Origin of the sequence: Cobetia sp. MB87 (assembly GCF_011319755.1) — a bacterium.
Lineage (GTDB): Bacteria > Pseudomonadota > Gammaproteobacteria > Pseudomonadales > Halomonadaceae > Cobetia.
Map to the genome: position 1 here is coordinate 403,701 of NZ_VFBC01000005.1, position 91,794 is coordinate 495,494.

Genomic DNA, 91,794 nt, shown 5'->3' on the forward strand with positions numbered 1-91,794 from the left:
ATTCGCGCAGGTCGGCATTGAACTGATCCATCGGGATGATCTGGTCCATCAGGATGCTGTCGAGGTTGTCGGACAGCTTGTCCAGACGCTCGTGCAGGGTGCGATATTGCTGGATGAGGCGCTGACAGAGTGGCGCGGCGTCTTCGGAGCGTTCGCACAGCATCTGGGTGCATTGACGCTCCAGCGGAATGATGAAGCCCTGCATGTAATCGAGAATGTAATCCACCACCTCACGCATCATGCGAAAGTCGGGACGCTCACCACTGACGAGCGTCTTGTGGCGGTGCGAAAGCACGTGCAGCAGACGGGCCATGTTGGCGTGGTCCTGGCGCAGCTGAGTCACATTGGGCATGACTTCCTCCTCCTTACGGAACAGGTGGCCGATGCTGGCAGACAGCGCTGCCGCCTCGGGCATTGCTACCGAATGTAGCAATGTCGTCACCTAGAAGTGTAGGACACATCCCCCGAGCGCCAGTTAGACGTTGGGTGGGATTGCCTAAATGAGCGTGTCATGCTGTCAGGAAAACATGACAGTCTGGTGCAATGCCACGCGCGGCCTGAGGCCGCTGATCGAGCGCCCCGCCCTGCTGATTTGTACAGCCCTGCAGGATCGGCCATGATGAGCGCACTACTGCCCCACGCCTGCCGGAGCCAGACTCGCTGATGGATCTTTTTGCCGATACCGCCTCGAATTCCCATGCGCCACTGGCCTTCCGCATGCGTCCCCGCACCCTGGATGACTACATCGGGCAGACAGCGTTGGTCGGGCCTGATATGCCGCTGCGCCAGATGGTGGCCTCCGGGGTGGTGCGCTCGATGATCCTGTGGGGGCCGCCGGGCGTCGGCAAGACGACGCTGGCCGAGATTCTCGCCAAGGGCTGTGATGCCCACCTGGAGCAGCTCTCGGCGGTGATGGCCGGCGTCAAGGACATCCGCGAGGTGGTGGAGCGCGCCAGACACTTCCAGGCCAGCGATCGCCAGACGGTGATGTTTCTCGATGAGATCCACCGCCTCAACAAGAGCCAGCAGGATGCCCTCCTGCCGCATGTGGAATCCGGCCTGCTGACGCTGATCGGCGCGACCACCGAGAATCCGTCCTTCGAGGTCAACTCCGCCTTGCTGTCACGGGCGCGGGTCTATGTGCTCAAGGCCCTGGAGACGGAAGACCTGATCGAGGTGCTGACGCGCGCCCTGCAGGATGAGGTCAACGGCCTCGGCAAGCGTCAGATCGACGCCAGCCGCGAGACGCTGACCCGCATCGCGCGCTCGGCTTCCGGCGATGCACGCCGTGCCCTGGGCCTGCTGGAGACCGCCTGTGACTTCGTGCGCCGTGAGCCAGACGCCCAGGGGGGAACGCGCGAGATACTCGAGGACAGTTCGCTGGAGGCCGTGCTCGGCCATCAGGCTTCCAGTTTCGACAAGCAGGGCGATGACTATTACGACCTGCTGTCGGCGATCCACAAGTCGATACGCTCCTCGCGGCCCGACGCGGCGCTGCTGTACATGGCGCGCTTCATGGATGGCGGCGGCGACCCACTGGATGTCGTGCGGCGCCTGACGGCGATTGCCTCAGAGGATGTCGGCAACGCCGACCCACGCGCCCTGCCGCTGACCATCGCCGCGTGGGACGCCTATCTGCGCCTCGGTGACTACGAGGGCCAGCGCGCCATCGCCCATGCGGCGATCCACCTGGCCATCGCGCCCAAGAGCAACGCCATCGAGGTGGCCTGGAAGGAAGCCAAGGCCTTCGTGCGCCAGCAGCCCCACTTCGGGGTGCCGGTCTACCTGCGCAATGCCCCGACCACGCTGATGAAGGAGCTGGGCATGGGCGAAGGCTATCGCTATGCCCACAACGAGCCCAATGGCTATCCGGCCGGCAGCTCCCATAATGCCTGGCCAGAAGAGCTGCCGACCCAGCAGTTCTATCGCCCGACCCAACATGGTGGCGAGAAGCGCTTCGCTGAGATTGAGCGCTGGCGCCGCGAGCAGGACGCCGCCGCAGACCGTGGCGAGATGCCCAGGCAGAACTGATCTGCGGCGAATCCTGCGCACACATGGCTGCCGAGCAATAACCGCGATAAACAGGAACGCCCGGACCATCTGGTCCGGGCGTTCCTGTTTGTTCAAGCATATTCAGGGTTTGCGCTGCACCTTGAGCGTGATCACTGCTCGCGAATGACGTCGGCGCCTTGCGGGATCTGGAACACGAAACGGCTATCCTGCAGCGACGGGTTGTACTGCACGTTGCTGAAGTCGATCGCCGTGCGCTGACCGGTGGAATCCGCCATCTGCAGCATGTCGAGCTGCTCGCTGTCGAAGGTCAGCTTGAGGCTTTCAAACAGCGTATCGGCCTGTTTGGGTGTCAGCGTGAAGGTCTCACGCGCGCCCTGCTGCTGACGCTTGACCGCATAGTTGGCGGTCAGCTCACTGGCACGACCGGACAGCAACAGCGCCGGCGTGTGGGTGACACGCTCATCCAACGGCTGCACGGTGACCTGCTCGAGGTCCGGGTCATGCAGGTAGACTTCCTTGCCATCTGACACCACTTCCTGACGGTACGGCGCATCGACGCTCCAGCGGAACTTGCCCGGGCGCGACAGCCACATCTTGCCCTTGGCTTCTTGCAGACGCTGACCGGAGGCATCGAGGATCTGCTGATCGAAGTCGGCAGCATAGGTCTTGAGCGGCTCCAGCAGGCGCGACAGGCGATCGCCTGCCGATTCCTCGGCGTGAGCTGGCAGAGCAGCCATGCCCAGCATCAGCGCGGCGCCCAGCCCCTTGGCCAGACGAGCGGTCAACGAAGAAACGAAAGAACGTGACGGTGTAATCATGACACTCCTTGCGATGAGGAAGACCAGTGGCAAGCCTCGGCAACGGGCACCGATGCCCTGCATCTGACCCTCATCATTTCAGCGATTCGGGATGATTGCTGCCAATATCCTGCTGACAGTGATCTGTTATCTGACGTCTTTGACACGAAGGGGAGCAAAAAGCTCCCCTTCGTGTGTTCCAGCGCGCAACGACCAGGCCTGCGGCGACTAGCCGCTGTGGTTGGGCGCTATCACTTCCCGCGAGCCATTGGTGCCCATCGCGGAGACGACACCCGCCATCTCCATCGCCTCGACCAGACGGGCGGCGCGGTTGTACCCGATCTTGAAGCGACGCTGTACGGCAGAGATGGAAGCACGACGCGACTCGACCACATAGGCCACGGCCTCGTCGTAGAGCGCATCCTGCTCGGCATCACTGTCCTCGCCTTCGGCCTCGAGACCGGCCAACGCATCGGCCTGCACGCCACCGGTGAGGATTTCCTCGATGTACTCCGGCGAGCCACGACGCTTCCAGTCGTCGACCACACGGTGAACCTCGTCATCATCGACGAAGGCGCCGTGAACGCGCGTCGGCATGCCGGCACCGGCCGGCAGGTAGAGCATGTCACCGTGGCCCAGCAGGTCCTCGGCGCCGCCCTGATCGAGGATGGTGCGCGAGTCGATCTTGGAGGAGACCTGGAAGGCCATGCGCGTCGGGATGTTGGCCTTGATCAGGCCGGTCACCACGTCCACCGACGGACGCTGGGTGGCCAGAATCAGGTGAATCCCCGCGGCACGCGCCTTCTGGGCCAGACGTGCGATCAGCTCCTCGACCTTCTTGCCGACGATCATGAACATGTCGGCGAACTCGTCGATCACCACCACGATATAGGGCAGCTTGGCGAGCACCGGCGGATGCTGGTGCATCTCCCAGGGCTGCGGCTCCCACAGCGGGTCCGCGATCTGGGCGCCATGCGCTTCGGCTTCATCGATCTTGGCGTTGAAACCGGCAAGGTTACGCACGCCCATGGCGGCCATCAGCTTGTAGCGACGTTCCATCTCGGCGACACACCAGCGCAGGGCGTTGGCGGCCTCCTTCATGTCGGTCACCACCGGCGCCAGCAGATGCGGAATGCCGTCATAGACGGAAAGCTCCAGCATCTTGGGGTCGACCATGATCATGCGCACTTCGTCCGGCGTGGCCTTGAGCAGCATCGAGATCAGCATCGAGTTGATGCCGACCGACTTGCCCGAGCCGGTGGTACCGGCGACCAGCAGGTGCGGCATCTTGCCGAGGTTGGCCACGACAGGTGCGCCACCGATGTCCTGACCCAGTGCCAATGTCACCGGAGATTCCGCCAGCTGGTAGGCATCGGAATCGAACACTTCGCGCAGACGGATCATGGCACGGTTGGGGTTGGGGATCTCGATGCCGACCGTGGGACGGCCCGGAATCACCTCCACCACACGCACGCTCTTGACCAGCAGTGAGCGCGCCAGGTCCGTCGACAGGTTGGAGATCTTGGACGCCTTGACGCCCGGCGCCGGCTGAATCTCGAAGCGTGTGATGACCGGCCCCGGCCAGACATCCGCCACCTCGGCCTTGACGCCATATTCGCGCAGACGCACTACCAGCAGCTCGGCCATCTGGTCGAGTTCTTCTTCGCTGTAGTTGGGCTTCTGGGCATCCGGCGGCGTCAGCAGGCTCAGCTGCGGCAAGTCCCCTTCCGGCTCGTCCTCGTGATCGGCGCCTTCATGGCGCTGACTCTGCATGTGTTCCACGGTCCACAGGGTCGGGCCGGAGGGATCACTGGCAGCCGCCTGCGCATCTTCCGCCGTCGCCAGACGGCCACCGCCCGGCACCATGCCGGACTCATCGCCGTCATAGGCCCAGGACGGGCGCTCAACCGGTGCGGGGGTCGCTTCCGGCGTGGCTGTCGGCGCCTCGAAAGGCGACACATGCTCGGCCTGAGGCGCAACGGAATCGGGCTCTGCTGGCGCGACCGGCTCGGCCGGTTGATGAGGCGCTGCAGGCTGACGCGGCTCAGGAGCATGCTGCGGCGGCGCCGCAGGCGCGTCTGCCTGTGTCGGCGCGTTGCCCCTCGGCTGCTCGAAGGCATCATCCCAGGAGACGACCGCCTTGCGAGCGGGAGTCTCGGATGAGGCCGCCGCGACACCGGCCGCCATCACACCCGCACCGGCAGCCAGCCCTGCAGCCGTGGCGAATTGACCACCATTGCCGTGCAGGGGCGCATCATCGTCGTCCCTGGGCTCCGGCGGCTGGTTGCGGCTATCCGGCGCGGCACCGCTGCGCTCGCGCGCAAGTTGCGCGTCGCGCTGTGCCTCTTTCTCAAGCTGCGCCTGCTTCTCGAGCTGCGCTTGTCGCTCTGCCGCTTGCTGCTCGGCTTCCCGCTGCGCTTTCTGCTCGGCTTCGCGCTGTGCTTTCTGTTCTGCTTCGCGCTGCGCCTCCTGCTCTGCCAGACGCTGCGCTTCCTGCTCGCGAGCCAGCTCTTGGGCCTGAGCCTTGTGAGATTCGGCCTCGCTCTGCGCCTGAGCGTCTTGCGCCGTCTCGTGACGGGCAGTCTCATGACGAGCCGTATCGTGACGCGCGGTCGGCGCAAAGGCAGAGGCGGCATCCCAGGCAGCAGGGGCAGCCAAGCTGTCGGAGGCTGATGCCGTATCTTCGACGGCAGGGCCTGGCGTCGCCGCCTTGGGAGCCTGTGCCGTGGCTGAGGCGTCAGCATGACGCTGACGCTCGGCTTCAATGGCAGCGGCTTGCGGCAGACGGGAGCGCGTGACATCGGCATGCGCTACACGCGGCGCGGAGGCAGCCTCTGCCGCCACGGCAGTCTTCAGAGCCGCAGCCAGATCAACCCCTTCGATGCTGACATTGGCGCTCTGCACCGTCATGCGCTCGGTGTAGGCAGCGCCCGGCACCTTGGCGGAAGGCGTGGTTTCAGCGGTCTGCCACGGGATATCGGTGCTGCGGTCATCCGCGAAGTCATCGCGAGCACTGATGGCCTCGTCGGTGCCGCCATCCAGAGACGGCTCGACACGGCGCGGGCCGCGCGGCTCGGCGGCGATGCCCTCTGCCTCCTGACGGCGACCCAGCAGAATCTCGTCGCTGTCCTCGTCCCACTCCTCCTCTCGGGCACGGCGGCCCGGCAACAGGCGCTGCCACCAGCTCAGTCTGGGGGCCGGGTCGCGATCCGAGTCATCCTCTTCACCGTCCTCGTGCGTCAGAGACTCTTCGGCGTAGGCTGCCTCGTCATCGTAGGCGTCCTGGTCATCGCGGCGGCTGTTGAAGCGCTCGGCGAACCAGCCGGACACCCGCATGCAGCCATTGCCCAGCTCATCCATGACCGTCAGCCACGACATGCCGGTAAACAGCGTGAAGCCGCACAGGAAGCTGGCCATCGCGACCAGTACCGTGCCGCCCATGCCGATCAATGGCGTCAGCGCGCCGGCAATGCCCTTGCCGAGAATGCCACCCGCGCCGTTGGTCAGCTGGCTATCTGGGCTGTAGAACTGGATATCACCGATGACGCAGGTCGCCATGATCAGCAGGAACAGACCGCCAGCGCGCACCGCGATGGTTGTCGGGTCCCACACAAGCTCAGTACTGGGCTGACGCATCAGACGCCAGGCACCGAAGCCCAGCATCGCCGGCCACCACAGGGCACTGCCGCCGAACAGCGAATACAGTACGTCTGACAGCCAGGCGCCGATGCTGCCCATCCAGTTGCTGGGCGTCAGCTCAGGACCGCTGTAGGACCAGCCGGGGTCCGTCGGCGCATAGCTGAACAGCGCCAGCAGCATGAAGACGCAGAGGCTGAGCATGAGAATGACCACGCCTTCACGGCTGACGCCCTGCAGGGTGGTGGTCAGGCGTGACGGTGGTCGCGCTGCCTTCTCCGCACGCTGCTCGGCGCGGATGGCCTGGCGTTCGGCGCGCTCGGCCTGACGCTCGGCGCGGCGCTGGGCTGCGGGGCTCTCTTCCTGCACGTGCGGCTTGTTTCTGGCCTTGGCAGCAGGCTGGCCGCTGGCATCCTTCCTCGCAGGCTTGCTCGAGACGCGCGGCGTCTTGCGTGCCGGACTGGCCTCAGTGGACGAAGCACCGCGCAGACGCGCGAAGAAGCCCGGCGAGTCCGCTTTCTGGCGGGCACGCTTCCTGGGTGTTGCTGCCGCACGGCGGCTACGGGTTTCAGGCTTGGCCTGTTCCCGACTTGTCTTTCTGGCACTCTTGGCAGTCAAGTCGCCATCCCCCTTGCACCTTGTGGGCGATTTTCCATGTACCTTCAGCCGGTTATCATAACCATTCGATGGCAGTGACGTCATAATTGCCGATTCACGTCTGCTCATGACGCCAAGGCGCCAGGAGCCCATTGCTCCGTGCATCTTCCCGAACCGACAAGAGGCTGCCCATGCTTCCCTGGCTTCCCCCTGCCCCTGTCCGCTTTCCGCATGCATCCACCGCCCTGAACGAGCCCGACGGCCTGCTGTGTGCAGGGGGCGAACTCAGTCCCGAGTGGCTGCTGGCAGCCTACCCCCGCGGCATATTTCCCTGGTTCAGTCCGGGTGACCCCATCCTGTGGTGGTCACCGGACCCACGCATGGTGCTCAAGCCAGAGGAAGTCCGTGTACGCCGCAGTCTGGCCAAGCGCCTGCGCAATGCAGGCCTGAGCTACAGTATCGACCGCGACTTTACCGGTGTGATCAATGCCTGCGCCAGCATTCCTCGCGATGGCCAGGCAGGCACGTGGATATTGCCAGAAATGCAGCAGGCCTACATCGCCCTGCATGCCATGGGACATGCCCACAGCGTTGAAGTCTGGCAGGGCGATTCTCTGGTGGGCGGCCTGTATGGCGTCGCCTGTGGACGCATCTTCTTCGGCGAGTCGATGTTCTCGCGCGTGCCCGATGCCTCGAAACTGGCGCTGGTGATCCTGTGCCAGGAATTGAGGGCACGGGATTTTCCGTTGATCGACTGTCAGATGCATACTCCGCACCTGGCAAGTCTTGGTGCCCGCAGCATCGCCCGCAGCGATTTCATCAGCTATCTTGACCAGTATGCCACTGGCCAAGGGCATGAGGGCAAGTGGTCACTGACATCCTGGCCCACGCAGCACGCCCGGGAATGATGGCCACGGCAATTCCAAGAGGGAGATGATGCAACGGTGAGCAGCAATACCCCCAAGCAACCGCAACGCGATCTGCGCTTCTTTCTGACGGTACCGCACGCCTGCAGCTATCTGGAAGGCCGCCAGGCGACCACACTGTTTCTCGATCCGCAGGAAGCGCCCAATTCCGGTGTCTATGACGCCCTTGCCCTGCTCGGCTTTCGCCGCAGCGGCTCTCACCTCTATCGTCCGCATTGCGGTGATTGCCGTGCCTGCATTTCCGTGCGCGTGCCTATCGCCAACTTCACACCCAACCGCACCCAGAAGCGTCTGATGCGTCGCAATGCCGACCTGGTCATCGAAGAGGGGCCAGCACTCTTCGACCCCGAGCATTATCGCCTGTACGCCCACTATATCCGCAGCCGTCACGCGGATGGCGACATGTTCCCGCCCAGTCATGAGCAGTATCGCACCTTCCTCACCTCCCGCGATGACTATGCCCGCCTGGTGAGCTTTCGTCTCGATGGCCGTCTGGTGGCCGTCGCCGCCATGGACCGCATGAGTCATGGCCTGTCCGCCATCTATACCTTCTACGATCCGGATGAGTCACTGAATCAGCGCTCGCTGGGGACCTACGCGGTGCTGTGGCAGATTGAGCAGGCACGCCGCGAAGGCCTGACCCACCTCTACCTGGGCTACTGGATTCGCGATTGCCGCAAGATGAACTATAAGCAGCATTTCCAGCCGCTCGAGTATCTGGATGGCAGCCACTGGCGGCGACGCATACCGGCCAACCATACCGACAGCCATCTGCCACTGAGCCTGGTCAAGCAAGGCGCGTCAGTGACATCCGGCAAGTGACACGCTACGGGCACCCACTCGACGCAAGCAGTCTGACAACGCCAAGGTGACGCAACGCTCAGCTGGCTGGGACCACCAGACAGCGCCGAGTGCCGACCAACCGCCTTCCGGGATTTGCCCCGACGCAAGATGCCGATTTTTATCTTCCTCCTGAGCTGCCCACAGGCGCTCAAGGAGCGTACAATCGCGCTTCGACTTTGCCTTGCCGCCGCCCTTACGGCACAATATCGCGTATCGAAGTCCCGAATCGGGCACTTTTTGTGCTGAGGCGGCTCGGAACTACCAGCAGTATTCCCTGTAATAAGTGAGGATCAGCCTATATGGCGCGTGAAGATCATATTGAAATGGAAGGCGTCATCGTCGACACCCTTCCGAACACCACTTTCCGTGTTGAACTGGAAAACGGCCACATCGTGACCGCTCACATCTCCGGCAAGATGCGCAAGAACTACATCCGCATCCTGACTGGCGACAAGGTCAAGGTTGAGCTGACTCCGTACGACCTGTCCAAGGGCCGTATCGTCTACCGTTCGCGCTAAGCACGGTCAGACTGCCCTGCCGGTTGCCATGCCATCGATCACTCTGCACGTCCTGGACCTGCATGCGATCATCATGACACCGGCTGGCTGAACCGGTCGTTCCCGGCACCTCAGGTACCAGCGTCACCTCCGCCTGAACCCTCCGCCCGGACCCGGAACGCATCGAGGTTGCAAGACTTGCCCTTCGCGGCGAGACACCCGCCACCTCGATGGCGTATGCCTGAGTATTCCGATGATGCCGCCTTGTCCCATGAATGCGTCTTGAGCCCGAACGCCAATCTGGTCTTCGCTCCCATTCAATGATGACAGGCGGCTCATCCCCGCTGGGCATTTTCTCCTCAATACGCATTCGCTTCCCCCGATACGCATTCGCCTCTTCCTGTACTCATCCGACTCCCCGCCCTCTCCTCGAGGATGGCGATCCCCTTGGCGTGCGCGCGTGTCCAGCTTGAGCAATCGACTCCATGCTCACCATGTGCGGACAGCTTGCTGAGAGACGGGCATAAAAAACGGCCAGTGCTTGAGCACTGACCGTTCATGTCGCCCGTTCCGGGCAGCAAGCTGAGCGTCAGATCACGCCATTTCCGCTTCCGTTTCCAGGTGCAGCTCGCCGTTGTCGACCGTGACATGCACGATGCCGCCTGACTCGGACAGGTCGCCGAACAGAATCATCTCTGCCAGCGGCTTCTTGAGCTTCTCCTGAATCACACGCGCCATCGGGCGAGCACCCATTGCCGGGTCATACCCGAGGGTCGCCAGCAAGTCGCGCGCCTCATCAGCGACATCCAGCTGCACACGCTTCTCATCCAGCTGCGCCTGCAGTTCGACCAGGAACTTGTCGACCACATTGCGCACCACGGCGAGATCCAGCGCGCCGAACTGGATGATGCCATCCAGACGGTTGCGGAATTCCGGTGAGAACGTCTTGCGGATGACTTCCATGGCGTCGGTGGAGTGATCCTGGTGCTTGAAGCCGATGGAGCGACGCGCCACCTGCTCGGCACCCGCATTGGAGGTCATCACCAGAATGACGTTGCGGAAGTCCGCTTCGCGACCGTTGTTGTCGGTCAGGCGGCCGTGGTCCATTACCTGCAGCAGCAGGTTGAAGACTTCCGGGTGTGCCTTCTCGATCTCATCCAGCAACAGCACGCAGTGCGGCTGCTTGGTGATGGCTTCGGTCAACAGACCGCCCTGGTCATAACCGACGTAGCCCGGCGGTGCCCCGATGAGGCGCGAGACGGTGTGACGCTCCATGTACTCGGACATGTCGAAACGCACCAGCTCGATACCCATCAGCGCCGCCAGCTGACGGGCGACCTCGGTCTTGCCGACGCCTGTCGGGCCAGCGAACAGGAAGCTGCCGACCGGCTTGTCCGGCGCCTTGAGGCCAGCACGCGACAGCTTGATCGCCGCGGACAGCCCGGTGATGGCGTCGTCCTGCCCGAACACCAGCATCTTGAGATCGCGCTCGAGGTTGGACAGCAGCTTCTTGTCGGAACTGGAGACCGTCTTCGGCGGAATGCGGGCGATGGAGGCGACGATCGCCTCGACCTGCTCGGTATCGATGGTGTCGACGCGGATGCTCTCCGGCAGCAGGCGCTGATGGGCACCGGCCTCGTCGATCACGTCGATGGCCTTGTCCGGCAGCTGACGATCGTTGATGTAGCGGTCCGCCAGACGCACTGCCGTTTCCAGCGAGGCATCGGTGTACTTGATGGCATGGTGCTCCTCGAAGCGGCCACGCAGCCCCTTGAGAATGCGGATGGTGTCATCCACCGACGGCTCCATGACATCGACCTTCTGGAAGCGACGCGCCAGGGCGCGGTCCTTCTCGAAGATGCCACGGAATTCCTGGAAGGTGGTGGAACCGATGCAACGCAGCTCGCCGGAAGACAACAGCGGCTTGAGCAGGTTGGAGGCATCCATCACGCCACCGGACGCGGCACCCGCACCGATGACGGTGTGGATCTCGTCGATGAACAGGATCGAGTTCGGCTCCTTGCGCAGCTCCGCCAGCAGCGACTTGAGACGCTTCTCGAAGTCACCGCGGTACTTGGTGCCGGCCAGCAGCGCGCCGAGATCCAGCGAGTAGACCACGGCTTCCTTGATGACGTCCGGCACGTCCTCCTCGACGATGCGCTTGGCCAGACCTTCCGCGATGGCGGTCTTGCCGACACCGGCCTCACCAACCAGCAGCGGGTTGTTCTTGCGGCGACGCACCAGAATCTGCACCACGCGCTCGAGCTCGCCATCGCGGCCGATCAGCGGATCGATCTTGCCCAGACGCGCCTGCTCGTTGAGGTTGGTGGCGTAGTTGGTCAGCGGGTTGTTGCCGCCTTCGCTGCTCGCCTCTTCGCTCTCTTCATTCTCGACCGACGCCTGGGGCGTCTGGGTGTGACCCGCGACCTTGGAGATGCCATGCGCGATGTAATTGACCGCATCCACACGCGCGACATTCTGCTGCTTGAGGAAGTAGACGGCCTGGCTTTCCTGCTCGGAGAAGATGGCCACCAGCACGTTGGCACCGGTCACTTCACTCTTGCCGGAGGATTGCACGTGGAAGACGGCACGCTGCAGGACGCGCTGGAAGCCCAGCGTCGGCTGCGTCTCGCGGTCTTCCTGCTCTTCCGGAATCAGCGGGGTGGTGGAATTGATGAAGTCCTGAAGGTCGACTCGCAGCTTGTCCAGATTGGCACCACAGGCGCGCAGGACATCGGCAGCGGAGGCATTGTCCAGCAGTGCCAGCAGGAGGTGTTCCACGGTCATGAATTCGTGGCGTTTGGAACGTGCCACGGTGAAGGCCGTGTTCAGGGTCAGTTCAAGTTCTTTGCTCAACATGGCAAGTCCCCTCTAGGCCGCGTCTTGGACGGATCACTCCGCCCGGTCGATGTCGCACAGCAGCGGATGCTGGCACTCTCGAGCATATTGATTGACTTGGTGGCATTTCGTTTCCGCGATGTCGCGACTGAAGATGCCACAGGTTCCTTTTCCCTGATGATGGACAGCGAGCATGATCTGTACTGCCTGCTCCTGATCCTTGTTGAAAAAGGTGGTCAGCACCTCCACGACGAAATCCATCGGCGTGAAGTCATCATTGTGCAGAACGACCTTGTACATGGGCGGTGGAGCCAGTTCAGGCTCAGCGGTCTCGAATGCCAGATCACCTTCGTGGTCTTCCTGGTATCCGGGTTCCTGAGCCGACGGGGCCTGATTGCTGATCGACAGTGTCTCCAGAAAGGGAGGACTGCCGCGCGATGTCTCTGTCTTGAACATAAGGGGCTGATCCGGTGAACACAAGCCGTGACGAAGCAGATTGCCTCAACGCGCCGCGGAGAAGGTCAAGCGCTGCCACGTCGTCTCAATGTGGGTGTGATAAGGAAAAGATGGGGGCTTGTCGATCTGGTTGCAAGCTTTAGTCGCGCACGCCTGAGCGTACACGTTCATGCCTGCATCGCGACGCTCTGACATGAATGCGAGCATTTGCATGCATTTTCGCTCACATACACGACAAGCACCTCTCGACAGGCGTTGCCAACCGGCGACCCATTCAAGCGTCTCGCCGCCCGATGCAGGCCGGGATATTACCGCGCAGCACGCCCAGCACAGAACATCCACGCACGACGCCCAGGAAGGGCAATCGTTGGCAGCAGACTGAGCGCGCAACCGAGAAGCTTCCATCTCAAACGCAAGAAGGCCCCCGGACATGTCCGGGGGCCTTCTGCTGAAACCTGTCACGCAACCTGATGCCTGGGCATCAGATCAACGCAGGGTCTCAGGCATCCATGTTGTCAGCAACAGCCTGACCGAACTCGGAGCACTTCAGCAGCTTGGCATCGTCCATCAGGCGATGGAAGTCATAGGTGACTTCGCCCTTGGCGATGGCCTTCTCGACGCCTTTCAGCACGAGATCAGCCGCTTCGACCCAACCCATGTGACGCAGCATCATCTCGGCAGAGAGGATGACGGAGCCCGGGTTGACCTTGTCCTGGCCAGCGTACTTCGGTGCAGTACCGTGAGTCGCTTCGAACATGGCGACGGTGTCGGACAGGTTGGCACCCGGCGCGATACCGATACCACCCACTTCCGCCGCCAGAGCGTCAGACAGGTAGTCACCGTTCAGGTTCAGGGTGGCGATGACGTCATATTCCGCCGGACGCAGCAGGATCTGCTGTAGCATGGCGTCAGCGATGACGTCCTTGACCACGATGTCCTTGCCGTTGTTCGGGTTCTTGAAGGTCATCCACGGGCCGCCATCCAGCAGCTCGCCGCCGAACTCGTCCTTGACGATTTCGTAGCCCCAGTCCTTGAAGGCACCTTCGGTGAACTTCATGATGTTGCCCTTGTGCACCAGGGTCAGCGACTCACGGTCGTTGTCGATGGTGTACTGGACAGCCTGACGGACCAGACGCTTGGTACCTTCTTCGGAGACCGGCTTGACGCCGATACCGCAGTTCTCCGGGAAGCGGATGTTGGTGACACCCATCTCTTCACGCAGGAACTTGATGACCTTGTCGGCTTCCGGCGTTCCCGCTTTCCATTCGACACCGGCATAGATGTCTTCGGAGTTTTCGCGGAAGATGACCATGTCGACGTCAGCCGGCTTCTTGACCGGGCTCGGCACACCAGTGAACCAGCGCACCGGGCGCAGGCAGGTGTACAGATCCAGCTTCTGACGCAGAGCGACGTTCAGGGAGCGAATACCACCGCCCACCGGAGTGGTCAGCGGACCCTTGATGGAAACGATGTAATCCTTGACAGCCTCGAGAGTCTCTTCCGGCAGCCAGGTGTCAGCATCATAAACGTGAGTGGCTTTTTCACCGGCGTAGACTTCCATCCAGTGAATCTTGCGCTCGCCGCCATAGGCCTTGTCGACAGCAGCGTCGATGGCAATCTTCATGGCCGGAGTCACGTCCACACCGATACCATCGCCTTCGATGAACGGGATGATCGGATTATTCGGAACGTTGAGGGTATTGTCGGAATTTGCGGTGATCTTGGCACCGCCTTCCGGGACGACAATCTTCTGGAACCCCATTGATAACTCCCCTGTCATGGATTCAGTGGAGGCGCGAGTATAGCACCCGTGCCGCTTCTCACAGTAGGCTTATACGGCAGCCGCGACAAAAGTCTAAACCATGTCTCTCATATATCTGCTTCACAAACCTTACCGCGTCCTGACCCAGTTCACCGACCGCGATCAGGGCCGCCAGACACTCGCGGATTTCATCGACGTGCCGGATGTCTATGCCGCCGGGCGCCTCGACTATGACTCCGAGGGACTGCTGCTGCTCACCAGTGATGGCGCGCTTTCCCACCAGATCGCGCACCCGAGAAGGAAGCAGCCCAAGACCTACTGGGTGCAGGTGGAAGGTGCCCCTGACGAGCAGGCCATCGCCGCGCTGCGTGCCGGTGTCGAGCTCAAGGATGGCATGACGCGCCCAGCCAAAGTGCGGCGCATCGAGCCCCCCGAGTTGCCAGACAGGCAACCCCCTGTGCGCTATCGCGCGAGCATTCCGACCCATTGGCTCGAGATCATCATCAGCGAAGGTCGCAATCGCCAGGTACGCCGCATGACCGCCCATGTCGGGCTGCCGACCCTGCGCTTGATCCGCGCGGCCATCGGCCCGTGGAAGCTCGATGGCCTTGCCCCCGGTGAATGGCGCAGCGCGGAAGTCGAGATGCCAGCGCCACCTCGCCGCGAGTCCCGCTCGCCACGCCACAAGGGCGCGACGGGCAAGCCGGGCGAGCGCCGCACCGGCAACGCTGGCCCCCGGGGCAATGGCAATAAAGGCAGCAGCACAGCCAGGAATGGCAAGGGTTCCAGCAAGGGCTCAGGTCAAGGTTCAGGCAAGACACCCGGCGCCCCCTCCCGTCGTCTCTCATCTCCCAAGAAAGGAAGGAAATCCTGATGGCTGCTCGCTGGACCCCGAATGTCACCGTCGCCTGCGTCGTCGAACGCGCCGGGCGCTACCTGATCGTCGAGGAAGACAAGGGCGGACCCTGCACGGTGTTCAACCAGCCCGCCGGCCATCTCGAACCCCATGAGCGCATCATCGACGGCGTGCAACGCGAAGTCCGCGAGGAAACTGCCTGGCGCATCCTGCTGACTGGCTATCTCGGCCTCTATGTGCATGTGGCCGAGGATGGCACCCACTTCCACTCCCACAGTTTCGAGGCCGCCGCCCTTGAGCACCTATGCACGCCGCTGGACCCTGACATCGTCAGAACGCACTGGTTGTCACTTGAGGAGATAGAGCAACTCGAGGACATGGGCCGCCTGCGCAGCCCGCTGGTGACCCGTCGCATCCGCGATAGCCAGCGCGGCAAGCGTTTCCCGCTGGATGTGCTGCACGATTGAGCGATTGTCCGCGCAGCAAGTCCGCCGCCGGGCGTGCTGTCGAGCGGCGCATCTGGCCCAGGGCGGCAGACGGCGCAGGCGGGGTGAATCCCACCCCCGCATTCAGGTATAATCCCGCCCATTCAAGCGGCGCCAGAATGACGGGTCTGCCGCCTCCCCTGTTTGTGACAACCCGCGGCCATGCGGGTGACGAGAGAACTGATGACCGCTGAAACCGGTACCGGAACCAAGGTCATCGTCGGCATGTCCGGCGGTGTCGACTCCTCCGTCTCTGCCCTGTTGTTGATGGAGCAGGGCTACCACGTCGAAGGCCTGTTCATGAAGAACTGGGACGAAGACGACGGTAGCGAATACTGCACCGCCCTCGAAGACCTGGCCGACGCCCAGGCCGTGTGCGACAAGCTCGGCATCAAGCTGCACACCGCCAACTTCGCCGCGGAGTACTGGGACAACGTCTTCGAGCACTTCCTGGCTGAGTACAAGGCCGGTCGCACGCCGAATCCCGACATCCTGTGCAACCGCGAGATCAAGTTCAAGGTCTTCCTCGAGTATGCCGAGATGCTGGGCGCCGAGCTGATCGCCACCGGTCACTACGTGCGTGGCGGCGTGCGTGATGGTCTCCCGCGCCTGCTCAAGGGCCTGGATACCAACAAGGACCAGAGCTACTTCCTGCATGCCGTGCCGCAGGCGGCCATCGCGCGCACTCTCTTCCCGGTCGGTGAGCTCGAGAAGCACGAAGTGCGCGCCATCGCCGAGAAGCATGAGCTGATCACCGCGCGCAAGAAGGATTCCACCGGCATCTGCTTCATCGGCGAGCGCCGTTTCGCCGACTTCCTCAAGCAGTACCTGCCCGCTCAGCCCGGCAAGATCGAGACCCCCGATGGCGACCTCATCGGCGAGCACATGGGCCTGATGTACTACACCCTCGGCCAGCGCCAGGGGCTGGGAATCGGCGGCCTCAAGCGCTATCCGGACGCGCCCTGGTTCGTGTGTGCCAAGGATCTGGAGCGCAACGTGCTGATTGCCGTGCAAGGCAAGCACCACGACCTGCTCTACACTCAGGCGTTGAGCACCGAAACCGTCGACTGGGTCGCGGGCGAGCCGCCGCAGACCGACGCCAATGGCGAGCTGCGCATTCGCTGCAAGAACCGCTATCGCCAGGAAGATCAGGCCGCGACCTTGATCGTCAATGACGGCCAGCGTGTCGAGGTGCGTTTCGATGAACCACAACGCGCCGTCACGCCCGGCCAGTCCGCCGTCTTCTATCTCGGCGACATCTGTCTGGGCGGCGGCGTGATCGACGACGCCTGGAAACTTCCGGCGGCGGACGCCAGCACTTCCACCGCCCCGCTCTCTGGCCCCGAGGAGTCCGCCGCGCAATGACCAGCGTGCCGATCCGTCCCGTCACTGATACCACTACCCGCCAGGCCCTTTCGCTGGCGGGCGTCTTCCAGGCAGCTGCGCTGGTCGATGAGCTGGCCCGCCATGGCCAGTGCGATGAGCGCGCCTGGGAAACCCTGGTCAATGCCACGCTGGATACCAATCCGGAAAGCTTCGAAGCCATCTACGGCGGGCACCATAACCGCCTGCGGCTCGGCATCGACACCGTCAGTGCGGTGATGGAACGTCGCCAGGTCTCGCCCGTGGTGATGCGCTATGGCTTCTCGCTGGTGATGCTGATGAGCAAGCTCAAGAAGGACCCGGACATGCTGGACAAGCTGGGCGCGGGCCTGACCCGCATCCAGGGCCAGGCCGAGCACTTCGGGCCGACCCACGAGAACGTGATCGCAAGCCTGGGCGAGCTTTACCAGCAGACCCTCTCCACCTTCCGCTACCGGATCGTGGTGCAGGGCGACCCCGGTCTGCTGCAGCAGCGCATGATGCCGGAACGCATCCGCTGCGCCCTGCTGGCAGGCGTGCGCTTCGCCCTGCTGTGGGACCAGCAGGGTGGCCGTCGCTGGAAGCTGGTCTTCCAGCGCAGCGCGCTCAAGAAGTCATTGCAGCAGCTGGGCTGAGCCCGCCTCCGCGCTCGCGCCAGCGCGTCACCTGACGCCACCAGATTCACACCCGAATTCGCTTCAACAACGCTGGAGCCCATCAACCGGGCTCCGAGACACTTGAACCGGCAGCGCGATATGTCCTGCCACCATCGGAAGATTCTCATCATGCAGCTGTCCGCCCTCACCGCCCTGTCTCCCGTCGATGGCCGCTATGGCGCCAAGACCGAGGCCCTGCGCGAGCACTTCAGTGAATTCGGCCTGATCCGTGCCCGTGTCATCGTCGAGGTGCGCTGGTTGCAACGCCTGGCCGCCCACGCCGAGATCGCTGAAGTGCCGGCCTTCTCCGCGGATGCCAACGCCGTGCTGGATAGCATCGTCAGTGAGTTCAGTGTCGAGGATGCCCAGCGCATCAAGGACATCGAACGCACCACCAACCACGACGTGAAGGCGGTCGAGTACTTCCTGAAGGAAAAGGTCGAGAGCAACGCCGAACTCAACGCCGTCACCGAGTTCATCCACTTCGCCTGCACCAGTGAAGACATCAACAACCTGTCTCACGCCCTGATGCTGCGTGGTGGCCTGGACAAGGTGCTGCTGCCGCAGATGCGTGAAGTGACCGAAGCGATCGTCGCGCTGGCCCACCAGCACGCCGAACAGCCGATGCTGTCGCGCACCCATGGCCAGACGGCCAGCCCGACCACCCTCGGCAAGGAAATGGCCAACGTCGCCGCGCGTCTGCGTCGTCAGCTGGCGCAGATCGAGCGCATCGAGATGCTCGGCAAGATCAACGGTGCCGTGGGCAACTACAACGCCCACCTGACCACCTATCCGGCCATCGACTGGGCGGCCAACGCCGAAACCTTCGTCGAGAGCCTCGGGCTGACCTTCAACCCGTACACCACCCAGATCGAGCCGCACGACTACATCGCCGAGCTGTTCGATGCCATCTGCCGCTTCAACACCATCCTGATCGACTTCGATCGTGACGTCTGGGGCTACATCTCGCTGGGTTACTTCAAGCAGCGTACCGTGGCCGGCGAGATCGGCTCCTCCACCATGCCGCACAAGGTCAACCCGATCGACTTCGAGAACTCCGAAGGCAATCTGGGCATCGCCAACGCCGTGCTGGGCCATCTGGCACAGAAGCTGCCGATCTCCCGCTGGCAGCGTGACCTGACCGACTCCACCGTGCTGCGCAACCTGGGCACCGGCCTGGCGCAGGGTCTGATCGCCTATCAGGCGACCCTGAAAGGCATCAGCAAGCTGGAAGCCAATCCGGAGCGTCTGAACGCTGATCTGGACAACAGCTGGGAAGTGCTGGCCGAGCCGATCCAGACCGTCATGCGTCGTTACGGCATCGAGAAGCCCTACGAGAAACTCAAGGAGCTGACCCGTGGCAAGCGTATCGACCAGGCCGGTTTCGCCGCCTTCATCGAGACGCTGGAACTGCCGGAAGACGTCAAGACCGAGCTGAAGGCGCTGAGCCCGGCCAGCTACATCGGCAACGCCATCGCACAGGCCAAGGCGCTCTAAGCGGCGCAGGTCACTGCAAGTCTTGAGACGCCGGGGCCTGTGCTCCGGCGTCATGCATTGCGTATTGCGCAGCATGCAGCACGCTGCACATTGAACGACACACTGGATTCACGACCACTGACGTTCTCCGTCAGTGGGCACGACATGCCACTCCCTCAAGGGGCGGCATGGAACGCATCGCCTTCTGCCATCCGGCAAAACGGCTTCAACGACGTCATCGCGAGACCGCTGCCACCTGACAGGCTGCCGCTCGCGTTCGAGAGGTTCTGCATGAGCACATCCCCCGCCCCCCGCGACACCGACACGCCACTGGCACTGTTGGGCGGCCTGAGCATCCGCGAATTCCTGCGTGACTACTGGCAGCAGAAGCCGCTGCTGATCCGCGGGGCCTTCGCAGACTTCGAGACGCCGCTGGAAGCCGACGAACTGGCCGGTCTGGCCTGTGAAGATGGCATCGAAGCCCGCCTGGTCGAAGAGACGGGTCCGGACAAGCCCTGGCAGGTCAGCCATGGCCCCTTCGATGACGCCACCTTTGCACGTCTCGACGCCAAGGACGACAGCCAGTGGAGCCTGCTGGTGCAGGCGGTGGACCACTACGTGCCGGACGTCGCCAAGCTGTTCGAGCCCTTTACCTTCCTGCCGCGCTGGCGTCTCGATGACATCATGATCAGCTACGCGCCGACCGGCGGCAGCGTCGGCCCGCATCTGGACAACTACGATGTCTTCCTGCTGCAGGCCCAGGGCCAGCGTCATTGGCAGCTGGGCGGCATGCACGGTGACGACGCCGAGATCATCGATGGCATCGACCTGCGCATCCTCAAGCACTTCGAGGTCACGCCGGGCGAGGACTGGGTGCTGGAACCCGGCGACATGCTCTACGTGCCGCCGCGCCTGGCGCACCACGGCGTCAGCCAGTCCGATGACTGCATGACCATCTCCGTCGGCTTCCGTGCACCGTCCGCCGATGAAGTCGTCACCTCCTACGCCGACTACCTGGGTGCCAGCCTGCCGGAGTCGCTGCGTTATCGTGACGAAGGCATGGCACCGGTCGCCAATGCCGGCGAGCTGGACGATGCCTCGCTGGAGCGCGTGCGTGAACTGCTGCTCAGCACGCTGGACAATCCCACACAGCTGGCCCAGTGGTTCGGTCGCTACATGACACAGCCCAAGTATCTGGAGCAGCTTGCAACACGCGAACCCGCGCTCAAGAGCCGCGAGCTGATCGAATATCTGGAAGATGAGGGCGTGCTGGTGCGCTCGCTGGGCTCACGCTTCGCCTTCCGTCACGGCGAGGATGGCACCAGCACGCTGTTCGTCGATGGCGATGGCATCCCGGCCCCTCAGCCGCTGGCAGAAGCGCTGGCCTCTGATCAGCGCCTCACGGCGGTGTTGCTTGACTACACCACGGCAGACCTTGATCGCAGTGCCGTGGTCAGCCTGCTGACGGCGCTGATCAACCGCGGCAGCCTGATACTGGAATGTGATCTTCAGGACGAAGAGGACGATGAAGAATGAGTGACGCCATGATCAGCCTTGAACGGGGCGACTGGCAGACGCTGGGCAACGAGGCCAGCGAGATCCGCCGCGTCGTGTTCATCGAGGAACAGCAGGTTCCGCAGGAGGAAGAGTGGGACGGACGCGACGATGTCTGCGAACACTTCCTCGTGCATCTGGATGGTCGCACCGTCGGCACGGCCCGTCTGTTGCCGGACGGCCATGTCGGCCGTGTCGCCATCCTCGCCGAAGCGCGCGGACTGGGGCTTGGCCAACGCCTGATGGAAGCAGTCATCCATGCTGCGCGCCAGGCTGGCCATGCTGAAGTGCTGCTGGATGCTCAGACCCATGCGCTGGAATTCTATCAACGCCTCGGCTTCACGGCTTACGGCGACGAGTTTCTTGACGCCGGCATACCGCACCGCAGCATGCGCTTGATTCTGAACTGAATTTTAGCGTCCGCCTTACAGAAACCGGCCCTATCTGGGGCCGGTTTTTTTGTGCCTTGAAGTGTCTTGTAGTCTGGCTACAACCCGATCCTTGACCAAGTCATCATTCCAAAAGCCCCATGGATACTGACATCATGACGTCATTGAGAAATATTAAAACGACTGTTTGCCAACGAGAATTCTGCAACGTTGAAACCGATATAAAACGATCGTTTTAATGCGACCAAGGAATGAAAGACAGCACTCAGTTTCGGAGCGATGCTAGAGATCAGGTCATTTACGCTGCACTGCGACATGACACGCTGCCAGATCCGGCACCGCCTTCAGGAGATTCGCCCATGCTCACCTCAGACACACGAACGCAGACCACCCTGATGGGCGGTAGAGGTGACCAGGTACTCGGGCATCCTGAAGATGCCGCTCTGGCCGAGCAATGGCACAACGCCGAGATACGCACGCGGATTCTCAAGCTGGCGCGCCCCCTCAAGGACCTGCTGCCACCGCAGACAGCGGAGACGGTGGCGGCACAGGCGCAGACGATCTGTCATCTGAGTCGCGACCAGCGCTGGCAGCTTCCCGGCGACCAGTGGCAACTGCGTTCACAGACCAGCGAATGGCAGCTGCAGCGTCATGCAGAGCAGACAGCGACCACCGACGTGCAGGACGCGTCTGACCAGCTGACACTTGCCGGACTCACAGATGACGTGAAGGGGATGCAACTGGGCAACCGCCCGCTCCCCCGGGCCCTCTGGACCCTGGCCGCCGCGCGGCATCGCGGCGAACGTCATTCGGTGCTGGCCATTGCCCAGATCAGCAGCGTGCGCGAAGCGCTGTGCTGGGGAGAATTGATCTCACGACTGCGCGCGCCGGACGGCAGACCACCGCGCATCGCCCTTACTCTCAGCCACTGCACGTTACCCACGCTGGAAGCCAGCCTGTACTTCCTGATGCCCTGGTTGGACAGCATCACGCTGACAGCCGCACCCGGCCTGGAAACTGCCTGCCTTGGCGTGATCAAGGCTCGCTTCAGACTTGCCGAGCCAGTGGAGCTCGACAACGCCACCGACGACGCCTGCTGTCGCACGGCGTGACTCCACTGACAACGCCTGAAAGATCAATAACAACAACAAACTGTCATGCAGCAACCTCAAGACGCCGAGCACCGCCACTCCCATTTCACGCGGCGCTCTTGCGTCAACGGCCAGACGATAGACAAGCGAACAGCAACAAGACACAGACAACACGCCAGGGGCTGAGCCCCGACGACGAAGCCATCAGGAGATGCCACCATGAGTCACACACGTGCCGATCAGATTGCCGCGCTCGAAAAGGACTGGGCCGAGAATCCGCGCTGGAAAGGGATCACTCGTCCCTATTCCGCCGAGGATGTGGTGCGCCTGCGCGGTTCCGTCCAGGAAGCCAATACCCTGGCGACCCGCGGTGCCGAGAAGCTCTGGAAACTGGTCAATGGTGATGCCAAGAAGGGCTACGTCAACTGTCTGGGCGCCCTGACCGGGGGCCAGGCCATGCAACAGGTGAAGGCCGGTATCGAGGCCATCTACCTGTCTGGCTGGCAGGTCGCCGCCGACAACAACACCAGTGAAGCCATGTACCCGGATCAGTCGCTCTATCCGGTGGATTCCGTGCCGACCGTGGTCAAACGCATCAACAACACCTTCCGCCGCGCCGACCAGATCCAGTGGCAGAAAGGTGCCAACCCGGGGGATGCCGGCTTCGTCGATTACTTCGCGCCTATCGTGGCAGATGCCGAGGCCGGTTTCGGTGGCGTGCTCAATGGCTACGAGCTGATGACCGCCATGATCCGTGCGGGCGCCTCCGGGGTGCACTTCGAGGACCAGCTGGCCTCGGTCAAGAAGTGTGGCCACATGGGCGGCAAGGTACTGGTGCCGACCCAGGAAGCGGTGCAGAAGCTGGTCGCCGCCCGTCTGGCCGCTGACGTGGCGGGTGTCCCGACCCTGGTCATCGCACGTACCGATGCCAACGCCGCTGACCTGATCACCTCGGATGTCGACGACTACGACAAGCCGTTCCTGACCGGTGAGCGCTCCGACGAAGGCTTCTATCGTGTCAATGCAGGTCTGGATCAAGCCATTGCCCGCGGCCTGGCCTACGCGCCCTACTCCGACCTGATCTGGTGTGAAACCGCCAAGCCGGACCTCGAGGAAGCGCGCCGCTTCGCCGAAGCGATCAAGAAGGAATACCCGAACCAGCTGCTGGCCTACAACTGCTCGCCTTCCTTCAACTGGAAGAAGAACCTCGACGACGCCACCATCGCCAGGTTCCAGCAGGAACTGTCGGACATGGGCTACAAGTACCAGTTCATCACCCTGGCCGGTATCCACAACATGTGGTTCAACATGTTCGATCTTGCCTACGACTATGCGCAGGGCGAGGGCATGAAGCACTACGTCGAAAAGGTGCAGGAAGCCGAATTCGCCGCAGCCGAGAAGGGCTACACCTTCGTGGCGCACCAGCAGGAAGTCGGCACCGGTTACTTCGATGACATGACCAACGTCATTCAGGGCGGCAACTCCTCCGTTACCGCGCTGACGGGCTCCACGGAAGAAGACCAGTTCTAGACCGCTGACATCGCGGTATGACACCTGGACATAGCACCTCGAAATGACGAGATTGCGCGAGGTGCCACCCGCAGACTGACCGAAGCCCGCTCACGCGGGCTTTTTCGTGCCTTGGCGCCGTGAATACCCGCCGCGAATGTCCGACGTGACTACTAGCCAACGTCGACGAACGCCCCTGCGCTGACATTCACCCGGCATGGCTCATGCAGAATGCTGACGCGGTAGCACTCGCGCGACAGGGAAGTGCAGAAGTTGCGTCACCTCAGCGTTTCAGGTCGGGAACCCGGCATGGTCGATGTGGTCTATAATGTTAAGAAACAGTGTTCTCGCACGCCCGACGTGACAAGAACCTGCTGGCGGCCCAAGGAAGTGATCGCCTACCTGAGCCTTGCTCTCTCAGCACTCAGCATTCTCCATCACAACCTCAAGCTGCACCGCATCATGCGAGGAGACACACCATGACACTCTCACTGACTCATAAACGATCGGCTGGCGCACGCCGCTGGCTGCCCGTGATCGCACTCGGCGTACTGACGCTTGGCGGCTGCGCGAACAGCGACATCTATTCCGGCAACGTCTACACCGGCGATCAGGCCAAGCGCGCACAGTCCGTCAGCTATGGCACCATTACCTCACTGCGTCCGGTACAGATCCAGGCACAGGATGAAGGTAGCGGTGTGCTCGGTGGCCTGGGTGGTGCGGTCGTCGGCGGCCTGCTCGGCAGCCAGATCGGCGGCGGCTCCGGCCGTGCGATCGCCACTGCCGCGGGCGCCATCGGCGGCAGCGTGGCCGGCAAGTCGATCGCCGACAACGTCGACCAGATCGACGCCTACGAGATTGAAGTCCGCCGCGATGCCGGCGATAGCCTCATCGTCGTCCAGAAAGCCGACACCGCCTTCTCGGTTGGCCAACGTGTCCGCCTGGTCGGCTACGGCGCCAACCTGAGTGTCGCGCCTTACTGAGTCTCTCGATGGCTGGCGCTCCCTTGCCGGGGCGCCGGCCGTTCTGCTTCCGCGCCCTTTACCGATTCCTGTCGCAAGCTCTGCGCGGGCAACGCTGACACACTTTACCCTCATCTCGCCAAGCGAGCGCATCCCCGCGTCTCTCGCGTCTTTCACATCTCTTGCGCTCCTGTATCTACCTCCGCTCCATCTCCTCCTGCTTGCTGCCCCCGCTTTTTTCTCCTGCCTCTCCCCTCGCTTCGCATTCCCTCCTCCGGTTACACGCATGAACGGTTCGCCTCAGCGAACAATCTGCAGATCGCCTATTGATTAACAGGCTATGAAATCGTGATTTTTTGTGCAAAGTTATACATATGCAGCCTAACTTGACTCTGTGTACAACTTTTCGTCCCAGGAGTTGCGATGCGTCCCGTCACTGCCCGTCCAACAGGTTCTCTCCCAGGCGCCAGCAAGCTGTCTTGTGGCACATCACCTTCAAGAAACTGCCCTCACGCTTATCCCAGCACAGTCAATGACAGTCCCGGGGGTACCGCCGCCCTCAGCCACGCGCCGCAGGTGGCGCCGGCCTTCTCGACCCGTCGCCTGGGCATGGCATTGATCATGCTCGGTGCAGTGGCATTGGCACCCATGGTGGAGGCAGCCGAGGACGAGGGTGGCGTGCTGTCATTGAAGGTCGAGAATGACATTCTCAGCTCCGGCGATGATGGCCATTACACCAATGGCTTTGCGCTGAGCTACACCTTCGCGACACCGGACCAGCACTGGTCACGCTCATTCGCGGACTGGGTGCCCGGCTTCAGTGCGGCGCGACTGGACGCCACGGCCTATCGCTTCGGACAGCAGATCTATACCCCCAATGACATCTCTCGCGAACAACCGGATCAGGACGACCGCCCCTACGCGGGCTACCTGTTCGGTGGCGTATCGCTGTTCGCTGGTGAAGAGGGAGATGACTGGCGACGGGTGGACACCTTCAATCTGGATCTCGGCATCGTCGGCCCGGCCTCAGGCGCCAAGGAGGCTCAGAAGGGTGTCCACGAGATCACCGGCAGTGATGAACCGGAAGGTTGGGATCACCAGCTGCACAACGAGCCGGTGATCAGCACCGGCTGGCAGACGCAGCTATGGCTGCCGGCCAGGGCCGCGGGGCTTGAGGTGGAGTACGGCCCCTCGGCTTCCGTGGCGCTGGGCAACCTCTACACCTATGCGGGCGTCGGTGGCGGCATACGTATCGGCCAGGGACTGACCCGCAGCTACGGAATACCGACAGTGGCACCGGCCCAGGGCGGCCGTCAGTACTTCCATCCCGACGGCGACTTTGCCTGGTATCTGTTCGCCAATATCGAAGGCCGCGCGATGGCCTACAACATGCTGCTGGACGGCAATGGCTTCGAGGACAGCGCCTCGGTAGACCGTCGCCCGCTGGTCGGCGACCTGCAACTGGGCTTCGCGCTCAGCTGGCAACGCTGGCAGCTGGCGTTCGTCAATGTGTGGCGCACCCACGAATTCGAGACGCAGCAGGAGAGCGATCAATTCGGCTCGCTGACGCTCTCGACCTGGCTATGACTCGGCGCCGAGCTGCAGACGGCGCTGACAAGACGCGATGGATGAGCAGAGTCTAATGAGAAGAGCCTGATGAGAAGTGTCTGATGAGCAGAAACAGAAAGGCCGGGCAGATAGCCCGGCCTTTCTGTTTGCGGGAAACATCATGCTTCCCGGTGGTTTGCTGATGGTGAGATCAGTGCATCTTGACCTTGCTCATGCCCCAGCAGATCAGCTTGCCGCCGATCAGAACGATCAGCGCCAGCACGATCAATGCCATCAGCATGGAGATGGGATTGACGATGAAGGTCGCGCCCAGAATACCCAGGGCCACACCCCAGACATAGCGGTCACCGCTATCGATGCTCAGAGCTTCCGGCAGGACACGCTTGACGGTGGCACCCAGCGAGCCTTCCCAGCGGTTCAAGCACAGCATGAAGATCGCAGCGAAGCTCACCAGCCAGATCAATGTCACGGTCATCGAAATTCTCTCCTGAAAAAATAGGGTCGCATGGCGCCTGAGTTGTCATTTCCCGTCAGGCGACGGGACAGAGTGTGCAGAGCGAGGCCACTCCGGGCCGCGCGTCAGAATCCGCAATATCCGAGTAGGCAGAGTAACCAGACCCCGTGGCCCTCGCAAGCCATCGCCCCAACCTTGTATGGCCGTCAGCAGGACGGCCGCCGTGCACTGGCAGGGCAACCCCGCCAGACACCTGATAATCCAATCGTTTTCCCCCTTCCTCCACCGATGGCTTCGAGGGTGAGAAAAAACCCGGCCTCAGGGTTGAAATGCACGCCTGCGAGCGTCACCTATACTTTCAAGACAAGGTAACGTGCGCTGGATTGCCTCTCAGGCGATGTCATCAGCGGGCCAGAAGCCACGTGATACGCGGCTTTTTTCCAGTTTCCCCCCTGACAGTCACCTCAGGGGCACGTTACCATTGACGTTCATATACCTATCGAAAGGCTCTCATCATGCAAATCGCCCAGAATGCCGTCGTATCCTTCCACTACACCCTGACCAACAACGAAGGGGAAGTGCTGGATAGCTCCGAAGGTCGCGAGCCGCTGGCCTACATCCACGGCGCTGGCAACATCGTCCCGGGCCTCGAGAAGGAACTCGACGGCAAGACTTCCGGTGACGAGCTGAAAGTTGCCGTCTCTCCGGAAGAAGGTTACGGCGAAGTCCAGGAAGCCCTGGTCCAGGAAGTGCCGCGTGAAGCCTTCCAGGGTGTCGAAGACATCGAAGCTGGCATGCAGTTCCAGGCACAGACCCAAGGCGGCCCGCTGATGGTCACCGTCACCAAGGTCGAAGGCGACACTGTCACCGTCGATGGCAACCACCCGCTGGCCGGCGAAACCCTGAACTTCGACGTGCAGATCACCAACGTGCGTGAAGCTTCTGCCGAAGAGCTGGAACACGGCCACGTTCACGGCGAAGGCGGCGTGGAGCACTAAGCTCCGCCTCTTCCCTCATCCGAGGCATCACCTCGGATGAGCGCCTCACACAGTGTGTGAGGCCGGAACCGAAAGCCCCGCGACTGAGTCATCAGTCGCGGGGCTTTTTCGTGTCTGGCTGGCTGACTTGGCAGGCTTGTCGGAGTGGCTCAGCCCACTCTTTCAAGCCCACCCTTTCAAGCCCACTCTTTCCAGCGCTTCAGGCCCAGCTCATTTCCCCAGGCTCCCGGATCAGGCGCCGCAGCTGGGCGGTGTGGCATCGCTGGAAAGGCTCAGGCCACGAAACAGCGCCGTGGCATCACCACCGGCATTGTCACCGTCAGCCATCAGCGCAAGTCCGGCAATCTCGCTCGGCTTGCTGCCAAACAGTGACGCGTAATCAGCACGCAGATCGCGCACCTCTGCCACCCACTGCCCTACCTTCTCGTCACCGGATTCAACGGCCAGCAGTACGGCGCGATCCGTGAAGGCGTTGTCCCAATGGCTGCCTCGCGCTTCATTGCTGGACCAGACGTAATTGATGGCCTCGACCTGCCACGGCAGGATACCGGTCTTGTTGACCACATAGAGGCGCGCCGGGTAGTCATCCCCTCCCTTGGTCTTCTCGTTCACGCCCGGATAGATGCTGTCTACCTGCCAGCACCACTTCAGATAGGGCGTTTCCTCGAGCGAGATATCTTCCTCGAGATAGCGCGCGGAAGCCTGCCCCTGAGCACGCGCCTCGAGAGCGGGTCGGCCTTCGCGCTCCACCACGCGATACGCAGTCTGGCCTTCGAAGGTCTTCTCGCCCCAGGCGAGAATCTCGGCCGGCGTGAAGGTCTTGTCAGCCGCCAGTGCCGCAGAGGGCATTACCGCCGCCAGCAGGCCACTGGAGGCGACTGCCGCGAGCATGGGGAGGAAGGAAGACAACTGACGGGAAGTGGTTTTCATTGGCAAGACTCCGGAGCGCTGAACAACGCAATGAGAAAAGATGGCAGGACGAGTCACCTGCCGGGCCAGGTACCGCGCTTGGCACACATCAGCCCGGGGCGTTGCCGTGCTGCTCGCTTCGGTCCTGGGCTCGCAAGGTGACATACCCTCCCCATACGCGTGTCAGCGTGGTCAGGATGCATGCCGCAGCGAAGACCCACGCCATCAATGCGAAATGCTGTGGCATCAGGCAGGCCAGCACGAAGAAGGCGATGGTCTCGGTGCCCTCGGTCAGGCCATCCAGATAATAGAAGGCCTTGCGGGTAAAGTTGGGACGCTCCAGCTGGTGCTTGGCCGCCATGATGGCAAAGGCCAGAAAGCTCGATCCCGTACCGACGAAGGCGAACAACAGTGCCACCGCCGCCATCGCATTGGCGGCCGGATCAGCCAGTGCGAAGCCCACCACCACGGCGGCGTAGAACAGGAAATCGAGACAGATATCCAGGAAGCCACCGGCATCGGAGCTCAGGCCGGCATGCCGCGCCAGCGCGCCATCCAGCCCGTCCACCACCCGATTGATCAGGATAGCGACCAGCGCGAGCCCGAAATGTCCATACGCCAGCAACGGCAATGCCAGCATGCCGATGACGAAGCCTGCGAGAGTCAGCTGATCCGGATGCAGACCGCGTGCCGCTGCGCTACGTGCCAGGCGTTTCAGAGGTGGCTGTACCCAGCGTGAGGTCCACTTGTCCAGCATGTTGCATCTACTCCCATGAGATCGTTGAGGTCATCATCATTCCAGCGCCTGACAGGCGCTCAACCGCGCGTCGGCGAGACCGAGCGCCCGGCAGGTACCGCACGTGCCAGCAGGAAAACCAGCAATGGCAGACAGGCCTGCAAGCAGGCGGCTACCGCAGTCAGGCGTGGGTCGGCCCCCGTCGCCAGCGCCAGGGTTTCGGTGGTCAAGGTCGGGACTCGCCCACCGCCCAGCACCACCGTCGGCACGTACTGCGCGATACTGACCGCGAAGGCTACTGCCCAGCTGATGGCCAGCGGCCTGAGCATCAGGCGCAGGCGAATACCGATCAGCACCTCGAGCCGTGAACGCCCCAGCAGACGCGCCGCCTGCTCGAGTCGGGTATCGAAGCGCGCCCAGGGGCCGGCCAGCGTCAGCCAGGCGTAAGGCAAGGCGAACAGCAGATGGCCGATCACCACTCCCGCCCAACCGGGACTGGCCCCCAGGCTCAACCAGCCGACCTGGAACCCGAACAGAAAGCTGGCCTGCGGCAGCAGCAATGGCAGATAAAGGCAGACCACGAAGCCGCGCAGGCGGCCACTTTCCCGCTCACGCTCGAACACCGCCACGCTGAGGATGACGGCCAGTGTCGCTACCAGCAGTGCCAGCCACAGGCTGTTGCTGAAGGCATCCCCCAGACCAGCGAGAGCCTGTTGCCAGCTCTCCCAGCCCCAACGGGACGGCAGCAGCGCAGGGAAGAACCAGCTTCTGGCCACCGATTGCACGCCGATCACCACGAAGGCGAGCAACGAGATCAGCGTGACCACGCCCAGCACTCCGCGCGCGACACGCCCGAACATGACGTCACTCGCCAGCGCCAGACGACTTGCGCGCGCCGGGTGATGGCTCAATACCCAATCGCGATGCCAGGTGAGCAAAGAGCGTCCCAGCGCCGCGCCCAGCGCCATCATCCCGATCACCAGCAGGGCCAGAATCAGGGCGCCGACACTCGCCGGCAGGCGCGCCGTCGGGTCACTGTCACGCCACAGTTCGACCAGGCGCACCGCCAGCGTCGGCGTACGCGTCGGCCCCAGCACCTGAGCGACATCCACCACCGCCAGCGAGTAGGCCAGCACCGCGCCGATGGGCAAGGCGATCGCGCGCATCACCTGGGGCATCAGAATGCGCCAGCGCAGCTGGGGGATGCTGTAGCCGAGCGCCTGACCCGCCTGCAGTTGCGCGGTGACCGGCAGACGCGAGAGCGCCGTCTGCGCCATCAGCATCAGAAACGGCGCTTCCTTGAGTGCCAGTCCCAGCGCCAGCGTGATGCCATGGGCATCCGGCAGCGGATACTGCGGCGGCACCAGCACCTCGAAGGGTGCCAGCAGCAGGCGCATCAGCACGCCACTCGGGGCAGCCAGCCACAAGAGCCCCAGCGCCAGCGCCAGATGCGGCATCGCCAGTATCGGGGCCAGCAGGCGCTCCATGCGCTCACCGAAGCGAGTCCCGGCGGCCGCCGAGACCCACCCCATGGTCAAAAGCACCGCCAGCAGCGTGCCACCGAGGCCACTGACCAGCGTCAGTCGAAAGCCCTCCGCCAGCCCGGGCAAGGCCCACCAGCGCTGCCAGGCGACCGCCGAAACTTGATCGAAGCCCAGCGTCGGCCACAGCCCGAAGGCCGGAGCGACCAGTCCGGCCAGCCCCAGTGCCGTAGGCCCGAGCAGCAACAGCAAGACGCCCCAGCGCAGCACGCGAGCGGGCGTCAGCGGCGCATGACCAGTGGCGGGAGCGACACGCCAGCGATCAGCGACCCATTGCGTCAGTTGCGATAGCGTCGCGCCCACTCGGCCTCCAACGCATCGGTCCAGCTCGGGTGTGGCTCGCTGAGCGGTGTGCCCAACGCCTCGGGCGACATGCTGCCGGGCAGTCTTGGCAAGGCATCGAAGGCAGCGCGCTCTTGTGGCGGCAAGCGGGCGACATCCAGCACCGTGTCATCGCCCCAGCGCGAGGGGTCGGCCTTGGCGGCCTGGGCCTCGGCGGACATCAACTGATTGATCCATACCAGTGCTGCGGCCTTGTGTGGTGCACTGGCCGGAATCGCCAGATAGTGCACATTGCCGAGGGTGCCACCGTCATGGATATACGGTTCGATGGTCGGTGGCAGCCGCCCTTCCTGACGGGCATTGGCCACTTCCTGGGGCACGAAGGTCAGCGCGATCCACACGCTGCGCTGGGCGAGCAGTTTCATCTGCTCTTCGGCACCGGCTGGCTGACGCTCGCCCTGTGCCCACATCAGAGGATGCAGCGCATCGAGATAGTCCCACAGCGGTGCGGTCACCTCAGCGAACTGGGCATCACTCGCCACGGGAGATGCCAGCACCTCGCGCTGCTCGACGGGCATCAATTCCAGCAATGCCTGCTTGAGGAAGGTGGTGCCGTGGAAGCTGGGCGGCTGCGGATAGGTCACGCGCCCGGGATGCTCTCTGGCCACCTTCAGTAACGCCTGCATCGAGCGCGGCGGCGCCTCCAGCAACGCGGTGTCATACATGAAGATCAGCTGCGCACGTCCCCAGGGCGCCTCCAGACCATCGGTGGCGAGCCCGAAATCGCGCGCGCCGATCTCCTCGAGCAGATAGTCACTGTTGGGCAGGCGCTCGACGAAGGGGCCCCACACCAGCTCGGCCTGCTTGAGCGCACGGAAGTTCTCGCCGTTGATCCAGATCACATCGATGCTGCCATCACTGCGTCCTGCGGCCTTCTCCGCCAGCAGAGTCGAGACACTTTCCGCGGTGTCGGAAATCTTGACGTGACGCACCTCGATACCCTGCTGTCTTGCCGCGATACTCGCCTGATCGCGCAGATAGGCGTTGGTCGCCTCACTGCCACCCCAGGCGTGGAAATCGATACGCTGTCCACGCGCCTTGTCGGCGATCTCCTGCCACTCGAGGGAGGCAAGCTCAGGCACCGGACGTCCTGCTTTCACGTCTGCGGCAAATGCCAGAGAGGCGGCCCAGGGGTTGGCGCTGATACCTGCCATCAACAGCAAGGATCCGCCCATCAACGCCAGGGCACGACGACGGCCCGGCTTGTGATTCGTCTCCATGAGGGGATCTCCTGATAGGAAAATGCCGCGTCCCGGACATGCGGGTGCGCGGCATCAGTCATCAATTAGTGTTTTTCAGCAGCCGGAGCACTCGCGGCGTCCGTCGCCTTGAGCGTCTTGGTCGGTTCGAAGCGACCATTGCGGCGCCAGGTGAAGTAACGGTCGAGCACCTTGAGCACGCCTTCCGGCTTGTGGGCATTCTTCCACATGCCCGCCGCGGCCTTGTTGGCTTCCGACAGTGTCGGGTACGGATGGATGGTGGAGAGTATCTTGTTGAGGCCGATGCCGTGTTTCATGGCCATGGTGAATTCTGCCAACCATTCGCCTGCATAGGCACCGACCAGCGTCACACCCAGGATACGATCACGGCCCTTCTCGGTGAGTACCTTGACGAAGCCTTCGGTGGCCCGCTCGGCCAGCGCACGATCACTCTCGCCCATCTCGTAATGGGTGACCTCGTACTCATAGCCCTGGGCCTTGGCTTCGGTCTCGTTGAGGCCGACACGTGCCACTTCCGGCTCCGTGTAGGTGACCATCGGCATGATACGGTAGTCGACCTTGAAGGTCTTCAGACCACCGAACAGCGCGTTGACCGCCGCGTGCCACGCCTGATGACCCGCCGCATGGGTGAACTGGTAGGGGCCGGCCACATCGCCGCATGCCCAGATGTTCGGCTGCAGAGTCTGCAGCGACTCGGAGACATCGATGGTGCCGCGCTCGGAAACCGCGATGCCCAGCTCTTCCAGACCGAAGCCTTCGACGTTGGCTTCGCGCCCGATGGCCACCAGCAGCTCGTCGAACTCGATCCAGCTCTCCTCACCGTCGGGAGAACTCACGACCAGATGGCGCATCGGCTGACTGTCCTTGTCCTTGAGCACCTCGATGCGCGTGGCGGTGGAATTGATGCGCAGATCGACGCCCTCACCAGCCAGCTGCTCGTGCATCAGCGTGCTGACTTCCTCGTCCTCACGCGGCATCACCCGTGGGGCACCCTCGATGATGGTGACGTGACTGCCCAGGCGCGCGAAGCTCTGGCCCAGTTCCATGCCGATCGGGCCGGAACCCAGCACGACCAGGCGCTTGGGCTGCACCCTGAGATCCCAAAGGTTGTCAGAGGTCAACGGCGTGATCAGCTCGATACCGGGGATCGCAGGAACACGCGGGCGGGCACCGGTGGCGATCACCACGTTGCGCGTGGTCAGCACGCGGCCATCGACTTCCACTTCCCAGGGCGTCCTGAGTCTGGCGTTGCCGGTATGGACTTCCACGCCCAGACTCTCGTAACGCTCGATGCTGTCATGCGGTTCGACACTCTCGACCACGTCCTGCACATGCCCCATCACCTTGGCGAAGTCGATCTCCGGCTCATTGGCGGTGATCCCGAAGCGCTGTGACTGGCGAATCTCATGAGCTGCACGCCCGGCACGAATCAGCGCCTTGGAGGGCACACAGCCGGTATTGAGGCAGTCACCGCCCATCTTGTGACGCTCGATCAGCGCGACACGCGCATTGACGGCGGAGGCGATATAGCTGGTCACCAGCCCGGCGGAACCGGCACCGATGACGACCATGTCGTAGTCGAAGGTCTTCGGCTTGGTGAAGGCCGCCTGCTGCTTGCGCTTGCGCAGCACGCCGACGATCTTCTTGGCGATCAGCGGGAACAGGCCCAGCGCGATGAAGGAGGCGATCAGTCCCGGCGAGAGGATGCCGGACAGAGACTCCAGCTGGCCCAGCTCACGACCGGCATTCACGTAGATGGCGGTGCCCGCCAGCATGCCCAGCTGGCTTGCCACGTAGAAGGTGACCACGCGCATGCGGGTCAGGCCCATCACCAGATTGACGATGAAGAATGGGAAGACCGGTACCAGGCGCAGCGTGAACAGATAGAAACCGCCTTCACGCTCGACGCCACGATTGAGGGATTCCAGCTGACGGCGGAAGCGCTTCTCGATGCTCTCGCGCAGCAGAGTACGGGAAATCAGGAAGGCCAGCGTCGCACCGATGGTGCTGGCGAAGGAGATCAGCAACAGCCCCCAGCCGAAGCCGAACAGCGCGCCGCCCAGCAGCGTCAGCAGTGCTGCCCCGGGCAGTGAAAGTGCCGCCATCGCCACGTAGACGACGAAGAAGGTGCCCGCGACCTTGTACGGCGATTCCGCGAACAACGCCTGGAATTCCGACTGGCTGGCCTTGAGGCTCTGCAGGGTGAAGTAATCCTGCGCCCCGCTGGCAAAGAACACCACGATGGCAGCGACGATGGCGCCCAGAAGCAGTAACTTGCGTTTATTCACTGGCGATTTCCTTTTCGATTCCTGCCGTCATGGGCATGTCATTGGGATGTACCGTGTCCTTACGAGGCATGACGCTGACTGGATGCACTGATTCGCGTAGCGGGGTGAATGACAGTGACTTGATCACGACAACGGTAAGGTTTCATTCTGCATGTTCGCATCCATCCCACGTTTATTCGCGTAGAAACCTGATACAGGCAGTGAGAACTCAACAACGCCAGTCATCTCACGGCTCACCGAGACATGGAAATTTCCGTGTACTCATCTCGAAGGAATGACGCCTTTCCCGGAGACACCATGACCCGATACACGCGAATCCCCTTCCCAGCGCTCAGACGTCTCACGCCACTGGCAAGCCTCCTCGGCGGCCTGCTGCTTGTCGGCCACGCCAATGCCTTCGACCCGGAAACGGCGCCCAAGGGCGTCGCCGAGGGTGTTGCTCAAGGCCAGGAAGTCGCCATCTTCGCCGGTGGCTGCTTCTGGTGCATGGAGGGGCCCTTCGACAAGCTGGACGGTGTGATCTCAACCACCTCCGGCTATACCGCCGGCGAACAGGACAATCCGACCTACAAGCAGGTCTCCTCGGGCGGCACCGGGCACACCGAAGCGGTCAAGGTGGTGTACGAGCCCGAAAAGGTCAGCTACGACACCCTGCTGGATGTCTTCTGGCACAACATCGACCCGGTCGCGGTGGATCGCCAGTTCTGTGATGCCGGCACCCAATACCGCAGCGGCATCTATCCGGTGGATGAGGCACAGCGTGAGGCCGCCGAAGCCAGTCGCGATGCACTGAAGGACAGATTCCCCGAAGGCATCGCCACCGAGATCGAGGCGGCAGGGCCCTGGTATGCGGCCGAGGATTACCATCAGGATTTCTACAAGAAGAACCCGGTGCGCTATCGCTTCTATCGCGCCGGCTGTGGCCGCGATGACCGTCTGGAAGAGATCTGGGGTGACGATGCCCCCGCGCACTGATTCCGCCCTCCAGGCCCTCTGAACGACAACGGCTCGCCATCTGGCGAGCCGTTGTCGTATGCGTGCTCTGGTGCCTGTGCCGCTTTCAGACTCAATACTGCGTGGTGGCCCGGCGCCAGCACAGGATTGCCAGCGAGAAGGTCACCGCCAGTACCAGTACGCTGGCGGCCACCACCCCGGGCCATCCGGCAGCCTGCCAGAAGGGTTCCAGCCAGAAGCCGCCGAGACTCGCGCCAAGATAGTAGGCGGTCAGATACAGCGCACTGGCACTGGCCCGCGCGCCTTCGGCATTGCGCCCGACCCAGGCCGAGGCGGTGGCATGCGCGAGGAAGAAGCCGAAGGCATTCAAACTCAGACCGATCAACATCCCGACCAGCGAGTGACTCAACGTCAACAGCGTGCCGAGTATCACGATGCCGGTGCCCAGCATCATGGTCAGCGCCTGACCGCGTCGCTGAGCGATCGCCAGCGCGGCCTCGCCGTGCTCAGCCGCGGCCCCCGGCACCAGACGCCGTGCCAGCCGGCCAGACTGGGAGGCGCCGAAGGTGCCTGCCAGATAGGTCAGGAACAACAGCCCCAGCCATTGACTGCTGAGTGACCAGGGCGCCTCACTCAATCGAAAGGTCATGTAGCTGTAGAGATTGACGAAGATGAAGAAATTCAGCCCACCGAGCAGAAACACCGGCCACAGACGAGGGTTGCGCAGATGACGCCCCAGGCCTGCCAGCATGCTGCTCAGCTTGAGCGGCTGGGCAACGAAGCGTCTCTGGCGCGGCAGCAGCTGCCACAAGGCCCCCAGTACCAACAGGCTGACGCCGCCGATGGCGGCAAAGCTGGCCTGCCAGCCCCAGTGCTCCGCGATCACGCCCCCCGCGACCCGCCCCGAGATGCCGCCCAGCGAATTGGCGCTGATATAGAGCCCCACTGCCACCATCAAGGCGGGTTGCTCCATCTCGTCACTCATGTACGCCACTGCCACCGCCGGCAGGCCGCCGAGCAGAAAGCCCTGCAGCGCGCGCACCGCCAGCAGCGACCAGAAGCCCTCGGCGAACAGTGCCAGCCCTGAACAGGCCACCCCGCCAGCCAGGGTCCACAGCAGGATACGCCGCCGCCCCAGCGCATCGGACAGCGGGCCGAACACCAGCAATGCCAGAGCCAGCGTCAGGGTGCTCACCGACAGGGACAGACTCGCCTGCAGCGAGCTCAGGCCCAGATCCGTCGCCAGCAGCGGCAGCAGCGGTTGCACCAGATAGAGGTTGATGAAGACCACGAAGGAGCCCAGGCACAGCGCCTGGGTCATGTGCCGCCAGTCACGCCCGCGCGCCTTGAGCGGCTCGGGCAGCTCTGCCTGTGTGGCGGAGATCGAACTGGCGGAGGCGGGGGAAGAAGACGCGGAATGCGATGAAGCCATCAGGTACCTGCACTCAATCAAGCATGGGGATGGCGCCAGTCTGCGCCGCGCGCTCGCATCAGTAAAATAGCTCGACATGATGCTGACCATCAGCAAAGCTGATGGCCGTGGCGACACAGGAATGTCGCAAACTGCGCCGAGAAGGAAGCTGCGCAGATAAAGGACTCCGCGCTGAAAAGCACCTCGCGATCAACAGGACCCCGCGATGAAACTGCCCTTCGATCTGCGTGCACTGGAGATATTCGTCAGTGTCGTCGAGCACCAGAGCTTCACCACTGCCGCTCAGTCACTCAGCCTGGCCCAGTCAGCGGTCAGCCAGTCGCTCGCCGGGCTTGAAGGCCGGCTGGGCACCCAACTGCTGGTCAGGGGCTCACGCGGTCTGCGCCTGACACCGGCCGGCGATACGCTGCTCGAGCATGCCCGGCCCCTGCTGCAACAGGCACAGCGCGCGGCACTGGCGATGGCGGAGCTCGAGGGGCTGGTCAAGGGCGAGGTGCGCATCGGCGTCTCTTCGATGCTCGGCTCCTACTACTTCCCGCCGCTGTTGATGGCGTTCAAGGCACGCTATCCCGACATCAAGCTCAGCGTGATCGAGGGCGGCACCCTGAGCCTGCGCCGGATGATCGACAATGCCGAGCTGGACCTGGGCGTCATCGTCGAGGACCAGCTCGGCAGCGACACCCACGGCCTGATTCGACGCCACTTCCTGAGCGAGGAAATGGTGGTCTGCCTGGCGAACGATCATCCGCTGGCCGCCCGCACGCAGATCAGCGTCGAGGAGTTCTTCGCCGAGGAGCTGGTGGTCTTCAAGCGCGGCTACTTTCATCGCAACTTCATCGAGCGCCTGGCCAGCCGGCATGGCCTCGCGCCGAGCATCGCCTTCGAATCGAACCTGATCGCCCTCAACAAGGCGATCGTCGCGCGGGGATTCGGAATCACCACCTTCCTCAAGCGTGTGGTCGAGGACGACCGTGAAGAGAACAACCTGACCGCCGTATCGTTCGATGAGCCCGCCTGGCTTGAGCTGTCACTCGCCTGGCGCCGCGAACGCGGCCTGTCGCGTGCCGAGCAGGCGCTGGTCGATTTCGTCATTGAACACTCGGCGGCCGATAGACCCGCCCCGGACGCCTAGAGCGCTGGGGATCAGGCAAGCAGCACTGCGCTGGAGCTCCCTTCCTGAGCAGTGGCTGACATTTTCCCGGGTCCAGAAACGACATCACCCGGCCAGGGCCGGGTGATGTCCAAGAAGACACTTGTCTGTTTCAGTGCGGCGCGTGATCAGCTCACTGGCTACGCATGGCCAGCTTCATCTGCATGGCCTCGTAGGGCATCGGGCGACGCGACTGCCAGTAGTGCTGGGACCAATAGACGTTGTCGAGCCGCGACAGCTTCACGCCACGCGAGGTGGACGCATGCAGGAAGTAGCCGTTGCCGACGTAGACACCTACATGGTTATAGCGACGCGAGGGTCGGAAGAAGACCAGATCGCCCGGCTTGAGCTGCGACTTGTCGATGCGCTTGCCACGCTTCACCTGGTCGGTGGTGGTACGCGGCAGATCGATACCGAAACCATCACTGAAGACATGCTGCATCAAGGCGGAGCAATCGATGCCGCGAGTGTTGGTTCCCCCCAGACGATAGGGCGTCCCGGCCCAGCGGTCATGCTCTTCCAGCAGGACATCGCGGATGCTCGGCCCTGACATGGCGTAGTCCTGCGGCTCGGCAGCCGGCTGGGACGCGGACTGGCGATAGCGCTTGAGCTTCGGCAATTCCGGCAGGTCCACATCGTAGTAGGCCACATCATTGGACGGTGTTGAGTGACTGGCACAGCCTGCCACACCCAGTGGCAGGATCAGAAAACAGCATAATAACGCGTGGCGCATCCAGCATTCCTCGTCGTGGGCCCGGCGCTGGAAGGGTGAAGGTGAGCAGCGCTTGCGGACGGCGATAACCATTGATGCATGACGATGATCGTTGATCGATCAGAGATAACACGGCGACTATCTGACAGGGTGGGCCAAATCAGGCAGCAGCACACCTTGCAACACGATGACGACAGTCAGATGACAAACCCGAGTCGTTCGCAGGATAGTAGTTCATGTTTCCGCAAACCGTATGCCATTGCCGCACAAGTTAGACCAAAGTATCAGATAAGGTACCCTCTGCCGCTCACCCAACCTGAATTGAGTCCCGCTCAGTGCAGCGTGCGAGCGTCTCCGCTCAGCACATCCAGATGCAATGCCGGCCAATGGCCCGGCCGCGCGCCCGGGAAATCGAGACTCGACCAAGCGCCGGCCAGCGGGGGCGCCGCCGTCAACCATTGGATGAGCGCGTCGCGGAAGCCGCGCAGGAAGCTGTCACGCTGGTCGGTGTCACCCATGAAGAAGGCATAGCCGGCAAACAGTCCCCGGGCATATTCCTTCCAGCTGCCGTAGTGGTCGCGCGCCATCGCATAGGCACTGTCCAGATAGGCGGTGAAGGTCACCTCGTCCAGCCAGCCCAGCTGTCGCCCGGCAATCGCGAGGTCCACCATCTGGGCGATGTCCCACGCCGCCATGTCCAGCTCGTTGCAGCGCGCCTCGTTGTCTCTGACGCGACGCAGACGGTCCAGATGCACCTGCTCGTCATCGCCGCGCTCGGCGCTTTCCAGCACGTCGATCTCGTTATCGAGGCGGGCGCGATTGAGAGTGTAGGGGCCGTAATTGATCTGGTATTCATCCCGATCACCGGCATCGCGCAGGAAGTCGAGGAAGCCCTTGAGCGCCTCGGCATTGGCGAGACCATAATGACCTTCGAGCCAGCCGCTGAGTTCCTCGACGCCCCGCCCGTACTCGACCATCGGCTCGCCCCAGCACGGTGTATTGAGCGGACCGCTCAGCGCCAGCGCCGTGAAGCGATCCAGACTCGGACGCAGCCCCGGCTCCTGCCAGTCACTGGCGCGCCAGTCGAGCCAATGGAACAGACTGCCGGGGTCATCGAGATGCCAGCGGATCTCGTTGACCAGCGGATGGTCCTCGAGTTCCGGCACCGCGGATTCCCACACCGCCCAGGCTTCCAGCAGACGCATGGCGTCCGGGTAGTAGCGACACAGGGCACTGCGCAAACGCTCGCCACACTGCGCTAGCTCATCGGCCGGGAAATCACCACTGTCCTGCACCATCAGCAGATAGAAGGCGTACTTCTCGGCCATCACCACGCTGGCGGGATAGCGATGACAGACGGCCAACCGTTGACGGCGCTCAAGCTCGACGGCATCGGCACGTCCGAAGGGGGTCTGGGCGTCGGGCAAGGCACCACGCGCGGCGTCGGCAGCCAGCTGATTGAGATGATGCGCCTGCGCCGGCAGCCAGAAACGTGCCATGCCCTGCACGCCGTCGCGGGTATCCAGCGCCAGCGTCTCGTTGAGATATTGGCGTGCCTCTTCGCGGCGCGCCGCATCGACCTCGGCGACAAGCCCCTGACGATAGAGCAGGTCCGGCTCGCGGATACTGGCGATGGCCAGCACCCAATGGCGGCTGTCATTGCGCCACGCACGGATCGCCGCGCGGCAGCGCTCACGCTGGGCGGCAGGTAACAGCGCATGCAGCTCGCAACGCAGCGGCGTCAGCGGCGACGCCATCAGCGGACGCCAGTCACTCTCGGTGTCGCGGGTCAGATCGACACCCTCGAACAGGCTGCGACCACGCTGATAGGCGCGGGCCACGCCCTGCCAGTCGGCATAGCGGCGCACCAGCAGGTCAATGCCGTGGGCGGCGAAGTCCTCGCCCTCCTCACGACTCAGCCAGCCGGCACATAACCCGGCGAAGGCGAGATCGACCAGACGCAGCCAGTCCCAGGCGGCGAATTCCAGTGGCTCACCACGATCGAGATACTGCAACAGCAGCTCGCCGTAGGCCGTCGGTGACGGGGGCTTTTCCAGCCCGCCATCGGCGACTTCGAGACTCGAGGAAGCATGCGCGGGAGCCCCCTTGCGCCCTTCCGACTTGCGTTCGGCCTCTTCCTGCGCCGCATCCGCTTCCAGCTCATCCAGCCACTTGGCACGCTCGCTGTCGCTGGCCGTCATCAGGCGTGCGCTGTCGATGTCCCAGCCATAGCGATGCCCCTGCGAGGCCAGCCACAGCAGCAGACGTATCAGCTCATCACGCCCGGTGATCGCCCAGGTCTCGGCCAGCCAGCGCGCGACATCCGGCCAGTGCGCCGCGGCGTCAAAGCCGCTGGCACCGTCCTCGTGCGGGCCGCTGTCATCGGTGGTCAATGACTGCCCACCGAGCCACGGCGAGAAGATGGCGCGCGCCATCCAGACCCGGTCGCGCTCGCCCTGAGGCCAGAGCTGCGTGACCGCCACCGGAGGCTGTGCCTCCAGCGCCTCCTGCAGGCGTGGCCAGGTGACGCCGGCGTCTTCGTGCTCCAACTGAGACAACGCGAGGCTGGCCTCGAAGAAGCCATCATCGCCTCGCGTCCAGCCCGCATCGCTGCGCGAATGGGCCAGCGCCTTGAGCCAGTCATCCAGCGAGGTGAAACGCCCGCCGATCGCTGTCAGCAGACGTATCAGCCAGGCACGCGTGCGCGCCTCTGACAGCCAGCCCGCGGTACGTGCCAGCGCCAGCAGTTCCAACGCCTCCAGCTGGTGCAGCGGGTCCGGGGTGTCATTGGGGAAGGCCTCCAGCAGACGCCATCCCAACTCGCCCGCATCCGGGACTTCCTGGGCCTTCAGACGCGCGCACGCCTGGGCCGGTGTCCACACCGTTTCCGGCGCTGCACTGAAGCCCCAACCGCACAACACCAGCTGTTGCCCCCACCAGGCACTCAGGGGTTCGACCAAGGCACACCTCACGACTCGATAGGATTCGACTGACGCAACACTTGCGACCGGGCAACTCGCGACCGGCGGCGCATAGTGTAACGGAAAGGGGCTTGCGGCGATGCCCCTCACGCAGGATAGCGAGCACGAACCACACCATGACGCCCGATGACAAAGGCACTGTCATCGGGCGTCATGGTGTGGGTGGCCGCAGACAGCGCAGACCAAGATTACCGCATTCTCATCACATCAGGATCATCACATCAGGATGTCTTCATGGAATGCTTGCTGGTCGGGATGCGGAAGAAGGCGCAGTACGCCACCGGCAGCACCACCAGCGTCAGCAGGGTCGCCACGCCCAGCCCGAACACGATCACTACCGCCATGCTCGAGAAGAAGGCGTCCGGGAACAGCGGAATCATGCCCAGCATGGTGGTGATCGCCGCCATCGACACCGGTCGCACACGACTGACGGCCGCCTGCACCACCGCCTGGAAGCGATCCTCCTGCTCATCGAGCTGCACGTTGATCTCTTCCACCAGCACGATGGCATTCTTGAGTACCATGCCGATCAGACTCAAGGTGCCGAGCAGCGCCATGAAGGTGAAGGGTGCGCCGAACACGATCAGACCACTGACGATACCGATCAGCGTCAGCGGCACGATGGACCAGATGGCCAGCGCCTGACGCAGATTGGAGAACAGCAGCACCGTGATCACGAACATGCCCAGCAGCCCCATCGGCAGCGAGGAGAACAGCGCCTGCTGAGCCTCGGATGAGGTTTCGTACTCGCCGCCCCACTCCAGGTGGTAGCCCTCGGGCAGCTCGATGGCCTCGATCTTGGGACGGATACGCCCCAGCACGCTGGCGGCCGTTTCGCCGGACAGCGGCATCGGCTCGGCGTAGACCGCCAGCATGCGCTGACGATCGCGACGCTTGATCAGCGGGTCGCGCAGCTCGGTCTCGAGCGGCCCCATCACCGAGCCCGCCGGCACGTAGGTCTCCTGCTCATCGCTCCAGACGTTGAGGCTCGCCAGGGTGTCGAGGTCGAAGCGCTGACGCTCCTCTCCGCGCAGCAGGATCGGGATCAGCTCGGAGCCTTCGCGATAGACACCCACGCTCTCACCGTCGCTGTTGATCAGCAGCGCCTGATGCAGTGAATCACGCGTCACACCGACACGCCGCGCCTGATCATCCAGGAATTCTGGCTCGATGCGATTGACGCGATTGCGCCATGACAGACGAATGCTGTCGGCCAGCGGCTCCTCCTCGAAGACGCTACGTACCTTGCCCGCCAGCTGACGCAGCACTGCGGGGTCTTCGCCATAGAGGCGCGCCTCGAGACTCGCCTTCGCCGAGGGCCCGACCTGCAACGCCTGCACCTTGTATTCGACTTCAGGGTACTCGGCGCGTATCAGGCGTATCACCTCCTCCATGCGCGCTTCGCGACTGGCCCGGTCCCGGGTCTCGACGATCAGCTGCCCGAAGCTTGCATAGCTGTCTTCCGGCGAGTAGGTCAGCGTGAAGCGCTGGGCGCCCCCGCCGGTGACACTGGTGACATGATTGACCTTGTCCATCTTGAGCACCTGCTGCTCAAGGTCCGCGATGCGCGCTTCCGTCGCCAGCACATCGGTGCCTTCCGGCATCCAGACATCGACGAAGAACAGCGGTGTCGAGGCATCCGGGAAGAAGGCGTTCTTGACCTGCCCGAAGCTCATCACGGCCACTACCAGCAACGCCACCGCGCCCCCCAGGGTCAGCCAGCGCAGGCGAATCGCCCAGCTCAGCAGGCTGCGGAAGCCACGGAAGATGACGCCACGATAGGGGTCTTCCTCCTGATTCTCGTCCGCGTCACTGCCTGCCGTCTCCCGCGCTTCGCGGAAGAACATGTCGAAGAAGAACGGCGTCAGCGTCAGGGCGGTGATCCAGCTCAACAGCAACGAGTAGCACAGCACCCAGAACAATGACCCGACGAACTCGCCGGTGGCATCCGGCGACAGACCGATGGGCGCGAAGGCGGTGATCGCGATCACCGTGGCCCCCAGCAACGGCATGCGGTTCTGGCTGACGACCTCGAAGGCGGCCTGACGCTTGGTCTTGCCACGCTTGAGGCCGATCAACATGCCCTCGGTGACCACGATGGCATTGTCCACCAGCATGCCCAGCGCGATGATCAAGGCCCCCAGCGAGATCTTCTGCAGCTCGATGCCATGAATCGACATCATCACGAAGGTGCCGAGAATGGTGATCAACAGCACCAGCCCCATCAGCACGCCACTCTTGACGCCCATGAACACCAGCAGCACCAGAATCACGATGCCGACGGCCTCGGCCAGATTGATCAAGAAGCCGGACACCGCCTCATCCACCACCTGCGGCTGGTGATAGACCGTCGTCAGCTCCATGCCCAGCGGCATGCGCGACTCAAGCTCGCCAAGATGCTTGTCGACCAGTTCGCCGACCTCGACCACATTGACGCCGGAGGCGAACGAGATGCCCAGCGACAGCGCCGTCTCACCATCGGTGTGGTAGAGACGCGACGGCGATTCGGTGTACTCGCGGCTGACCGAGGCGATATCGCCGAGACGAATCAGGCCACCATTGCCGGGACGCCCGACCACCAGACGCTCCAGGTCCTGCACGCTCTGGAACTCGCCACTTGGCTGCAGTTCCAGCGACAGGCCGTTCTGGCGGATACGCCCGGCGTCACCGACCACGTTCTGGGCATTGAGCAGATTGGCGAGCTGATCCGGCGAGATGTTAAGCGCCTGCATGCGATCACGATCCAGCGCGACGATGACCTGCTCGCTGCGCGCGCCGACGATGGAGACCTTCTTGACCCCCTCCACCAGCGTCAGCTCGCGCTGCAGCAAGTCGGCCTGGTCCTCGAGGTCATGCGCCGAATAGCCCTTGCCGCTCAGGTTGTAGAGCAGCCCGAACACATCGCCGAAGTCGTCATTGACGATCGAGGAGCCACTGCCGGGCGGCAGGCTCGACTGGGCATCATTGATCTTGCGACGCAGCAGGTCCCAGTACTGCTGCATCTCGCCTTCGCGCACGCTGCTCTCGAGCTCCAGCGTGATCTGGGAAAGACCGGAGCTGTTGACCGAGCTGACGCGCTTGAGATTGGGAATCTGCTGGATCGCCTTCTCCAGCGGCAGTGTGACTTCCTCTTCCACCTGCTTGGGCGTCGCGCCCGGATACTGGGTAGTCACCACCGCGTTGCGGATGGTGAACTCGGGAAATTCCAGCTGGCCGAGCCCGAAGAAGGAGGTCACGCCGCCCACCGACAGCAGCAGCACGACCATCCAGCTGATGACCTTGTGTCTCAGGAAATAATCGACCATGGATCAGAGCCCCGCTTCCTTGACCCAGGGACGCACAGGCTCCCCGGCTTCCATGCGACTGGCGCCCGCCGTGACCAGACGGTCACCGGCACTCAGTTCTCCCGTGATCACCAGCCCTTCGCCGGTGGCCTGCAATACCGTGACCGGCACGGCCTCGACGGTGCCCTGGGCGCCAGCTTCCTGCTGCTTGCCCTCGCGCTTGCCCTCATTCTTGCCGTCGTCTGAGCCGGTGTCCGTGGTGGCGTTCTCATTGATCGACTCGCTCGCCTGAGCGTCACCGCCATTGGGCACATAGCGCCACACCACGGCCTGATCCGGACTTTCTTCCCGGGTGACCACCGCCTCGATCGGCACGCGCCACTGGCCCTGGGTCGCCGCCGTCAGCTGCTGCATGTCCAGCTCCACGGTAGCGCTCATGCCTGACAGTACGGTGATATCCTGCGGCTCCGGCAGCGTCAGGGTGACTTCATAGCTCAGCGAGCCCTCGCTGGCACTGGTGTCGTGCTCCTTGTAACGGGCCGGATAGCGCGACTCGCCACTGCCGAAGCGCACCCAGGCCAGGGCGGCATCCTCAAGGCGCCCGGCCTCGGCACGCTCACGATCGATGGCACGCACCTGACGCTCCGGCATGTTGAAGATCACGTCGATCTGCCCCGGCTGCTGCAGCACGGCAATGGTTTCCTGAGCGGCGACCACCTGATAGTTGTCCACCGGCACGCGCGCGATCACCCCGTCATAGGGTGCCTTGAGATAGGTGTAGCTGAGCTGGTCCTGCGCCTGGGAATACTGGGCCTGCGCCGACTGGAATTCGGCCTGCGCCTCATCGAAGCGCGCCCGACTGATGGCACCCTTCTCCACCGAGTACTTCATGCGCTTGTAGGTCGCCTGCGCCAGATTGAAGCTGGAGCGGGCATTGTTGAGCTCGCTTCTGGCATCACGATCATCCAGACGCGCGATCAGCTCGCCCTTCTCGACCTCCTGGCCGGCCTGGACCTTGAGTTCGCGCAGCTCACCGCCGATGCGGAACGATAGGTTGGAGCGCTCCGAGGCCTCGACCACGCCGGGATAGCGCTGGATGACACCGTCGCCTTCATCCGAGAGTGACAGCAACTTGACCGGATGTACCTTCTGCTTCTCCAGCGGTGCCTCGGCCTCACTGCAGGCCGCAAGCCCGAGGGCCAACAGGAGTCCGGCGAACAGCTTGAGGGCGCGGCCTCCCCGCCAGGCGAAAGGAGTACGCAGGTGTGGCTTGGCACCAGGTCGAAGTTTCATCAGCGGGCCCTTGAGTCGTTGGAATGGAATGGCATAAGCGAAAATCTGTCATCTGTCCGGCTGCGCTGCGGGACTGGCTGCCCTCACTGGCGAAGCGCGATCGCGTCCCAGGCCATCTCGAAGGCCTGGTCGAAGCTGGCAGCGCTGATGGCCGGTACCTGGCACCCGGAGCCCTGCAACAGGCTGTAGATCGACCGGAACATGAATACCTCGATGAGGGCGAGATCGATCTGCTTGAGGATGCCGGTCTGCTGGCCCAGCGCGAAGGCGTCCAGCAAGGGCGCGGCGCGCTCCTGATTGGCGACCCTCAGAGCGTCCTGCATATGGGAAGAGTGCAGAAACTGATCGTGAAAGCGGAACAACGCCGGCTGATGGCGTCCCAGCGCCACCAGAGCATTCCACACTCGACACAGTGCCGACTTCAGCTGCCGGGCAGCCGGCGACAACGGTGACGGCTCGGCCTCGATCGCCTCTGCCGGTTCGGCCTCGAAGGCCTCGATGGCGACCGCGATGATGCGCCGACTGACCTCACGAAAGGTCGCCTCCAGCAGGGCATCCTTGTCACGGTAGTAAAGATAGAGCGTGCCGGGCGACATGCCGGCGGCGCGCGCGATGCGCGCCACGGAGGTCACGGCGAAACCATGCTCGGCCACCTCATGCAGCGTGGCTTCCAGCAACGCCTGCTGCTTGTGTTCATCACGATGGCGCATGGCCCGTCTGCCTCTGGTCTGTTCTGTTCTTGAACGAATTTCAACAAAATAAATGAACGTTCATTTATTTACAACCAGACATTGCGCATCTGAATGCATGCACGCGCCATGGACCATGCAAAGCAACTCATGCAAAGCAACTTATGTAAATTAACTTATATAAAAGATCCAACGTGGCTGAGGGTCAGAGGAGTCAACGACAAGGCAGTGAATGCCTGACTCGAACTGCCTGACTCGAAATGACAGGCACGGAATGCCAGATACAGAATGTCAGAAACAAGAAAGCGCAGCTCATCGAGCTGCGCTTCTCTGGAGACATCCACCTGAAAACTGACACGCGCCCGCGGCGCGACTCAACTCTCGGGATCGATGATCGCGATGATGTGGTCTTCCAGGTCCTGCTGGCGCACCGATACCTCGGAGACGGCAAAGCGTGACACCGAGACCCCGGCGCGCTTGACGCTCCTGGCATCGCCAGTCAACAGCGGGTGCCATTCAGGCAGCTCACGACCTTCATTCAGGCGACGATAGCCGCAGGTTTCCGGCAGCCAGCGCAGCTTGCCCACCGTCTCGACATCCAGCGGGATGCAGCCCGGTACGCGCGTGGCGCGATTGGGATAATCGCGGCAGCTGACCTTGCGCACATCCAGCAGGCGACAGGCGACATCGAGTACCGCGATATCACCACTGTCTTCATCCTCGAACTTGAGCAGGCAGCATTGGCCACAGCCATCGCACAGCGCCTCCCACTCGGCGGTATTCAGCTCCGAGAGTGCGTGGCGCTCCCAGAAACGCTCACGCTTTCCGCCGTCAGGCTGCGGAACATCGCTCATCTTGCTCTCCTCGCCCTGCCGGGCAGCAGGGTCGTTTCATCAGTACGGTCTTGTCTGCCGGACAGGGCGTCAGTAATGCGTTTCCGGCGGCGTCACGCCAATCTCCTTGAGGAGATTTTCCTTGGCCGGCGGCATCTGGAGATAGAAGCCCTGCTCGCGAATCTTCTCGAGCACCGTGGTGCTGGCAACGCGCGCCAGCGGCTTGTCGGCACGAATCAGCAGTGTCATCAGAGGTGTCGGCGTGCCGAAGATGCCCAGCAGGGATTCCGGCACATCCTTGAGTCCACGCGCCTTCTCGACGTAGAGGTACATCTCGTCCTTCTTGGCGCTCTTGTAGATCTCGCAGATCATCTTGTCGTCTGTCATCGGGCTACCCATCATCTTGCAGCGCTTGCGCGCATCAGTGAGCTCTCACGTCACGGGCATGACCCGAGAGCTCACTACCTGTTTGACCTGTTTCCGACCTGTGTTGCTGGCAGACCAGGCTGCGCGAACCTCGCGCATGCCCCTTTGCAGTCTGGCCCACGGAAGCGGCGAGCGTCAGCTCTCGAGCGCCTTGGCCAGGCGCGCGGCCAGCAGTTCACCACGCCAGCCCTGAGGCAAGGGCAACGGCTCACCCTCGTGATCGGCGATCACCAGCGCTTCCATGTCACGGCGCTTGCCGAGAATCTCCGGCTTGAGCTGCTGTGCCTCGGCCACCGCATTGACCTCACGCTTGAGGCGCTTCATGCAGCTCTTCCATTCCGGCGCCAACGGCGATGGCGGCACGCGCGGCAGCTGACTGTCATCGATCATCGCCACGTCCTTGAGCAGCGTCAGCACGGTGTCCCCGTGGCGCTTGATCTGCGGCGGGTGCATGCCATCGACCTTGGCCAGCTCGAAGCGATTGGTCGGCAGTCGCTCGCAGATACCGAACAGCTGCGCATCGGCCAGCAGGCGTGAACGCGGCACGTCACGCAGACGAATCTGCTCCTCACGCCAGTCACACAGTACCTGCCAGGCAGCCAGGCCGCGCGGTGATAGCTTCCACAGGCTGCGATGACGCTTCCAGTACTCCGGGTCCGGCGTGGCACCGCCGCTGCTGCCCGGGTCCCGGCAATCCTCTTCAAGCCACGCCATGCGGTCCAGCTCGAGTAATGCATCACGCTGCTCGGACCACACCTGCGGCAGGAACAGCACGTCCAGCGCGGCGTAATCGCACTGCGCCTGACTCAAGGGGCGCTTGAGCCAGTTGGAACGCGTCTCTTCCTTGGGCACGGTGACGCCCACCACGCGCTCGACCAGACGCTGATAGCCCATCGAGGCTTCACCGCCGGTCAGGCCTTCGGCGATCTGGGTATCGATCAGCGGCGTCGGCGCCACGCCCGCCCAGCGCAGGAAGACTTCCATGTCCTCGCCACAGGCGTGCAGCAGCTTGAGCGGGCCCTCTGCCCCCAGCAGACGCTTGAGTGCCTCGCTGGCCGGCACCACGGTGGGGTCGATGAGGAAGATACGCGGCGTCTTGCCGTCCGCACCGGGCAGCTCGCCGTCACGGGCGGCCATCAGCTGCACCAGTGCCGGAATCGGGAAGAAGGTCGACTCGCGGATGAATTCGGTGTCCAACGCCAGCCAATCGGCGCCTTCCAGTTCAGCACAGGCATCAGCCAGCGCCTCGGGGGTCTCGACCCAGACGGCCTCGAAATCGAGCTCTGACAGCAGTGCGGTGGCGGGTTGATCACTCATCAGCAAGGAAATCTCGTGGTGACAGGCTTGCCCGGGCAAGCGGAAATTGAAGGTGACGGGCACTCGCCAGACACCGGGCGGTAAACGACCGCGGGCGTGGTGGTTCCTGACCACCACGCCCGCAGACGTGCTGCTGTAGTTGCTTCAATACCGAAGCTGCCTTGAAGCCGAAGCTACCTTGAAGCCAGTGCCGGTGCTGAACATCGTCGGCACCGGAACCGGTACCGGCATCGCATCAGATCTCGCCGAGGGTGAACGGCAGACGACCGCTGAAGGCACGGCTGAGCGTGCCGCCATCGACGTATTCCAGCTCACCACCCATCGGCACGCCATAGGCCAGGCGCGTCAGCTTGAGCGGCTGCCCACCGTGCTGCACATCGCGAAGCTGCTCGGCGATGTAATGAGCGGTGGCCTCGCCCTCGACCGTCGGGTTGGTGGCCAGCACCAGCTCCTCGATCTGGCTCTCACGGACGCGGGTTTCCAGCGCATCCAGCCCGATATCCTCGGGCCCGATGCCATCCAGCGGTGACAGATGGCCGTGCAGCACGAAATAGCGCCCCACATAGCCACCCGCACCCTCGATGGCGAGCTGATCGGCGGGCGATTCCACCACGCACAGCACGCGCTCATCACGCCGCGGACTCAGGCACAGCTGACAGACCTCTTCCTCGGTCAACGTGCGACAGCGCGCGCAATAGCCGACGCGCTCCAGCGCCTCGCCCAGCACGCCGACCAGACGGTCGGCGCCCATGCGATCACGCTCCAGCAGATGCAGCGCCATGCGCTGTGCCGTTCTCGGGCCAACGCCCGGCAACACGCGCAAGGCATCCAGCAACTGATCGACCAGCGGCGAGAATCCCATCAGAACGGCATCTTGAAGCCGGCCGGAAGGTTCATGCCAGCAGTCGCCTCTTCCATCTGCTTCTTGGAATTGACTTCGACCTTGCGCACCGCGTCGTTGACGGCGGCCGCCAGCAGATCTTCCAGCAGCTCCTTGTCTTCTTCCATCAGGCTCGGATCGATCTCGACGCGCGCGACGTCATGACGACCGTTCATGGTGACCTTGACCATGCCCGCGCCGGATTCGCCCTGGACTTCCGCCTTGGCGGCTTCTTCCTGGACCTTCTGCATGCGCTCCTGCATTTCCTGCGCCTGCTTCATGATGTTACCCATACCGCCTTTTCCACCGAACATGGCTCACCTCATCAATAACGTGTTGAACATGACCTAACGATAAATGCTGTCTGGCGGACGTGCCATGTCGTGGCACCTCCGGCCTGTGGTGTGCATGCCTTGCCGGCACACACACCGTAAATCCGGGGAAGCATCAGTGGTGACCGGCACCGTCGACACTCGGTCGAAACTGCCCGGAGCGTCAGAAATCGTCCGGCTCGAAGGAGTTGACGCTCTCCTCGATCAGGCGCGCGCCCAGCTGTTGCTCCATGGACTGGATATGCGGGTCAGCGCGCAAGGCTTCAACCGCGCGCACGTGACGTTCACCCAGCAGACGAATGCGACGACTGTGCGGCGTTTCCAGACCTTCCGGCAGCGGCGCGACGCTGATCTCCAGCACACGCTCCACGCCCTGGCCCGCCAGCGCCTTGCGAATGCGATCCTGATGGACTTCGGCCATCATCGCCGACTGGGCGGGGTCCAGCCTCAACTTGAGGTGGGTGCCGTCATCGTGCTCGACCAGGCAATGCGCGCCGATATTGCGCGTGATGCCGCCCAGCCCCAGTGAGGGGAACAGCTCCAGCCACGCCGCATGATTCAAGCGACCATCGGCACTCGGGGCACTTGGTGCAGGCACTGCCGTAGGTGCCGGCTCCGGTGCGGGAGCAGGCTCCGGCATTGGTTGCGCTGCCACGGCCGGCTCGCTGGCGACCGGCTCGGGCGTGACAGACTCAGACACGACCGGCTCAGGCGCCGGCGATGCAGCGGGCTCGGGTCGTGCTGGCGCTGCCATTTCAGCTTCAGGGGGCAGCGGGGCCGATGACTCAGCAGCCTCTGGCTGTGCTGACGAACCGAAGGCGGCACTCAGGCGTGACATCGCCGAGCTGGGCGCAGCCGGCGCCTGTGCGGGAGCCGCTGTCTGTGCTGGTTCCGGTTCTGGCGCGGCCGCTGGCTGAGGCGCGTCTTGTGCTACGTCGCGAAAGCCGGCATCCCGGGCGTCCTGCGGAACGTCCTCCGTCGCCCACGGGGGCGGCTCGTCGGCCATCGGCGGCTGTGCTTCGGTCGCTGGCTCAGCAACTGGTGCAGCAGGCTGGGGCGCGGACGCCACCGGGGCCGCCGGCGCTTGCTGAGGCTGAGCCGGGGCTTCTTGAACAGGGGCCTGCTGAGCCGGAGCTGCTTGAACAGAAGCCTGTTGGACGGGCGCTTGCTGGACAGGCGCCGAGGCTTGAGCGCCAGGCGCGTTCGCACCCTCCGCCTGGCCGGTCATCGGCAGCGGCGTCTGCGCCGGGCGCGGTACGCCCTGCGGGCGGAAGGCCAGCATGCGCAGCAGCGTCATTTCCAGCGCAGTGCGCGCATCGGGGGCGTTGGCCATGTCGCCACGTCCCTGCAGGGCGATCTGATAATAGAGCTGCACGTCTTCGCCGGTGAAGCGGCTGGCCAGTGCCAGCAGCGCATCACGGTCACCATGGCCGTTGTCCAGTGCGCTCGGCACCATCTGGGCGATCGCCAGGCGATGGAAGACGGAGGCCATGTCGTCCAGCACCCCGCCATAGTCCGGCCCCTGCTCGGCCAGTGTCGCGACCTCCGCCAGCAGACTCGCGGCATCCAGCGAGGCCAGACACTCCAGCAGCGCCAGCACATGGCGGTGATCCAGCGTGCCGAGCATGGCGGCGACATCTTCGCGCCGCACCTGTCCATGGCCGAAGGCGATCGCCTGATCCGTCAGACTCATGGCGTCACGCATCGAGCCATCGGCGGCCTTGCCGAGCAGCCACAGCGCGTCTTCCTCGAAGCTGACTTCCTCGCGGGCGAGAATGTCAGACAGGTGCTCGACCACACGCACCGGCGGCATGTTCTTGAGCGTGAACTGCAGGCAGCGCGACAGGATGGTGACCGGCAGCTTCTGCGGATCCGTGGTCGCGAGCAGGAACTTCACATGGGGCGGCGGCTCTTCCAGCGTCTTGAGCAGCGCATTGAAACTGTGGGTCGACAGCATGTGCACCTCATCGATGAGGTACACCTTGTAGCGGCCCTGGGTCGGGGCGTACTGGACGTTGTCCAGCAGCTCACGCGTGTCCTCGACCTTGGTCCGCGAGGCGGCGTCGACTTCGATCAGGTCGACGAAGCGGCCTTCATCGATCTCGCGACAGGTGCCACACACGCCACACGGCCTGGAGCTGACGCCTTCTTCACAGTTCAGGCACTTGGCCAGAATGCGCGCCAGCGTCGTCTTGCCGACACCGCGGGTCCCGGTGAACAGATAGGCATGGTGCAGGCGCCCCTGATCGAGGGCATTGACCAGCGCACGGCTGACATGCTCCTGACCGATCAGTTCGTGAAAATTGCGCGGGCGCCACTTGCGCGCCAATACCTGATAGCTCATTGAGCGGGGCATTCCTTGGGCGATCTGAAACATGAGCTGAAACCTGCACGACCCGGTTGGACTTCACCACCGACGGTCGACAGACGGAGACCGATGACAAGGCCTCGCTGAGAATGCGCTCATTCTAGCGACTTGCCGAGTGGCTTCAAAGCACGATGCCACTTGCGCAGCAGGATTGGTGGCGCGACGCCGGATGACAGGTGTGGCACCCGGCCCGAATTGCGGGCACGACGAAACGCCAAGCGGGGCTCGGGACAGGCAGGAGATGACAGATTCAGACAGCGAGGGTGTAGCGAAAGGCTTCAGGCAGCGTGAAGCGGGGGGCTTGCGAGGGCTCGAGATAGCGCGTTGTACAGCAGACGGGATGATACGGACATTTCATGAGCAGCCACTTTCAGGGCCCTGAAATGGAGGCGGCCCCATCAGCCACATCCCGGCACACGCGTCAGCCACTACCGTTGCTCCCTTCCGGGCCTGGCGGGGTTTGCAGCCTAGCATTGCGGGAGGACCGACAGGGCCACCACAGATATGATCATTCGGTGAACTACCGAGCCAATCGCTTGAACTTCAAGCACTTGGCGTGATCAAGGCGCACACTATAACAGCGCATCGCCGCCCTCACAAGGGGAGATCACGCCTCGGGTTATTGCGTTGCCTCACGCGCTCGGCGGTGACGGAAATGACGCGTCATCACCGGTAGCAACAGCATCAGGACGATCAGGCGCAGCAGGTGATGGAAGGCGACGAAGATCGGGTCGAGATCGAGCGCCACCGCCAATAACGCCATCTCGCCGATACCGCCGGGGGCCAGAGCGAGAAATGCCACATCACGCGGCACGCCCATCAGCTGATGGATCAGTTCGGCAAAACAGCCCAGCACCGACAGCGCGATCAAGGTCGCCACGCCCGACTGGCCCATCACCCCGACCAGCACACGCGGCTTGAGGCCCTTGAAGCGCGCCCCGATGGCGCAGCCAAGTATCAGCTGCATGACATCGGTCCCCCATACCGGTGGCGAGAAACGCACCACGTCACCCAGCGACAGCACCAGTGCCAGCAACAGCGGCGCCAGCAGCGAGGCATTGGGAATGCGCAGTCGCCTGGCAAGGGGCAGCAGCATCGGCAGCACCGCGATCAGCCACAGGCCGCTTACCGCCACATCACTGCCGATGCCGGGCGTACCCGCCGCGCCCTCCAGCACCCAATAGAGCGGTGGCAGAATCATGATCACCAGCAGCACCCGCAACGACTGCGCCACCGCGATGCGCTGCGGATCGCCACCGATGCGCTCGCCGATTACCACCATCGCTGTCAGCGCGCCGGGCACCGAGGAGAACCACGCGCTGGTGGCGTCAAAACCACAGCGGCGATACCAGGCGGCGCAGACCAGCGTCGAGACCCACACCCCCGCCAGCAGCAGCAACGCCGACAACCACCAGCTGGAAAGGTGCGAGACCAGCTCCGGCGAGACGCGCGCCCCCAGCGTCAGACCCAGTACACCCAGAAACAGGTTGCGCAAGCGATCGGGCACACCAAGCTTGAGCCCGGCCATCGCGCCCAGCAGGTTGGCGACCAGCGGCCCCAGCATCCATGCCAGCGGCATGCCGGTAAGCTGGAACAGCCAGCCGCCCACCACCCCAAGCGCCAGCGAGGTCAGCAGCGGTCTGAACGACGCGACAGCCTTGAGCGACATGACAGCCTTGAGCGACATGACAGCCGTGAACCAATGGGCTGGCGAGAGACGAGAGGCGCGCGCCTTGAGGCGCTGCAATGGCGGAATGGATGGCATGCTGGCTTCCTTGTCAGCGACACGAAACAGGCCACCAATGATACGCTGGCGCAAGCGCCATTGGCTGCCTGTTTGAGGCAATATTGTGCCTTCAAGCGGGCCGTGCAGGTCGCAGACCGGCCCTGAGCCTGACTCTCATCACTCTTGTCGCGTACCTGACGCGCCCTTGCGGAGCCCGGATGACTTCTCCCGACTCACTCCCCTCAGCGACTGACGATTCAGCGGCTGACGCCTCAGCGGCTGACGCATCAGCGCATGGCCCAGCCACCGCCCCGCCCCCGGCCCTGCTGCTGGTCGAGGACGACGCCCTGCTGTCCAGCACGCTGTGCAGCGTATTTTGCGCCGAGGGGCTTGCGGTCACCCACCTGGCCGACGGCGCCGCGGCGCTTGCCCGCCTGGCGGCCAGCCGCGATCACGGCTTCGCGCTGATCGTGCTCGACCTCAACCTGCCCGGTGCTTCCGGACTCGAGATTCTCGCCGCGCTGCGCCAGCATGATCGCCAGACACCAGTGCTGATTCTCACCGCGCGTGGCGCCATCGAAGATCGCGTGCGCGGGCTGGACCTCGGCGCCGATGACTATCTTGCCAAGCCCTTCGTGCTCGATGAGCTGGAAGCCCGCGTGCGCGCCCTGCTGCGCCGCCATGCCACTCTTCAGGCCAGTCAGCAGGCCAGCCAGCAGCCGGCGCCCTCGCCTGGCATCGCCCCACGCCTGACCCTCGGCAGCCTGGCCTTTGAGCCACTCAATGCACGCTTTCTGCTCGCCGATGCCCCGTTGGCGCTGCCGCCCCGCGAGCAGCGCCTGCTGGGCTGTCTGATCCAGCATGCTGGCGAGCCGGTGGACAAGGCGCGTCTGACCCGCGAGGCCTTCGGTGAGGAGGAAGCCGTGGGCGACAACGCCATCGAGGTCTATGTGCATCGCCTGCGCAAGCGCCTGGAAGGCAGCGACGTCAATCTGCGAACCATCCGTGGCCTTGGCTATCTACTGGAACAGACCACGGACGGCCGCGCTTGAATTCCGCACCCTCACCACGCCCGCAGTCGGCGGCAAAACGCAGCATCAGCCTCTATCGACGTCTGCTGAGCTGGCTGCTGCTGCCCCTGCTGGCGCTGGGCACTCTATTGCTGGTGCAGGCCTTCCTGTCGGCGCGCGAGGCAGCGGACCGCGCCTACGACCGGCTGCTCGAGGCCTCGCTGGTCACCATCGCGGAACAGGTCAAATGGCAGGACGGCCAGTTATGGCTCGACCTGCCGCCCGCCGCCCTCGAGATGCTGGCCACCGATGCCCAGGAACGCGTCTTCTACAGCCTGGTGGACGCCGATGGCGAGCAGGTCACCGGCAATACCCACCTGCCGGACGCCAATCGCGCCGCCGATGGTCGCCTGGCCCCACAGGAATCGCTCGGACGCAGCGGCGAGCTGTCGTTTCGCGATATCGCCTGGCAGGGACAGACACTGCGGCTGGGCAGCCTGGATACCCGGCTGGGCGGCTGGGGCGACGACCCACGCCACGGCCAGCGCTACAGCATTCGCGTCGCCCATACCCGCGAGGGGCGAGACACCCTGACGCGTGAGCTGTTCAGTGGCTCACTGGTGCGTCTGGCGGGGATGGCAACCCTGGCACTGCTGGTGGTGCTGATCGGCGTCCGGCTGGCGCTGTCGCCGCTGACCCGCCTGCGGCGCGCCATTCGCGAACGTGACTCGCGCAGTCTGGCGCCGCTCAACCTGCCCCTGCCGCGCGAGCTCGAGGAACTCAAGCACACCATCAATGACCTGCTGGCGCGCATGCGCCGCGTGCGCGCCAATCAGGAGCGCTTCATCGGCGACGCCTCGCACCAGCTGCGCACCCCGCTGGCGGGACTCTCCGCTCACGCCGAGCTGGCACTGCGTCAGCAGGACCCCAGCGCCTGGCATGCCGCGCTGGGCCAGATGCAGGCCACCGCCAGCCATACCGCCCATCTGGCCAATCAACTGCTGTCGCTGACACGCCTCAACAACCCGGAGGTGCAGCCGCCGCGCGTGCCGCTGGAGCTGTCGGCGCTGGCGCGCGCCACCGTCAGCCGCCTGTTCCTGCGCTGTGATCGCGCCGGGGTGGACCTCGGCCTCGAGATCGCCCCGGACATCGACGGTGCCGCCTGGACGCTGGGCGTCGAGTGGCAGCTCGAGGAGGCACTGGCCAATCTGATCGACAATGCCTGCAAGCACGGAGCGCGCACCGTCACACTCACCCTGAACCGGATGGCGGCGCCGAGCGATGCTCTTCCAGCACTATCGGACAGTGCCACGCTGGCGGGCCGCTGGCGCCTGAGTGTCGAGGATGACGGCCCGGGCATCGACGCCGAGCGACGCCTGCTGGTGCTGCGCCCCTTCCACCGCAACACCCAGCCGGACAGTCACGATCAGATGCCAGCGCAGCAGCCCGATGAGCTCAAGCATCACGAGGGTGCCGGACTGGGGCTGGCGATCGTCGATGGCATCGCGCGACATCATGATGCGCGCCTGACGCTCAGCGACGCGACAGCACGCAGCGTGCCGCAGACTGCGGAACCTGCGTCCTGTACAGAAGATGCAACCCGCGCAGCCGACGCAGCCGACGCAGACGACGTAGGCGAGACAGACGAGACAGACGAGACAGGCGCGTCCAGCGGGCTATGCGTCAGTCTGCATCTGGCACCCTGTGCAGCGCCTGAGGTGAGAGTGGATGGGGACGATGAATCGGCACAGGCCGGCAAGCCTGCAAGGACAGGAGGCACAGCATGCTAGCGCGACGACCGCGAATCGGGCGGCAGCGCCCTGACAGTCACGGCTCTGACAGTCACGGCTCTGACAGTCACGGTCCTGTGAATCAGGGCCCGGCCAGACAGCGCGCTGGAGGACTGGTGGTCTGCCTGGGGTTGGCCATGCTTCTGAGTCCCGTCAGTCAGGCCGCAACCCAGGCGGGGGCCCGGGCGGCGTTCGATCCGCTGCTCGAAGAACATCAATCGCTGTGGTTGCAGGGCGGCCAGCCAGTCACGGCGCCCGCGCCTGACAGCGACGCAAGCCTCGCGGCAGACCTGACGATACACGCCGCGCTGGACCTGCCCGAGATTCGCCCGCTGCTGCTGCGTTACAGCCGCCAGCATCCTGAGCGCGTGCTGCACTACGTCAATCGCTCCGCACTGGGACTTGAAGCACAGTACCTGCAGGCACCGCTGACACCGCAGGCGGATCTGATGATCTCCTCGGCCATGGGGCTGCAGTACCGACTCGCCAATCAGGGTCATGCTCTGGCACTCGAGGCCCCCAACCTGACCGCCTGGCCGGCCAACTCACGCTGGCGCAATGAGCTGTATGCGATGAGCTTCGAGCCGATCGTGATGGTGGCACGACGCGATGCGCTCAAGCGCCTGGCGGACCTCGACGGCCTGCGCAATCCCCTCGATGTGCTGCGCAGTCATCGCGACTTCTGGCACCTGCTCGAGACGCGCCGCGAGCAGCTGCGTGGCCGCATCATCAGCTATGACCCGCGCAGCAGCGGCTCCGGCTTTACCTATGCCGTGTCCGACGCCCGGCAATCGCCGCGCTACTGGACGCTGGTCCGCGCCATGGGACAGGCCGATGCCAGGCTGGCCAGCACCACCGGTGCCATGCTCGAGGCGCTGGCCAGCGGCGAGGTGGACATTGCCTACAACCTGGTCGGCCCCTACGCGGTGACCTATGCCCGCGCCCATCCGGAGCTGGTGGTGATCGTGCCGGAAGACTATGTGCTGATTCAGCGCCGGCTGGCCTTCATACCCCAGCAGGCGCCTCATCCCGAGGCCGGTGAAGCCTTTCTCGACTGGTGGCTGAGTCTGGAGGGCCAGCAGGCGGTGGCCAGCGACAGTCAGCTGGGCGCGCTGCACCCCGAGGTGCGTGGCAAGGGCAGTGCCCAGCATATGCGCGAGCAGCTGGGCGATGCGCTACGCCCGATCGAGATCGGCCCTGGCCTGCTGGCGACACTCGATCGCCTCAAGCAGGCCAGCTTCCTGAGCCGCTGGGTGCTGGAATTCGAGGCACCCGCTCCCGTTGCCGGTGAGGCGAGCCTGGGTCAGGGTCAGGGCCAGCCCCCGTCAGCAACGCCGCCAGAATTGAACCAATGATCCGTGTCGTCAGGCCTGACTAGCACACCCTCTCTTTCACGGCTCGATCTGCAAAAGGCGCCATTACCGGGCGCACTGGACACAGGACCGTGCCCATCACGCACAAGGCGCCCCTCGGGGCGCCTTGTGCGTGATGGCATACGGCACTCAATGACATGAGCAGCGGCCTCGGCATCAACGGCCACCAGCATCTCCGCCGCCGTCACCGTCGCCGTCCTCGGCATTCGGTGCGGCCTCACGCAGCCCGGCGTCCTCACGGCCTGCCAGACCATCAGCGGGCTTGCGGCGCGCGATCAGCGCGCCACCTTCCCGGTGCTCGCTGCTCTGATACTGCGTACTTTCCGCCTCGCTGCTTTCCAATGAGCCGCTGGCGGGGCGCAATGGCTCCGCCGAGGCGCTGCGCTGCTCGACGAGGCGCTCGGTGCCATCGGCGCGATGCAGCCAGACATCCATCTGCTGGAAGGCGACCTTGAGGCCGTGCTCGCGGAAGCGTGCATCGACCCAGCGATTGATCTCATCGGTGGCGTAGAGGCGATCGGTCAGGTCATTGACGTAGATGCGCAGCTCGAAACCGAAGTTGTCCTGGTTGTAGGTCAGGCAGAATACCAGTGGCTCCGGGTCCTTGAGCACCCGCTTGTTTTCCTGGGCAGCCTGCATCAACAGACGATGCGCCAAGTCCAGATCGCTGCCATGGGCGACACCGAAATTGAGCACCACCCGCGTGACGTTGTCCGACAGCGACCAGTTGATCAGCTGGTCGGTAACGAACGTCTTGTTGGGGATGATGATCTCCTTGCGATCGAAATCCGTCACCGTGGTGGCGCGAATCCGGATGCGATTGACCGTGCCATGCAGGTTGCCGATGGTGATGGTGTCGCCGATGCGCACCGGGCGCTCGAACAGGATGATCAGGCCCGAGATGAAGTTGGCGAAGATCTCCTGCAGACCGAAGCCCAGCCCGACACTCAACGCCGCCACCAGCCACTGCAGCTTGTCCCAGCTAACGCCCATGCTGCCCAATGTCATCACGAAACCGGTAGCCATGATCACATAGGACAGCAGCGAGGTGATCGCATAGCTGGAGCCCTGCTTGAGCTCGAGCCGCGACAGGATCGAGACTTCCAGCAGGCCCGGCAGGTTGCGCGCCATCATCACCGCCACGGCGAGGGTGATCATGCCCGCGATCAAATCCGCCAGCGAGATGGGCGTCGCCGAATCGCCCTCGACGGAGGCGGCGATTTCCCACACCACCACGCTGTCGAGATAGCTGAGCACATTGAGCAGATCGGCCCACACCACATAGAAGATCGCCAGGAAGCTGATGACCAGAATCAGTTTCGAGAGACGCAATGACTGGGAGTTGACCTGCTCCATGTCCAGCGGCGGCTCTTCCACCACCTCGACACCGCCTTCGGCGCCCTCCTGAACCTGAGCGCGGCGACGCGCCACGGCGCGACGATACGCCAGTCGACGCGCAGCGACTGCCAGACCACGCACCACGGTGGCTTCCACCAGAATCCAGGCTCCGAACAGGAAGATGGTGGTAATGAAGCGGCCACACAGGCGCAGCGCGGTGTACTCGTAGCCAAGACAGATCAGCACGCCCAGCGCCACCGGCACCAGCGCCATCGCAAGCCCCAGAATCAGTCGGAACAGCTTGAGGCCGAAGAAGGGGACGTGGGCCAGTATCAGCCGCGACAGACAGAAGCTCATCGCCATCAGGCCCACGAACAGAATGGCCAGCCCCAGCGGACGTTCGAGCAGATTGAGGTCAGCCTCGCTGATGATGTTGGTGGTCAGCACCACCGGCAGCAGCGCGAAGCCCAGCCACCAGATGTGGCGGCGCAGCTCCGCCACGTAGGTGGCCGGCCACTGGAAGTGACGCTCGGCGACGCCGTCCTTGACCAGCAGCCGGCGGAAGATGGCGAAGATGCCCCACGCCAGAGAAAGCTTCAAAAGCGCCTGCCCCAGCGCCCACAGCATGACGCTTTCACCCAGCGACAGCACGCTGCCGACCAGTGCCAGCGCCAGCGCGCCGGGTATGGCCAACAGGACGTTGAGCAGAATGGCGCGTGGCGTATGCAGCTGGGTATCCTGCTTCAGGCGCCCTATCTGGGCGTGCAGATCCGCCAGGCGCGCGCGGATGCGCGAGCGCTTCCAGGTGATGAAGATCAGCAGCAGCAAGCCCGGCAACGCCACCCATAGGTCATTGAGCTGGAAGCCTTTGGACAGCCCTGCCACCACGCCGCGCCAGACGGTGGGCTTGAGCTCTTCGGCAAGCATTTCCGGGGTGCGTGACAGCCATTCCAGATCCAGTGGCTTGCCATTGGCGACCCAGAACAGCTGCTCCTCGATGGTCTGGCGCAGACGTCCGGAGACTTCGAGCAATTGCTGCTGGTTGAGCTGCAGGTCAATGGCACGTGCCAACAGGCTGTCGTATTCCTTGTCGAGCTTGTCGACCAGCTCCTTGCGCGCCTCCAGCTGACCGATCAATGCCTGACGCAGCTCGGCGCTGACCTGGCTGACATCGGCATTGCCGCCGGGGCGCTCCAGCGCCGCGGCCTCGCCCAGCACGTGCGAATTGAGATAGCCCGGAATATCGGCGAGCTGTTCACGCACCTTGTTGAGCTCGAACTGCTTGAGGCGCAGGTCGGCGATCTCTTCCTTCAAGTCCTTGCGCACATCGACCTGCGGCAGGCGGCTCTGCTGCTCGCGCAGGATACGCGCCAGCAGGACGCTGCCCTTGATGGCCTCGATCTGCTCGCTCATGGTGCGCTCGACCTGGGTGACACGATCAAGCTGGGTGCGCACCTCCAGCCCATCGCGAATCACGGCATTGACGCGATCGGTAATCGCCAGCAGCTGGCTGCTGAGCTCGCGGTTGCGGTTGAGTACCTGCTGGAAGATGGGATTGTCGGCCAGCGCGGCGTTCTCGCCACTGGTGGCATCGGCGATGGTCTGCTCGGACTGGTTGCGGCGCTTGTCGTTGACCAGGGTCTGGATCTGCTCCAGGTCCTGCTCCAGATTGGCGATCTGGCGGCTGTAGAGTGTCTTGCGCACCTGGGCCAGCTCACGCAGCAGAGAGCTTGAATTGAGCTCTGAATGACTCAGTTCGCCACGCGTTTCGGCCAATGCCAGACGGGCCTCGATCAGATCACGTCCGGTGCCGGACAGGTCGTCATCGGTGTTGCCACCCAGCTGGGTCTGCAGGCGCTGCACCTGCTGCTGAGCATCGGCCAGGGTCGAGCGCGAACGCTCCGGCAGGCTCTGGGCATTGATCAGGCGCCGGTTGGTGTCGGCCAGCTTGTCCTGCAGGTTCTGCAGCGAGTCCAGGATCGAGGTCATGCGCTTGTCCAGGGCCTCGACCGACTCGCCTTCAAGTGACGCGATGCTGGGTGGGGTGTAATCCTGGGGCAGACGCGCCAGCTCAGCCTGTGCCTTCGCCAGCTCCGCCGGCGCCTCCTTGACCTCATTCTTGAGAGAACTCAGGCTGCTGCTGGCCTCGGCGAGGTCGTCCAGCACCGTCAGGGTATCCTTGAGGTCCGCGATACGCTGACGCGTGTCGGCATCCGGCTTCTCGACGCTCTGCAGGTCTTCAAGCTGAGTCTGGACATCAGCACGCTTCGGGGCGTCCGCACTGGCCGTGGCCGGCACCCAGGCCAGCAGCACCATCAGCAGCAAGGCGCCTGCCAACATCATCAGTCTCAAGGACTTGTTACCTGTCACAGCTGTCTCCTCAATGGTCACCACCGCGCTTTTTCATCGGCTCCACTGCCCCGCCTGGCCGCCGTCAGCCATGCAGGATGACATCGTGACAGGTCGCAAACGCGGGCAAGGGCCGCATTGTCGACTGGCGCTGCATCACACGCAATCCTTGTCGGCAAACGTCTGCCAGCGGCGCCCAGCATAGGATGAGGGGGAGAATGAACGAGAGAGCGAAGTGAAGAATGAAGCAAAGAATGACAGGATGGAAAAGCGGTGCTTTCAGGCCAGCGTGAGCGGCATACATCGTCGCATCGAGGCGACGCACCTGTCGGAATCTTCGTGCTGGAACCGGACACTGCGCCGCCAGTAGAATGGCAGACATGTCATGAACATTGCTCCATAATGCCCTGCTCCCCCGCCGCGGTGTAACCGACAGGATACTTCCATGCCCCTCCGCCTTGCCTCCATCGGATTCCGGTCCGTCCCTGCACGCCTCTCGGGAGTGCTGGCCACAGTACTGCTGGGTGCTGCCGCACCGGCAGCGGCCGACGTGCCCTACACCATGGATACCGAGGGACGCGTGGTACTGGTCAACGGCAAGCGCTTCGCTCCCGAAGCACTGGGCATGACTGCCGCCCAGGCCCGTGCGGGGGCCATGAGCCAGACCGAGTGGCGCGAACTGGCCGCTTCTGCGCCGGGCACGGCGCAGGACGTCGAGAGTGACCCGCGTACCGAGCAGGTATTCCTCTCCAACCGGGACGATGCGGATTACGACCGCTACTCGGCGGAAGCGGCCGAGACCGAGCGGGCACAAGGCCAGAGCGCTGACGCGCCCCTCGATGAAAGCCTGGCTCAGCAGCGTGCCAAGGAGCGTGTCGTTCTTGAGGACGATGCCGAGAAGAATCCGCTGGCCATCACCGCCTACAAGCGCAATTACCTGCTGCCCTGGGCCTACAACACCAACCCGGATGCCAATGGCTTTGCCGAAGTCACCCGGGAAGGCGAGGTGGACAAGACCGAGGTAAAATATCAGCTCAGCCTCAAGGTCGAGCTGATGGATGACATCTTCGGTGACAATGGCGACGTGTTCTTCGCCTATACCCAGCGCAGCTGGTGGCAGGCCTACAACTCCGATGCCTCGGCGCCGTTCCGCGAGACCAATTACGAGCCGGAAGCCTTCCTGCAGTTCGACAATCGTTATGAGCTGTTCGGCTGGACCAATACCCGCAACCGCATCGGTTTCGCGCATCAGTCCAATGGCCGTTCCGACCCGTTGTCGCGCAGCTGGAACCGCGTCTACGCCGACATGATGTTCCAGAACGGCGACTGGGCCATCGCGGTCACGCCGCACTGGCGCGTGCCGGAGGAGTCCGACGAAGACGACAACCCGGACCTCTACAACTACATCGGCTACGGCGACATCACGGTCGGCTATACCGCGGATCAGCACGAATTCACCTGGATGGTGCGTGGCAACCCCTCCAAGGGCAATTACGGCAACCAGCTCGACTACTCCTTCCCGCTGTTCGGCAAGGTACGTGGCTACGTGCAGTACTACCACGGCTACGGTGAGAGCCTGATCGACTACGACCACAGCGTGAATCGCTTTGGCCTGGGCTTCTCGATCAATACCTTCTTCGCCGGCTCGCCAGAGACCTGATCAAAGAGACCTGATCCAGAAGTTCTGATCAAAGAGTGCTGACGCAAGCACTCGCATGACCCTCCCGCAACGGGCAGCCCAGGCTGCCCGTCTTGCCATCTGCCCCGCCCGTAGGCGCCGCCCATGTGGACCACCGCCCATGTGAACCGCCCATATGGATCCAGTGGCACGCCCATGATCCAGATCATGTCTCCCGCACATGACATGGCGATATCGTGCTCTGTGCCCATCTTGCCCTTGTGTTTGTCGCGTTCGACCCCCACGACTTGTGCATGACCACGCAAGACGCGTCATGACGACGTGCTGACGATGCTTGCAGGAAGTCTCGCGCAAGCGGATTCAGGTCATGCCCTGCCGCCTGCGGCGCCCCAGGGAAGAGAGAGTTCGAGAGTCAAGCGCAGTCAACACCGCGCTCACCATTCGCGAAATCTGATTCGACATACGGGAAGGAGTTACACCATGGCTATGCAAAAGATCGGCGATCACACCACTTCCGCGACCGGTGCCAACACCGACCAGCTGAAGGAAGATCTGCGCCATCTGTCCCAGACCGTCGAGGAACTGCTGCACGCCTCGGCTGAAGATTCCCGCGAGAGCATGAAGGAAGCCCGCGCCCGCGCCCAGACTCGCCTGGAAGCTACCCGCGCCCGCCTCAGTGCACAGGGCGATCGCCTCGCCGCTGGCGCACGCGAATCCGTGGATTGCGCTGATCGCTACGTGCACGACAACCCGTGGACCAGTGTCGGTATCGGCGCGGCCGCCGGTGTCGTCGTCGGCATGCTGCTTGGCCGTCGCTGATGCAGGAGCAAGGGCCGGTTGAACGCGTACTTGGCGCCATCCGACGTCTGACTGCGAGCCTGGTCGAGAGTGGCGAGACGCGCTTGCGTCTCGCCGTGCTGGAGCTCGAGGAAGAACGCGAACGGCTGTTCGTGATGCTGCTGCTGTCGGGTATCGCCCTGATGCTGATCTGCTTCGGCATCGGCCTGGCGATCCTGCTGGTGGTCGTGGCCTTCTGGGATACCCATCGCCTGCTGGCCATCGCTCTGAGCGGCGGCGTCCTGCTGGCATTGGGGGGATTGATCGCCTGGCGCGTCAAGGTGATCGCTTCCCAGCGCAGCCTGCTGCGCTCCACGCTCAGCAACCTGAGCCGTGACAGCGACAGCCTCAAGGATGTGCGTGCCGACGCACTGGAACGCCAGCGCCAACGCGAAAACCATTGATGCCCCGCTTGCCAGTGCCTGCCAAGGAGGCGAGATGAGTTCTTCCAGACAATCCCTCGCGCGACGCGAGCCGGCGCTACCTCCCGTACAGGGCAACGGACGTCGGTCAGCCCATCCGCGTGACGCCAAACGTGCGGAACTCGAAGCACGCATCAGTCAGCAGCGCCTCGATGTCAGCCATGCGATGCGCGAACTCAAGGAGGCCACCGCCCCCATCGACCGCGGCTGGGCCAAGGTCCAGCAATACCGCGGCCCGTTGGTGCTGGTGGGCGGTCTGATCGCGGCGCGGGGCGGTTTCCGGCCAAAGAAGGGCCTGAGCCTGCTCAAGCGCGGCCTGATGGGCTGGGTGATGATTCGCCGACTGAGAATATTGTTCGACAAGTAATCACGATACATACCGAAAGCCCCGCCACCTGGCACTCAGGTGGCGGGGCTTTTTTCGTCATTGCGACGTGCAGCTCCGTGAATCCTACCGCGATCAAGCGCTGCGGCTGTCACGCTTGAGCAGATACACGCCCAGATAGAACACCGCGAAGATCAGCCCCAGCACGGCGGCGGCGCCGAAGACATTGCTGCCGTCACCGGGCAGGAACTCCAGGAAGGACGTCAGGAACTGTCCCAGGAAGATCGCCATCGTCAGGTAGGAGAGATTGCGACCGCGCACCGAGGCGTGGCTGCGCTCCACCGTCATGTGGTTGAGCAAGGGGATCGAGAAGCCGAACCCCATGCCGGACAAGACGGCCCCGATACTCATCAGCATCATGTTCTCGGCCTGCTGGAAGACGAACAGGCTGCCGGCATACAACAGGAAGGCAAATACCAGCGTCGGCATCTCGCGCAAGGCACGTGAGACCTTCGGCATCAGCATGGCCGCCACCACCGCAACCAGCGAGATCGACGCCAGGAAGATGCCGGTCGAGGCCTCGTTCAGCCCCAGCAGGCTCAGGCGCTTGGGCAGCATGACAATGGCGGTGAAGAACAGGGTCATGGCCATGGCCGCCGCCAGATAGACACTGGTGAGCGAAGCTGACAGCGCCTGCTGACCCGACTTGCCAGCCGTTTCATCAGGGGCTGCAGGTGACTGCCTGGGCACCATCATCCACAGCATGACCAGCAGTAGCCAGGCCAGCAGGTAGAGCAGGAAAGGCAGCTGCCAGGCGATACCCGCCAGCACACCACTGACGAACAGGAAGATCACGCCGCCAAGTTCGATGGACATGCCCTGCTGGGCGATCATCGCCAGACGTGCATGACCGTGATACCACTCGGAGATCAGCGTGGTGCCGCCCGCCATGACCACCGCGGTCACGCCACCGAGCAGAATGCGATCGGCGAACACGACGACGGTGCCTTCCAGCAGGGCACCGCCTGCCCCCAGCAGACCATACAGAAACAGCCCGCCTGTCAGCGCACGATAGGCGCCGATGCGATCGATCATGCGCCCGGCGATGGGCGCGAACAGCACGGCACCCAGCGACGGCAGGGTAATCAGCCAGCTGGCATGGTTTTCCACCTCAAGCGCCGAGGCGATGCTCAGAAGCCCCGGCGCGACCACGGTTCCCACCATGATGGTCAGACAGGCGATGGCCAGCAGCGTGAAACGCCCGCCGCCAGAAAGTGATCGAGAGGAATCGCGCGTATCCTGCGCGATTCCTCGGGAAGTTGATGTCGTCATATCGGCTCCACTCGGAAACAGGGCCCTCCTGTCAGACGCCACGCGCCCCGCCCCCTCGCTTGCTTGCGTGCTCGCGAGACAAGACCAGCGGCAGGCAGCCAGAGACAGGAGACAAGGCGAGACGGCAGAGACTGGTGAAGGGAGGTTTGGCAGGCCTTCAGACTAGCGAGTGCAGGCTTATAATAGAAATGACAATACTTGATATGACTTATACTGGCTGAACATCAATCAGCCACGAGGGCCGGTATGGAACTCCGCACACTGAAAACCTTCGTCTCGGTGGCGACGCACAGAAGCTTCTCGGCCGCCGCGCGGGAGCTGCATACCGTGCAACCCGCCATCAGCCGCCAGATCGCCGACCTCGAAGCCGAGCTGGGCGTCAAGCTGCTATGGCGCAATACGCGGGAAGTGAAGATGACGGCACCGGGGGAGGCGTTGCTGGAAGAAGCGCAGCGCATGCTGGCGCTGGAGGCGCAGGCACGCAGGCGCGTGGCGATGGCTGCCAGCGGCCAGACCGGCACGCTGCGCATCGGCTACATGAGCTCGGCCTGCGCAAGCTTCGTGCCCGGCCTGATGCGCGACTTCGCCAGCGACCATCCCGAGGTCAGCCTGTCATTGCATGAGATGAGCGCCCAGCAGCAGCTGGATGCCTTCGCGCGTGACGAGATCGACATCGGCCTGTCGCGCCCGCTGCCCAGCGAGCAGCGTGACAGCCTGACCGCCGTGGCCGTCTATGAGGATAGGCTGATGGCGGTGGTGCCCGAGAGGCATCGCCTGGCGCACCGCAAGCGACTGGCTCTCAGCGAGCTTGCGCAGGAGGATTTCGTGCTGTTTCAGCGCGGGCAGGCGACAGGGCTGTTCGATCAGATCATCAGCGCCTGCGGCGATGCCGGCTTCTCGCCCCGCATCCAGCGCCAACCGGCCTTGATGCAGACACTGCTCAGTGAGGTCGCGGCCGGACTGGGCATCGCCATCGCACCAGGCTGCATCCGCCGCCTGCAGCGCGATGGCTGCCAGTTCATCCCCCTGCGCCCGGCACTCGGCGCGGTACCGCTTGAGCTGCACTACCCGACCACACCGGTCCGCCCGGTGATCGAGGCCTTCGTCACGCTGGTGGAGCAACGCCTGCCCGTCATCCGCCAGCAGATGGCGTGAGACGCAGCCAGTGGCGAGAAGGTGCAGGTCAACAGTTCAGGCCGCAGGCCACCGCCGAGGACCACGCCCACTGGAAGTTGTAGCCGCCAAGCTCGCCGGTGACATCCAGCACCTCGCCGATGAAGGCCAGCTGCGGCAGATCGCGCACGCTGAAGTCCTTCTGGGAGATGGCATCGGTGACCACGCCGCCCATCGTCACCTCGGCGGTGCGCCAGCCTTCGGTACCCGCTGGCTTTAGCTGCCAATGATTGAGCGACTGGGCCAGCTGTTCAAGACGTGCATTGGAGAGCTCGGCCAGACTGCGCTCGCTGATGCGGCCGGCATCGGCGTCCTGCCATTCGATCAGTGATTGGGCGAGACGCCTGGGCAGACGTTCGCCCAGCCACGGGCCGATCTGGCGTTTGGGGTGTTGCTCACGCAGGGCCAGCAGCTCCGCATAGGCGTCCGTACCTGGCAGCAGATCGATGCTCAACGGCTGTCCCGGTGTCCACCAGCTGGAGGCCTGCAGCATCGCCGGGCCGGAAAGCCCGCGGTGGGTGATCAGCATCGGCTCGCGATAATGGCCCTTGCCCGCCGTCACGCTCACGTCACAGGCCAGCCCGGACAGCGGCGACAGACGCTCCTTCCACTGCGAGGTCAGCGTGAATGGCACCAGCGCGGCGTAGGTATCGGTGACCTCGAGCCCGAACTGGCGCGCGATGTCGTAACCAAAGCCGGTCGCACCCAGCGTCGGGATCGACATGCCGCCGGTGGCGACCACCACACGCCCTGCCGTATGCGTACCATTGCTGGTCTCGACCCGCATGCCCTCGCCCGCGCGCTCAAGCGAGGTGATGCGCGTGCTGTGGCGAATCTCCGCCCCGGCCCACTCACACTCCGTCATCAGGATCGCCAGCAGGTCCTTGGCGGAATCGGCGCAGAACAGCTGCCCCGGCTTCTTCTCGACGTGCTCCAGCCCATGGCGCTCGACCAGCTCAAGAAAGTGATGCGGCGTGTAGCGCTTGAGCGCCGAGATGCAGAAGTGCGGATTGCGCGAGAAGAAGTTGGCGGGGCCGGCATCCAGGTTGGTGAAGTTGCAGCGTCCACCGCCCGACATCAGGATCTTCTTGCCCGCCTTGTTGGCATGGTCCAGCACCAGCACGCGCTTGCCCTGATAGCCTGTCGTGGCGGCACACATCAGGCCTGCCGCGCCTGCGCCGATGATGATGACGTCATATGTGGCCATGCCGGGCACTCCGTACTGCAAAAGATGAGAAGAAAGTCAGCCAACGCTGTCAGGCAATGCTGGCGGCCACGCAGTTTAGCAGAACGCCCGCCGACCGAGGGATTCTCGGAGGGCGGGCGTCGTTGCGCAGCAAACAGGACAGGCAGGCGCCTGAATCAGCGTTGGCGCATGAAGGTCATGTAGGTGAGGTCACGGAAGGCGCGGTCCAGTTGCTGGAAGCCTGCCAAGGTCACCAGCAGCGTCGAGACCGCATAGCCATAACCGTAGTACTGCGTCCCCAGCTGCTGGCTCAGCAGTGTCAGCCCCAGATTCAGTATCACGAAGGCCAGACACAGCCACAGCGCCGGCGACAGGCGGTCGAGATAGAACAGCACGTTGAGCACCGCCATGAACAGCACCTGGAAGGCCACGCCGATCAGGAAGACATTGAACAGCGGCAGGTACCACGAGGAGAAGCCAAGCAGCTGCATCAGGCTCGGCCCTGCCAGCAACAGCAGCACGACCGTCACCCCCTGCACCTTGAAGATGTCGAGAATGCCGCGGCGCACACTGCTGAGCATGCTGAGACGCCAGCCCTCTATCTCCTCCAGCGAACGTCCGGCCCGGATCGAGCGATCGAATTCACGACAGCCCTCGGCGAAGTCCGTCTCGATACGCATCAGGAAGATCGCCATGCCGGGAATGATCGACAGATAGGCCACGAACAGCGGCAGATCATGCAGCGGCGCCGCTCTCAGAGGGCCGATGACCTGCACCGACGTGATATCACTCAGCCAGAAGGCCAGCTTGTCGACCCAGACGCCAAGATTGTAGAGCAGGCCGATCATGAACAGACGCGGCTTGAAACGTCCCCAGCGCAGAAAATCACGGTCCCACGCCTTGTCACTGGCATAGTCACGACAGACCCGCCCCAACAGATAGAACAGCAACACTGCCTGACCGATGGCAAAGGCCGCCAGCAACCCTTCACGACCGAATCCCTTGAGCAGAAGTCCCAGTCCGATCATGGTGAGATAACCCAGCAGGAAGGCCATCAATACCTGACGATAGGCCTTGAGCCCGGCCACGAAGACCGCCACCGCCCAGACATTGCTGAGCAGCACGAAGCTCATCAGCATCATCACCCGATAGGCCCAGGGTGTCTCGGCGAAGCTGGTCAATGCCAGCGCAAGCCCTACCCCACCGGACAGTAGCGTGATCAAGGTCATCAGCCCCAGCATGTTGGGCACGATGGCACCGTCATTGCCCTCGTAGAGGCGATCCGACACATAGCGCGTGAAGATCAGCTGGAAAGGCCCGGTAAGTATCAGCGACGCCGCGATCAACCAGGTGACCGACACCGAGAATTGCGTGATGTAGTCTGCCGTCCAGCTGGCTCCTTCATGACTGGCCACACTGAGCATGCCCAGCGCCATGACCGCCAGTATGGAGATCACCCACGGACCGGAGCCAATCAGCGCCGCGTAACCATAGGCGCGCATGGCCCCGAGATAGGTGTCCTGCTTGAGCAGATGACGAAGTTCAAATCCGATACCGGCCATCTCAGACTTCCTCCGCCACGGTCATTTCGGCACGCTGCGCGCGCTCATACAGTGCCTGATATCGCGACAGCATCAGGGTATCGCTGTATTCACGCTCGACACGCTCGATACCGACATCCCGCGCTGACTGCCACGCCAGCGGGTCATTCAGCAATTCCGCCGCGGCTTCCGCCACCCGCTCGGGGCTGGCGATGGGCACGACGCGCCCGGCAGCCTGCTCAGGCGAGCCATCCCCCAGCAACATTTCACGACAGGCACCGACATCTGTCGTCACCACCGGCACACCCGCTGCCAGTGCCTCCAGCACGACCAGAGGCTGCGCTTCGCTGATCGAGGTCAGCACGATCAGACTGGCACTGGCCAGCACCTCATCAATGTCCTGGAAGCCCAGGAAGGTCAGGTGGTCATCCAGCATCAGCTGCTGCGCCAGTGAATGACATTCCTTGGCATATACCGGGTTCTCATCCGAGGGGCCCACCACCACGCCTTGTGCGTGCGGCATCTTGACCAACAGATGACGCAGCGAGCGGATGAAGGTCTTGATGTCCTTGATGGGACTGACACGCCCGATCAGCACGATTCTGCCCTGCTCGCGTCCCTGCCGGGTGCGCTCGCGCAGACGCCGGAAGCGTTCCAGCTGAATGCCGTTGGGAATGATGCTCGACTTCTCCGCCGTCACGCCATCACGCAGCTGGCGCTGCTGATTGCCGGCGTAGAGCGTCGTCACATCACTGGCGGCTGCATAGGTCATGCGTCCCAGGCTCTGGAAGAAGCGCACCCACAGTTCACGCAGATAGCCGGAGTCTGAACGCAGTCCATGACTCAGCGGGTCTGTCGGTGTCCGGATCCAGCTCGCTTCCAACAGATCGATATGGCGTTCCTTGGTGTAGATCCCGTGCTCGGTGATCTGCAATGGCGCACCGGTGTGGTGATGCGCCATCGCACCGAGAAAGCCGGCATAGCCTGTCGAGATGGCATGCAGACTGCGTCCGCGCGGCAACTGACGGGCGAGACTTGCCAGCTTGAACATCGGCGCGTGCATGTTGCGCACCGACCAGAAGTAATGAAGGAAGGAAGTTTCGGTGTAGTCATTCTCGTAATGACGCACGATTTCTTCCCACGCCAGACGGCTGTGCAGAAAGTCCTTGCGACTCAGTCCTCCCGGCGCCTCCAGCAGGCGTGAGACGCGGGCGAGATCTTCCGGCGCAGCGTCTCCCGTCTTGAGATTGTCATGCAGCTCACGACTGGCCGCGAAGGCCATCGGACAGCCCTTGCCCTTCATCCTGGGCAGATTCTGTACCTGATGCTGTGCATGTATGTCTTCATCACCCATCAAGTAATGACACTCCAGATGCACGACGTTGTCCGGCAACTCGTAGCGCACGCCCTCGTAGTCCTCGGGGCGGCTGCCAAGAAACACGATGGCAAATCGTGTCGTGGCCAGACCGCGGATCAACTGGTCGACCCACCCTGCCACCCCGCCACGCACCATCGGATAGGTGCCTTCCAACAGCAGCACCACATCCGCAGCCGGGTCATCCTTGTGCAATCGCGGCAGGCTCATTGCCAGTACTCCATGGGTTTCAACAAGCTGACGGGGACGCAGTCCCGCGTCTTGAGAGAGGTGAACAGCTGGCGAATGTCCGGCAGGTGCCGCTGGCGCAGGGCAAGCTCTCCCTCGATTTCCGCCAGACTGATGGGGCTGATGCCCAGACGCCTGGCCGCATCAAGACCCTCGCGGGCCTCGCCCAGCTGCCCCTTGAGCAGGCACAGCTGTGCACGCAAGGCCCAGCGTGAGGCCGTTTCCTTGCGGGAAAGAGCGTCATCCAATGCCACAAGCCCCTTGTCGAGCAACACATCGAGCGAGCCACCCTGCGCCAGCCCTATCAAGCCGAATTCGGCATAGAGCTGCGCGGTGGTTTCCGCGATTCGTCCTTCAGGGTCTGGACGTTGTGCACGCTCCTGCTCCAGCTCCGCAAGCTGCGCCATCAGGTCATCCTCGAGATTGCTGAGCATCGAATAGGCCAACAGACGCACCTCATCCACCTCATCCCCCACGCCCTGACGCATCAGCGCCACGGCGCGTGCACGCGGCAGATGGCGCGCCTGCATCAATGCCTGCTGACGCTGGCGCACATTGCCGGACTGCTCCAGCACGCTGGCCAGTCCTTCACGCAACACCTGACTGTCCACGTTCAATGAGGTCGGAGCCTGTTCCGGGAAATCCGGCGCACTGATACGACGCCAGCGGACTTCCGCTGGCGGTCGCGCTCGCGCCAACCCCGGAATCACGAAGAGCCCCAGCCCCACACCGCCAATCAACGGCAGCAACAGACAGAGCAGAGCGAGCCACACGGTCAGACCTGACGAGAAGCGCTGCTGCAGGCGCGCCGGCAACATCAGGTAAAGCGCCAGGGTCTGTAGACAGGCGCCGCCCAGATGCCAGTAAAGCCCACCATGAATGCTGGCCAGTGACGAAAGCTCACTGCTGAACAAGGCTTGCAGATCCAGCACCGATTGCAGGGCATCACTGATGGGCGCCAGCCAATGTGCCCAGGCCATCAGCTCCATCAGGCTGGCCACGACCAGCAACAGGAAGCCGAGCACACGGCCTGCATGCCCCAGCACACCGGAGGTGACTGATGGCGCTCCTGCTCCCGTAACCATTGCGTGTGATGAACGACCGTGTGATGAACGAGCATGCGACTCCTGCCTGCGCTCAGGGTCTTGGGACGGACTCTGGAGCAGACCCTGGGCACGGTCTTGTGAATGAGGCTCAGGAGTTGACATGCACGGCCTCATCGACAATCTCGCCCGACGCGGTCTGCCGAGTGGCTACCTTGTGCAGCGTGGAGTTCTTCAGATCAGGCTTGCCCGACGCATCCGTTCCAGCACTGGCAGCCTGCTGCCCCCTTCTGGTCGATACGGGCTGCTGCCAGGGCTTCTCGAGAGAGACCGCATGCGAATGGGACTGAACGCACGGGGTGCGTCGCAAGGACTCCATCAGCTCGGTCACGGAGGTCTTGCCGTCCAGCGGCATGGCCTCGAACATCAACGACCGTGCCACGGCCGGGTCCTCGAACAGACGGTCCAGTGCGGCCGACATGCGGGCGCGATAGGAGGTCATCGCGCGCTCTCCCGTCAGCGGCATGATCGTCACCCAGCTGCGCTGCCCGCTCTTGAGAGAAAGATCGAAGCACTCATCCAGTCCACGGCGCTGCTCATCGATGGCACCACTGATGTCGTGGGCCTGCTCATCGGTCACCGTGTAACCGAGAGTCAGCGTGATCGCGACCGCTTCGACCCGATTGCGCCGCACATGCTGCTGCCAACGCGCCAGACTGCCGTGCAGCGCACTTTCATCACGCGGCGTGATGGCCATGTGCTCGCCAAGGCGCGCACCGATGACGGACAGCAACTGCAACTGGCCCTCATGGAAATCGACAAACGGCATGTCGAGCACCACGAACAGTCCATGCACCTGTCCATCGAGGTCCACCAGCGGCACCACGCAGAGCGGCATGCCCTCCGCAACCTCGGTGTAATCCTCAAGGCTTGTCATCTCGCCATGCATCACGCAATCGGTCAGCATCGGATGATCCAGTGCCAGCTTGCCACGCGCACCCAGCCAGGCTGACGGAGCGCCCAGCGCTCCATTCGCGTCAACAGGCACCAATGCCATCTGACGCACACGAGAATACTGAGCGACGAAGGCCAGCATTTCCTCACCCATGAGTTCCAGGGTGTGGCGACTGTCACGCACCGCTTCAGACAGCATGCGCGCATGGAACTGACGCCCAAGCCGGGTCAAGGCATCACGCAGCGTGAAGGGCGTGGCTGCCATGCGCTCCGCCAGCTGGTCATGCGAGACACGCAGCGTGTGGTAGTGACGCAGGAAGGTTTCCTGGCGGCGGGCCTGGTGGTGGCCTGCCAGCACGACACGCCGATACTGGCGCCGCCAGTGTGCGGTGATTTCACCACACAGCAGGCCAAGCACCAGCAGTGCGGCAGCATTGACCGCGAAGCTGCCATTCAAGCCCTCGGCCAGTGATGCCAGGCCAGTACCTGAGACATCGGCACCTGCCAACAGCAGGCTCTCGGCCGCCATCAGCACGATACCGATCAGACCGGCCACCAGACCCGCGGCCACACCATGCTTGCCCCCCATCAGAATGGGGCCGGCCATCAGCAGCCAGGGCATGCCGGTCGCCAGCAGCAGCGGGTCCTGCGGATGCAGCACCACACCCGCCAGCGGCAGCAGGACTGCCAGCAACAGCATGTCCATCCACCAGCGTCGGCTACCGGCAGTACCTGCCAGCGCCGCTTGCAGGTCACTATCGGACTGCTCGGCACTGACCTGTTCGATCTTCGGAAGATCGTTGAAGGATTGGGGAGCGTTCACGGTCACCTCATTGCGCCAGGGCGATGTCGTCTACCAGGTCATCCAGCAGGTCATTGGCTTCACCGCTCAAGGTCGAGAAGCCCCAACCGCCACGTGCACCACTACCACTCCACAGCAGGTTGCCGGAGCTGACATCGACCACTTGCAGCGTCATGCCTACGGCAGGCTCTCCATCCAGACCGGCCTTGTAATGCCACTCCTCCACCGCACCGGTGACCAGATAGCGCACGCCATGCTGCTGCGCCCAGCTCAAGGCTTCCTGCTGATCGACATCATCATTGATGGCCAGCGGATTGACCGGTGTCTTGCGCGGCACGATACGCGGCGAGGCGATGCCTTCACGCGCCAGGCTGGTGACCAGCATGCCGCGGGCCTTTTCCCCTGCCAGCGGGGTTTCGGAGTGATTGGCCAACGGAGCGATGGCCCAGGCGGCATCGGCCTGAAGCGACGTGGACTGGTGGACACGCGTGGTGCCCGCGCAGGCCGTCAGAGCCAGTGCCAGGGCGGCGGTTGCCAGGGTCTTGCTTGCAGTCATCAAACGCATTGCTTGTCTTCCTTGTGAGAGGGCCTTCGCAGGGCCCGCAAAAAATGTCGGGAGTCACGCGCGTGTCTCAACCCCGCCAGCGCGACATCGGTTCAGCTTTTGCCAGGCTTCGCTGACATGACGTCAGCTACCCAGAAACATCTGATAGGTGAGAGCCGAGCCCAGCCGTGTGGCGTCATCGACACCGGTGCCATCATCAGCGGTGAATTCGAGACTCAGTTCGTCTCCGCCCAGAATGCTGGCGCCCAGACCTACGCCGACTCGGGTGCTGAAATCGCCCGTCGGCATGCGATAGCCACCGCTGACGTCAAGACTCATGCGCGGTGAGGCCACCTGTGGATAGGCACTGCCCGGCAGGCCTCGACTAATCTGGAAGCCACCGCCGACATAGCTCGAGTCATCGCTGAACAGAGAACCGATCGTGCTGCCTGACGTGAGGCGTGCTGCCGTTTCCTCCGGCAGGCTCGAGGCCAGATCGCTGGATTCATGGTTGGCGAATACGCGGGTCTCGAGGCGGTAACGCGCACCGGAAATCACGGCATGACGCCACTGGGCATCGAAAACCGAGCCCTCGGCCAGAGATTCACGGGAATCCATCGAGCTGAACTGACGCTGGTAGGCCGTCATCGAGAGTTGGTCACGCGCGGTCAGCTGCCAGCCGAATTCCATGCCGACACGGTCTTCCACCGCGAGCAGGCGCAGTAGATCACTGGCATCGGTGGTCTGGTTGTAGCTGGCAAACAGGCCAAGATTCAGGTTGTCGCTCCAGTTCCAGTCACGACGCAGACTTGCTGTCAGACGCGAATCAGCGTCACTCGCCACGCTGCCGAGAGACAGCCGGGTGCTCCCGGCGCCATCCTGGTCCCGACGCTTGCTGGAAAGCTCCAGATAGCGCTCGTTCTCCAGTCCATCGGCATCCACTTCCGGAGCAGTGCCATCACTGTCGAGCTGACGAGTTCCCAGCGTCAGACGGCTGGTGAAATCGTCACTGCTAGTCTCGAACATCGCCTGCTGTTGCTCGATCTCGAGATCACTGATCTCCTGATGGGACACCGTGACCGCCGCGCGCTCAGGCAGCTCACGGCGCAGGCTGGCGATTTCGCTGCGCATGTCATTGCCGCCGGCCTGCAGCTGCTCGGCAACCCGCAGGGCATCTGCATCGCGCCCCAGGGCGGAATAGGCAAGAAAACGCTCATCGAGTTGCAAGGCAGGCTCACGCTGTTCCAGCAGTCGGGTCAGCGTGGCGGTGTCACGCCGACTGATGGCGACCTGCAGCGTGTGGCTGATGTCGGGGGTCTGCCCGAACTGTTTCTGCACGCGCCACAGATAGCGCTGACGGGCGGTCTGGTCCATGCCAGCCAGTGTCTGCTGGGCAAGATTTCCCTCGTCACTTGACGCCAGAGGTGCGAGTCGAGCCAATATCAGATCATGCCATCGGGTGCTCTGCTCAGCGCCCATCTGCTCCCGCGATGCGCCGAGTGCATCAATCTGGGCCTGCAGTCGATCGCGATCATCCAGTTGGTCCAGTTGACGAACCAGTTCCGGGGCCAGTTCGCTCAGGGCATGACGGCGCAGACGGAAGGCTTCATTGCCATGACCCGCCTTGCGCATCAGGTCTGCCAGCACGATCTGGCGAGTGGAATCGGCGGGATAGTTGGCCATCATGTAGCGATACCAATGGGTCGCCCGCGCCGTGTCACCCAGAGTGCGATAACCGGTCGCCACGGCTTCGGCCATCACCAGTGAGTTACGCCCTTCCTGATCCCAGCGCTTGAGGTGCTCACGCAGCAGGTCGAGTTCGCCGGCAGCCGCCATGGCCTGCAGGCCGCCCGCCGCCAGTTCACGATGGTCCGGAAAGCGCACCAGCGCCTGACGATAGATCTCGATGGCGTGATGGTTCCTGTGGTCACGCAGCGCAAGGCTGCCGCGTACGCTCCAGTACTCGGCCAGGCTTTCCACCTTGTCAGGGTGCTGCTTCGCGAGCTTCATCAGCTCACGCGCCTCTTCAGGCTGCCCCAGCTCCAATGCCAGCTGAACGGCACGCAGCAACGCCGACCCATCCTGTTGCTGGTGCCAGCGCTGCCTGGCCAGGCGCGTCACCAACTCAAGATCACGATCTTCACTGGCAGCCTGCATCAACTGATTGTTTTCCCAGGACTCCAACGGTGTCGCAAGGCTCTTGTGGCTCAGCGATACCACCATGTCCTGACGATCACCCAGCGTCGTCGCGAGCAACGCACGCTTCTGCCAGTAGTCCGCTCGGGGTTCGGGATCACTCGGCGGTGCGACCTGGTCAAGGACCGCAAGAGCGCCCTTGAAATCCCAGCGTTTGATCAGCACTCGGCTTTGATCCATCGCGGTGACGGAGCGTTGGCTCTTGAAACGCTCCGATAGCGCCGCCCAAGCATCAGAAGACGCCTTCAGCTGACCGGTCTGCTCCAGGAAAGTAGCCAGGCGCGCCATCAGGTTGGCGTCGAGCAGGTCATGCTGCTGCCAATCACGCAGCACGCTGATGGCAACGTCGGGATAGCCAAGATGGTCCAGCACGTGAATGTAGCGGGTGCGATCGGTGATGTTCATGGCGCCGGTGCGCTGAAGCTGCTCCAGTGCCTGGCGAGACGCTGGATAATCACTCAGCCCGATCGCCAGTGCCGCGACCTTGCGCAGGTCTTGCGGTGTTCGGGTTCGCTCGGCCAGCTCCTGCTCATATTTCAGAGCAGCAGCGGGATTGCCGTTCCAGCGTTCGACATCCGCCAATGAACGAAGATGTTCGAGATCATCGGGCTCGCGCTCGTGCAGGGACTTGAGCAACCGGGTCGCCTCATCCAGATGCCCGAGCCCCATGGCCAGCGCTGCATGGCGCTGCACGCCCTCAAGGTCATCCGGATCGAGTGCCAGCAGATCGGCTGACCAGCGATAGGCCTGCTCGGGCTCATCACTGTCGAGCGCAATGCCGATGCCGATCTTGAGCAGCTCGGCATCCTGCGGGTCATGCGCCAGATACTCTCGGGCATAACGCATGGCCTGGCGCGAATCATCCGCCTGCAGCGCCGCCGTCAATGATCGCCTGGCCGCCTCGAGCGGCGTGATTTCCGCCGCCATGGCAGCAGGTATCACCCACTGCACCAGGCTGGCCATCGGGGCATCATCGGTGGAGAGGCGCCAGGCCTTGTGCCAGGCCTCGGCAGAGCGTTCAGGGCGATTGGCCTGCAACCAGACACGCGCCGCCTCTCCGTACCAGTGCACGCGCTGATCATCGGCGCGATCGCCCAGCAGTTCATAACAGGCAGCGGCCTGAGCCGGCTCACCGATATTCAGCCACCAGCTGGCGATCTTGTTGAGCTGCCCCACCGCCCTTTCCGGCAAGGCACTTTCATCGCCAGCGACCATCTGCTGGGCATACTGATGTAGCGCCCGACTCAACGCCGGCAACTTTTGCTCCCGGACATCGGGCGATGATGCCAGATACTGCCCCCACTTCACTTCCAGCAATGCCCAGCGCACATCAGGCCTGTTGGATGCCTCTACCGGAGCCAGCGTGTGCTCGGCATTGAGATAATCACCACTGGCGATCTGCAGACGCGCCACGGCCATGCGGTTGTCCAGTTCATCCGGGGCGGAATTCAGACGCGCCTGGGCGAACAGCAAGGCCGCGTGGCGGTCGTTGTCAGCATCCGGTGCCTCTTCATCCAGCAGATGGCGTGCCGGGAAGACAGCCACCAGGGTCAGCACCATGCCGACGCCAGCCACCTTGAGGCCCAGCGGCGAGAGCAAACGATCAGTCAGACGCATGGCAAGCCACCTCGATGGTCACGGGGCCGGGGCCTGCGTAATTCAATCGGGTACCATCCCCATCCTCAGTGGCCTGCGCGCCCGGCGCCGTGACACGACATCCTCGGGTGGCACCAAGCTCGACCTTGAGATCCACGGTATCAGCGGCCAGCGTCATGCTCAGCGAGCCATCATGGCGCACCGGCTCTGCCATCAGACGACCATTGGCATGCTTGAGATAGGGTGCATTCGGAGGGGTGTCCTGCGTGATCAGCACCGCCTTGTCACCTCCGCTGAGGGCCACATAACGTCCCGGCTTGATATCTCGCACACCGGCCACGCCCTGCGAGGCAGACAGATCCGGCCATCCCATTTCACGCGGCAGGCGCAGCGTGCGGGTATTGCGGGTGCCGGTGACCTGCCAGCCCCCCTCCAGACGGCGAGCAACACCCACGGAATACCAGTCGCGTGCCACCTTGCTCCAGGCGGAGGTATGCAGCGGCAAGGTGTCGAGGGTCAGCACGTAGTCATAGACCTGCTTGAGGGCCCGCAACGCCGCCGGGGTCGCGGCGGAATAGAAGTGGTAGTAGATGCTGAGTGACTTGAAGCGACGTGGCTCGTCCGTCAGCTGGAAGGTCTCGATGACACGACGGTAACCCCAGAGCGGCCCCTGCATCTCGTTGGTGTAGACGTTCTCATTGATCTGCGCTGCCAGTACCTGCAACTCATCCCCCACCGGACGCAGCATCGGTGACATCTGGGTCAGCGACGGATTGTCCCTGGTGATATCGGTATTGCCGCCATTGAGGTTGGCGAGCCCGTACTCACGCGTGATGGCCAGTGGCTTCTCCGGTGGCAGTGCATCACCGGACCACAGAATCATCTTCACCTTCTTGTTCGGAGGCAGCAGCGTCTTTTCGATGTAATCGGAAGACCCGATGATCTCGCGCTTGTAGTCGAAGCGGTAATCACCCAGTGGCAGGTTGTAGCCAAAGCCTGCTGCCGTCTCACCCTCACCTGCCAGATCCCCTTCCTTGATCTGCAACCAGGAAAAGGGGTGACTGAAGGTATGGGTGGCCGCCTCTACCCATGGCAGGGCGAAGATACGCCGCGCCAAGGGCTCAAGCTCGGGGCCATCCTGCGGGCGCATGCTGACCGGGCCGAACTCGCCTTCTACCACGGAGACAGTGGTCGGCACCTTGTACTTGCTGAGCACCTCGTCATAGAGCACCTTGCCGGTGAAGGGGGTGCCGGGGAACTCCGCGTGACTGATGAAGGCGTCACCATCGATATGCGTCTCCCAGTAACGCGCGCCATTCTCGGTCGTGGCGTCCGGCATCGGGAAAGGTTTCAGGTTCAGCGACGTCTTCAGGAAGGCGAAGGGGTCAATGATCCAGCGTGACTGTGAGCCGATGCCACTCAAGACCCAGGGAGCGACCGCCACGCCGCCCCAGTCACCTGTCATGACCGGTGAAAAGCGATTGCCGCGATTGTCCTCAAGCTCCAGGTGGGAAATGTTGTCCTCGCGCTGGCTGTTGAAGCCCCCCTGGAATTTCGGATTGCCCTGCAGCATTCCCTCGAAATCAATCATCGCATCATGATGGATTTCCTTGTGAGAGGTACTGCCGTCTGCCGAATAACCGCGCAGGCCGGTCAAGGCACCGACTTCCCCATGGAAATCCACCGCAGGCGACCCCAGCATCGCGATGCGGGTACCTTCCCGCATCTGCCGTGCCAGCCAGCGGTCAAAGTCGATGGGCGCGCTATCAGAGGAAGGCAACCAGGTGACAATGCCGGCATAGCGTCCCTTGAGCACATCTGTCGGCAGCGGTGCATTGATATCGCGATATTCCACCGCGTACCCCATGTACTCGAGAATCACGCCCAGATAGCGGAAGAGGTCGGTATCCGCGATGTCATTCTCATGTGCACTGGCCTTGTCGTAGAACGCCAGAATGCGGCGCGGTACCGGCTCGATCAGTCCGACCCCCATCTGATTGAGGGCAGGCACGCTGACCCACGGCACGAAACCGGCGTCGTGGATACGCCTGGCAGTCTTGCGCGCCAGCTTGCGCTGGGCGGGGGGCACGTAGTCGATGGCAATCGCCGTCAGACCAAGATCCGTCACGTGTTGCAGCTTGTCGGCGAGCCATTCGCTATCCTCATCGCTCACCCGCGCATAGTGCTCGCTTTTCGGATTCCAGCGTCGATAGAGAGATTCCGCCGCCACACCGACAACATCCTCCTGCACGGCATCGAGCACCTCGAAGCCGCGATTCATGATCAGCTTCATCTCGGGATGGCGTTGATGAATCCGCTTGATGATGGAGACCAGCGATTGCTGTTGAACTCTGGCCTCGGCGGCGTCATCGGTGAAGCGCCAATAGCTGTCCAGCGTATCGAGAAACAACCCTCGATAACCCTGCTGCCAGAGTGCATCAGCTCGCTGAGCCAGATGCTGCTGCCAACGCGGGTCAGAAAGATCCGCGACCTTGCTGTTCCAATCGGCATTGACGCCACGTGTCGCCGCCTCGAGATCACCCGAGACACCCTGACGCCAGCCTTCCAGTTCACCGACGCTCAGATAGGCAAAGACCTCACTGCCATGGGCAGCCAGACGCTTGAGGCCCTGCGGCATCGCATTGCCGCTCGCTGTATCCTCGGGCTCGCTGTCGTCTGACGAGGAGGACGAGTGGCGCCCCTTGACGCTATCCGCTTCCACCACGACCCAGTCGAACTGATCGAGCTGCTCATACGGAAGATCATTGCCGTAGTAGAACGCCACACTCGGCGCGTCAGCAGTGCCGGCGGCCTTCACATCGGGACCTGCAAGATCAGCAGGTGACATCGCCCCGTCTGCCTGAGCGATGACAGGCAGGACAGCAAGCAGGAGATGGGGCAGCCAACGACAGATGGGCATCGAGAATTTCTCTTCCAGTTTACGTAAGTCTTTTGCCTTAGTTCAGACATGAGATATGCCATCACCGACAAATATTCATGGGAAAAACAGGGGTGCCTGTCAGCGATATAGACACTTGGCTACTTCCTGAGCCCACTGATCATCCGCACACGATTTCAGTCAGTGGCGTGAACCAATGACGGTATTGTCTCGAGGTGATTATTCATACAATGCGACTTGGCAACTCGGTGTATCAAATACCTGATCGCCAAATACAAAATGACAAACAATGTGTTGATGACATCCGAAACCCGCAACAGGTGAATGGCGCAAGACACATTCCCGGCATATAAAAGCGCATCAGGCATCATCACTTCCATGGCATGGCGCCAGTGGCTGCAGATACGCCATACAACCGGGACTCGTTTGCATCAAGACCGGAAACGTCATCAACAGCAAATGCTTATGAATCCTGAAGAGCACCACGATTGGCGAGCCACTTCACAGCTGAGTGACTGAAAAGCCATTCGTCATTTGAAACACATGGACTACAGGCCATCCCAGGATGAGCAATAGACTTTGTGAAAGTCGACTGACATCACATGCCAGCATCACGACAATGAGGCACTATTGATGAACACTCATCAGCTCGAAACGCCACTATATCTCGTCACCATCAGCGTTAACTATTCGACCGTTCAATGAAGTGTGATTTCAACGAAAGAAATCAATCATCAACAGAACTCATTCCTCTCTTTCGGTGAGATCGCAATTTAAAAGGATAATAATCCGTGATTCAACAAAATATCGGAAACACTATTAAAGCGTGACTCATGCCGCCCTGACGCCACGACCATCCTCAGACTCTAACCCCATCGCAAGGACTACTCATCTCATTCATTGCGTAACCCGGTGTAACTTTCAGGCCAGGATATCAAGTAAACGCTGAAAAAACGCAGCATCCATCAATGCGATTTATTCTTGTTGACCATCGGATGAACAAGCGCTGTTACCGGTTAATTCAGTGGTGCGCTCCTTCAGTACGACGATGAGAGGGCCACAGATGTCATGGTTGAAAATAATTTTCAGCCCGGTCAGATGTCAGGTCTTGCTGGGAGTTGTCCAGCAAGCTCCAGAGACTGACAAGACCTTCGCCGACGTGTGCTGAAGCCCTGTAGACCATCTGCCGGCCATATCTACCTGGCCTGCCTATCTGCCTGCCTGTCACCTCTCACCAGCCTCGCCCACCAGCCCGGCCCTACCTCTTCACTTCTCATTCCCACCCTCGCCCTGAATGCACGACACCCCCACCGTCAGAGACGATGAGGGTGTCTTGTCAGACCGGACAGACTAGCCAGTCACGGCGCGTCTCAGACGATGACGCCCTGGCTGCGCAGGTAATCATCGTAGGTGCCGGAGAAGTCGACCACGCCATCGGCCTTCAGCTCGATGATGCGGGTGGCCAGCGAGCCGACGAATTCACGGTCGTGGCTGACGAAGATCAGGGTGCCCGGGTAGTTTTCCAGCGCGAGGTTGAGCGCCTCGATGGATTCCATGTCCAGGTGGTTGGTCGGCTCATCCATCACCAGCACGTTGGGCTGCTTGAGGATCAGCTTGCCGAACAGCATGCGGCCCTGCTCGCCACCGGAGATGACCTTGACCGACTTCTGGATGTCATCATTGGAGAACAGCATGCGACCCAGGGTGCCACGCACGACCTGCTCACCGCCGCCGGTCCACTGCGCCATCCAGTCATAGAGGCTCATGTCGTTGGCGAAGTCATGGGCGTGGTCCTGCGCGTAGTAGCCGACGTCCGCGGCGTCGGTCCACTTCACTTCACCGGCGTCCGGGTGCATCTCGCCGACCAGGGTGCGCAGCAGCGTGGTCTTGCCGATGCCGTTCGGGCCGATGATGGCGACACGCTCACCGGCGGCGACCGTGAAGCTGAAGTTCTCGAACAGGGTGTTGCCGTCGAAGCCCTTGGAGAGCTTGTCGATCATCACCGCGTTGTTGTGGACCTTCCTGGTCTGCTCGAAGCGGATGAACGGGCTGACGCGTGAGGACGGCTTGATCTCGTTGAGCTGGATCTTGTCGATCTGCTTGGCACGCGAGGTCGCCTGCTTGGCCTTGGAGGCGTTGGCGGAGAAGCGGCTGACGAAGGACTGCAGCTCGGCGATCTGCGCCTTCTTCTTGGCGTTGTCGGCCTGCAGCTGTTCACGCGCCTGGGTGGCGGCGGTCATGTACTCGTCGTAGTTGCCCGGGAACAGGCGCAGCTCACCGTAATCCAGGTCCGCCATGTGGGTGCAGACACTGTTCAGGAAGTGACGGTCGTGCGAGATGATGATCATGGTGCTGGACCGCGCGGTCAGCACGCCTTCCAACCAGCGGATGGTGTTGATGTCCAGGTGGTTGGTCGGCTCATCGAGCAGCAGGACGTCAGGATCGGAGAACAGCGCCTGTGCCAGCAGCACGCGCAGCTTCCAGCCCGGCGCGACTTCGCTCATCGGTCCCAGGTGCTGCTCGATGGGGATATCGAGGCCCATCAGCAGCTCACCGGCACGCGCTTCGGCGGTGTAGCCGTCAAGCTCGGCGAATTCGACCTCGAGGTCGGCGACCTTCATGCCGTCTTCCTCGCTCATCTCCGGCAGCGAGTAGATGCGGTCACGCTCGGCCTTGACCACGGCCAGACGCTCGTGGCCCATGATGACGGTGTCGAGCACCGTGTATTCCTCATAGGCGAACTGGTCCTGACGCAGCTTGCCCAGACGGATGTTGGGCTCGAGCATGACGTGACCACCGGACGGCTCCAGATCGCCACCGAGAATCTTCATCATGGTCGACTTGCCGCAGCCGTTGGCACCGATCAAGCCGTAGCGATTGCCACGCCCGAACTTGGCGGAGACGTCTTCAAACAGCGGCTTGGCACCGAACTGCATGGTGAGATTGGCGGTAGAGATCACGAGGGAATATCCGTTTGAAATGAAAAAGGTGGGCGGTGACGAAGCGTCACGCTGGCGCCGGGAAACACGGGGGCCGCAAAGGCCTGGCAGGCATCAGCCGCGGAAGAAGACTTCCAGCAGGTGATAGCCGAACTTGCTCTTCAGCGGCCCCTGCAGGGTATTGAGCGGGCCCTTGAAGATGGCGCGATCAATGCCGCCGACCATCTGGCCGGGGCGCACTTCGCCCAGGTCACCGCCCTGCTTGCCGGAGGGACAGGTGGAGTGCTTCTTCGCCAGTTTCTCGAACGGCTGGCCGCGCTCCAGTGACTGCTTGAGACGCTGCGCCTCGGCCTCGGTCTTCACCAGAATGTGGCGTGCCATGGCAATACGAGCCATCTCGTGTCCTCTTGCAGGCGGAATCGGTCTTGCCTCACGCCATCTTATGCCCCGGATATCCCGGAAGCAGGCCCGACGTCACCCGACCACGCCACTGGCGGCATGACAGTCGTCATGACGCGAGATCAGGCGTTCGGGGAAGGTGAGACAGGCGATGGGGTGAGTCTGAAGGCGGGCATGATAACAGCTCAGGATGACAGACGCTGTAGTGCAAGCTCGATAGCTCGCTCAGAAACGCGAAAAGCCCGCATCGTGAGATGCGGGCTTTTCTGAATCTGGTGGAGGAGGAGGGATTCGAACCCTCGAAGCCTTTCGACTTACACACTTTCCAGGCGTGCTCCTTCGACCACTCGGACACCCCTCCAGATCAGTGCTCTCATTGGTCACCCGACTGCGTCGTGTTTCCCTTGAGAACGCGGCGTATATTATCGATAACCTTCGAGTGGCGCAAGCCTTTTTTCCAAAAACTTTCAGATAGATAGCGTCAGCGCTCTCACTCTGCTCACTGACCCTGCGCCCTCACCCTGCGCTTGCACCCTGTGCTCTCAACCCGCGCACTGGCCCAAGGGCGTGCTCATCGTCACGGCCCCAGCACCACGTAATCGCCGCGGGCCTCGAAACACAGTCGCGGAGCGGACTGCCCTTCGGCCTGACACCACAGCTGCTGGGTCAGCGACAGTCGCGCTCGCCGCCCTGCCGCCAGGCGCTCGCCCACTTCGTCCAGCGCTGCCATGTCATCCGGCGCGCAGAGGATGTGATAGTCGCCACTGACCGGGGCCAGAAACCGCTGACTGGCCTGCGACACCACGATATCGCGCTGGATACCGCGGGCACGCAGCCAGAGCGTCAGCCAGCTCCAGCCACACAGGGTCGCCTCGAGACTCATGGCGCCTCCGAAGGCGGTGCCCTTGTCATTGAGATTGGGCGGCAGACGCAGGTGCCAGCTCAGCTGCCCCGTCGCACGCTCGGGCTCTGACCACTGCATCTCGACAAGCCCCAGATGAGCGGCCAGCGGGATCGCCTGACTCAGCCAATCACGGAACCGTGAAAGATCGTCACTGACCGGCGCCGCGAGAGTGCCCGACCGCCCCTGCCCGTCACGCGACAAAGGCAGCGGTGGCCAGGCTTCACCACTCGAGCGCAACTGCTCGTTCATTCAGCGTCTCACTGCCAGCGTTCGACGAAGTCGGCACTTTTGCGGTTCGGCAATGGCTTGAGGCGTCCGCCCGGAGTGCCGAGATAAAGGAAGCCGACCAGCTCATCCTGCTCACCCATGCCCAGCCCTGCGTGCACGATGGGGTCAAAGGCGTAGCCGCCGGTGCGCCACATGCCACCGAGCCCCTGGGCCTGAGCGGCATACAGCATGGCGTGGGCGGCACAGCCGGCGCTGACCACCTGCTCGACACGCGGCACCTTGGGGTGGTCCGGCGTGACCCTGGCGATCACCGCGATCACCATCGGCGCACGCAGCGGCTTCTTGCTGGCCGCTGCCTGGGCGGTCTCGTCACCCGCCGGCGACTTGTTGCGCTCCGCCTCGGCGAACAGCTCGCCGAGACGCTCAAGCCCGCTGCCCGTGAATTCGATGAAGCGCCAAGGCGTCAGCTCGGCGTGGTCCGGCGCGCGCAGGGCGGCCTGGTAGATGGCCTCCATCTGCGTCTCGCTCGGGGCCGGCGCCATCAGCTTGCCCATGGAATTGCGTTCATGCAGTAACGTCAGCGCGTCCATCGTCTCTCCTGTCACAGACTTAAGATAAGAATGATTCTCACACTAGCATGTCGCCGGTACGCCGTCTCATCACTCGCTGCTATCTGCCTGATTGGCAAGCCGATCAGACGACATGAGCATAGAGAGAACTACTGACGCGAGAGACGCAGCGGCAGGCTGGCACGGGCCTCTGCCTCGAGATCTGGCGTAGCACGCCACGGGCTGATGTCCAGGCCACCACGACGTACATAGCGCGCCATCACCAGCAAAGACTCTGGCTTCACGCGTGCCATCAGATCAACGAACAGATGCTCGACACAGTGCTCGTGGAAGTCCTGATGCTGGCGATAGCTGATCAGATAGGCCAGCAGGCGCTCGCGATCGATACGCGGGCCGCGATAACGGATCCACACGCTACCCCAGTCCGGCTGGCCGGTGACCGGGCAGTTGGACTTGAGCAGGTGGCTGTGCAGGTCTTCGCTAACGATGTCGGCGGCATCGGCGCTGAGCACCTCCGGCGACGGCGTGTAGTGCTCGACGCTGATCGGCAAGTCATCGAGGCACTCTCCCGGCAGACGCCCGACGTCCAGCTCGCTATCGTCCAGCTTCAGCAGACGCACCTCGACCGGCGCACCGGCCGCGGCGGCGAGGTCACGCTCCAGCGTTGCCTGCACCGCCGCCTGATCGGGGAAACGGCTCTGATTGAGACTGTTGAGATAGAGCTTCCAGGACTTGGATTCGATCAGGTTCGGCGAGGCTGCCGGCAGGCGGAAGCGTGCCACGCGCACCCACGGCTTGCCGGCCTCATCCAGCCAGGAGACTTCAAAGGCGTGCCACTCATCCTCACCGACGAACGGCAGCGCCGCGTCATCGATGCCAATGGGGCCACGATTGGCTGCCCGCGCGATGGGAAACAGCAGGCTGGCATCGTAGTGCTCGGGATAGGCGGACTCTCGCCCGAGCGGGGCATCCTTGAGAGTCTCGGGGCGTGCCTCGTCGGGCACGTTGACGGCAGTGGGGTGAGCCATGACAGCACTCCAGTGAAATAGGCCAATAACGCATCGATATCAGGGGCGCAGACAGCAGAACGCCGGCAGAAGCCGGCGTTGCATGCACTGGCGCGATAGCGCGCATCTTACCATCATCGTCTGGGCGACATCTTCAGCTGCGGATGCCCTTGCCACGCTCCAGCAGCCACAGCGCGAAGGCGAATAGGCCGATGATGAAGGCCACGATGGCCGCCATCGCCGGGCCGACGCTGATGTCCGAGACCCCCAGAATGCCGTAGCGGAAGGTGTTGACCATGTAAAGGATCGGGTTGGCCAGCGACACCGTCTGCCAGAATTCCGGCAGCATGTGGATGGAATAGAAGACGCCCCCCAGGTAGGTCAGCGGAGTCAGCACGAAGGTCGGAATGATCGAGATGTCATCGAACTTGCGCGCGAACAGCGCATTGATGAAGCCACCGATGGAGAACAGCAGCGCCGTCAGCACCACGACCATGATGGTCAGGAAGGGGTGATGGATATCGAGATCCGTGAACAGGAAGGCCACGGCGGTCACGATGATGCCGACCCCCAGCCCGCGCACGGCGCCACCGATGATGTAGCCGAGCAGGATGATCCACGAGGGCAGCGGCGAGACCATCAGCTCCTCGATGCTGCGCTGGAACTTGTTGGAGAAGAATGACGAGGCCACGTTGGAATACGAGTTGGTGATCACCGACATCATGATCAGCCCCGGCACGATGTAATCCATGTAGCTGATGCCATCCATGGTGCCGATGCGCGAGCCGATGAGATTGCCGAAGATGACGAAATAGAGCGTCATGGTGATGGAAGGCGGCAACAGCGTCTGCGGCCAGATGCGCGTGAAACGACGGACTTCCTTGACGACGATGGTGACCAGAGCCACCCATAGCTGACGGGGGTTCACTGCGTGATCTCCTTGGCGACATTGGAGGCGATACCGCTTTCGGCGTTGGAGCGCTCGACCAGGTCGACGAACAGCTCCTCGAGGCGATTGGCACGATTGCGCATCGACACCACGGTGATGCCGGCGCGATCCAGCGCCGCGAAGGCGGTATTGATCGACTGGCCCTTGCGCACGGCGAGCGCCAGCTGCTGAGGGTCACTCAAGGAGACCTCGAACCCGGCAATCACCGGCGCCTTGGTCAGCGGCTCACGAATGTCGAGCAGGAAGGTTTCCGCATCCAGCTCCTTGAGCAGCTCACGCATGCTGGTGTTATGCACGATCTCGCCATGGTTGATGATGGCGATATTGCGGCACAGGCTCTCGGCCTCTTCCAGGTAATGCGTGGTGAGGATGATGGTGGTGCCCTCCTCCCGATTGATGCGGCGCATGAACTCCCACATCGAGCGGCGCAATTCGATATCCACGCCAGCGGTCGGCTCATCGAGAATCAGCAGGCGCGGCTTGTGGATCAACGCACGGGCAATCATCAGACGGCGCTTCATGCCACCGGACAGCATGCGTGACGGGGTGTCGCGCTTGTCCCACAGCCCGAGATCCCTGAGCAGGCGCTCGGCACGCGGGCGCGCTTCCTTCATCGGCATGCCGTAATAACCCGCCTGGGTCATCACGATGTCCTGCACCTTCTCGAACTGATTGAAGTTGAACTCCTGCGGCACCACACCAAGGTGATACTTGGCCTTCGAGAAGTCCTTGTCGATATCGATTCCTGAGATCTCGACCTTGCCTGCGGTCTTCTGCACCAGCGAACTCACCACGCCGAGGGTCGTGGACTTTCCGGCCCCATTGGGGCCCAGCAGCGCGAAGAAATCGCCCTCGGGGACGTCAAGATCAATCCCCTTGAGCGCCTCAAAACCGTTGCCGTAGACCTTGGTCAGGCCACGGATAGACAAGGCAGGTCGTGACATCGGACACCTGTAATCGATTGACGCTGTCAGCCAGCACAGCAGAAAAGACGCATCTGAGAACAATTGCGCAACAGTGATGGCACCGTTTCTCGCAGTCCGCGAACATGAAAATCAGATGCAAGATATTGGATGCGCATGGTAACGCATTCGGCGCTGCCACATCAGACACACGGCAGAAAGGCATTAGTGCGCCACGGGAAACAAGCAGAGGGTGAAAATCACGCCAGGGGCAGCACCAGCGAGAGGCGCAGAACAGGGTGGAGAGGAATTTCAGGCACAAAAAAATCGCCAGTGACGTAACACGATGATCGTGTCTGTCAGGCGATGGTGTACTGCTATGTCATGCTTTTGCTTGCAACGTCACATTCGACTGGAGCGACATTCGACTGGAGCGGGAAACGAGATTCGAACTCGCGACCCCAACCTTGGCAAGGTTGTGCTCTACCACTGAGCTATTCCCGCCTGTCGAAACACAAAACTGCGGCGTAAAACAGAATGGCGTCCCATAGGGGGTTCGAACCCCTGTTACCGCCGTGAAAGGGCGGTGTCCTAGACCACTAGACGAATGGGACACACGTTAGAAAAAGCCATGCTTAATCTAAATGGAGCGGGAAACGAGATTCGATCGGACTGGCGGGCCATTGGACTGGCACTCCAGCTCGCGACCTTGTCACACCACTTGTTCCGAATGGAGCGGGAAACGAGATTCGAACTCGCGACCCCAACCTTGGCAAGGTTGTGCTCTACCACTGAGCTATTCCCGC

Annotated in this window: 67 protein-coding genes, 4 tRNA genes, 1 other RNA gene and 1 pseudogene (1 of these 73 cut by a window edge); 26 read left to right on the plus strand and 47 right to left on the minus strand. The window is 63.0% G+C overall.

Going from position 1 to position 91,794, the window contains the following annotated elements; translation table 11 throughout:
- Positions 1-352, minus strand: the 5' portion of a protein-coding gene (locus CDPAHKCJ_RS05075) for a hemerythrin domain-containing protein (RefSeq protein WP_166018914.1). It extends 197 nt beyond the left edge of the window; 352 of the gene's 549 nt are visible here — the first part of the coding sequence; it begins with the start codon at positions 350-352; its stop codon lies beyond the left edge, outside the window.
- 311 nt (positions 353-663) lie between these two features.
- On the opposite strand from CDPAHKCJ_RS05075, the gene CDPAHKCJ_RS05080 reads away from it, so the two are divergent.
- The gene (locus tag CDPAHKCJ_RS05080) at positions 664-2,031 is read left to right on the plus strand and encodes a replication-associated recombination protein A (protein WP_166018915.1); all 1,368 of its coding nucleotides are present in this window, start codon (positions 664-666) and stop codon (positions 2,029-2,031) included.
- Between the two features lie 131 nt (positions 2,032-2,162).
- On the opposite strand, the gene lolA is transcribed toward CDPAHKCJ_RS05080, so the two are convergent.
- Both lolA and CDPAHKCJ_RS13455 read right to left on the minus strand, forming a co-directional pair.
- Positions 2,163-2,759, minus strand: a complete 597-nt coding sequence (gene lolA / locus CDPAHKCJ_RS05085) for an outer membrane lipoprotein chaperone LolA (protein ID WP_233593658.1) — start codon at positions 2,757-2,759, stop codon at positions 2,163-2,165.
- Between the two features lie 279 nt (positions 2,760-3,038).
- Positions 3,039-7,064, minus strand: a complete 4,026-nt coding sequence (locus CDPAHKCJ_RS13455) for a DNA translocase FtsK 4TM domain-containing protein (protein ID WP_166018917.1) — start codon at positions 7,062-7,064, stop codon at positions 3,039-3,041.
- A gap of 170 nt (positions 7,065-7,234) precedes the next feature.
- On the opposite strand from CDPAHKCJ_RS13455, the gene aat reads away from it, so the two are divergent.
- From aat to infA, 3 genes are all read left to right on the plus strand, one after another.
- On the plus strand, positions 7,235-7,951 hold the full coding sequence (gene aat / locus CDPAHKCJ_RS05095; protein ID WP_166018918.1) for a leucyl/phenylalanyl-tRNA--protein transferase: 717 nt from the start codon (positions 7,235-7,237) through the stop codon (positions 7,949-7,951).
- A gap of 36 nt (positions 7,952-7,987) precedes the next feature.
- Positions 7,988-8,791: an arginyltransferase gene (locus CDPAHKCJ_RS05100; RefSeq protein ID WP_166018919.1), complete on the plus strand. Its 804-nt coding sequence runs from the start codon at positions 7,988-7,990 to the stop codon at positions 8,789-8,791.
- A 320-nt stretch (positions 8,792-9,111) separates the two neighbouring features.
- Positions 9,112-9,330, plus strand: a complete 219-nt coding sequence (infA, locus tag CDPAHKCJ_RS05105) for a translation initiation factor IF-1 (protein ID WP_024953359.1) — start codon at positions 9,112-9,114, stop codon at positions 9,328-9,330.
- A 573-nt stretch (positions 9,331-9,903) separates the two neighbouring features.
- On the opposite strand, the gene clpA is transcribed toward infA, so the two are convergent.
- The 3 genes from clpA to icd all read right to left on the minus strand — a co-directional run bounded on the left by clpA (position 9,904) and on the right by icd (position 14,365).
- Positions 9,904-12,168 (minus strand): ATP-dependent Clp protease ATP-binding subunit ClpA, encoded by a 2,265-nt coding sequence (gene clpA, locus CDPAHKCJ_RS05110; RefSeq protein WP_043333850.1) that lies wholly within the window; start codon positions 12,166-12,168, stop codon positions 9,904-9,906.
- Between the two features lie 33 nt (positions 12,169-12,201).
- Positions 12,202-12,603: an ATP-dependent Clp protease adapter ClpS gene (gene clpS, locus CDPAHKCJ_RS05115; protein ID WP_082388342.1), complete on the minus strand. Its 402-nt coding sequence runs from the start codon at positions 12,601-12,603 to the stop codon at positions 12,202-12,204.
- Positions 12,604-13,102: 499 nt separating this feature from the next.
- Positions 13,103-14,365: an NADP-dependent isocitrate dehydrogenase gene (gene icd / locus CDPAHKCJ_RS05120; RefSeq protein ID WP_043333852.1), complete on the minus strand. Its 1,263-nt coding sequence runs from the start codon at positions 14,363-14,365 to the stop codon at positions 13,103-13,105.
- Positions 14,366-14,465: 100 nt separating this feature from the next.
- Between icd and CDPAHKCJ_RS05125 the strand changes: the two are divergent.
- The 11 genes and pseudogenes from CDPAHKCJ_RS05125 to CDPAHKCJ_RS05175 form a co-directional block, all read left to right on the plus strand.
- Positions 14,466-14,993 (plus strand): annotated as a pseudogene (locus tag CDPAHKCJ_RS05125) (pseudouridine synthase); the annotation flags it as partial.
- 245 nt (positions 14,994-15,238) lie between these two features.
- Positions 15,239-15,688 carry an NUDIX hydrolase gene (locus CDPAHKCJ_RS05130; protein ID WP_043333853.1) on the plus strand — a complete coding sequence of 150 codons (450 nt, stop codon included), beginning with the start codon at positions 15,239-15,241 and terminating at the stop codon, positions 15,686-15,688.
- 201 nt (positions 15,689-15,889) lie between these two features.
- The gene (mnmA, locus tag CDPAHKCJ_RS05135; protein WP_166018921.1) at positions 15,890-17,071 is read left to right on the plus strand and encodes a tRNA 2-thiouridine(34) synthase MnmA; all 1,182 of its coding nucleotides are present in this window, start codon (positions 15,890-15,892) and stop codon (positions 17,069-17,071) included.
- Positions 17,068-17,703: a high frequency lysogenization protein HflD gene (gene hflD, locus CDPAHKCJ_RS05140; protein WP_043333854.1), complete on the plus strand. Its 636-nt coding sequence runs from the start codon at positions 17,068-17,070 to the stop codon at positions 17,701-17,703. The genes mnmA and hflD overlap by 4 nt, the downstream gene beginning before the upstream one ends.
- A gap of 150 nt (positions 17,704-17,853) precedes the next feature.
- Positions 17,854-19,221 (plus strand): adenylosuccinate lyase, encoded by a 1,368-nt coding sequence (gene purB / locus CDPAHKCJ_RS05145; protein WP_166018922.1) that lies wholly within the window; start codon positions 17,854-17,856, stop codon positions 19,219-19,221.
- 270 nt (positions 19,222-19,491) lie between these two features.
- Positions 19,492-20,736 (plus strand): cupin domain-containing protein, encoded by a 1,245-nt coding sequence (locus tag CDPAHKCJ_RS05150; protein WP_166018923.1) that lies wholly within the window; start codon positions 19,492-19,494, stop codon positions 20,734-20,736.
- An 8-nt stretch (positions 20,737-20,744) separates the two neighbouring features.
- Positions 20,745-21,164 carry a GNAT family N-acetyltransferase gene (locus CDPAHKCJ_RS05155; RefSeq protein ID WP_240916656.1) on the plus strand — a complete coding sequence of 140 codons (420 nt, stop codon included), beginning with the start codon at positions 20,745-20,747 and terminating at the stop codon, positions 21,162-21,164.
- 338 nt (positions 21,165-21,502) lie between these two features.
- Positions 21,503-22,255, plus strand: coding sequence for a hypothetical protein (locus tag CDPAHKCJ_RS05160; RefSeq protein ID WP_166018925.1), 753 nt, complete (start codon positions 21,503-21,505; stop codon positions 22,253-22,255).
- A 198-nt stretch (positions 22,256-22,453) separates the two neighbouring features.
- On the plus strand, positions 22,454-23,764 hold the full coding sequence (aceA, locus tag CDPAHKCJ_RS05165; protein WP_166018926.1) for an isocitrate lyase: 1,311 nt from the start codon (positions 22,454-22,456) through the stop codon (positions 23,762-23,764).
- A 458-nt stretch (positions 23,765-24,222) separates the two neighbouring features.
- On the plus strand, positions 24,223-24,726 hold the full coding sequence (locus CDPAHKCJ_RS05170) for a glycine zipper 2TM domain-containing protein (RefSeq protein WP_166018927.1): 504 nt from the start codon (positions 24,223-24,225) through the stop codon (positions 24,724-24,726).
- Positions 24,727-25,281: 555 nt separating this feature from the next.
- Positions 25,282-26,292: a lipid A deacylase LpxR family protein gene (locus CDPAHKCJ_RS05175; RefSeq protein WP_346773893.1), complete on the plus strand. Its 1,011-nt coding sequence runs from the start codon at positions 25,282-25,284 to the stop codon at positions 26,290-26,292.
- A 172-nt stretch (positions 26,293-26,464) separates the two neighbouring features.
- Here the strand turns inward: CDPAHKCJ_RS05175 and CDPAHKCJ_RS05180 are convergent, their stop codons facing one another.
- Positions 26,465-26,749, minus strand: a complete 285-nt coding sequence (locus CDPAHKCJ_RS05180) for a hypothetical protein (protein ID WP_166018928.1) — start codon at positions 26,747-26,749, stop codon at positions 26,465-26,467.
- A gap of 494 nt (positions 26,750-27,243) precedes the next feature.
- Between CDPAHKCJ_RS05180 and CDPAHKCJ_RS05185 the strand changes: the two genes are divergently transcribed.
- Positions 27,244-27,726, plus strand: a complete 483-nt coding sequence (locus CDPAHKCJ_RS05185) for a peptidylprolyl isomerase (protein WP_043333860.1) — start codon at positions 27,244-27,246, stop codon at positions 27,724-27,726.
- A gap of 231 nt (positions 27,727-27,957) precedes the next feature.
- Here the strand turns inward: CDPAHKCJ_RS05185 and CDPAHKCJ_RS05190 are convergent, their stop codons facing one another.
- The 5 genes from CDPAHKCJ_RS05190 to CDPAHKCJ_RS05210 all read right to left on the minus strand — a co-directional run bounded on the left by CDPAHKCJ_RS05190 (position 27,958) and on the right by CDPAHKCJ_RS05210 (position 34,762).
- Entirely contained in the window at positions 27,958-28,656 is a 699-nt protein-coding gene (locus CDPAHKCJ_RS05190; RefSeq protein ID WP_240916657.1) for a DUF3047 domain-containing protein, read from the minus strand.
- A gap of 88 nt (positions 28,657-28,744) precedes the next feature.
- Positions 28,745-29,392 carry a CDP-alcohol phosphatidyltransferase family protein gene (locus CDPAHKCJ_RS05195; RefSeq protein ID WP_166018929.1) on the minus strand — a complete coding sequence of 216 codons (648 nt, stop codon included), beginning with the start codon at positions 29,390-29,392 and terminating at the stop codon, positions 28,745-28,747.
- 59 nt (positions 29,393-29,451) lie between these two features.
- Positions 29,452-31,215: an ABC transporter permease gene (locus CDPAHKCJ_RS05200; protein ID WP_166018930.1), complete on the minus strand. Its 1,764-nt coding sequence runs from the start codon at positions 31,213-31,215 to the stop codon at positions 29,452-29,454.
- The gene (locus tag CDPAHKCJ_RS05205; RefSeq protein WP_166018931.1) at positions 31,191-32,474 is read right to left on the minus strand and encodes an ABC transporter substrate-binding protein; all 1,284 of its coding nucleotides are present in this window, start codon (positions 32,472-32,474) and stop codon (positions 31,191-31,193) included. The genes CDPAHKCJ_RS05200 and CDPAHKCJ_RS05205 overlap by 25 nt, the downstream gene beginning before the upstream one ends.
- 65 nt (positions 32,475-32,539) lie before the next feature.
- Positions 32,540-34,762, minus strand: a complete 2,223-nt coding sequence (locus tag CDPAHKCJ_RS05210) for an FAD-dependent oxidoreductase (RefSeq protein ID WP_166018932.1) — start codon at positions 34,760-34,762, stop codon at positions 32,540-32,542.
- A 297-nt stretch (positions 34,763-35,059) separates the two neighbouring features.
- On the opposite strand from CDPAHKCJ_RS05210, the gene msrA reads away from it, so the two are divergent.
- Positions 35,060-35,737 carry a peptide-methionine (S)-S-oxide reductase MsrA gene (msrA, locus tag CDPAHKCJ_RS05215; RefSeq protein WP_166018933.1) on the plus strand — a complete coding sequence of 226 codons (678 nt, stop codon included), beginning with the start codon at positions 35,060-35,062 and terminating at the stop codon, positions 35,735-35,737.
- A gap of 91 nt (positions 35,738-35,828) precedes the next feature.
- Here msrA and CDPAHKCJ_RS05220 read toward each other — a convergent pair whose 3' ends face one another.
- On the minus strand, positions 35,829-37,148 hold the full coding sequence (locus tag CDPAHKCJ_RS05220) for an MFS transporter (protein ID WP_166018934.1): 1,320 nt from the start codon (positions 37,146-37,148) through the stop codon (positions 35,829-35,831).
- Positions 37,149-37,353: 205 nt separating this feature from the next.
- Between CDPAHKCJ_RS05220 and CDPAHKCJ_RS05225 the strand changes: the two genes are divergently transcribed.
- The gene (locus CDPAHKCJ_RS05225; protein WP_166018935.1) at positions 37,354-38,280 is read left to right on the plus strand and encodes a LysR family transcriptional regulator; all 927 of its coding nucleotides are present in this window, start codon (positions 37,354-37,356) and stop codon (positions 38,278-38,280) included.
- A 151-nt stretch (positions 38,281-38,431) separates the two neighbouring features.
- On the opposite strand, the gene CDPAHKCJ_RS05230 is transcribed toward CDPAHKCJ_RS05225, so the two are convergent.
- The 13 genes from CDPAHKCJ_RS05230 to CDPAHKCJ_RS05290 form a co-directional block, all read right to left on the minus strand.
- Positions 38,432-39,031, minus strand: coding sequence for an NlpC/P60 family protein (locus tag CDPAHKCJ_RS05230; RefSeq protein WP_166018936.1), 600 nt, complete (start codon positions 39,029-39,031; stop codon positions 38,432-38,434).
- A 311-nt stretch (positions 39,032-39,342) separates the two neighbouring features.
- On the minus strand, positions 39,343-41,970 hold the full coding sequence (locus tag CDPAHKCJ_RS05235; protein WP_166018937.1) for a YbeU/YbeR family protein: 2,628 nt from the start codon (positions 41,968-41,970) through the stop codon (positions 39,343-39,345).
- A 242-nt stretch (positions 41,971-42,212) separates the two neighbouring features.
- Complete coding sequence (locus CDPAHKCJ_RS05240; RefSeq protein ID WP_166018938.1) at positions 42,213-45,296, minus strand: efflux RND transporter permease subunit; 3,084 nt, start codon at positions 45,294-45,296, stop codon at positions 42,213-42,215.
- A gap of 3 nt (positions 45,297-45,299) precedes the next feature.
- Positions 45,300-46,568: an efflux RND transporter periplasmic adaptor subunit gene (locus CDPAHKCJ_RS05245; RefSeq protein WP_166018939.1), complete on the minus strand. Its 1,269-nt coding sequence runs from the start codon at positions 46,566-46,568 to the stop codon at positions 45,300-45,302.
- Positions 46,569-46,651: 83 nt separating this feature from the next.
- Positions 46,652-47,278, minus strand: coding sequence for a TetR family transcriptional regulator (locus CDPAHKCJ_RS05250; RefSeq protein ID WP_166018940.1), 627 nt, complete (start codon positions 47,276-47,278; stop codon positions 46,652-46,654).
- A 353-nt stretch (positions 47,279-47,631) separates the two neighbouring features.
- Positions 47,632-48,111 (minus strand): YcgN family cysteine cluster protein, encoded by a 480-nt coding sequence (locus CDPAHKCJ_RS05255; RefSeq protein WP_166018941.1) that lies wholly within the window; start codon positions 48,109-48,111, stop codon positions 47,632-47,634.
- A gap of 69 nt (positions 48,112-48,180) precedes the next feature.
- Entirely contained in the window at positions 48,181-48,477 is a 297-nt protein-coding gene (locus CDPAHKCJ_RS05260) for a YcgL domain-containing protein (protein ID WP_043333897.1), read from the minus strand.
- 174 nt (positions 48,478-48,651) lie between these two features.
- Complete coding sequence (rnd, locus tag CDPAHKCJ_RS05265; RefSeq protein WP_166018942.1) at positions 48,652-49,833, minus strand: ribonuclease D; 1,182 nt, start codon at positions 49,831-49,833, stop codon at positions 48,652-48,654.
- 235 nt (positions 49,834-50,068) lie between these two features.
- Positions 50,069-50,695 carry a recombination mediator RecR gene (recR, locus tag CDPAHKCJ_RS05270; RefSeq protein WP_043333870.1) on the minus strand — a complete coding sequence of 209 codons (627 nt, stop codon included), beginning with the start codon at positions 50,693-50,695 and terminating at the stop codon, positions 50,069-50,071.
- Positions 50,695-51,027, minus strand: a complete 333-nt coding sequence (locus tag CDPAHKCJ_RS05275; RefSeq protein ID WP_043333871.1) for a YbaB/EbfC family nucleoid-associated protein — start codon at positions 51,025-51,027, stop codon at positions 50,695-50,697. The genes recR and CDPAHKCJ_RS05275 overlap by 1 nt, the downstream gene beginning before the upstream one ends.
- Before the next feature lie 181 nt (positions 51,028-51,208).
- Positions 51,209-53,389 (minus strand): DNA polymerase III subunit gamma/tau, encoded by a 2,181-nt coding sequence (dnaX, locus tag CDPAHKCJ_RS05280; protein ID WP_166018943.1) that lies wholly within the window; start codon positions 53,387-53,389, stop codon positions 51,209-51,211.
- A gap of 417 nt (positions 53,390-53,806) precedes the next feature.
- Positions 53,807-53,903: signal recognition particle sRNA small type (ffs, locus tag CDPAHKCJ_RS05285), an RNA gene on the minus strand.
- A 129-nt stretch (positions 53,904-54,032) separates the two neighbouring features.
- Positions 54,033-55,178, minus strand: a complete 1,146-nt coding sequence (locus tag CDPAHKCJ_RS05290; RefSeq protein ID WP_346773894.1) for an AbrB family transcriptional regulator — start codon at positions 55,176-55,178, stop codon at positions 54,033-54,035.
- Between the two features lie 179 nt (positions 55,179-55,357).
- Between CDPAHKCJ_RS05290 and CDPAHKCJ_RS05295 the strand changes: the two genes are divergently transcribed.
- The 3 genes from CDPAHKCJ_RS05295 to CDPAHKCJ_RS05305 all read left to right on the plus strand — a co-directional run bounded on the left by CDPAHKCJ_RS05295 (position 55,358) and on the right by CDPAHKCJ_RS05305 (position 59,294).
- Positions 55,358-56,191, plus strand: a complete 834-nt coding sequence (locus CDPAHKCJ_RS05295) for a response regulator transcription factor (RefSeq protein WP_166018944.1) — start codon at positions 55,358-55,360, stop codon at positions 56,189-56,191.
- Entirely contained in the window at positions 56,188-57,939 is a 1,752-nt protein-coding gene (locus tag CDPAHKCJ_RS05300) for a sensor histidine kinase (RefSeq protein ID WP_205700789.1), read from the plus strand. The genes CDPAHKCJ_RS05295 and CDPAHKCJ_RS05300 overlap by 4 nt, the downstream gene beginning before the upstream one ends.
- Before the next feature lie 137 nt (positions 57,940-58,076).
- Positions 58,077-59,294, plus strand: a complete 1,218-nt coding sequence (locus CDPAHKCJ_RS05305) for an ABC transporter substrate-binding protein (RefSeq protein ID WP_166018945.1) — start codon at positions 58,077-58,079, stop codon at positions 59,292-59,294.
- A 174-nt stretch (positions 59,295-59,468) separates the two neighbouring features.
- Here the strand turns inward: CDPAHKCJ_RS05305 and mscK are convergent, their stop codons facing one another.
- Positions 59,469-63,020, minus strand: a complete 3,552-nt coding sequence (gene mscK, locus CDPAHKCJ_RS05310) for a mechanosensitive channel MscK (RefSeq protein WP_346773895.1) — start codon at positions 63,018-63,020, stop codon at positions 59,469-59,471.
- A 424-nt stretch (positions 63,021-63,444) separates the two neighbouring features.
- Here mscK and CDPAHKCJ_RS05315 point away from each other — a divergent pair, with 424 nt between their 5' ends.
- The 4 genes from CDPAHKCJ_RS05315 to CDPAHKCJ_RS05330 all read left to right on the plus strand — a co-directional run bounded on the left by CDPAHKCJ_RS05315 (position 63,445) and on the right by CDPAHKCJ_RS05330 (position 66,264).
- On the plus strand, positions 63,445-64,659 hold the full coding sequence (locus CDPAHKCJ_RS05315) for a phospholipase A (protein ID WP_240916658.1): 1,215 nt from the start codon (positions 63,445-63,447) through the stop codon (positions 64,657-64,659).
- Between the two features lie 459 nt (positions 64,660-65,118).
- The gene (locus tag CDPAHKCJ_RS05320; RefSeq protein WP_082388358.1) at positions 65,119-65,457 is read left to right on the plus strand and encodes a DUF883 family protein; all 339 of its coding nucleotides are present in this window, start codon (positions 65,119-65,121) and stop codon (positions 65,455-65,457) included.
- A complete protein-coding gene (locus tag CDPAHKCJ_RS05325) occupies positions 65,457-65,879 on the plus strand; it encodes a phage holin family protein (protein ID WP_166018946.1) in 423 nt (140 codons plus the stop codon). The genes CDPAHKCJ_RS05320 and CDPAHKCJ_RS05325 overlap by 1 nt, the downstream gene beginning before the upstream one ends.
- 34 nt (positions 65,880-65,913) lie before the next feature.
- Positions 65,914-66,264, plus strand: coding sequence for a YqjK-like family protein (locus CDPAHKCJ_RS05330; RefSeq protein WP_166018947.1), 351 nt, complete (start codon positions 65,914-65,916; stop codon positions 66,262-66,264).
- A gap of 93 nt (positions 66,265-66,357) precedes the next feature.
- Here the strand turns inward: CDPAHKCJ_RS05330 and CDPAHKCJ_RS05335 are convergent, their stop codons facing one another.
- Positions 66,358-67,554 (minus strand): MFS transporter, encoded by a 1,197-nt coding sequence (locus tag CDPAHKCJ_RS05335; protein WP_166018948.1) that lies wholly within the window; start codon positions 67,552-67,554, stop codon positions 66,358-66,360.
- Between the two features lie 246 nt (positions 67,555-67,800).
- Here CDPAHKCJ_RS05335 and CDPAHKCJ_RS05340 point away from each other — a divergent pair, with 246 nt between their 5' ends.
- Positions 67,801-68,709, plus strand: a complete 909-nt coding sequence (locus CDPAHKCJ_RS05340; RefSeq protein WP_166018949.1) for a LysR family transcriptional regulator — start codon at positions 67,801-67,803, stop codon at positions 68,707-68,709.
- A 28-nt stretch (positions 68,710-68,737) separates the two neighbouring features.
- On the opposite strand, the gene CDPAHKCJ_RS05345 is transcribed toward CDPAHKCJ_RS05340, so the two are convergent.
- The 19 genes from CDPAHKCJ_RS05345 to CDPAHKCJ_RS05435 form a co-directional block, all read right to left on the minus strand.
- Positions 68,738-69,934, minus strand: coding sequence for an NAD(P)/FAD-dependent oxidoreductase (locus tag CDPAHKCJ_RS05345; RefSeq protein ID WP_166018950.1), 1,197 nt, complete (start codon positions 69,932-69,934; stop codon positions 68,738-68,740).
- Positions 69,935-70,089: 155 nt separating this feature from the next.
- The gene (pelG, locus tag CDPAHKCJ_RS05350) at positions 70,090-71,475 is read right to left on the minus strand and encodes an exopolysaccharide Pel transporter PelG (protein WP_166018951.1); all 1,386 of its coding nucleotides are present in this window, start codon (positions 71,473-71,475) and stop codon (positions 70,090-70,092) included.
- 1 nt (position 71,476) lies between these two features.
- Entirely contained in the window at positions 71,477-73,039 is a 1,563-nt protein-coding gene (gene pelF / locus CDPAHKCJ_RS05355) for a GT4 family glycosyltransferase PelF (protein WP_166018952.1), read from the minus strand.
- Positions 73,036-74,142, minus strand: a complete 1,107-nt coding sequence (locus CDPAHKCJ_RS05360; RefSeq protein WP_166018953.1) for a hypothetical protein — start codon at positions 74,140-74,142, stop codon at positions 73,036-73,038. Before CDPAHKCJ_RS05360 ends, pelF begins: the two co-directional genes overlap by 4 nt.
- Before the next feature lie 109 nt (positions 74,143-74,251).
- On the minus strand, positions 74,252-75,877 hold the full coding sequence (locus CDPAHKCJ_RS13525; protein ID WP_166018954.1) for a PelD GGDEF domain-containing protein: 1,626 nt from the start codon (positions 75,875-75,877) through the stop codon (positions 74,252-74,254).
- Between the two features lie 7 nt (positions 75,878-75,884).
- The gene (locus CDPAHKCJ_RS05370) at positions 75,885-76,421 is read right to left on the minus strand and encodes a hypothetical protein (protein WP_166018955.1); all 537 of its coding nucleotides are present in this window, start codon (positions 76,419-76,421) and stop codon (positions 75,885-75,887) included.
- A 123-nt stretch (positions 76,422-76,544) separates the two neighbouring features.
- Complete coding sequence (locus CDPAHKCJ_RS05375; RefSeq protein WP_166018956.1) at positions 76,545-80,213, minus strand: tetratricopeptide repeat protein; 3,669 nt, start codon at positions 80,211-80,213, stop codon at positions 76,545-76,547.
- Entirely contained in the window at positions 80,200-83,040 is a 2,841-nt protein-coding gene (locus tag CDPAHKCJ_RS05380; protein WP_240916659.1) for an endo alpha-1,4 polygalactosaminidase, read from the minus strand. The genes CDPAHKCJ_RS05375 and CDPAHKCJ_RS05380 overlap by 14 nt, the downstream gene beginning before the upstream one ends.
- Before the next feature lie 1,421 nt (positions 83,041-84,461).
- The gene (locus tag CDPAHKCJ_RS05385) at positions 84,462-86,051 is read right to left on the minus strand and encodes an ABC-F family ATPase (RefSeq protein WP_166018957.1); all 1,590 of its coding nucleotides are present in this window, start codon (positions 86,049-86,051) and stop codon (positions 84,462-84,464) included.
- 93 nt (positions 86,052-86,144) lie between these two features.
- Positions 86,145-86,426, minus strand: a complete 282-nt coding sequence (locus CDPAHKCJ_RS05390) for a peptidylprolyl isomerase (RefSeq protein ID WP_043333877.1) — start codon at positions 86,424-86,426, stop codon at positions 86,145-86,147.
- 276 nt (positions 86,427-86,702) lie between these two features.
- Positions 86,703-86,790: transfer RNA gene (locus tag CDPAHKCJ_RS05395), tRNA-Ser, on the minus strand.
- A gap of 216 nt (positions 86,791-87,006) precedes the next feature.
- Entirely contained in the window at positions 87,007-87,582 is a 576-nt protein-coding gene (locus CDPAHKCJ_RS05400) for a YiiD C-terminal domain-containing protein (RefSeq protein WP_166018958.1), read from the minus strand.
- An 8-nt stretch (positions 87,583-87,590) separates the two neighbouring features.
- Positions 87,591-88,151 carry a nitroreductase family protein gene (locus tag CDPAHKCJ_RS05405; RefSeq protein WP_166018959.1) on the minus strand — a complete coding sequence of 187 codons (561 nt, stop codon included), beginning with the start codon at positions 88,149-88,151 and terminating at the stop codon, positions 87,591-87,593.
- Between the two features lie 128 nt (positions 88,152-88,279).
- A complete protein-coding gene (queF, locus tag CDPAHKCJ_RS05410; protein WP_166018960.1) occupies positions 88,280-89,158 on the minus strand; it encodes an NADPH-dependent 7-cyano-7-deazaguanine reductase QueF in 879 nt (292 codons plus the stop codon).
- A gap of 133 nt (positions 89,159-89,291) precedes the next feature.
- A complete protein-coding gene (locus CDPAHKCJ_RS05415; RefSeq protein ID WP_043333883.1) occupies positions 89,292-90,065 on the minus strand; it encodes an ABC transporter permease in 774 nt (257 codons plus the stop codon).
- Complete coding sequence (locus CDPAHKCJ_RS05420; RefSeq protein WP_166018961.1) at positions 90,062-91,030, minus strand: ABC transporter ATP-binding protein; 969 nt, start codon at positions 91,028-91,030, stop codon at positions 90,062-90,064. Before CDPAHKCJ_RS05420 ends, CDPAHKCJ_RS05415 begins: the two co-directional genes overlap by 4 nt.
- 387 nt (positions 91,031-91,417) lie before the next feature.
- Positions 91,418-91,492: transfer RNA gene (locus CDPAHKCJ_RS05425), tRNA-Gly, on the minus strand.
- Positions 91,493-91,526: 34 nt separating this feature from the next.
- Positions 91,527-91,602, minus strand: a tRNA-Glu gene (locus CDPAHKCJ_RS05430).
- A 117-nt stretch (positions 91,603-91,719) separates the two neighbouring features.
- Positions 91,720-91,794: transfer RNA gene (locus tag CDPAHKCJ_RS05435), tRNA-Gly, on the minus strand.

Coding starts and splice junctions, on each gene's coding strand:
- CDPAHKCJ_RS05260 (WP_043333897.1), bottom strand. CDS start 48,477: ATGACAGACGACAAGATGATCTGCGAGATCTACAAGAGCGCCAAGAAG.
- hflD (WP_043333854.1), top strand. CDS start 17,068: ATGACCAGCGTGCCGATCCGTCCCGTCACTGATACCACTACCCGCCAG.
- mnmA (WP_166018921.1), top strand. CDS start 15,890: ATGACCGCTGAAACCGGTACCGGAACCAAGGTCATCGTCGGCATGTCC.
- CDPAHKCJ_RS05290 (WP_346773894.1), bottom strand. CDS start 55,178: ATGCCATCCATTCCGCCATTGCAGCGCCTCAAGGCGCGCGCCTCTCGT.
- CDPAHKCJ_RS05405 (WP_166018959.1), bottom strand. CDS start 88,151: ATGGACGCGCTGACGTTACTGCATGAACGCAATTCCATGGGCAAGCTG.
- CDPAHKCJ_RS05205 (WP_166018931.1), bottom strand. CDS start 32,474: ATGGAGACGAATCACAAGCCGGGCCGTCGTCGTGCCCTGGCGTTGATG.
- CDPAHKCJ_RS05195 (WP_166018929.1), bottom strand. CDS start 29,392: ATGCTGGACAAGTGGACCTCACGCTGGGTACAGCCACCTCTGAAACGC.
- pelG (WP_166018951.1), bottom strand. CDS start 71,475: ATGGCCGGTATCGGATTTGAACTTCGTCATCTGCTCAAGCAGGACACC.
- msrA (WP_166018933.1), top strand. CDS start 35,060: ATGACCCGATACACGCGAATCCCCTTCCCAGCGCTCAGACGTCTCACG.
- icd (WP_043333852.1), bottom strand. CDS start 14,365: ATGGGGTTCCAGAAGATTGTCGTCCCGGAAGGCGGTGCCAAGATCACC.
- CDPAHKCJ_RS05240 (WP_166018938.1), bottom strand. CDS start 45,296: ATGGTCGATTATTTCCTGAGACACAAGGTCATCAGCTGGATGGTCGTG.
- infA (WP_024953359.1), top strand. CDS start 9,112: ATGGCGCGTGAAGATCATATTGAAATGGAAGGCGTCATCGTCGACACC.
- CDPAHKCJ_RS05160 (WP_166018925.1), top strand. CDS start 21,503: ATGCTCACCTCAGACACACGAACGCAGACCACCCTGATGGGCGGTAGA.
- CDPAHKCJ_RS05345 (WP_166018950.1), bottom strand. CDS start 69,934: ATGGCCACATATGACGTCATCATCATCGGCGCAGGCGCGGCAGGCCTG.
- recR (WP_043333870.1), bottom strand. CDS start 50,695: ATGGGATTCTCGCCGCTGGTCGATCAGTTGCTGGATGCCTTGCGCGTG.
- aat (WP_166018918.1), top strand. CDS start 7,235: ATGCTTCCCTGGCTTCCCCCTGCCCCTGTCCGCTTTCCGCATGCATCC.
- CDPAHKCJ_RS05080 (WP_166018915.1), top strand. CDS start 664: ATGGATCTTTTTGCCGATACCGCCTCGAATTCCCATGCGCCACTGGCC.
- CDPAHKCJ_RS05390 (WP_043333877.1), bottom strand. CDS start 86,426: ATGGCTCGTATTGCCATGGCACGCCACATTCTGGTGAAGACCGAGGCC.
- CDPAHKCJ_RS05190 (WP_240916657.1), bottom strand. CDS start 28,656: ATGAAAACCACTTCCCGTCAGTTGTCTTCCTTCCTCCCCATGCTCGCG.
- CDPAHKCJ_RS05170 (WP_166018927.1), top strand. CDS start 24,223: ATGACACTCTCACTGACTCATAAACGATCGGCTGGCGCACGCCGCTGG.
- clpS (WP_082388342.1), bottom strand. CDS start 12,603: ATGTTCAAGACAGAGACATCGCGCGGCAGTCCTCCCTTTCTGGAGACA.
- CDPAHKCJ_RS05305 (WP_166018945.1), top strand. CDS start 58,077: ATGCTTCTGAGTCCCGTCAGTCAGGCCGCAACCCAGGCGGGGGCCCGG.
- CDPAHKCJ_RS05320 (WP_082388358.1), top strand. CDS start 65,119: ATGGCTATGCAAAAGATCGGCGATCACACCACTTCCGCGACCGGTGCC.
- CDPAHKCJ_RS05340 (WP_166018949.1), top strand. CDS start 67,801: ATGGAACTCCGCACACTGAAAACCTTCGTCTCGGTGGCGACGCACAGA.
- CDPAHKCJ_RS05185 (WP_043333860.1), top strand. CDS start 27,244: ATGCAAATCGCCCAGAATGCCGTCGTATCCTTCCACTACACCCTGACC.
- CDPAHKCJ_RS05220 (WP_166018934.1), bottom strand. CDS start 37,148: ATGGCTTCATCGCATTCCGCGTCTTCTTCCCCCGCCTCCGCCAGTTCG.
- lolA (WP_233593658.1), bottom strand. CDS start 2,759: ATGCTGGGCATGGCTGCTCTGCCAGCTCACGCCGAGGAATCGGCAGGC.
- CDPAHKCJ_RS05150 (WP_166018923.1), top strand. CDS start 19,492: ATGAGCACATCCCCCGCCCCCCGCGACACCGACACGCCACTGGCACTG.
- aceA (WP_166018926.1), top strand. CDS start 22,454: ATGAGTCACACACGTGCCGATCAGATTGCCGCGCTCGAAAAGGACTGG.
- CDPAHKCJ_RS05295 (WP_166018944.1), top strand. CDS start 55,358: ATGACTTCTCCCGACTCACTCCCCTCAGCGACTGACGATTCAGCGGCT.
- CDPAHKCJ_RS05375 (WP_166018956.1), bottom strand. CDS start 80,213: ATGCGTCTGACTGATCGTTTGCTCTCGCCGCTGGGCCTCAAGGTGGCT.
- CDPAHKCJ_RS05360 (WP_166018953.1), bottom strand. CDS start 74,142: ATGGTTACGGGAGCAGGAGCGCCATCAGTCACCTCCGGTGTGCTGGGG.
- CDPAHKCJ_RS05250 (WP_166018940.1), bottom strand. CDS start 47,278: ATGCGCCATCGTGATGAACACAAGCAGCAGGCGTTGCTGGAAGCCACG.
- queF (WP_166018960.1), bottom strand. CDS start 89,158: ATGGCTCACCCCACTGCCGTCAACGTGCCCGACGAGGCACGCCCCGAG.
- CDPAHKCJ_RS05180 (WP_166018928.1), bottom strand. CDS start 26,749: ATGACCGTGACATTGATCTGGCTGGTGAGCTTCGCTGCGATCTTCATG.
- CDPAHKCJ_RS05155 (WP_240916656.1), top strand. CDS start 20,745: ATGATCAGCCTTGAACGGGGCGACTGGCAGACGCTGGGCAACGAGGCC.
- CDPAHKCJ_RS05420 (WP_166018961.1), bottom strand. CDS start 91,030: ATGTCACGACCTGCCTTGTCTATCCGTGGCCTGACCAAGGTCTACGGC.
- clpA (WP_043333850.1), bottom strand. CDS start 12,168: ATGTTGAGCAAAGAACTTGAACTGACCCTGAACACGGCCTTCACCGTG.
- CDPAHKCJ_RS05130 (WP_043333853.1), top strand. CDS start 15,239: ATGGCTGCTCGCTGGACCCCGAATGTCACCGTCGCCTGCGTCGTCGAA.
- CDPAHKCJ_RS05335 (WP_166018948.1), bottom strand. CDS start 67,554: ATGACGACATCAACTTCCCGAGGAATCGCGCAGGATACGCGCGATTCC.
- CDPAHKCJ_RS05275 (WP_043333871.1), bottom strand. CDS start 51,027: ATGTTCGGTGGAAAAGGCGGTATGGGTAACATCATGAAGCAGGCGCAG.
- dnaX (WP_166018943.1), bottom strand. CDS start 53,389: ATGAGCTATCAGGTATTGGCGCGCAAGTGGCGCCCGCGCAATTTTCAC.
- CDPAHKCJ_RS05315 (WP_240916658.1), top strand. CDS start 63,445: ATGCCCCTCCGCCTTGCCTCCATCGGATTCCGGTCCGTCCCTGCACGC.
- CDPAHKCJ_RS05370 (WP_166018955.1), bottom strand. CDS start 76,421: ATGCGTTTGATGACTGCAAGCAAGACCCTGGCAACCGCCGCCCTGGCA.
- CDPAHKCJ_RS05330 (WP_166018947.1), top strand. CDS start 65,914: ATGAGTTCTTCCAGACAATCCCTCGCGCGACGCGAGCCGGCGCTACCT.
- purB (WP_166018922.1), top strand. CDS start 17,854: ATGCAGCTGTCCGCCCTCACCGCCCTGTCTCCCGTCGATGGCCGCTAT.
- pelF (WP_166018952.1), bottom strand. CDS start 73,039: ATGAGCCTGCCGCGATTGCACAAGGATGACCCGGCTGCGGATGTGGTG.
- CDPAHKCJ_RS05230 (WP_166018936.1), bottom strand. CDS start 39,031: ATGCGCCACGCGTTATTATGCTGTTTTCTGATCCTGCCACTGGGTGTG.
- CDPAHKCJ_RS05225 (WP_166018935.1), top strand. CDS start 37,354: ATGAAACTGCCCTTCGATCTGCGTGCACTGGAGATATTCGTCAGTGTC.
- rnd (WP_166018942.1), bottom strand. CDS start 49,833: ATGAGTGATCAACCCGCCACCGCACTGCTGTCAGAGCTCGATTTCGAG.
- CDPAHKCJ_RS05245 (WP_166018939.1), bottom strand. CDS start 46,568: ATGAAACTTCGACCTGGTGCCAAGCCACACCTGCGTACTCCTTTCGCC.
- CDPAHKCJ_RS05325 (WP_166018946.1), top strand. CDS start 65,457: ATGCAGGAGCAAGGGCCGGTTGAACGCGTACTTGGCGCCATCCGACGT.
- CDPAHKCJ_RS05400 (WP_166018958.1), bottom strand. CDS start 87,582: ATGAACGAGCAGTTGCGCTCGAGTGGTGAAGCCTGGCCACCGCTGCCT.
- CDPAHKCJ_RS05255 (WP_166018941.1), bottom strand. CDS start 48,111: ATGAGCGATGTTCCGCAGCCTGACGGCGGAAAGCGTGAGCGTTTCTGG.
- CDPAHKCJ_RS05380 (WP_240916659.1), bottom strand. CDS start 83,040: ATGTCACCTGCTGATCTTGCAGGTCCCGATGTGAAGGCCGCCGGCACT.